The organism is Parabacteroides goldsteinii DSM 19448 = WAL 12034, assembly GCF_000969835.1.
GTDB lineage: Bacteria > Bacteroidota > Bacteroidia > Bacteroidales > Tannerellaceae > Parabacteroides > Parabacteroides goldsteinii.
Genome location: NZ_KQ033912.1, coordinates 1,640,586 through 1,755,928, shown reverse-complemented (window position 1 = coordinate 1,755,928; position 115,343 = coordinate 1,640,586). Strand labels below are relative to the sequence as shown.

The 115,343-nt window shown below is 42.3% G+C and carries 85 protein-coding genes (1 of these 85 only partly in view); 55 read left to right on the top strand and 30 right to left on the bottom strand.

Annotated elements, in window-relative coordinates; genetic code table 11:
* From HMPREF1535_RS06610 to HMPREF1535_RS06585, 6 genes are all read left to right on the top strand, one after another.
* A protein-coding gene (locus tag HMPREF1535_RS06610; protein WP_046145647.1) for a FecR family protein crosses the window boundary here: on the top strand, window positions 1-376 show its 3' portion. It extends 623 nt beyond the left edge of the window; 376 of the gene's 999 nt are visible here — the last part of the coding sequence; its start codon lies off the left edge, out of view; it ends in the stop codon at window positions 374-376.
* A 121-nt stretch (window positions 377-497) separates the two neighbouring features.
* A complete protein-coding gene (locus tag HMPREF1535_RS06605; protein ID WP_010801437.1) occupies window positions 498-3,896 on the top strand; it encodes a TonB-dependent receptor in 3,399 nt (1,132 codons plus the stop codon).
* Window positions 3,897-3,908: 12 nt separating this feature from the next.
* On the top strand, window positions 3,909-5,552 hold the full coding sequence (locus HMPREF1535_RS06600) for a RagB/SusD family nutrient uptake outer membrane protein (protein ID WP_046145646.1): 1,644 nt from the start codon (window positions 3,909-3,911) through the stop codon (window positions 5,550-5,552).
* A 368-nt stretch (window positions 5,553-5,920) separates the two neighbouring features.
* Window positions 5,921-6,484: an RNA polymerase sigma-70 factor gene (locus HMPREF1535_RS06595; RefSeq protein WP_007655833.1), complete on the top strand. Its 564-nt coding sequence runs from the start codon at window positions 5,921-5,923 to the stop codon at window positions 6,482-6,484.
* A 178-nt stretch (window positions 6,485-6,662) separates the two neighbouring features.
* The gene (locus tag HMPREF1535_RS06590; protein ID WP_046145645.1) at window positions 6,663-9,548 is read left to right on the top strand and encodes a TIM barrel protein; all 2,886 of its coding nucleotides are present in this window, start codon (window positions 6,663-6,665) and stop codon (window positions 9,546-9,548) included.
* Window positions 9,549-9,554: 6 nt separating this feature from the next.
* Window positions 9,555-13,016, top strand: coding sequence for an SUMF1/EgtB/PvdO family nonheme iron enzyme (locus HMPREF1535_RS06585; RefSeq protein WP_046145644.1), 3,462 nt, complete (start codon window positions 9,555-9,557; stop codon window positions 13,014-13,016).
* 146 nt (window positions 13,017-13,162) lie between these two features.
* Here the strand turns inward: HMPREF1535_RS06585 and HMPREF1535_RS06580 are convergent, their stop codons facing one another.
* Together HMPREF1535_RS06580 and HMPREF1535_RS06575 are read right to left on the bottom strand one after the other, a co-directional pair.
* A complete protein-coding gene (locus HMPREF1535_RS06580) occupies window positions 13,163-14,119 on the bottom strand; it encodes a nitrilase family protein (RefSeq protein ID WP_007655830.1) in 957 nt (318 codons plus the stop codon).
* Window positions 14,120-14,158: 39 nt separating this feature from the next.
* Window positions 14,159-14,857, bottom strand: coding sequence for an SIR2 family NAD-dependent protein deacylase (locus HMPREF1535_RS06575; protein WP_046145643.1), 699 nt, complete (start codon window positions 14,855-14,857; stop codon window positions 14,159-14,161).
* A 483-nt stretch (window positions 14,858-15,340) separates the two neighbouring features.
* Between HMPREF1535_RS06575 and HMPREF1535_RS06570 the strand changes: the two genes are divergently transcribed.
* The 3 genes from HMPREF1535_RS06570 to HMPREF1535_RS06560 all read left to right on the top strand — a co-directional run bounded on the left by HMPREF1535_RS06570 (window position 15,341) and on the right by HMPREF1535_RS06560 (window position 21,508).
* Entirely contained in the window at window positions 15,341-18,613 is a 3,273-nt protein-coding gene (locus HMPREF1535_RS06570) for a SusC/RagA family TonB-linked outer membrane protein (protein WP_046145642.1), read from the top strand.
* Window positions 18,614-18,627: 14 nt separating this feature from the next.
* On the top strand, window positions 18,628-20,679 hold the full coding sequence (locus tag HMPREF1535_RS06565; RefSeq protein ID WP_187386419.1) for a RagB/SusD family nutrient uptake outer membrane protein: 2,052 nt from the start codon (window positions 18,628-18,630) through the stop codon (window positions 20,677-20,679).
* Window positions 20,680-21,058: 379 nt separating this feature from the next.
* On the top strand, window positions 21,059-21,508 hold the full coding sequence (locus tag HMPREF1535_RS06560; RefSeq protein ID WP_007655825.1) for a hypothetical protein: 450 nt from the start codon (window positions 21,059-21,061) through the stop codon (window positions 21,506-21,508).
* A gap of 847 nt (window positions 21,509-22,355) precedes the next feature.
* Here the strand turns inward: HMPREF1535_RS06560 and HMPREF1535_RS06555 are convergent.
* From HMPREF1535_RS06555 to HMPREF1535_RS06505, 11 genes are all read right to left on the bottom strand, one after another.
* Window positions 22,356-23,825: a glycoside hydrolase family 125 protein gene (locus tag HMPREF1535_RS06555; RefSeq protein ID WP_046145640.1), complete on the bottom strand. Its 1,470-nt coding sequence runs from the start codon at window positions 23,823-23,825 to the stop codon at window positions 22,356-22,358.
* 17 nt (window positions 23,826-23,842) lie between these two features.
* Window positions 23,843-25,027 (bottom strand): glycoside hydrolase family 76 protein, encoded by a 1,185-nt coding sequence (locus tag HMPREF1535_RS06550; protein ID WP_046145639.1) that lies wholly within the window; start codon window positions 25,025-25,027, stop codon window positions 23,843-23,845.
* A gap of 320 nt (window positions 25,028-25,347) precedes the next feature.
* A complete protein-coding gene (locus HMPREF1535_RS06545; protein WP_046145638.1) occupies window positions 25,348-26,946 on the bottom strand; it encodes a DUF4874 domain-containing protein in 1,599 nt (532 codons plus the stop codon).
* A gap of 83 nt (window positions 26,947-27,029) precedes the next feature.
* A complete protein-coding gene (locus HMPREF1535_RS06540; protein WP_046145637.1) occupies window positions 27,030-28,967 on the bottom strand; it encodes a RagB/SusD family nutrient uptake outer membrane protein in 1,938 nt (645 codons plus the stop codon).
* 11 nt (window positions 28,968-28,978) lie between these two features.
* The gene (locus tag HMPREF1535_RS06535) at window positions 28,979-32,452 is read right to left on the bottom strand and encodes a TonB-dependent receptor (protein WP_046145636.1); all 3,474 of its coding nucleotides are present in this window, start codon (window positions 32,450-32,452) and stop codon (window positions 28,979-28,981) included.
* Between the two features lie 183 nt (window positions 32,453-32,635).
* Window positions 32,636-33,703, bottom strand: coding sequence for a FecR family protein (locus tag HMPREF1535_RS06530; RefSeq protein ID WP_046145635.1), 1,068 nt, complete (start codon window positions 33,701-33,703; stop codon window positions 32,636-32,638).
* Window positions 33,704-33,775: 72 nt separating this feature from the next.
* Entirely contained in the window at window positions 33,776-34,321 is a 546-nt protein-coding gene (locus HMPREF1535_RS06525) for an RNA polymerase sigma factor (protein ID WP_046145634.1), read from the bottom strand.
* 198 nt (window positions 34,322-34,519) lie between these two features.
* Window positions 34,520-36,439: a RagB/SusD family nutrient uptake outer membrane protein gene (locus tag HMPREF1535_RS06520; protein WP_046145633.1), complete on the bottom strand. Its 1,920-nt coding sequence runs from the start codon at window positions 36,437-36,439 to the stop codon at window positions 34,520-34,522.
* A 20-nt stretch (window positions 36,440-36,459) separates the two neighbouring features.
* The gene (locus HMPREF1535_RS06515) at window positions 36,460-39,921 is read right to left on the bottom strand and encodes a SusC/RagA family TonB-linked outer membrane protein (RefSeq protein WP_046145632.1); all 3,462 of its coding nucleotides are present in this window, start codon (window positions 39,919-39,921) and stop codon (window positions 36,460-36,462) included.
* A gap of 116 nt (window positions 39,922-40,037) precedes the next feature.
* Window positions 40,038-41,141, bottom strand: coding sequence for a FecR family protein (locus HMPREF1535_RS06510; protein WP_007655808.1), 1,104 nt, complete (start codon window positions 41,139-41,141; stop codon window positions 40,038-40,040).
* 172 nt (window positions 41,142-41,313) lie between these two features.
* Window positions 41,314-41,640 (bottom strand): hypothetical protein, encoded by a 327-nt coding sequence (locus HMPREF1535_RS06505; protein ID WP_007655807.1) that lies wholly within the window; start codon window positions 41,638-41,640, stop codon window positions 41,314-41,316.
* 316 nt (window positions 41,641-41,956) lie between these two features.
* On the opposite strand from HMPREF1535_RS06505, the gene HMPREF1535_RS06500 reads away from it, so the two are divergent.
* The 4 genes from HMPREF1535_RS06500 to HMPREF1535_RS06485 are packed head-to-tail and all read left to right on the top strand — an operon-like array spanning window position 41,957 to window position 44,856.
* Window positions 41,957-42,880 (top strand): metal ABC transporter solute-binding protein, Zn/Mn family, encoded by a 924-nt coding sequence (locus HMPREF1535_RS06500; protein ID WP_007655806.1) that lies wholly within the window; start codon window positions 41,957-41,959, stop codon window positions 42,878-42,880.
* On the top strand, window positions 42,864-43,622 hold the full coding sequence (locus tag HMPREF1535_RS06495) for a metal ABC transporter ATP-binding protein (protein ID WP_007655805.1): 759 nt from the start codon (window positions 42,864-42,866) through the stop codon (window positions 43,620-43,622). Before HMPREF1535_RS06500 ends, HMPREF1535_RS06495 begins: the two co-directional genes overlap by 17 nt.
* A gap of 16 nt (window positions 43,623-43,638) precedes the next feature.
* Window positions 43,639-43,845: a hypothetical protein gene (locus HMPREF1535_RS06490; protein WP_007655804.1), complete on the top strand. Its 207-nt coding sequence runs from the start codon at window positions 43,639-43,641 to the stop codon at window positions 43,843-43,845.
* 3 nt (window positions 43,846-43,848) lie between these two features.
* On the top strand, window positions 43,849-44,856 hold the full coding sequence (locus HMPREF1535_RS06485) for an NAD-dependent epimerase/dehydratase family protein (protein WP_007655802.1): 1,008 nt from the start codon (window positions 43,849-43,851) through the stop codon (window positions 44,854-44,856).
* Window position 44,857: 1 nt separating this feature from the next.
* Here HMPREF1535_RS06485 and HMPREF1535_RS06480 read toward each other — a convergent pair whose 3' ends face one another.
* From HMPREF1535_RS06480 to HMPREF1535_RS06455, 6 genes are all read right to left on the bottom strand, one after another.
* On the bottom strand, window positions 44,858-45,658 hold the full coding sequence (locus tag HMPREF1535_RS06480) for a head GIN domain-containing protein (RefSeq protein ID WP_007655801.1): 801 nt from the start codon (window positions 45,656-45,658) through the stop codon (window positions 44,858-44,860).
* A gap of 1 nt (window position 45,659) precedes the next feature.
* Window positions 45,660-46,445 (bottom strand): head GIN domain-containing protein, encoded by a 786-nt coding sequence (locus HMPREF1535_RS06475; protein WP_007655800.1) that lies wholly within the window; start codon window positions 46,443-46,445, stop codon window positions 45,660-45,662.
* A gap of 222 nt (window positions 46,446-46,667) precedes the next feature.
* Window positions 46,668-47,492: a head GIN domain-containing protein gene (locus HMPREF1535_RS06470; RefSeq protein ID WP_007655799.1), complete on the bottom strand. Its 825-nt coding sequence runs from the start codon at window positions 47,490-47,492 to the stop codon at window positions 46,668-46,670.
* Window positions 47,493-47,521: 29 nt separating this feature from the next.
* On the bottom strand, window positions 47,522-48,334 hold the full coding sequence (locus HMPREF1535_RS06465) for a head GIN domain-containing protein (protein ID WP_007655798.1): 813 nt from the start codon (window positions 48,332-48,334) through the stop codon (window positions 47,522-47,524).
* A 340-nt stretch (window positions 48,335-48,674) separates the two neighbouring features.
* Window positions 48,675-49,661 carry a tRNA dihydrouridine synthase DusB gene (dusB, locus tag HMPREF1535_RS06460; protein WP_046145631.1) on the bottom strand — a complete coding sequence of 329 codons (987 nt, stop codon included), beginning with the start codon at window positions 49,659-49,661 and terminating at the stop codon, window positions 48,675-48,677.
* Window positions 49,662-49,757: 96 nt separating this feature from the next.
* On the bottom strand, window positions 49,758-50,972 hold the full coding sequence (locus HMPREF1535_RS06455; RefSeq protein ID WP_046145630.1) for a 6-bladed beta-propeller: 1,215 nt from the start codon (window positions 50,970-50,972) through the stop codon (window positions 49,758-49,760).
* Window positions 50,973-51,207: 235 nt separating this feature from the next.
* On the opposite strand from HMPREF1535_RS06455, the gene HMPREF1535_RS06450 reads away from it, so the two are divergent.
* From HMPREF1535_RS06450 to HMPREF1535_RS06400, 11 genes are all read left to right on the top strand, one after another.
* Window positions 51,208-52,425 carry a transposase gene (locus tag HMPREF1535_RS06450; RefSeq protein WP_046145492.1) on the top strand — a complete coding sequence of 406 codons (1,218 nt, stop codon included), beginning with the start codon at window positions 51,208-51,210 and terminating at the stop codon, window positions 52,423-52,425.
* Between the two features lie 161 nt (window positions 52,426-52,586).
* A complete protein-coding gene (locus tag HMPREF1535_RS06445; RefSeq protein ID WP_007655793.1) occupies window positions 52,587-53,384 on the top strand; it encodes a helix-turn-helix domain-containing protein in 798 nt (265 codons plus the stop codon).
* 169 nt (window positions 53,385-53,553) lie between these two features.
* Window positions 53,554-53,910, top strand: a complete 357-nt coding sequence (locus HMPREF1535_RS06440) for a BlaI/MecI/CopY family transcriptional regulator (protein ID WP_010801464.1) — start codon at window positions 53,554-53,556, stop codon at window positions 53,908-53,910.
* A gap of 12 nt (window positions 53,911-53,922) precedes the next feature.
* A complete protein-coding gene (locus tag HMPREF1535_RS06435; RefSeq protein ID WP_046145629.1) occupies window positions 53,923-55,782 on the top strand; it encodes a M56 family metallopeptidase in 1,860 nt (619 codons plus the stop codon).
* 191 nt (window positions 55,783-55,973) lie between these two features.
* On the top strand, window positions 55,974-57,209 hold the full coding sequence (locus HMPREF1535_RS06430; RefSeq protein WP_046145628.1) for a tetratricopeptide repeat protein: 1,236 nt from the start codon (window positions 55,974-55,976) through the stop codon (window positions 57,207-57,209).
* Between the two features lie 66 nt (window positions 57,210-57,275).
* Window positions 57,276-58,472 carry a 6-bladed beta-propeller gene (locus tag HMPREF1535_RS06425; protein WP_046145627.1) on the top strand — a complete coding sequence of 399 codons (1,197 nt, stop codon included), beginning with the start codon at window positions 57,276-57,278 and terminating at the stop codon, window positions 58,470-58,472.
* Between the two features lie 285 nt (window positions 58,473-58,757).
* A complete protein-coding gene (locus tag HMPREF1535_RS06420) occupies window positions 58,758-60,014 on the top strand; it encodes a peptidase U32 family protein (RefSeq protein ID WP_044215189.1) in 1,257 nt (418 codons plus the stop codon).
* Window positions 60,014-60,424 (top strand): acyl-CoA thioesterase, encoded by a 411-nt coding sequence (locus HMPREF1535_RS06415; RefSeq protein WP_007655786.1) that lies wholly within the window; start codon window positions 60,014-60,016, stop codon window positions 60,422-60,424. The genes HMPREF1535_RS06420 and HMPREF1535_RS06415 overlap by 1 nt, the downstream gene beginning before the upstream one ends.
* 7 nt (window positions 60,425-60,431) lie before the next feature.
* Window positions 60,432-61,544 (top strand): DNA-processing protein DprA, encoded by a 1,113-nt coding sequence (dprA, locus tag HMPREF1535_RS06410; RefSeq protein WP_046145626.1) that lies wholly within the window; start codon window positions 60,432-60,434, stop codon window positions 61,542-61,544.
* 113 nt (window positions 61,545-61,657) lie between these two features.
* Window positions 61,658-62,440, top strand: coding sequence for a HipA family kinase (locus HMPREF1535_RS06405; protein WP_010801469.1), 783 nt, complete (start codon window positions 61,658-61,660; stop codon window positions 62,438-62,440).
* A complete protein-coding gene (locus tag HMPREF1535_RS06400; protein WP_046145625.1) occupies window positions 62,418-62,801 on the top strand; it encodes a DUF3037 domain-containing protein in 384 nt (127 codons plus the stop codon). Before HMPREF1535_RS06405 ends, HMPREF1535_RS06400 begins: the two co-directional genes overlap by 23 nt.
* A 274-nt stretch (window positions 62,802-63,075) precedes the next feature.
* On the opposite strand, the gene HMPREF1535_RS06395 is transcribed toward HMPREF1535_RS06400, so the two are convergent.
* Window positions 63,076-63,897, bottom strand: coding sequence for an aldo/keto reductase (locus HMPREF1535_RS06395; protein WP_010801471.1), 822 nt, complete (start codon window positions 63,895-63,897; stop codon window positions 63,076-63,078).
* 165 nt (window positions 63,898-64,062) lie between these two features.
* Here HMPREF1535_RS06395 and HMPREF1535_RS06390 point away from each other — a divergent pair, with 165 nt between their 5' ends.
* Complete coding sequence (locus HMPREF1535_RS06390; protein WP_010801472.1) at window positions 64,063-64,575, top strand: hypothetical protein; 513 nt, start codon at window positions 64,063-64,065, stop codon at window positions 64,573-64,575.
* Window positions 64,576-64,587: 12 nt separating this feature from the next.
* On the opposite strand, the gene HMPREF1535_RS06385 is transcribed toward HMPREF1535_RS06390, so the two are convergent.
* Window positions 64,588-65,637, bottom strand: coding sequence for a linear amide C-N hydrolase (locus HMPREF1535_RS06385; protein WP_010801473.1), 1,050 nt, complete (start codon window positions 65,635-65,637; stop codon window positions 64,588-64,590).
* Window positions 65,638-65,736: 99 nt separating this feature from the next.
* Window positions 65,737-66,312, bottom strand: a complete 576-nt coding sequence (locus HMPREF1535_RS06380) for an RNA polymerase sigma-70 factor (RefSeq protein ID WP_082207504.1) — start codon at window positions 66,310-66,312, stop codon at window positions 65,737-65,739.
* A gap of 97 nt (window positions 66,313-66,409) precedes the next feature.
* On the opposite strand from HMPREF1535_RS06380, the gene bamJ (HMPREF1535_RS06375) reads away from it, so the two are divergent.
* The 7 genes from bamJ (HMPREF1535_RS06375) to HMPREF1535_RS06345 all read left to right on the top strand — a co-directional run bounded on the left by bamJ (HMPREF1535_RS06375) (window position 66,410) and on the right by HMPREF1535_RS06345 (window position 72,105).
* Window positions 66,410-66,997: a BamJ family beta-barrel-assembly machinery protein gene (gene bamJ, locus HMPREF1535_RS06375; RefSeq protein WP_007655777.1), complete on the top strand. Its 588-nt coding sequence runs from the start codon at window positions 66,410-66,412 to the stop codon at window positions 66,995-66,997.
* 13 nt (window positions 66,998-67,010) lie between these two features.
* On the top strand, window positions 67,011-67,727 hold the full coding sequence (gene bamJ / locus HMPREF1535_RS06370; protein ID WP_007655776.1) for a BamJ family beta-barrel-assembly machinery protein: 717 nt from the start codon (window positions 67,011-67,013) through the stop codon (window positions 67,725-67,727).
* A gap of 168 nt (window positions 67,728-67,895) precedes the next feature.
* On the top strand, window positions 67,896-68,363 hold the full coding sequence (locus HMPREF1535_RS06365; protein ID WP_007655775.1) for an Lrp/AsnC family transcriptional regulator: 468 nt from the start codon (window positions 67,896-67,898) through the stop codon (window positions 68,361-68,363).
* Window positions 68,364-68,462: 99 nt separating this feature from the next.
* Entirely contained in the window at window positions 68,463-69,839 is a 1,377-nt protein-coding gene (locus HMPREF1535_RS06360) for a S8 family peptidase (protein WP_007655767.1), read from the top strand.
* Window positions 69,820-71,163, top strand: coding sequence for an exodeoxyribonuclease VII large subunit (gene xseA, locus HMPREF1535_RS06355; RefSeq protein ID WP_046145624.1), 1,344 nt, complete (start codon window positions 69,820-69,822; stop codon window positions 71,161-71,163). The genes HMPREF1535_RS06360 and xseA overlap by 20 nt, the downstream gene beginning before the upstream one ends.
* 13 nt (window positions 71,164-71,176) lie before the next feature.
* Entirely contained in the window at window positions 71,177-71,374 is a 198-nt protein-coding gene (xseB, locus tag HMPREF1535_RS06350) for an exodeoxyribonuclease VII small subunit (protein ID WP_046145623.1), read from the top strand.
* A complete protein-coding gene (locus HMPREF1535_RS06345; RefSeq protein WP_046145622.1) occupies window positions 71,374-72,105 on the top strand; it encodes a 2-C-methyl-D-erythritol 4-phosphate cytidylyltransferase in 732 nt (243 codons plus the stop codon). The genes xseB and HMPREF1535_RS06345 overlap by 1 nt, the downstream gene beginning before the upstream one ends.
* Here the strand turns inward: HMPREF1535_RS06345 and HMPREF1535_RS06340 are convergent.
* Window positions 72,062-74,788 carry a family 78 glycoside hydrolase catalytic domain gene (locus HMPREF1535_RS06340; RefSeq protein WP_046145621.1) on the bottom strand — a complete coding sequence of 909 codons (2,727 nt, stop codon included), beginning with the start codon at window positions 74,786-74,788 and terminating at the stop codon, window positions 72,062-72,064. The two genes, HMPREF1535_RS06345 and HMPREF1535_RS06340, sit on opposite strands and share 44 nt — an antisense overlap.
* Before the next feature lie 239 nt (window positions 74,789-75,027).
* On the opposite strand from HMPREF1535_RS06340, the gene HMPREF1535_RS06335 reads away from it, so the two are divergent.
* From HMPREF1535_RS06335 to folE, 15 genes are all read left to right on the top strand, one after another.
* The gene (locus HMPREF1535_RS06335) at window positions 75,028-76,167 is read left to right on the top strand and encodes an AAA family ATPase (protein ID WP_046145620.1); all 1,140 of its coding nucleotides are present in this window, start codon (window positions 75,028-75,030) and stop codon (window positions 76,165-76,167) included.
* Window positions 76,168-76,898: 731 nt separating this feature from the next.
* Window positions 76,899-78,509: a tetratricopeptide repeat protein gene (locus HMPREF1535_RS06330; RefSeq protein ID WP_046145619.1), complete on the top strand. Its 1,611-nt coding sequence runs from the start codon at window positions 76,899-76,901 to the stop codon at window positions 78,507-78,509.
* A 193-nt stretch (window positions 78,510-78,702) separates the two neighbouring features.
* On the top strand, window positions 78,703-79,035 hold the full coding sequence (locus HMPREF1535_RS06325) for a DUF3244 domain-containing protein (protein WP_082150349.1): 333 nt from the start codon (window positions 78,703-78,705) through the stop codon (window positions 79,033-79,035).
* A 38-nt stretch (window positions 79,036-79,073) separates the two neighbouring features.
* Window positions 79,074-80,183: a DUF4848 domain-containing protein gene (locus tag HMPREF1535_RS06320; protein WP_128133108.1), complete on the top strand. Its 1,110-nt coding sequence runs from the start codon at window positions 79,074-79,076 to the stop codon at window positions 80,181-80,183.
* A 23-nt stretch (window positions 80,184-80,206) separates the two neighbouring features.
* Window positions 80,207-80,905, top strand: a complete 699-nt coding sequence (locus HMPREF1535_RS06315; RefSeq protein WP_082150348.1) for a porin family protein — start codon at window positions 80,207-80,209, stop codon at window positions 80,903-80,905.
* 326 nt (window positions 80,906-81,231) lie between these two features.
* On the top strand, window positions 81,232-81,837 hold the full coding sequence (locus HMPREF1535_RS25050) for an outer membrane beta-barrel protein (protein WP_052716663.1): 606 nt from the start codon (window positions 81,232-81,234) through the stop codon (window positions 81,835-81,837).
* A gap of 8 nt (window positions 81,838-81,845) precedes the next feature.
* On the top strand, window positions 81,846-82,310 hold the full coding sequence (locus tag HMPREF1535_RS06305; RefSeq protein WP_235438339.1) for a hypothetical protein: 465 nt from the start codon (window positions 81,846-81,848) through the stop codon (window positions 82,308-82,310).
* A gap of 146 nt (window positions 82,311-82,456) precedes the next feature.
* Window positions 82,457-83,542, top strand: a complete 1,086-nt coding sequence (locus HMPREF1535_RS06300; RefSeq protein WP_046145615.1) for a PDDEXK nuclease domain-containing protein — start codon at window positions 82,457-82,459, stop codon at window positions 83,540-83,542.
* Between the two features lie 25 nt (window positions 83,543-83,567).
* Complete coding sequence (gene recG, locus HMPREF1535_RS06295; RefSeq protein WP_046145614.1) at window positions 83,568-85,664, top strand: ATP-dependent DNA helicase RecG; 2,097 nt, start codon at window positions 83,568-83,570, stop codon at window positions 85,662-85,664.
* 208 nt (window positions 85,665-85,872) lie between these two features.
* Window positions 85,873-87,120: a M23 family metallopeptidase gene (locus HMPREF1535_RS06290; protein ID WP_007655755.1), complete on the top strand. Its 1,248-nt coding sequence runs from the start codon at window positions 85,873-85,875 to the stop codon at window positions 87,118-87,120.
* Between the two features lie 93 nt (window positions 87,121-87,213).
* Window positions 87,214-87,759 carry a DUF1599 domain-containing protein gene (locus HMPREF1535_RS06285; protein WP_007655754.1) on the top strand — a complete coding sequence of 182 codons (546 nt, stop codon included), beginning with the start codon at window positions 87,214-87,216 and terminating at the stop codon, window positions 87,757-87,759.
* 3 nt (window positions 87,760-87,762) lie between these two features.
* Window positions 87,763-89,040 carry a BT_3928 family protein gene (locus tag HMPREF1535_RS06280; protein ID WP_007655753.1) on the top strand — a complete coding sequence of 426 codons (1,278 nt, stop codon included), beginning with the start codon at window positions 87,763-87,765 and terminating at the stop codon, window positions 89,038-89,040.
* A gap of 38 nt (window positions 89,041-89,078) precedes the next feature.
* Entirely contained in the window at window positions 89,079-89,834 is a 756-nt protein-coding gene (tpiA, locus tag HMPREF1535_RS06275) for a triose-phosphate isomerase (protein ID WP_007655752.1), read from the top strand.
* A gap of 68 nt (window positions 89,835-89,902) precedes the next feature.
* A complete protein-coding gene (locus tag HMPREF1535_RS06270) occupies window positions 89,903-90,406 on the top strand; it encodes a cell division protein (protein WP_046145613.1) in 504 nt (167 codons plus the stop codon).
* 50 nt (window positions 90,407-90,456) lie between these two features.
* The gene (folE, locus tag HMPREF1535_RS06265) at window positions 90,457-91,050 is read left to right on the top strand and encodes a GTP cyclohydrolase I FolE (RefSeq protein ID WP_010801487.1); all 594 of its coding nucleotides are present in this window, start codon (window positions 90,457-90,459) and stop codon (window positions 91,048-91,050) included.
* 204 nt (window positions 91,051-91,254) lie between these two features.
* Here folE and HMPREF1535_RS06260 read toward each other — a convergent pair whose 3' ends face one another.
* Window positions 91,255-93,618 carry an HzsA-related protein gene (locus HMPREF1535_RS06260; protein ID WP_007655748.1) on the bottom strand — a complete coding sequence of 788 codons (2,364 nt, stop codon included), beginning with the start codon at window positions 93,616-93,618 and terminating at the stop codon, window positions 91,255-91,257.
* A 26-nt stretch (window positions 93,619-93,644) separates the two neighbouring features.
* Entirely contained in the window at window positions 93,645-94,445 is an 801-nt protein-coding gene (locus HMPREF1535_RS06255) for an IclR family transcriptional regulator (RefSeq protein WP_007655746.1), read from the bottom strand.
* 183 nt (window positions 94,446-94,628) lie between these two features.
* Here HMPREF1535_RS06255 and HMPREF1535_RS06250 point away from each other — a divergent pair, with 183 nt between their 5' ends.
* The 4 genes from HMPREF1535_RS06250 to HMPREF1535_RS06235 all read left to right on the top strand — a co-directional run bounded on the left by HMPREF1535_RS06250 (window position 94,629) and on the right by HMPREF1535_RS06235 (window position 97,230).
* Window positions 94,629-95,117 (top strand): RNA polymerase sigma factor, encoded by a 489-nt coding sequence (locus HMPREF1535_RS06250; protein ID WP_007655744.1) that lies wholly within the window; start codon window positions 94,629-94,631, stop codon window positions 95,115-95,117.
* 12 nt (window positions 95,118-95,129) lie between these two features.
* Window positions 95,130-95,711 carry a hypothetical protein gene (locus tag HMPREF1535_RS06245; protein WP_046145612.1) on the top strand — a complete coding sequence of 194 codons (582 nt, stop codon included), beginning with the start codon at window positions 95,130-95,132 and terminating at the stop codon, window positions 95,709-95,711.
* Window positions 95,712-96,036: 325 nt separating this feature from the next.
* Complete coding sequence (locus HMPREF1535_RS06240) at window positions 96,037-96,726, top strand: outer membrane beta-barrel protein (protein ID WP_046146440.1); 690 nt, start codon at window positions 96,037-96,039, stop codon at window positions 96,724-96,726.
* Between the two features lie 15 nt (window positions 96,727-96,741).
* Complete coding sequence (locus HMPREF1535_RS06235; RefSeq protein WP_010801497.1) at window positions 96,742-97,230, top strand: cupin domain-containing protein; 489 nt, start codon at window positions 96,742-96,744, stop codon at window positions 97,228-97,230.
* A gap of 10 nt (window positions 97,231-97,240) precedes the next feature.
* On the opposite strand, the gene HMPREF1535_RS06230 is transcribed toward HMPREF1535_RS06235, so the two are convergent.
* The 5 genes from HMPREF1535_RS06230 to HMPREF1535_RS06210 form a co-directional block, all read right to left on the bottom strand.
* Entirely contained in the window at window positions 97,241-98,449 is a 1,209-nt protein-coding gene (locus tag HMPREF1535_RS06230; protein ID WP_046145611.1) for an ATP-grasp domain-containing protein, read from the bottom strand.
* A 61-nt stretch (window positions 98,450-98,510) separates the two neighbouring features.
* Window positions 98,511-100,361 (bottom strand): DUF349 domain-containing protein, encoded by a 1,851-nt coding sequence (locus HMPREF1535_RS06225; protein WP_007655731.1) that lies wholly within the window; start codon window positions 100,359-100,361, stop codon window positions 98,511-98,513.
* A 233-nt stretch (window positions 100,362-100,594) separates the two neighbouring features.
* Window positions 100,595-101,830 carry a sodium ion-translocating decarboxylase subunit beta gene (locus HMPREF1535_RS06220; RefSeq protein WP_046145610.1) on the bottom strand — a complete coding sequence of 412 codons (1,236 nt, stop codon included), beginning with the start codon at window positions 101,828-101,830 and terminating at the stop codon, window positions 100,595-100,597.
* On the bottom strand, window positions 101,830-103,728 hold the full coding sequence (locus tag HMPREF1535_RS06215; protein ID WP_046145609.1) for a biotin/lipoyl-containing protein: 1,899 nt from the start codon (window positions 103,726-103,728) through the stop codon (window positions 101,830-101,832). Before HMPREF1535_RS06215 ends, HMPREF1535_RS06220 begins: the two co-directional genes overlap by 1 nt.
* A gap of 22 nt (window positions 103,729-103,750) precedes the next feature.
* A complete protein-coding gene (locus HMPREF1535_RS06210; protein WP_010801500.1) occupies window positions 103,751-104,026 on the bottom strand; it encodes an OadG family protein in 276 nt (91 codons plus the stop codon).
* A gap of 1,167 nt (window positions 104,027-105,193) precedes the next feature.
* Here HMPREF1535_RS06210 and HMPREF1535_RS06205 point away from each other — a divergent pair.
* The 4 genes from HMPREF1535_RS06205 to HMPREF1535_RS06190 all read left to right on the top strand — a co-directional run bounded on the left by HMPREF1535_RS06205 (window position 105,194) and on the right by HMPREF1535_RS06190 (window position 115,239).
* Window positions 105,194-109,174, top strand: a complete 3,981-nt coding sequence (locus HMPREF1535_RS06205; protein WP_052716662.1) for a hybrid sensor histidine kinase/response regulator transcription factor — start codon at window positions 105,194-105,196, stop codon at window positions 109,172-109,174.
* Between the two features lie 171 nt (window positions 109,175-109,345).
* Window positions 109,346-110,590: a DUF2264 domain-containing protein gene (locus HMPREF1535_RS06200; protein ID WP_046145607.1), complete on the top strand. Its 1,245-nt coding sequence runs from the start codon at window positions 109,346-109,348 to the stop codon at window positions 110,588-110,590.
* A gap of 21 nt (window positions 110,591-110,611) precedes the next feature.
* A complete protein-coding gene (locus HMPREF1535_RS06195; RefSeq protein ID WP_046145606.1) occupies window positions 110,612-111,859 on the top strand; it encodes a glycoside hydrolase family 88 protein in 1,248 nt (415 codons plus the stop codon).
* Window positions 111,860-111,903: 44 nt separating this feature from the next.
* Complete coding sequence (locus HMPREF1535_RS06190; RefSeq protein ID WP_046145605.1) at window positions 111,904-115,239, top strand: SusC/RagA family TonB-linked outer membrane protein; 3,336 nt, start codon at window positions 111,904-111,906, stop codon at window positions 115,237-115,239.
* The last annotated feature ends 104 nt before the right edge of the window (window positions 115,240-115,343 follow it).

Sequence of the window (115,343 nt, the reverse complement as noted above, 5' to 3'; positions counted from 1 at the left end):
AACCCTCAAAGAAGGAGCGGTAAGGGTCGGAAATTTTCTGGCCGATGCCGCCCCGGTCGTGCTGAAACCGAACCAGCGGTTCACATTAAGGAAGGCAGATCTGGCAATGCAAGTCGATTCGGTGGATGCCAGCCATATAGAGAACTGGCGGAATGGAGCGATGATATTTGACAAAGTGTCGTTGGAAGAAATAGCTAAAGAACTGCAACGCCTGTATGATATACCTGTCCGGATAGAGAAAGAATCTTTGAAGAGGATAGTTTACTATTCGGATTTTCAAGAGAACGTAACCGTCGAAAAAGTTTTGGAAATATTATCCTCCGGAAATAAATTCAGATATGAGGTAAAGCCGGAACTTATTAGAATTTATAAATAACATTAAGTCTAATCTTTAAAATGAATGTGAATGAAGTAAAAGCAAATCTAACAAAAGGGGTAATAACCGTAGATACCCCATTTCTTAAGTAATTAAAAGTTAAATCTTAAACAAGTGAAGTATGAAAAAAACATTTAGAAAATCTGTTCAGGACTTATTGGCTACAAGAGCAGGACGTCTGGCCAATCTTGCCGGTGTATTTCTTGTTGCCGGGACGCTTACATTAAGTGCAAGCACGTATGCGACTGAACATATGCTTTCCTTAAATCTTAAAAATGCCACGATTCGTGAGGCTATTGAATCCATCAAGAGCCAAAGTGAATTTTCATTCAGTCTGGATGTGAAAGACCTGAATCTGGATGAAAAAGTGTCTGTTTCTCTCGATAATAAATCGATCAATGAAGTATTGGCTGTGTTGTTTAACGGACGGAATGTACGGTATGAAATCAACGATCGTCATATTGTGATTACTCGTGCCGGAAAAGTTGGACCGGAGTCAGTGATGCAACAGACTAAACGGATCACTGGTCGTGTTTTGGATGCAAATAATGAACCTGTTATCGGGGCAAACGTAGTAGTGGATGGAACGACAATCGGTACGGTTACAGATGTGGACGGAAACTTTACATTGGATGTTCCTGACGGAGCTACATTGAAGATCTCCTATATAGGTTATATAGAACAAACTATTCCGGTTGGAAATAAGTCGGTTATCTCTGTTATCTTGAAAGAAGATTCACAGGCTTTGGATGAAGTCGTTGTGGTTGGTTTCGGTACGCAGAAAAAATTGAATCTGACAGGTGCGGTAACGGCTGTAACCGGTGAAGAGATGTCTAAACGTCCGGTAACGAATACGGCGACAATGTTACAGGGGCAGGTTCCTGGGTTGCGTGTAAATCAAGGACTGGGTACTCCGGGGGATGAGTCTACTTCTTTCCGTGTACGTGGTCAGGGTACTTTCTCAAGTGCAGGTTCCGATCCGTTGGTTTTAATTAATGGTGTTCCCGGTAGTATTTCCAATCTGGACCCGAGTGTAATTGAAAGTGTTTCGGTACTGAAGGACGCTGCATCTGCTGCGATCTATGGTGCTCGTGCAGCGAATGGGGTGATTCTTGTTACAACTAAACAGGGGGCGGACCTGGGGGATGGTAAAGCTCATATTTCATATCATGGGAACGTAGGTTTATATAATCCGACTCGTATGTATGATCTGGTGACTAACTCTGTCGAATATATGGAATTATATAATTTGGCACAGAAAAATTCAGGTACGGGCAAAGCTTATACACAAGAACAGATCGATGCATATCGAAATGGCGGAGGAAGTGACCAGTATCCGAATTTCGATTGGCTCGATTATATGTTCAGGACGGCTGTCGTACAGAATCATAACTTGTCCGTTGCAGGAAATTCAGGGAAAACAACTTATAATGTAGCTTTGAATTTTGTAAATCAACCGGGTACATTAAAAGGGTTTGAATATCAGAAATATAATGCGACGGTAGATTTGACTTCTCAGATTACTGATTTCATCAAGATCGGTACTTACACCAGTATGATGTATGGAGATCGTACTCAGCCGCGTCAGGGACAGGATGATGTTTTGTTGTCAACGATGTCACAAGCTCCGACTTATATGCCGTGGTTGCCGGATGATGGTTCCGGAGTGCGTCGTTGGACAGGCTCTGCTTATCCGCATGAAGATCATAATAAAAATATGCCTGCCATTATTGCATCGAATACATCAAAGAAATTCCAGAATTTTGACATTAATGCTCAATTATGGGTTGAAGTGAACCTTGCAAAAGGCTTGACATGGCATACAAAAGGCGCCGTTCGTTTGGAGTCTAATAAATCAAAAGAATGGGGTGGTTCGGATGAACCTGTCTATGATTATCATACAGGTGTGAAGACTGGAAATCTGGATAAAGGAAGTAATGGTCTGACAGTGGAAGATCAACGTCGTTTTTATCAGAATTTGTATACGTATTTAAAATATGATTATACAACTCCGAATACCGATCATAATTTTAGTATTATGGCAGGTTACAACCAGGAGTCAGAGAAATATGAAACGTTAAAAGCTTATAGGAAAGAGTTTGCTTTTGATCTGCCGGTTATCGATGCAGGTTCTAATGCAAATTGGTCTAATGGGGGAAAACAGGAAGAATGGGCTATTCAGTCTGTATTCGGCCGTTTGAACTATAACTTTAAAGAACGTTATTTGTTTGAAGCAAATATGCGTTATGACGGTACTTCCCGTATTTCTTCTGAAAACCGCTGGGGTATCTTCCCGTCTTTCTCTGCCGGTTGGCGTCTTACGGAAGAAGATTTTATTAAAAACTTGAATTTGACTTGGTTGAATAATGCCAAATTGCGTGCATCTTGGGGACAATTGGGTAATCAGAATATTGGTTTGTATCCTTATCAGGCTATGATAGAAAGTGTTTCCAATTATCCGTTTGACAAGAAAACAGAAACAGTCGGTTATCAGCAAAAAGCTTATGCAAACCGTGATATTAAATGGGAAACAACGACTATTACTGATGTGGGTGTTGATTTACAGGTATTCAATGGTTTGAGTATGACTTTTGACTGGTATAAGAAAACCACTTCTGATATTTTACGTTCATCACAGGTGTCTTATTTATTAGGACTTTCTGCACCGACTGTAAATAATGGAGAAGTTGAAAATAAAGGTTTTGAAATTGCATTTAACTATAATAATATGATTTCAGACGGCGTTTTCAAAGGTTTGCAGTATAATGCTGGTGTCTATTTCGATCGTTCAAGAAACAAACTGACTCAGTTTGGTGCCGAAGAAATCGATGGGTACAAACTGAGAAGAGAAGGACTTCCTTATAATGAATATTATATGTTGGAATGTATCGGTGTTTTTGCTACGGAAGATGAAGTGAAAAATTCACCCAAACAGTTTAATGATAATACATTACCGGGCGACTTGAAATATAAGGATCAAAATAATGACGGTGTAATCGATAACGACGACCGTATTCCGATGTCCGGACGTTTCCCGGGTTTTGAATATTCAGTAAATGCCGGTGTAAGTTGGAAAGGTTTTGATTTATCCTTATTAGGACAAGGTGTTTCCGGAAAGAAATGGTATACAACTGATTGGGGGATGCAGCCCTTCCGCCAAGGCTCTGCTCCGACTCGTGAGTATATAGAAGGTATGTGGACAGAGGAAAATCCTTATAATGCAAAACATCCGAGATTGTATAACGATAATTTGGGTGGCAATAAGAATACAAGAGCAAACAGTTATTTCTTGCAGAGTGCCTCTTATTTCCGCTTGAAGAATTTGACTTTTGGATATACTTTGCCTAAATCTGTTACGGATAAGGTAAAAATGTCGAAAGTCAGAGTTTATTTCTCCGGAGATAATTTGTTGACATTTACAAAATATTATGGTTTGGATCCTGAACGTAATGATGACGGTCGTGCAGCCCAGTATCCGCAGAACCGGATTTGTTCATTTGGTTTAAATGTTGAATTTTAAAAGTAGAATGCAATGAAAAGAGTAATAAATATAATATTGGCTTCGGCTTTATTGGTGGGTTCTACGACATCTTGTAGTGATTTCTTACAGAAAGATCCTCCTTCTTCACCATCACAGTCTATTTTCTGGCAGAAGAAAAGTGATTTTGATTCAGCATTGGCAGGAAGTTTTTCCATGATGTATGAATGGCCCGGAGTTATGTCACAGATTGTGGCTTGTTTCGATAATCTGACAGATAACTCTATTTGTCAGCATAATGAGTCTACTTATGGTAGTTCACAAACGATTGCATTAGGTGATTTAGATCCGAATACCGGTGGATATGTTTCTTATATGTATGATCATTGTTACAGAGGCATTGCCCGTATTCATTTGGTCATGGAGAATCTGGAAACTTACCAGGGTGCGGATATGTCGGAAGCAGACAAGAGTTTTATTATGGCGCAATGCAAAGCGTTGAGAGCTTACTATTATTCTTGGTTGTATCAATGTTATCGGGAAGTTCCTTTGGTAACATCTTCTTTGACAACGGAAAATATGTATCAGCCGAAAGCTACCCGTGCTGAAGTGTATGCCCAGATTATAAAGGACTTTGACGAGGCGATAGCTGCTTTACCCGATAAGCCTTATTCCGATTCACAAATGAGCGGATATTTTACTCCGGGGGCGATGAAGGCGTTCAAGGCACGTTTAATGCTGGCCGAGGCTTATGATGACAATGGCAATGCGGATGCATCAAAAATGGGTGCAATCGTAACATTGCTGGAAGGTATTCAGGGGTATGAGTTAGCTGATAGAATGAGAGATAACTTTATTTCTGCACAACAATTGGCTTCTCCTGAAATCATGTTCTCTGTCCGTTATTTGGCTCCTAATACTACGCATAGTATGGACTTGTATTATGGGGCGTGGACAACATGTGGAGTAACCCGTGATTTGGTAAATGCATTTGAGTGTACAGATGGTCTGAAATGGGGCGAATCTCCATTGACTGCAACAGTCGATGAATCTTTGTTAGCAACGGGAGCTTTGTCAGATGCCAATAAGGCAGAAAGAGAAAAGTTATTCTCTGGTGCAAATGGAGTTCATATTCGTGATCGTCGCTTGTACGAAACGGTTTGTCACAGTGGAGTAGCTCTTTTCCCGGATGAAGGATATGAAGAAAATGGACCTATTACAATAACAAATCAGATGCAGACTGGTTTTGGTATGATGAAATTACTTCAGCCGACAACAGAAATGCCAAGTTATTCAACGATCTCTGATGCAGATGTTGTTATTCTCCGTTATGCTGAAGTATTAATGATGATTGCTGAAGCTGAAAACGAAGCAAATGGACCGACTCAAAAAGTTTACGATGCTGTTAATAAAGTGCGTGTACGGTCAGGACAACCGGAGTTGCCTGCTGGTCTGACAAAAGATCAGATGCGTGAACGTATTCGTAACGAATGGCGTGTGGAATTTGTATTTGAAGGTCATCGCTATTTTCAGCTGAAACGATGGAAGTTAATGGACAAACTTGTGAATGGTGCGTCAGACCCTGCTTTGCCAACTTATGTAAAGGTCTTTAAGCCGGCATTCTATTATTTCCCATTACCACAAAGTGAAATTGATAAAGCCGGTGGCGTTTTGGTTCAGGATCCGAATTATAAATAAACCAATTCGTTAACAGTGATAGACAATGCCGGATGAATAAATTTCTTTTATTCCATAAATTGGGTATTGCTATTGAAAATTAACCACTTTACATATGTACTATAGTGACTAAAAAAAACGGTCGTTTTTTTTAGTCATTTTTCATGTTGACCAGACAAAATCAATTCGGACATCTAAAAGTACTAAAAATCTGTGAGATACCATCTAATTGACAGCATAAAAATCAAAAGATTTTCTTGAAAAATAGTGACTAAAAAAAACGACCGTTTTTTCTAGTCACACATGGTTTTTACTAAAACTTTATGTGGTATGTATTATGTTGATCTTTAAAGTAATACGGGGATTTATAGCAATATCTTTATTGTGTTATGATGGATACTCGTGATGAATTAGTGGAGTTGCAACAAGGAAACCATAAAATTTTTGAATGCTTATTCAAAAAGTACTATGTTTTTCTTTGCTATGAAGCACGTTCTTACATCGCAGAAAAACACATAATCGAAGAGATTGTCGGAGATGTTTTCCGTTGGTTATGGGAGAACAGGGAAACGTTGGTCATTACAACTTCTATTCGGGCTTATCTGGTACGGGCTGTTCATAACGCTTGTTTGTCGTATCTCAGACGAAATCAACCTGAGTATATTGAAATTGATGACAATATAGCAGAAAGGAATACATTGTTTTCACTGGATGAATCTCCTCTCGATTATGTTCTCTCCAAAGAACTAATAGAGCGGGTTGGTAAAGCGGTGAAAGAATTGCCTCCTCAATATAAAAGGGTTTTTGAGCTTAGCCGATATAAAAATCTAACCTATGCGGAGATTTCGGAAGAAATGGGTGTTTCCGTGAATGCCGTTAAATTGTATCAGAAAAAGGCGTTGGCACAACTCCGGCAGGTTTTGAAAGAGTATTTACCGGCTTCTCCGGACTGATCGGATTGAAGTAAATTGTTATCATTCGGGCATAAATAGATCCTATTTCGTAGATTATTAACTTTTTTATGAACGAAAAGTAACATAATCTCAAAATATAAATGCATCTTTGTTGCGATAAGAAATGATCGGCTTATCAGTTGTCGGCTTGTTAACGCAACAACAATAATAAATACTTATGAAAAAGATTCTTATACTTATTGTTTTGTTGGGATTACTGTATCCTGACCGACCGCTTGCACAGAATAGTATCAAGCTGTATCCTTATCAAATGATCCCGTCTCATCATCCCGATTATCAACGTCATCATGTGAAATCGCCGGATGCTTCTTTCTTTCATGATAAAATTCAGTTTATAGCACTACGTGACCTTTCCGGAGATTATAAACAAAAACTCGATCAGTGGGTGGATAAGGATAAGCTCGGGGATATTTTGTGGGTTTCCTATCCGCTGGTTTTTCAGGATAATCTGAAAGAGGTCGTTGCCGAGATAAAGAAAAGAAACCTGTATCTGTTTGACCTTTGGGGATATATCCCGGGTTCGGGGCCTGGCGGATATTGGACGCAGTTCGTTATTCCGGACGGTGTACTCGATCTTTTCGAGAAAGAACTGGGCGACCGTTGGCTGGGTATGGATAACGGTGAACAGGATGGCCGGTATGTCGGTAGTTTTGCTCCGCGAATGTATCCGTTGGGAGCAGACCGCAAACAACAATACTTTAACTTCCAGCGTCATTTCCAGGAAATGGGCGATCAGCTGGGGAATAAAATGGCAACTCTTGTCTCCCTGAACTTTGGACATTATTTCCTGAAAGAAGGAGTTTATACATTGATAGGGGCGGAAACGGCCCAGGGATTGCCTAACTCGCAGATTTATTATTCCTTTATCCGCGGAGCCGGTAAGCAATATGGCGTTAACTGGTTTGGAAATGCTTCCGTATGGAACCGTTGGGGATATAAGACATACGATTCGAATGCTACCGGTATAGATGATGACTACAACAGTGGCGGCCCGTTGAAAGGGACCTCGCTCGGATTGCTGAAACGGTTGATCTATACTCATTTGATGTACGATTGTGTGGCTGTCGGTTTCGAAGGGTCCATGCGGATAGACGACAAGAAGCTGAGTCCTATCGGTAAGATACAGCAAAGTGCGGTTAAATGGGTAGATAAATACGGTGATCCGGGTGTGATGTATACACCGGTTGCTTTGATGACCGATTTCTTTTCCGGCTGGTCTTTCCCGCGTCATCTATATTCCAGGCAGGCTTATAAAGTGTGGGGAAATCTGCCGTATGAGTTGCCGGATTATCTGACGGACGGGATGCTCGATATTTTATATCCCGGTTATCAGGATGCTTCCTATTATAAAGATGAAAGAGGGTTTATTGCCCCTAATCCTTATGGCGATATTGCCGATTGTCTGATGAGTGATGCGCCGCAATGGGTTTTGCAGCAGTATCCGGTACTGGTCATTGCCGATGAGCTTCGTCCGGGAAAAGAAATCAACGATAAACTGGAAACTTATGTGAATGAAGGCGGGCATCTGATTATCACTGCCGGTTCACTGAAAAACATGCCGGACGGAATTGTCGGTGTCCGTGCCGGAAACAAAACGACCGTGTGCTCAGGTCCGGTGACTTACAAAGGACAGTCGTTAAACGAGCGTGTTCCTTATACGTTGGCTGAGTTGATTTATCCGGCATCTGCGACAATTCTGCAAAAATCTAACGAACTGCCGGCCGCTATCGAGTTGAATGCCGGAAAAGGAAAGATTACTGTTATCGCATCACCTTACGGTGTTACCGAACAACCGCAATGTGAACTTCCTGTCAAGGTGAAGGAAGAAATGCCGCTGGATAAACCCTACCCGATATTAAACCATGTGAAAGCATTGATGGGAGATATTTTCTCTTCCGTACAACTGTTCGAAACCAACCCGGAACTGAGCCTTGTAACCTGTTCCAGAGGCAATGGCGAATATACCGTTCTGATATCCAACGAACATTGGACACCGAAGGATTTTTCCATCCGGACAAAGACCGAAAAGATCGTTTCTATCAAAGAATTACCGACAGACTGTTCGGAAATGAAAGCCGTTGGATATACGCCTAAAGTGGCAGTAAATGCCTCCTTCGGTAAAAATACCTCCAATACGATTGCCGGCGGTAATGTGCGCATTTTCCGTGTCCGGTTGAATGATGAAGCGGATATAACCGTTATGCCGGAAAGTACCCCGGTACCGAATGTTACGGGACGTTCGCTTGTTTTACGCAATATCTCGGATGTAAAGGAAGAGATTTTGTCGCGTCCGACTTTCTTCGAACATTATGACCGTGTGGTGATTGACTGGCGTTATCTGAATAATAAGGAAAAAGAAACGTTGAAGCATGAATCCGGTTGGCTGGGACGCCAGAAATTGAAAATAACGGTAGATTTGACTTCCGGATTGAATCTGTATCCTGATTTGAGGATCGTAAATAATGATCCTCCTTTCTATCAGAAGAGCATGGATATCATGAAGCGTGTTATTGATAAGATGGAAATACTGGGTGCCGATGAATTGCTGATTTCTACCCAGCGGACCATTGAAAATAATTATACGATGGAACAGTTCTATGCTTCCCTGAAAGAATCGTTCCAGGTTTTGTCTGATTATGCTGCGAAAAAGAATATCCGGTTGGTATTGCGACAAGCCGTTTCCCGTACCCCGGATACCATAGAGGGGTTGCAGAAACTGGTAAATGAGGTGAACCGTCCGAACTTTACTCTGGCTCCGGCTTTGTCTTTGTTGTTGAACGATGAAGTGAACCTGGACGGTAATCTTTCCCGGTTGAAACAGATGGATATAAAGGATCTTCTTATTTCCGTCCCCGAAAAAGATATTCACAATCAATTATGGAATACGAATGCTCCGGTTTATAAATCCGGGCAGACAGAAACTATACGTAAGATATTATCTGCATTCCCGGATGCCCGTTATATAATGGATGGCCTGTATAATTCGCAGGATGAAGAATATCTGGACGGAAAAGAATTAGACAAACTTGTTACTAAAAAATAATCGCCTATGTGGAAGAAATTATTGATTACAGGATGTATGGCTTTCTGCCTGTTGGGGGGAAGCGTGTTATCTGCACAACCGAGTTGTGAGACAAAAGAAGAAGTTACGTCCGAACAGCTGAACAGGACGAAGAAAGGCCTGGACGCTATGCTGAAAGAGTTGAAGAACAACTCCTGGTATCAGTCTGAATTGAACAAGGTTGCATCGTTGGCTACACCGTCCGAACAGATGCAGGCTTATAAGAGTCTGGCCGGTCGTTTGATTTCCGTACTGGAAATACAGGCCGAACTGGAATGGATGAAACCGGAAGCTATTCAGGAGGCTTTGGGTATCATGAAAAAGAGTTCGGGCTTTGATGCAAATCTGGCCGAAAAACGTTTCAATGAATTGAAGTCTCTGCTGTCCGGAGGTTTTGCCGGAATCTATACCGGAGATCAACAGGCACTCGACAAGGCTAATAAGGCGTTGGCTCTGAAACGCGAGTTGATGCTGATGAGCCCGGATGTGAATGTCGATAAGATGTTGACCGTTAAATTCAATCTTGGAGAACGGGCCAACTTTGTCGGTGCCGGAAGTTTGGGTATCCAGCCGAACAACTGGTCGAATCTTAGCTCTGCCAGCCGTAAGAATTTTAAGGCGGAACTGGTGGAATTGTCCGGCCTGAAAAGCGGAAACCTTCAGGAAAAGACGGTTTATAAACCGGCTGTAGAGGGTTCCTCCGTGACCGACCTGGTGTTGAACTGGGATGGGAAACGCTTGATGTTTACAGCATTGGATACGACACGCAGATGGCAGGTGCACGAAATCGACCTGGAAGGCGGCAATGCCCGACAGGTAACCAACATTCCGGAGCCTGACCTGGAGTTCTTTGATGCGACCTATCTGCCCGACGGACGTATGCTGGCGATTTCCAATATCGGTTATCAGGGCGTACCTTGCGTAAACGGTAGTGATGCGGTAGGTAATATGGTTTTATATGATCCCAGTAACGGTGACCTGCGCCGTCTGACATTCGACCAGGATGCGAACTGGCATCCGGTGGTGATGGCAAACGGTAAGGTGATGTATGTCCGTTGGGAATATACGGATTTGACTCACTATTTCTCCCGTATCGTGATGCATATGAATCCGGACGGAACCGAACAGAAATCGTTATATGGTAGCGGTTCCATGTTCCCGAACAGTATTTTCGATGTGCAGCCGTTGCCGAAGCGGACGAACCGTTTTGTGGGTGTTATCTCCGGTCACCACGGGGTAGCCCGTTCCGGCCGTCTGATGATTTTCGATCCGGCAAAGAGCCGTAAGGAAGAAAAAGGTATGATACAGGAATTGCCGTTCCGTGGCCGTCCGATTATTCCGGAGGTAAAAGATGAACTGGTAAACGGTGTGTGGCCGCAATTCATCAAACCGTATCCGCTGACCGACGAGACTTTCCTGGTAACGGCCAAACTGTCTCCGTACAGCCGTTGGGGAATCTACCTGGTGGATATTTATGATAACCTGACATTGGTTGCCAATGCCGACGATGCCGGTATGATCTATTCCGTTCCGGTGAAAAGTACTCCGGTACCTCCGGCAATCCCGGACCGTATCAAACCGAATGAAAAGGAAGCGACTGTCTTTATCCAGGATATTTATGAAGGCGAAGGACTGAGAGGCGTTCCCCGCGGACAGATCAAGTCATTCCGTGTCTATGCGTATGAATATGCTTATCGAAGAACGCTGTCCGACCATTATAATCACGGTATCCAGGCCGGATGGGATATCAAGCGTCTGCTGGGAACCGTTCCGGTAGAAGAGGATGGTTCTGCTATCTTTAAGATTCCGGCCAATACGCCTGTCTCCCTCCAACCGCTCGATGCGGACGGACGTGCCGTACAATGGATGCGTAGCTGGCTGACCGGTATGCCGGGCGAAGTGGTATCCTGTGTGGGCTGCCATGAAGATCAGAACACCATTCCGGTTCCGAAAAGGGTTGCTGCATCTACCCGTAAGCCGCATGAATTGAAGATTGCCGATGGTGGTGTCCGTTCTTATACCTTTAAATATGAGATACAACCGATTCTCGACCGTGCCTGTGTGGCTTGCCATGACGGAAGCAAAGCCGGCCGGCCGAACTTTAAAGACACGACCTCGGTCGGTATAACCGACTGGAGCGGTACGCGTTATTTCCAGAAGAGTTATCTGGCTTTCCATCCGTACGTAAACCGTCAGGGACCGGAAGCGGATATGTATGTGATGACTCCCTACGAATATCATGCTTCTACCAGCGAAATCGTTCGTATGTTGGAACGTGGTCATTATAATGTGAAACTGACTGATAACGAATGGGATCATCTCACGATGTGGATCGATATGAACGCTCCGGGACGTGGCGAATTTGATGCTGATCCGTTGAATGGATACGAACAGTACGGCCGTCGCCTTGAACTGACCAATAAGTATGCGAACGGTGCCGGTGCCGACTGGCGCAAGGAACTGGCAGATTATGCAAGTTTGCTGAAAAGTAAGGGAGAGATCAAACCCGAATTGCCGGAAAAGGTTGCTCCTGTCAAGCATAAAGAGGTAAAGATGAAAGGCTGGCCTTTGTCTGCCGACGATATTCAGAAGATGTTGTCGAAAGAAAAATCGTTACGCAAGGAAATAGAGGTTGCCGATGGCGTGAAGATCGCCTTTGTCCGTGTTCCGGCAGGTAAATTCGTAATGGGTACGAATGACGGTTATCCCGATCAGGCTCCCGAATTCAAGGCAGAAGTGAAGAAAGGCTTCTGGATGTCTGAGAAGGAACTGACCAATGAGCAATATAATGCACTGGTTCCCGACCACGACAGCCGTATCTACGCACAGTTCTGGAAAGACCATACGACCCCCGGTTATCCGGCAAATAAACCGAACCAACCGGTCATTCGTGTAAGTTATGAGGAAGCGGTGAATTATTGCCGGATGCTTTCAGAAAAGACCGGTCTGAACGTGCAGCTTCCTACCGAAGTCCAGTGGGAATGGGCTTGCCGTGGTGGTAGTGACCAGCCTTTCTGGTATGGTGCTATGGACGCAAACTTCGGACCGTATGAGAACCTGGCCGATGTACAGTTGGAAAAGATGGCCGTTACGGGTATCGATCCCCAACCGATGGAGAAGGATAATCCTTGGTTCTCGTATTATAATTACATGCCGAAAGTTGATACAGTCAACGACGGTTTGATGATCCCGACGGAAGAATATACCTATAAGGCAAATCCGTTCGGCCTGATCAACATGCACGGAAACTTACAGGAATGGACCCGTTCGATCTATGCTCCGTATCCTTATAATGACAAATCTCAGGAAACCCTGGAAGCTAAACAGGTAGTTGCCCGCGGCGGTTCCTGGGTAGACCGTCCGAAAGATGCAACGGCAACAGCCCGCCGCGCTTATCTGCCCTGGCAGAAAGTGAATAATGTAGGGCTTCGCCTGATCATTGAGGATTGAAAACCGGATCTATGTAAATGATCATTGTTCTTACAAAAAATACTACTTATCAATAGGTGAAATGAAAACTTATTGATGAGTAGTATTATACTTTGGAAAACTGGAGGGTCGAGTCAAATATGCACTAAGTTAATTTTGCCAATGGGTTATTCATTGGTTGTCCCTGTTAGCCATGCGACTTTTTGGCAGGATTCATGCGGCTGCCCTATTATATCCGCATAGAGTTCCGGACGACGGGCGTTCCGGTAACGATATCCTCCAGCTAGTTTTAACTTTTCGGGGATAGCTGTAGCTATCACGAAATCATCTCCTAATTTACGGCATTCTGCCAATATATCGCCAAAAGGATCCAAAATCATTGAGCAACCGTTCTTGATCTCATTATAATCATGCCCGATCGGATTAGAGAATACCACATAAATCGCATTGTCATAAGCACGGGCGGGAAGCCACTTCATGAGCCAGGCTCGTCCTTTCAAACCATCGAACTCCTGTCGTAAGGTAGTAGGGTTGTTCTCCCTGTTTTCCCACAAAGCGGGATTGATTAAGCCGGCTCCAGGACGAGGGGATGGAGTACACATTGTCACGTGGGGCATGAAAATAATATCCGCTCCCAATAGGGTAGTGGCACGTACATTTTCTATGATATTATTATCGTAGCAAATCAATATGCCGCATTTCCATCCTTTAATATCGAACAGTACATATTGGTCACCCGGTAAGATATGTGGATTGATGAACGGATGTAACTTGCGATACTTCGCCTTTAAGCCTTGCCCATCCACGCATACTTGCGCCTTATAAATACGATCCCCGTCTCGTTCGAAGAAACCGGCCAATAGCGTGATGTTAAACTCTTTCGCGATGGCAATCAAGGTTTGCGTGCTTTCCCCTGTAGGAACTGGTTCGGCGATAGCCAGTAATTCTTCATAAGACAAATCCTTGGCGAATGTATATCCGCAAACCGAGCATTCGTGAAATGCTACCACATCCGCTCCCTCAACTGACGCTTTCCGGCACATATCCCGGATGACAGAAAGATTATACATTTTATCGTTATCCCGTGTCTCAAATTGTACGGTGGCGATTTTTAATGGTTCCATGATTTTTGTTTTAAGTTTTGCAAAGATAGTGAACTTCAATCATGTAGTACTAAACTTTAGTATTTTACTAAGCTCTTTAACTCCTTCCGAAGCACCGGACTTTATAAAGTGGATATCGTTGCGGTAGGTATTCACCTCTTTCGGGTCTATCAGGTAGATCGGTTGGCCGCGGCGTACGTAATTCAGTAGTCCGGCAGCCGGATAGACGTTGAGGGAGGTGCCGATGATGACGAAAATGTCGCATGATTCTACCATACGCATGGCCGGGTCGATCATTGGAACCGCTTCACCGAACCAGACAATGAACGGACGAAGCTGTACACCGTGCGGGTCTTTGTCTCCGATATGGATATCCGGATTCTCGGGTGACAAGTCGTAAGTCGTATTCAGGTCGCGGACGGAACAGGATTTCATCAGTTCGCCATGCAGATGGATCACATCGCTGCTACCGGCCTGTTCATGCAGGTTATCGATATTTTGTGTAATAATATGAACGTCAAAGTCCTTTTCCAATTCAGCCAGTCCGATATGTCCTGCGTTGGGCTTGGTGTTGAGCAATTCCCTGCGTCGCTGGTTGTAGAAGTTGAGGACCAGTTCAGGGTTGGCGGCAAAGCCTTCGGGGGTTGCTACATCTTCCACCCGGTATTTTTCCCAAAGACCGTCGGAGTCACGAAAGGTCGAAATGCCACTTTCGGCGCTCATGCCGGCGCCGGTCAGTACGACTAATTTCTTTTTCATAAGGCTATTGTGTTTTAAGTTTAGCAAAGATAGGTAAATAATAAGAGATACTGTTATGAATTAGAAACAAATATCCCCGGTGTTTTTGTGGCATCGGTTGTTTTTTCAGGAGTAAAGTGAGGTGTTATTATTTGTATAAATTACATAGTTCTGCTGGAACTAGGATGAATAAATCGTTGCAAATATATAAACAAATACAATACAAACAAATTTTAACCTGGGTTTTTGCAATTTATTTAATAAATACCAAAATGTATTGTCAAAGTATGACCTTAATGGGGAGGCGTTATTGAAATTATTCACTCGTGCATCCCTGTATATACCTTAAAAATCCTAGTTCCAGCAGAACTCTGTTGCTTTTTGTTCTTGTAAAATTGATTGATAAAAATTTATTACTGGTTAGGGTGTGATAATATCAAGTTTGATGTGATGATATTTTTAGATCTAAAATGTTGATAAATGAACAATTAATTATTTAAATTCATGAAAAAACTGTTATGTTTATCGAATGCAAATAATGCTATGCTCCTGAAAATCCCAAAACAAGCAGGCATTATCACCAGCATTTTACTGGCTTTTTCTCCGGTAATGAGTGCTAACGGAAATCCGGTAGCGGAGCCGGAAATTGTGGTACAGGTTTCTCAGCAATCTTCAACGGTAAAAGGTGTTGTAGAGGATGATATGGGTCCTGTAGTAGGAGCAACGGTAGTTGTGAAAGGAACTACGAACGGTACGGTAACCGATATGGACGGCAACTTTTCTTTACCCGGGGTGAAAGAGGGTAGCATATTGGTCGTTTCGTATGTCGGTTATCTCTCTCAGGAAATTACTTACACAGGGCAATCCTCTCTCCGGATTCAGCTGAAGGAAGACTCGAAACAGCTGGATGAAGTGGTAGTTGTGGGGTATGGTTCGCAGAAAAAAGTGAATCTGACAGGTTCTGTCAGTACGGTAGATTCCAAGGTCCTTGAATCTCGACCGGTTCAGAACGTATCGCAGGCACTTCAAGGCGTTATCCCCGGTTTGAATATGTCGGTGGGTAGCAGCGGTGGTACGCTTGACAGTCAGCTGAATATTAATATCCGTGGGGGTGGAACGATCGGTCAGGGATCAAGCGGTAGTCCGTTAGTGCTGATCGACGGTATTGAAGGAAATATGAATACCGTCAATCCGAATGATATTGAGAATATCAGTGTATTGAAAGATGCTGCCTCGTCTTCCATCTATGGAGCACGTGCTTCGTTCGGGGTGATCCTTATTACGACTAAAAGCGGTAAAGCCGGGAAGACCCGGGTAAATTATTCAGGTAATGTACGTTTCTCCGATGCTGTCCAGGTGCCGGATATGGTCGATTCTTATTCATTTGCCCAATATTTCAACAGGGCGAGCACAAATGGGGGAGGAAATCCGATATTTAATGACGACGCCATGAAAAATATCAAGGACTATATGGACGGTAAGTTCACTGACCCTACTAAACCTGAATATTATGGTACTGTTGCTGGTGCTGACGGAAAATGGCAAAACTATGGAGGCGCTTTTGCCAATACGGATTGGTTTTCCGAGTTTTATCGTGACTGGGTGCCTTCTACAGAACATAATCTTAGCCTGAGTGGTGGTACTGATAAGTTGACCTATATGCTCAGTGGTAGTTTCCTTGACCAGACCGGTTTGCTAAAGCATGGCGATGATAAGTTCAACCGTTATACAATGAATGCAAAGATTTCGGCAAAACTGGCCGACTGGGTCACTGTAAACTACACCGGCAAATGGACGCGCGAAGATTATCATCGCCCGACCTATCTGACGGGTTTGTTCTTCCATAATATTGCACGCCGCTGGCCGACCTGCCCGGTTGTCGATCCGAACGGGCATTATCAGCGGGATATGGAAATTGTCCAGCTGGAAGACGGAGGAAAGCAAACCAGCCAGAAGAACTGGTACACCCAGCAGTTGCAGGCTATTTTCGAACCTGTTAAAGACTGGCGTATCGTTGCTGAAGGCAGCATGCGTTCTTACTACCGTAAACAGAGCTGGGCGGTATTGCCAATTTATGCGTACGATGCCAAAAATGAACCGTATCTTCTTTCCTGGAACGGTGGTGCAGCCGGCTACTCGGAAGTATCGGATTCACGTGAGGATGAAGACTACTTCTCTACCAATATTTATTCGGATTATACCAAATCGCTGGGCAATCATAACTTTAAAGTAATGGCCGGTTTCAATGCCGAACTTTACCGTCCGAGCGGATTGAATGGCTTCGGTACGGATCTGATCTCTGCGGATGTCCCGTCGCTCGGCCTGACACAGGATAATAAGAAAGCTAGCTCCTGGGCACGTGAACGGGCCATTGCCGGTTTCTTCGGACGTATTAACTACAATTATGCCGACCGTTACATGCTGGAAGCCAACCTGCGTTACGATGGTTCTTCCCGTTTTATCGGCGATCAGCGCTGGGGCCTTTTCCCTTCCTTCTCGGCTGGTTGGAATATAGCTCGCGAAGCATTTTTCGAACCCCTGAACAGTGTTGTCGGAACATTGAAGGTAAGAGCATCCTGGGGACAGCTCGGTAATAATAATACGGACAGTACCGATGCCTGGTATCCGTTCTATCAGAACATGCCGACCGGTACGGCTTCTTCCAGCTGGCTGATAAACGGTACCCAGCAGAATGTGGCCGGCCTTCCGGGTATCGTCAGCAGTCTGATGACCTGGGAAACGATCGAATCATGGAATGTCGGTTTCGACTGGGGATTGTTCGACAATCGCCTGACCGGTTCATTCGATTATTACAACCGTTATACATATGATATGATCGGGCCGGCTCCTCTGTTGCCTTCCGTTTTGGGTGCCAATGCTCCGCAGATCAACAACTGCGATATGAAATCATATGGATGGGAACTGGAAATGTCGTGGAGAGACCGTATTCAGAAATTCGACTATGGTGTTCGCCTGGTTGTATCCGACAACTTGCGTAAAATACTTAGGTATCCGAATGAAACAATGGCCCTGAGTACGTATTATAAAGGGCAGATTCTGGGGGATATCTGGGGATACCAGATGGTTGGGATCGCACAAACTCAGGAAGAGATGGACAAACATCTTGCCAACGGAGGTACGCCTAACTGGGGAACAGGCTGGGGTCCGGGCGATATCATGTATGCCAATATAGATGGTAAAGACGGTGTAGACAGCGGAGCCAATACGCTCGACGATCATGGGGACATGAAGATCATCGGAAATAACACGCCGCGCTATAACTTCGGTCTGACATTGGACGGAGCCTGGAACGGACTCGACTTCTCTATCTTCCTGCAAGGTATCATGAAAAGAGATTATATGCTGGGTGGCCCGTATTTCTGGGGAGCACAAGGAGACCAGTGGCAATCCTGTGCTTTCGGCGAACATCTCAATTACTGGCGTCCGGAGGGCGACCCGTTAGGAGCCAACACCGGAGCTTACTATCCGAAACCCTATTTCAATACCGACAAGAACCAGCGTACCCAGACCCGCTATTTGCAAAACGCAGCTTATATACGTTTGAAGAATATGCAGGTCGGATATACCTTACCGAGAATATGGACGCAGAAAGCAGGAATGGAATCGGTACGTATTTATGTTTCCGGTGACAACTTGCTGACTTTATCTGATATCAGCGGCGTATTCGATCCTGAATTGCTGGGCAGCGACTGGGGAGACGGTAAACTCTATCCTTTGCAGAAAACTATTTCAATCGGTTTAAATGTAAACTTTTAATTCATTGAATGAATATGAGACTAAAATTAAAACATATATATGTCGGCGCATTGATCGGTATGGGCGGATTGGCGATGACATCCTGTAACGATTTTCTGGAACGCGCTCCGATCAGCCAGATAACCCCGGAATCTTATTTCACAACAGTGGATCAGGTGGGTAATTACGTGCTTAACTATTACGACTCCCAACTCGAAAATTCCAACGGAACCAAGATGTATCATCAAACGTCCTGGAATTCCGGCGTGCAACGTAATGATGCCAATACCGATAACCTGCTGACGGACGAAGGCAACCTTAATTATTTTGCCGGAAACTGGCAGGTGTCGGCCGGTAAGACTACACAAGGTTTGTTATCCCGTGTCCGTGTATGGAATTATCTGTTTGAAGAGATACTTCCTAAAGAAGAGGCCGGAACGATCCAGGGGGCGAGCGATCTGCTTAGCCATTATATCGGGGAGGCCTATTTTTTCCGTGCATTGAGTTATTACGTAGCCCTTGTGAAATACGGTGATTTCCCGATCGTGGAAGAAGTGCTGCCCGACCAGAGCGACGTGCTTGTCGAACACAGCAAACGAGCACCCCGCAATGAAGTGGCCCGTTTTATCCTGAAAGACCTCGATGAAGCGATCTCCCGTCTTAAAGATCATGGATTTCAGATGAACCAGCGTATCAATAAACAAACAGCGCTGCTGCTGAAATCGAGAGTAGCCCTCTTTGAAGCTACTTTCGAAAAATACCACCAGGGTACGGGCCGTGTACCGGGCGATGCGAACTGGCCGGGAGCTAAAATGGACTATAACAGCGGTAAATCGTTCGATATACCCGGCGAAATAGACTTTTTCCTGACTCAGGCTATGGATGCTGCGTCAGCAGTAGCCGATCAGGCCACGCTGACGGATAACTCCCATGTGATGAACCCCGTTTACGGACAAGTATACGGCTGGAATCCTTATTTCGAAATGTTCAGTACGCCGGATGCGTCAGGGATTAACGAGGTGTTGCTATGGAAGCAGTATAATAAGGGATTGAGTATTTCCCATTGTGTACCTATCCGTTTGCAGGTAGGCGACCGTACCGGAATGACTCGTGCACTGGTTAATACTTTCCTGATGAAGAACGGGCTGCCCATTTATGCCGCTGGTTCAGGTTATCATGGAGATGTAACCGTATCGCAGGAGAAAAAAGACCGCGACGAACGCCTACAACTGTTTGTCTGGGGAGAAGAAGACGTACAGCGCAGTGATACGAAAGACCCTACAATAGCCGATACCGGTGTCGTAGTGCATATGGAAAATTTCCGTATCATTTCGGATGCCGAACAAAACCGGGATATCACCGGATACCGTCCGCGCAAAGCTTACACATACGATTACGACCAGAACAGGAATGACGAATTGCTGGGAAGTAACGGTTGTGTTATTTTCAGGGCTACGGAAGCCTATCTGAACTATATGGAAGCATGCTATGAGAAAAACGGTTCGCTCGACGGCAAAGCGCAAGGGTATTGGAAAGCTATCCGCCGCCGTGCCGGTGTTGATGAGGATTTCTCAAAAACTATTGGTGCAACCAATCTGGGCAACGAAAATGACCTGGCCGTTTATTCCGGCGATCAGTTGGTGGATCCGACACTTTATAATATCCGTCGCGAACGTCGTTGCGAATTTAATGGCGAAGGCATGCGTTGGGATGACCTGATCCGGTGGCGTGCCTGGGATCAGTTGCTTACGAAACCTTATATCATTGAAGGTGTGAACTTCTGGGATGCCGCTTACCTGAAATATACAAAAACGGTAGACGGTGTAGAAGTTTCGGCAGTAGTTGCCGACGGCACGACTGAGGCAAATGTTTCGCGGAAAGAAGATAGTAAATATTTGCGTCCGCTACGCAGAACCAGTATCAACAACCAGCTTTACGATGGACTGACCTGGCGAAAGGCATTTTACCTCAGTCCGATCGGTTTGCAGGATATGCAGCTTGCCGCCACTAATCCGGAAGATATAAACACCACGGTAATGTATCAGAATCCGTATTGGCCGATGGCGCCCGGTAAAGCACTGGAATAATACTGAATATTTAAAGAGTACATACAGTTAACTGAATTGATGGTTAACAAGGTGGGGGAAGAGAGTTCGGGAGAATATTCTTCCCCTTTTTGATGAATCTCTATTTATTTCGACTTGCCTATGATTTTTGACGTGTTTTTATTGCACCCTTTAATTATTATCGTACATTTGCTGTGCATTTCATAACCTAGGCGGGGAAACCTGCCAATTTCCGTGGCGGGCATTTTTATGTCCGCTTGCGATCATTCTATATGGCGGTTCCGTACCCCCGTGTAGAATGTTAATGCATCTACTGCGCCTAGGTGTGAAATGCAACGGGACAGGCGGAACCGCTCTTATATTCAGAAAATCTTCGCCTTCACATCTAATATTAATAGGTATGGACACAGAATTTTTAACTGCCCAACAAAGTGAAGACCTGCAAAGGTTAAGTGGAAACCCTTCTCCTTTTTCTGAAGAAGAACTAAAAGATTTTTACCTCAAACTGGCCCGTCTGGTCAATCCGGGCGCATGTTCCCCTAAACGCACCGACTTTGAAGTATTGAGCATACTAAGCAAAGACCTGAAGAGAAACCTCGGATTTTTATGTAAGTATACGCAACACTCCTGGGATGAAGGATTGTTGGAAATACAAATGGCCTGTGGAGTTTATTCCGTACAGGACAGTATCCCCAAAACGCAGCGATTAGAAATGAATACTTCCCTGGGAAGACATTTACAATTTCTTGCCCGGATGGCATCCAGCTGTTCAGTTGCAAGAAAGATGCATGCGGAATATACCCGGCATTTTATTAATGTAGAATACCTGTTAAGGCAAATGGGGAAATGATAAAGAGGCTAATTCAAGACAGTATCTTTATCATCTGAAGTTTTTCCGTTTTTTTTCTTCATTTGTTCATATAGGAGTTACTGTGCTGATGATTAATGGTTTGTAGATGAACATAATGAAGGATATCATCCTGTAGCATCTATATAATTCAAATTTTCCATGTAATAAATGAATAAAGGGGAACTTGCTGTATACCAACAAAAGAGTAAGTCGTATGTTGTAAGCATTTATCTTATTATTCTTTAGTTCAAAAGTCATGTCCGATTTCTTGTCCGTCAATTGTCAAACGCTTGTTCGACTGATATCAGATAAGCGTTCGACAGATATCAAACAAGCGTTTGGCAAATGACGGACAAGAGCGGATACAGCACTTTTGGTCTAAAAGTATATCAGTCCCACTCTACCTGTACACTAATAAAGAGATAAGATATACCTTTGGATTTGCCGGTATCCAATGGTTGTTCATGATGAAGCGATAGGGGAGAAATAGAGATGTTTACATCGATTCAATTACAAATTATATCGGATCCTTCATTGTGTTCATTTTGTATTCTTTGATTTATAGACTCTATGTGCTATAGATGAAGGAATGAATACAGAAAACGGAAAAACTTTTATTGGAGAGAGTCTGCAATCGGTTTTGTTTTATTTACTGGTATTAATGCACCTCTTATCGTCTTTCAAAGAGGAGAAATAGGTACAACTAGTCATATTCACAGATGGTTCACTTCTTATCAGAATTGAGCTATTTATAGTGACTGGTTGTACCTGTCTCCCCTCTCAAGAGGGGAATTGGTTACTCCCGTCGCTATAAACTGATAGCTCAATTATTTCTATATTAACTCAATCATCCCAAATTATTCAATATATCCGTTTTACCTTCCTGTACCAGGCGGTAAATCATTTCGCCGAACAAGGTGTTAACCCAGGCGAACCAGGAGCGGGTGAACTTCTTTGGATCGTCTTTGTGGAATGATTCGTGCATGAAACCGGTGTCGCCGTCCGTATCACGGAGCATTTTTACACAGTGGCGTATTTCTTCGTTGTCGTTGGTCGTATTGCATCGCATGATGATACTCATCGGCCAGATAAAGTCGAAACCGATGTGCGGACCGCCGATACCTTCGCCTGCCTTGCCTTTATAGAAGTAGGGGTTCAGCGGACTCAGAACCAGTTTGCGGGTATTCTGGTAGACCGGATCGTTTACATCGACGCATCCCAGATAAGGCATAGCCAACAAACTGGGGACATTGGCATCGTCCATGAAAACGTGGTTATAGAAACCGTCTGCTTCGAAGGCATATACCTTTCCGAATTCGGGGTGTTCTACAATACCGTATTTCTCGATGGCGGCAGCTACTTCGTCGGCCAATGAGTCGCACTGGCGGGCAAAGTCGTTATCCTTTTTGATGTCGCGCATCATCTCTGCCAACTGGCGGAGTGAAGTGACGGCAAACATATTCGACGGGATCAGGAAACCGAACAAAGTCGCATCGTCAGACGGGCGGAAAGAAGAAACGATCAATCCGACAGGGTTTACCGGACTACCGTAACCGTCGTTCAGCAAGGTGTCTCCCTGGCGGTCTGTCTTACGGGAGAAACGATACGGACCGAGTCCATCCTTACGTTGTTGTTCAATGAACGTTTTATAGACGGTTTTCATTGCTTTCTCCCACTCGGCATCGAAAGGAGAGGTGTCGCCGGTCTTTTTCCAGAAGTGGTAAGCCAGGCGGATGGGGTAACAGAGCGAGTCGATCTCCCATTTGCGTTCGTGAAGTTCCGGTTTCATCTCCGTACGGTCACTTTCCCATTCGCTGCCTGTCGGGCCTTCGTTGAAACCGTTGGCATACGGGTCGATGTTGATACACCAGGTCTGGCGGTTGATAACACCTGCCAGCATTGTCTTTACTTTCGGGTCTTCATTTGCAAAAATGATATGCGGAAAAACCTGTGCGGATGAGTCACGGAGCCACATCGCATGGATATCACCTGTAAGGACGAATGTATCAGGCTTGCCGTTTACCATTTTATGCTCACAGGTCGTATCGAGTGTGTTTGGAAAACAGTTCTCAAACATCCAGGCCAGCTTCGGATCTTTCAGTTTGGCTTTTGTCGTCTGGATTGCCTTTTCGACGGCGGCAGAAGTAAACTGGCGTTTTTCCGGTGCCGGACGTTGGCAAGTGTACTGTAATGTGTTAGACACGAGAGGTGCGCCCGGTGTAGCCGATTCTGTCAAATGAGCAAATGATTTTTGCCCGACCAACAGACCTGCCAGAGACAAACCTCCGGATTTTAGAAAGTTTCTACGTGTAGTCATGGGTTTATATATTTTATTTATTGAATGTTACTTGTTTCAGCAAAAAGTTCGATCATACAGGCATTGTCCAGCAGCCACTTGAACTTTTTGTTGTCGGTCCCTGCCCAGTCATTCCCCAGGAATCCGTTTTCGTCGCGGGTATATTCCCAGGCGTAATGGGCATTGTCCGCCATTGTTCTGACATATTTATAATCGTTGTCTACCTCCGCCAAAGCAAGGAGACCGCGTAATAAAATGACATTGAACCATGGATTTGTGGGGTAAAAGTAAGCATCTTTTCCGTTAATCCCTGTACGTTTCCCTAAAAAATGATTGTAAGCGCCTTTTGCAGTGTTCTTTGCATCTGTCAGATAAGTCTCGTCCGAAGTTGTCTGGTAGAGGAGTACGCCTGCCTGGATCATTTGTCCGCTGTTGTAGGTGAATTTGGCTTTACCGATTGTTTGATCGAGTCCGATGTTATCCCAATATACCGAATCGGCAGGGTCGCACAGGTTCTTCTTTGTCCAGTTATATGTTTCGATGGCCTGGTCGAGGTACTTTTGTTCTTTCGTCAGGTTATACAGTTTCATGCACAAGACGGTTGCCGGGGCATTGGAGCAGGTGTTTTTAGAGGTCTTTTTCTGTTCGCACCAGTAGATGCCGCCTCCCAGCGCATCGTCCCATCCGCTGTATATATATTTGTGCAACTCTTTTGCTTTCAGGAGATATTGTTGGTCTTTGGTGAGGGCATACAAATCGCAGAAGTCGATGGCCAGCCAGTCATTATCATCGTAAAAGCGATCGCTTTCACCATTGAATCTCGGATAGCTTTGATAACAGTGCGGGGTACGTGTATTATCCCAATACAGATCCAGTCCCGGGATAATACGTTTTTCCAGTATTTCCAGGTATTTCTTATCTCCGGTAACGTCATAGAGGGAGATACAACCCGACAGCATACCGGAGTAAGGCCATAGGAAAGAGACTTCCTGGTTCTTTTTCTGTTCGCTCCCTTCGGCAAGGTAAGTGACCTGATTTTCCGGGTTTACCGGATAGGTCTCGGAAAGAAGACCGTACTTTTCGACGTTATACTTTGTCAGGATGTTGGTTAATAAGGAATCAGCGATAGCTACATCCCTGTTTTCACCGGGAAGATGTTGTCCGGTGCACGCACAAAAACACAATGCGAGCAGGCAACAATTAAGAATTGATTTAGTATTCATGGTCTACAATAATTGAATTAAGAATGAAAGGTGCAAATATAATATTTTTCTTTAGTTATTGAATTATAAAAGAGGCAGACAAAAAACTAGAAATTGTTTTGAGTTTATTGTTTGGTTCCAATATAGAAATAATTGAGTTATCCCGTTCCCGTGCTTGACACGGGATCGCAAGGGGACAGACTGTATCCTGTATGTATTTTTTGATACCGCCAGTTCTCTTGCGGCCCCGTGTCAAGCACGGGGACAAGATAGCTCACTTTTGACAATAAATAAATCAAATAATAAATTCAAAGCAGTTTCTAATCCGACCGGCGAATAGATCAGTGGCGTATTATATCTAATGATGTTAAGATGTTGATGCCATATTTGTTGTCGGGCGAACTCCACCATTCCGTATCTCCGTTGGCACAACGGATGGCATAGCGGTTGTTATATTTCAACCGTTCGGAGCCATCAGGAATCCAGAGACCTAGCCGGTATTTTCCTGTTTCCAGGTGTTCCGGAATAATAAATTGTCCTTTGATGGTATGAAGCAAAGGTTTACACTCCGGATCTTTGGGCTGGTATGGTTGGAAGTTGTGAACGTTCGTCTCCGTCAGAAATTCCGTGATCCGGTTCTGTTCATCGATCAGTACAAAATAAACGGGATGCTCATTGAATAAGGTGGAAAAACCTCTGTTGATCAGGGAGAGGTCCAGTGAGATTTCTTTTCCGGCTGCCGGGGTTCCGTTTATTTTGAGTTGTTGCAGTTCCAGCCGGTAACCCAGATGATCCCGGATATAATCGAATACGTTTCGTGTAGCCGGACTTCCGTCCTGATTTTTAAAGTATTTGTCGGAAACAGGCATATGGTTTTCAGACAGGAATGATTCTTCCAGTGGAGTTTCTTTCCAATACATCATTGAGTATTTATCTTTAGTTCCTTTCTCTTTGTAATTATGGATGGCACTGAGCGAGGTGTAATGTTGCAGGAAAAGCTGTCTGGCTGTCGCTTTGCCGTCGATAACCCATCCGGCTTCCGGATTGTCGGGATCTTCATTCATGCTCCAGGTTCCCCAGGGAAGTTCTCCGTCTACGGCTAAATAAGGACTTTCTTCAACGATTTGGTTGAAATAAGGAGTTCCTTCATGCATGTTCCCGTCCCATTTATGAGGTTTTATAATGATGAAATCATCGTGGAAAGAAACTCTGTTATATGATTTACTTTCTTTGTTTATCAAGTTCTTATATTCAGGGACTCTTACTTGTACCATTCTGTTTTCCGGAGTCATCCAGACTATCTTTTCCAGGATGGTACGTTTGCTGTCATTCGTTTTTTCCAGTCCGTGGAATGAACTGTGCCATTCGCCCCATGCACCGATAAATCCGGCTTGAACAACTTGGATGACATCTGTGTTTTGTGCAAGGAATGGTTTCAGTTGTTCCATATGGCGGAGCACATCTTCCAAGGTAGGGCCACTTCCCGCTCTTCCCATAAAAGCGGTTTCATAAGCAAATCGCAATACGGCTTTTTTACCTAATTCTCTTAGTTTGTTGAAATAGGTATCCATTGTGGTAAAAGCATCTTCCGATAAGTCTTTTCCTACAAATCCGGTGAGATAAAAGTAGCTTTGAACCAGGCTGACACTGTCTGATGCATAGATAGCGGACTCTGATTCTAAATGACTGGTTATATCAGGGAATTGTTTAGGATTCCAGACATCTTTCCGGCCGGCAATATCGACTGCTATTTCTAACCGTAAACCTCTTTCCGGATTGTACAGACCTTCCTGTCCAGCAGGGTCGTCGGCATAGATGCCGCGGAAGGTGATTGTCTTTGCTTTTTCGTTGCCTTTGTCCGGATTATTTCCGTGTATACAATTGGCAAAGCAAAAGAATAACCCTGATAGAATAAGAATAAAGCATTTTTTTTGTTTCATGAGATATGATTTAAGAGAGAATAAGCCCTATACTAATAATATAACTAGTATAAGGCTTATCTGTTTTTATAATTAATCAGTTTTTACCATAAAGGATTCTGAATCAGAAGCCGGCTTTTTTGTATTTCATCCTGTGGTATCGGATAAAGGTACATGGCACGTCTCCAGGCACGTCTTTCAAGAAGAATACGGTTGAAGAAAGAACTATTGGTTCCGATGGGTTGATCTTTGTATCCGTTCATATTCATCGAATAGAGAACGCTTTGGTCTGCATCTTCACCTTCTCCGCAAATCATCCAGCGCCGGATATCGAAGTAGTGTTGTCCTTCCATAAACAGTTCCACTGTACGTTCGCGCTGAATCATTTTCCGTTGCAGTTCCTGATTGCCAATAATATTCTTTTTACCGGAAGCGGCAAGTTCTTTATAACCCGGAATACCGGCGCGTTGTCTTACCAAGTCCAGATATTTAATGATATTGGGGTCGTTCGGATCGATTTCGTTACAAACTTCTGCATAGTACAGATAGAAATCTGCCAGACGGAAAAGGATAGAAGGACGTGCCCAGGCTCTTAAATAGTTTCCGGTAAATAGGATTTTACGGTTTTTGAATTTAGTAGGCAGATAGCCGGTACGAGGGTTATCGGCAGACGAGTTGTCGCTACCTTCCCCTTTGGCAAATCCGATTGTGTAATCGGGTCTTCCCACCGGTTGAATATGCCAGCTTTTGCCTTCATATCCTACACCGGCATAGAAACGAGGTTCGCGGTTGGCATACATGTTGAATACATTTGTATCTACCCGCTTGTTTTCGTTACATGGGTTGACAACATCGGTAAAACCATCTTCTTTATACATGCTACCCGGATCATCGATTGTTAACCCGTCTTTAACGAAGAAGGCATCCACTAAATTCTGAGAAACACCAAGATATCCCCAACCTGTGTAGCAGTCTCTGGGATTGGTGTTCTGTTCCATGGTCGAACCGTTCCAAAGGTTATCTCCGGTAGCCCACAATATTTCGTCATTGTAGTTCTGGAATAACTGATAAACCGATTCATCCGGATTGATGGTCCCATCTGTATTATATACGGTAAACAAGGTGTGTTTATTTTGTTCCGCATTATTCAATAGATCTTCCAGACGGCTTTTAGCAGTAACCCATTTGTTGGCATCATAAGGAGTAAATATTTTTTTACCATCGGTATTGGCAATATCCAGTGTCTCTTTGTAACCGCCATTGAATAGGGGAGAAGCTGCATATACCCAAAGTTTAGCTCTTAATGCTTTAGCAACGGTCATTGTCGGGCGGACAATCTCATTCAAATTGTATCGGTCGTTTCCGGTAGCTGACTGATTTTGGATGATCGTTTCGGGCAGATCTCCGGATTCGATGACTTCTTTCAGTAAGTTATCGATGTATTCAACAGTTTCATCCACGGATGATCTGGCATAATCCAAACCTTTGTCTTCCGGATCGGCTAATTCATCCAGGATTGGAATCGGGCCATACATTTCAAAGAGTGAGAAATAACTGTAAGCAATAAGGTATTTAGCCTCTGCCTTCATTCTCTTTACGTCTGCTTCTGTTAATTGAAATTGGTCGTTGATACCACCTTTAGGATTTACTCTATCCAGGAAAATCTTAGCATCACGAATATACTGATACAGCGGTGTCCAACGTTGGTATGGAGCATTGGCTGATGTAAAACCGGATATCATTTCACCCCAACCGGCAGCACTGATGGTTGTTTCTCCACACATGGATACCCAAACACCGGAAAAGGCTCCGGCTCCGGGATAATTGTTGGTTTTATTTCTACCGATACTGGAATATTCTGAAATACAGTTGAACAGATTACCATGCCAGCGACGCATGTAGTTGGGGTTATCAAAAACTTCATCTAATGTCAGGTTTTCTGCCACTTCATCCGACACATCCAGATAATCACTACATCCTGTGAGGGCAAGAGTTAAAAAGCATGCAGAAGCTATTGATGTTATTTTATTTAAGAATTTCATATTTGTTGTTTTTAAAATGTGACTTCTAATCCAAGAGAATATGTGCTGCAGATAGGATATTTGGCACCGGAATTTGCACTACCTAATTCCGGATCCCAGTATTTGATGTGATCCCAGACTGCAACGTTATTTCCTTGCAAATAAACTCTCAAATTTTTCATACGGAGTTGCTTGAGTATTTTGTCATTGAACTGATAACCGATTTCGATGTTCTTCAGTCGAAGGAATCCGGCATTGCGATACCACCAGGTGCTATTTTCCATATTATGGGTAAATGAATTGGTATGTAGACGCGGAAAAGTAACATCCTGATTGTTCGGGTTACTGGGCAGCCAGCGGTCTGTAATTTCTGTACGGGCCGAACCGTTGTCGATACCTTTCGTGAATGGGATCATTGCATAATTGTTTGCTAACATATTGGCCGACGTATGTGCTGTTCCCTGGAAGAATACACCGACAAAGAAACCTTTCCATTCTGCGTTTATCCCGAATCCATAGACGATTTCCGGTGTTGCCTGATAGAATTTGTGATCGTAAGTACGGTCGTAAGAGTCGATGACACCATCGTTGTTCAAGTCTTTGTATTTGATATCACCAGGTGCAACATTGGCGGCAGGTACAGCTATACCGTCTTTCAACTTATAAGTCTGGGCTCCGTATTCGTTTGTTGTGATATTAAAATCATCCGGTGTATAAAGACCTTCAGCGATATACAGTAATGGTTTGTCGATGGAGTTTCCTGTATATGTCTGATAATCGTATTTCTGAGGAATCTCATCGCGTTCAAGGATCTTATTTTTTGCATAAGTCAAGTTGCCTCGAGCGGAGAGATCTACATTCCCTACTTTCTGTTTTAGTACAAGATTGGCATCAACCCCCTGGTTTCTAACGACACCGAAGTTCTGGTACGGTTTTACCCGGAGACCGGAAACGTTTGAAACGGTTTGTCTTTGCAACAAGATATCGCTACGGCGGTTATAAAAATAATCGGCACTGAAGTCGACACGTCCTCTGAATAAGCCTAAGTCGAGACCTAGATTCAGTTTTTTTTCAATTTCCCATGACAGGTTAGGCATGGCAAAACTACCTTCTGCAATACCCCCGCCCGGAGAGTTACCTGTACCGCCATTAGCTCCTGGTGTTAATCCGAAGCTATAACTGCCAAGACCAGTATTGATACTTTCTCTATAAGGGAAACGTGTATCTTCCCCAATGTTATCATTACCGGTTATACCATAAGAAGCTCTCAGCTTCAGTTTACTGATATAATCTTCCACTCCTCTCATGAACTTTTCATGGCTGACAAACCAGGCTGCACCTACGGCTGGGAAAATACCCCATCTGTGGCCTTGTGCAAAGTTTTCACTGCCGGTCATACCCATACTGGCTTCCAGCATGTACCGGTCGTTGTATCCATAAGTTGCACGGGCAACGACACTCTGTTTACGGTAGGGCAAAAGTTGTAAACCCTCTTTGTTTTGATATTGCGTTTCTTTTTGCATATACAATATCATACCGGTTACATCATGCGTCTTGTTGAAAGAACGCTGATAATCTAATGATGCTTCCATGTAGATCTTTTTCGTACCATCAGTAGAGGATTTGTAAGGATTACTCAAGGCAGAACTTTCTTTGATCGTTTTTTTATTGAGTGTCCCGTCTTCATTTCTGCCTAATGCAAAAAACGTTTGCGGGGTTTTTGATCTCTTCATGGTAGAAGAGAAGTCGGCATCAAAACTGATAGAACCTTTCACTGATAATCCTTCTGTGATGAATTTAAGATCTTGCTTCAATGTGACTTTGGTTTGTAAGAAAGCACTCCATGTTTTGCTGTATCCGCTATTATTCAACATGTTGTATGGCTGATATTCAACGCCGTATCCGGGAGCTCCATGATCCGAGGCAGTATCGTCGGAATAGTACATCGGAATAACATGTACGGGGAAGTGGCTGATATAATTGAAGATTTCATCCGAAGTATATCCCGGTTGATTTTTCTTCAAGTACTGTCCACTCATATCGATAGAAAGTTGAGTTGTTTTTGTCAGGTCCATATCCACGTTGGAACGCAGGTTGAAACGTTGCAATCCGATATTGGCATTGTAATCCTCTTTGGGAGTAGAATCGAAGATACCGTCTTCTGAGTAGTAAGCTCCGGAAGCAAAAAAGCGTACTTTCTCGGAACCTCCTCTGAAGTTTACCGTATATCTCTGGCTTTGTGTATGATCCTGAAGCAAATCATACCAGTTTACAGAAGGATATAAATCCCTATCTACACCGGTTCTGTATTTTTCAAGTGTTTCGTCGGTAAATTGAGGATTGAAATACTCTTTGTTCGGATTGCCCTGGTCATTCCATAATGCTTCATTATATAATGACAGATAATCATAAGAATTTAATGTTTCAGGCATACGTGTCGGACTGACAATACTGTATTGTGCACTGAAGTTGACAGATGTCTTTTGGGCTTTACCGCGTTTGGAAGTAATCAATACAACACCATTCGCACCTTCTGCACCATAAACGGCAGTAGCGGCAGCATCTTTTAAGACGGTGAAACTCTCGATTTCGTCTACGTCGATATCGTCCATGCTTCTGGGAACACCGTCTACTAATACTAAAGCAGATGTACCGCCGGCATATGAACTTTGTCCGCGAATATAGAATGCAGCAGCATCGTTACCCGGCTCACCGCTTCTCTGTACGGCAATTACACCGGCAATTTGTCCGGCCAACGTGTTGCGCAGGTTACGCTGTTTTACATTTAACTCAGCCGGTCCGATCGTGTTCAATGAAGATACAACGCTCTCTTTTTTCTGCTGGCCGTAACCGATTACGACAACGTCTTCCAATCCTACCGAGGCTTCCATCATGCGAATGTTGATGTTAGCTTCGCCTTTGTAGGTTTTTTCTTCCGTATTAAATCCGATATATCGGAACTCAATAACGTCACCTTCGTTGACGTTATTGAGTATATATTTACCATCTATATCAGTCGTAACACCGTGGGTGGTACCTTTGATAGTAACTGTTGCCCCGATAACCGGATTACCATCAGCATCAGTCAATAAACCGGTAACGGTTTTTTTTTGCTGGTTGGTACTCAAAACCTCTGCATTTTCTTTTGTCTGTGATTTTTTGACAATGATTTGTCGACCTTTTATGGAATAGGTGTCGTTTGTCCCGGCAAAGATTTCATGAAGAATTGTCTGAACCGGTTGATCGTTCAGGTCTATGGATACTTTTCTGTCCAGGTCGATTTTGGTACCCTGGTAGATAAAAATGAATTCACTATTCTTTTCGATATAGGAAAATACATCCCGTACCGTTTTGTTGTTCATTTTTACAGTTAAATAAACTTGTGCCGAATAATTTTCGGTTAAATTTGCTGCTGTTTCTGCTGCAGTGCATAATAAACAGCCACTTAAACAGATACTTTTTAGATAATTAAATCTTTTAGATTTGATACTCTTTTGTTTTTTCATACATTTGTGTGTATTTTTTAGTAACGAACTAGATTAATACTTTCCTGAGCCAGGCAATATGACGGTATTGTCTGGCTTTTTCAGTATCATATACTTTTCTCTCTTGAGGGGGAGATGTGGAATTTCCCTTTTCATTTCGTGTGTTTATTTCATAAGCAAATATATTTTAGGTTAAACAATCATTTATTGAAAGATCCGGATACTCCCGTCCGGCTCGGTTTTATATTTAATATCCAGTAACTCTGTAAGAATATCTAAAGAGTTATTTATGCCACTCTTTAAGTCCAGTTTTCCTGAAACCGGATATGAGGCTATGGATGGATCACATTCGATATGAACGCCATAATAGCGTGATAAACGTGTGAATACATCTCCGGCGCGATGCTCTGCAAACAGCATGATGTAATCTTTCCATGAAATGTATTCATTTACATCTACGATGCTGACTGTTGATTCTCCGTGGGTAATGGCGATTTTCTCATTGGGTCTGATCGTGGTTTTCTGATTGTTGTTATCCACTTCCACTTTACCTTCTACCAGTACGACGGATGCTATAGCGTCGTCTTTGTAGGCGGAGACATTAAACGTTGTGCCCAATACTTTTACATCGAAATCCTTTGTCTTAACGAAGAATGGACGTTTGGGGTCCTTGGCTACTTCCAGGTAAACCTCTCCTTCTACAAGAATTTCTCTTTTGTCTTTATCAAAGTCGGAAGGATAAATAACATGACTTCCGGAATTGATATACATAGATGTTCCGTCTGAAAAGGTTATGGTGGCCCTTTTCCCTTTCGGGACAATAATGTGGTTGAGCTTTTCTTTGTGACGGACAGGTTTTTCTTTAGTAACATCTTCTTTGTTTACCTGTAGTGTACCATTTTTTTTGTACTCCAGAGATGCTTCGTTGGAGAGTTTCATCCGGTCGTTTTGAGTGATCAGGGTGATCTCTTTATCCTGATGAGGTATGCTATCGTTCAATAAAGATGTCGCCAGCATATCCCAGTCGTAGGAGTTTGGCGAATATAGAAAGTTGATTGATAAGGCTGCAATCAATAACGATGCGGCAGCAGAAGCAGCGTAAAGCCATAGTTTTCTCCGTTTGTGTTGTATCTGATAGCTGTTTTTCAGATCTTCCAGAGATTGTTCGATTCTTTGCAGGTCAACCTTTTCGGTTTCCTGTATATGATCGATCAATGCCTGTCCGGCCTTTTTGAAAGAAGTTTTCCGTATGTTGTTTTCTGCTTTGTTCATCCTTTTTTCGTTGTCTCTCTATTATAAGTACGGCGAAATTGGGAAAAGGTACTTGTAAGCAACCGAAAAAAGTTATTTTTTATTCAGAAAAAACATTTTACGTAATTGTACAAGTGACTGGGATAGTCTGTTTTTGCTGGATTGGTAGTTGATATTCAATATGTCGGCAATTTCTTTGTGAGAGATACCTTTGATATAAAAAAGATATAATATTTCTTTTTGTTTGGCAGAAAGTTCCTGATAAGCCAACGACAGATTGCTTATATCTTCTTTAAGGGCAGATTCTTCTTCTGTTGTAGTGTGATATACTTCCGGTATTTCGTCAATGAAGATGAAATCATTGTGTTTTTCTTCTTTTTCAAGACTGTCCAGCAGATTGTTGCGGAAGGCTTTAAGTAAATATCCTTTTACAGAGGGTGTGTCTGATAAGTTTCGTGATTTAGACATTAGTTTTATAAACAAATTCTGAATACAGTCTTGCACCAGATCCTGATTGGCAGAAAGTCTGCATCCGTAATTCAAAAGTAATGGATAGTATCGTCTGTATATCTGTTCAAGGGCATCTTTGTCCCCTTTCAGATAAAGTGACCATAGTATTTCGTCAGACTGATTTTCCATTAATGAGTATTTGAACTGTTTAAAACAATATGGATAAATTTAAGAAATCTCCTCCTATCTCGTCTGCAAATGTATGATATTTTTGTGGATAGGGTAATATTATTTCATTGTAAGTATTATATAAAACAAAAAAGCCTGTCTCGTATCAGGTATGAGACAGGCTGATTTTTAAATTGTATCAAGAATAGAGTATTCTATTTACCAGAGTGGATTTTGTATCAAGCTTGGTGATTTTTCGATTTCATTATGAGGAATCGGATACAGGTACATTGCTCTAACCCATTGATGTTTTCTTATCAGTTTCCGGTGATAGAAAGAATTCGGATCAGAAGGAGGCAAATTGTCGTAACCGTCTACATTCATTCCCCAGTATACGGTTTGGTCGGCTTCTTCTCCGGCATCGCAAATCATCCAACGACGAATGTCGAAATAACGTTGACCTTCAGAAAACAGTTCCACTTGGCGTTCTCTGCGGATAGCATAAGCCTGGGCTTCATAATCACCGATAATACCTGTTTTTTTACCTGTATTTTGTAGTTCTCTATATCCGGGAATACCAGCTCTTTCTCTAACTATATCCAAGTATTTAATAATATTCGGATCGTTCGGGTTGATTTCGTTACATACTTCTGCATAATAGAGATAAAAATCGGCTAAACGTAGTAGGATAGACGGACGAGCATGCTTTTTTAAATAGGAACCGGAGTTGTACATTTCTTGATTGTTGCGTTTATACAGTAGATAACCGGTATAGTGTTCGCGTCCGGCGATATACTGAGAGTTGTTCCCTTCTCTGGAAAAATTTACACTCCATCCTTCCGAAGGTTGAATATGCCAACTTTTGCCTTGGTAAGTTACGGCATGATAGAAACGGGGTTCGCGATTTACATACATGTTGAATATATGTTTATCTATCTGCGGTTTTTTGTAAGCGCAGGGATTTTCGATGTCGCTAAAACCTGTTTCGTCATGTTCCGGATCTTCGTTAATATCGAGTCCATTTTTAGTGAAGAATGCATCGACTGCCTGTTGAGAAACACCGATACCGCTAAATCCATCCATAATTGCTGTCGGACGGCAACGACGGTCTAAATGTTGTCCGTTGTTGACTTCACTCATATAGGATTGACTGGTAGCCCAAATGATCTCTTTATTATATTCTTGGAAAACACGATAAACCGATAAGCTAGGTTGTTCTTTTCCTTCTTTGTCGAATACACGGAAGAGTTTGTAATGATTATTTTCAGCAAACTTAAGGAATGTCTCTAGATGTTTTTTTGCAGTATCCCATTTTCCTGGATCTTTGGCTGAAAACAGATGTTTTCCGTCATTGTTTACTAAATCTAACGCTTCCGCATAACCACCGTTGAATAGTTTGCTGGCAGCATAGACCCATAGTTTAGCACGTAAAGCCAAAACAACCGCTTTAGTGGGACGAACCATTTCGTTCATGTTTTCTACTTCTTCTCCGGTAATCTCGTCTATTTTACGCAATGTTTCAGGTAGATTGTTTTCTTCCAGTACTTCTTGATATAAATTGTCAATATAAGTAACCATTTCATCCACAGAGCCCCTTGCATAGTCGAAAGAGGTAGTAGAAGGGTCCTCGATACCATCAATGATAGGAACGGGGCCATACAATTCAAATAGGGAAAAGTAAGAATAGGCAATAAAAAACTTAGCCTCTGTTTTCATTCTGTTGATATCTTCTTCAGTCAACTTTTCCTGATCGGTAGTAACTCCGATCGGTTTGGCATTTTCGATAAAGAGGTAAGCTTGCCGGATATATTGATATAAAGGAGCGAAACGGTGAAAGTTGGCGTTACTGGCATTAAAGCCATTAACCATTTCTGTTTTTATACTTCCATGGCAAATAGATGTTTCTCCACACAGAGTTGCCCAAGGATTTTTTAATCCGTTAGGTTCCCAAAAGTATTGTGAATATTCAGAGATACAATTAAAGATATTTGCATGCCATCTTTTCGTATATTTTACATTATCGAAAACTTGCTCAATCGTTAGATTGCTGGCTAGTTCATCGGAAACATCCAAGTAATCGCTGCAGGCAGAAAATGTTAAACAAGCTCCGGCTAGTATAGATATAATTGTCTTTTTCATTTTGTATATATTTTTAGTAATTAGAAACCAAACTCTACACCGAGAGTCCATGTCATATTAATCGGATATTTGATTCCAGATCCGGCTGATCCTAATTCCGGGTCCCACATGCCGATATGATCCCAAACGGCAATATTATTCCCTTGTACATAAATACGAGCATTTTGAATTGCCATTTTTCGTAGCATCTCTTTGTTAAAAGTATAGCCTAATTCTATATTTTTCAAACGCAAGAATGAAGCGTCACGATACCACCAGGTACTGTTGAGCTTATTATGGCTAAATTCTTCGGTATGTAATCGAGGAAATAATACATCTTGATTTTCCGGATTCCGGCTACTCCAATGATCGAAACCTTCTCGGCGTAATGATCCTAATTGACCGAAAGAAAATGGGACAAAATCACGTGAACCATTTAGGTTCATGGAGGCTTTTGCTACTCCTTGAAAGAATATACCGGCATAAAATCCTTTGTATTCTGCATTTAATCCGAATCCGTATACCAATTCAGGGTTTTCAGCGTAAAATTTATGATTATAAGTCTGGTCGTAACTATCGATTTTGCCGTCTCCGTTTAAGTCTAGGTATTTGATGTCACCTGGAGAAACAGCGGCGCTAGGTACAGGCAATCCTTCTTTCAGACTGTAACTTTTACTTCCGTTTTCCGGATTTTCTGTAATAATAAAATCATCTGCCGTATATAAACCATCTGCAATGTATAATAATGGGGTTTTTAAACTTTGTCCGGTATAACGCTGATATTCATAACGGGGAGAAACTTCGTCATATTCCATGATTTTATTTTTCGCGTATGTAAAATTTCCTCGAAAGGAGAGGTTTACATTATTGATGCTTTGTTTTACTACAATGTTTCCATCCAAACCTTTGTTTGTTACTTTTCCAAAGTTTTGCCAAGGACTTTGTCTGAATCCGGTAACGGCACTAACCGTTTTTCTTTGCATTAGAATATCTCGGCGATCATTTTTGAAGAAATCGACACTCATATCAATTCTTCCTCTCAGTAATCCTAAATCGAAACCTATATTTTTCTTTTCTTCTATTTCCCAAGAAAGGAATGGAGCTGCAAATAAGTTTTCGATAATACCTTTTCCTTGGTCGTTGGTTCCTCCTCCGTTGGCGCCAACATTGAATCCGAAATTATAACCACCTGCATCAGTTTTCAATGAACCACGATAAGGGAATCGTGTTCCTCCCACATTGTCGTTACCTGTGATACCATAGGATGCACGAATTTTTAGTTTGTTGATAATATCTTCTGTTCCTTTCATGAATTTCTCGTTACTAGCATACCAGGCAATTCCGACAGCGGGAAAAATACCATAACGGTGTCCTTCTGCAAAATTCTCGCTACCAGTAAGACCAAAGCTGCCTTCCAACATATAACGATTATCATAACCGTATGAACCACGGGCCACTATGCTCTGCTTTTTATAAGGTAAACCGCTACCCTGTGTTTGTCTTTCTTTTTGCATATACAGTAATAATCCGGAAACATCATGAACGTTATTGAATATACGTTTATAGTTTAATGAAGCTTCTAAATAAACCCGTTTTTCACCGCCCTTACTAGCTTCTGAGTGATCAGTCAGGTTAGGAGCACCTTCATTGATTTGGATATATTCTTTTTCTCCGGCATCATTGAGTTGCATCATATAACTGGTTGGTGTTTTAGTTCGTTTGGTTTTTGAGTTATAATCTGCATCAAAACTCCCGGATAGTTTGATGTTTAATCCTTCGGTAATAAAATCCAGTTTTTGGGTCAAAGTCAGTTTGGATTGTAAATTAGCATACCACCCATCTGTATAACCGGATTCGTTCAACATATTATAAGGATTCCCTGTACCTCCGTTGTAAAGTCTGTATTCCGAGAAAGTTCCATCTGAAAAGCGTAATGGAAACTGGTTAGGAGCATAATTAAATATATTATTAAATATTGTTTGTGTTTCAACCGCAGGATTATGTGAATCTGTATACTGTCCGCTAATATCTACAGCTAACAAAGTTGTTTTTGTTACATCTATATCAATGTTAGAACGTATATTATAGCGACTCAACCCTATGTTTGCATTATAATCTTCTGTTGATTGTGAGTTGAACATACCATCTTCATGATAGAAAGAACCGGAAACAAAATAACGAACTTTATCGCCACCACCACGCAAATTTAAAGAGACTCTTTGATTGAATGTTTGGTCTTTTAGTAGACTGAGAAAGTCTGCATTTGGATATAAATCGGGATCTTCGCCGGTTCGGTACATTTCTAAATCATGATCGGAATAAGGATTGATAAACCCGGAAGCCGGAACTCCGGCAACTTCCCAAGCAGCTTCATTATAGAGTTGTGCAAATTCGTATGAATTAGCTAAATTAGGAAGACGGGTGGGTTTGGCAATCCCGAATTCAGCACGTACATCTAATGTTGGTTTTTGTGAAGAACCACGTTTGGAAGTAATTAAAACAACACCATTCGTACCTTCTGCTCCATATACGGCTGTAGCAGAAGCGTCTTTTAATACAGTGAATGATTCTATTTCATCAACAGTGATATCGTTCATGCTTCTGGGAACTCCATCGACTAAAACTAGCGGAGAGGTTCCTCCTGCAAACGAACTGATACCACGAATCCAGAATTCGGAATTGTCTTTACCTGGTTCTCCAGTACGTTGTACAGCCAATACTCCGGCTATTTGTCCGGCAATATTATTTGAAAGACTTCGGGTTGGCATGGAAAGTTCTTTGGCAGAGATTGTGTTGATGGAAGAAACGACACTTTCTTTTTTTTGTTGTCCGTATCCGATAACCACAACGTCTTCCAGGCCTACAGAGCTTTCAACCATGCGAATGTTGATGCTCTCTTCCCCTTTGTATGTTTTTTCTTCCGTATTGTAACCGATATATCGGTATTCAATAACGTCACCTTCGTTGACGTTATTGAGAATATATCTACCGTCCACATCTGTGGTTACGCCGTGAGTTGTACCTTTAATGGCAATCGTAGCCCCGATAATAGGATTACCGTCAGCATCAGTCAGCAAACCGGTAACGCTATGTTTTTTTTGTTGTAGTTGTTCTGCTATTTCAAATGTCTCTGAATTTTTGGCTTTGGCGATAGAAATGTAATTATTCTCCTGTTTAAATACATAGCCATTGCCTAGAATAATTCGTAGAGCTTCTTGGATATCAGTTGTTTGTATGTTGGCACTGATTCTTTTTTGCGTTTGCACCTGGTCATTACTGTAAATGATCCGGACATTTGCTTGTTGAGATAATTTCTCGATTGCATTGCCCAATGTTTCATTATTGAATTTTAGTTTCAAAGAATAACTTTGTTCAAAAAAGGAGATTTCCGGAGTTGTCGTTTCCGCCAAAATAGGGCTTGAAGGGAACGTTAACATACCGATCAATAATGCCTTTATATATTTTTTAGATAATAAAAAAGGCATGGAATGATTCTTTTTCATAAATTTACAAATTGAATTTAAATACTTGATTTTAATTGAGTAATAAGTTTAAGGAGGAGATGACATGTGGAAGATGTTATCTCCTTTTTCTTTTTTGTTGCTAAGTGTCGTTCATGTCATAAAATGCTTTTAATGTGGATATTTTCGTTAATTCTCTCGATATAGATTTCTTCGGTATTATTGATAAACCGGATGATTTGATCCAAGGAGGCATCACGTCCGATTGTAAATGTGAAGCGTTTTTCTTTTAAAGAGGATGCTTCGTAAGTCGTTTGAAATTTGTACCAGTGTCCTATTTGAGTCAGGATATCTTCCAATGTCGTATTTTTGAATATATATTCGTTATTCGTCCATGAGGTGTAAATATTTGTGTCTACTACCTGTATGTCTATCTTATCGTTTTCTTTATTATATATATATTGCTCTGAGGGATGAATGAGTTGAGTGCTACCGTTTTGTTCTATGCTAACGGAGCCTTCTATTAATGTTGTGCGCATAATTTTCTCTTCCGCATAGCTACTAACGTTGAATGTGGTACCGAGTACACGTATATCCAGTTGGTCGGTATGTACGATAAATGGCCTATCCTGATTTTTGGCTACTTGGAAATAAGCTTCTCCTTTTAGTTCTACTTCTCTGGTTTGTGGGTTAAACTGTGAAGGGAATATAAGTTCCGATTCTGCGTTCAATGTAACAATTGTACCATCCGAAAGGGTTAATTGATAAGTTTTTCCATGTGGTATTAATAAGCGATTGGTCATCACTTCTTTTTGTTGAGAAAACTTGTCTTGTTGTAAGTAAGAAAGTTTATTGTTTTTGTGATCATTCTGTATTTTGGCAGCCTTTTTCTCTATGGAAAACGACTTTTGGGTAAGAGCGATATGTTCTTTATTATTAATTAATAAAGTAGGTTCGGATATTTCTTGTAAGGAAAGAATATCCGGTGTTTTGTTAGTAAATGTGATGTAAATTCCGACAGTCAATATTATGACGGCAACGGCTGCTGCATATTTGTATAGATGAAGCAATGAAACTCTTTTGGTATGAGAGCTCTTGTTTTCGATATTATAATAATGTACTAATAGGGCATTCCAGATTTTGCGCTCTTCCAGATACTCCCGGTAATTGTCACCGGAAGCCTCCGCCCAATCCATGATCAGTTTTTCTTCCTGGGGGGAAGTTTCGCCTCTGAAATATTTATGTAGTAATTCTTTTTCCATTCTTTCGTATTGACTTAGGTTCCCGTTTTGGGGCCTTTCATACTAATAACACCCCATTCCCGGATTACCCTAACGAAAAAAGAAAAAAAATTACATCTTTTCAGATCAGCACTGATCACAGATCGGTGAAAGCCTGCAAAATATATGTGTGTTTAACTTGGGAATCAATGTCTTATTTGAAATAACTATGTTCCTTGACTACGGCTCCTTTGTCATCGAAATAAACTTTCATTTCTTTTCCTTCGCGTGTCACCAGGATAACTTTGTATTTAACATAAGTGCTGTTATTCGACACGTAAACGGATTTTATCAGACAGTCTTGGTGGACATTGTTTACACCCTCCTGAAGTATCTGGGGGATATTCGTAACGTCTATTTCATAAAACTTATCCTGTTTTTCTACCTGTGTTTTGTCATTACTCAGTATGTTTTGTGCCTGGCTCTGTGACGTAAAAACGGCGCACATGGCAATCACTGCCATTAAAACAATCTTTTTCATATCTTTTTTGCCTTAAAATTGAAAACCTAAATTTATCTTTTGCTATATATATTCCAATATTCGTGCCAAAAAGGTAAATTGAACTATTCTTTCAGGTAACATGTTCTAAATGGGCAGGTTAATTTTTTTATTGATTAACCGGATTAAAAAGAAGTACATCCGTCAGGTGTGGAATTTCTCCATACTTGTGTGGATTTTTCTACAAGAAGAAGTACCTTCTGTAAGGAATCGAAGGAGAAACAAAAAAATTACTACCTTTGTCAGGTTGTGATAGAAATAAAAATATTGCATGATATATAATGTATAGAAAATCAAGATGAAACAAACGAGTATACTAATCACTATTCTCTCATTTTTTCTGTTAACGGCTTGTGTGACAAAGCAGGCTAATGAGACTGTTGTTACAGTCACGATTGAACCTCAGCGCTATTTTGCGGAAAAGATAGCAGGAGATAAATTCAAAATAAATTGTGTAGTTCCTGCCGGGCAAAGTCCTGAAACATACGATCCTACTCCCCAGCAAATGATACAGATCGGAAGAAGTATCGCTTACTTGCGTATCGGTCCTATCGGGTTTGAACAGGCCTGGATGGATAAGATACGTGAAAATAATCCGAAACTACAGGTGTTTGATACATCTGAAGGAATGAACCTGCTGACAGATACGGAAGATGACGACCATGCACATGAACATGGCACGCACGATCATGATGCCCATGCCGGAGAGGAGGCGCATCACCATCATCATGGCGGAGTCGATCCGCATATATGGAGTTCGATTGCCGGAGCTAAGGCTGTTGCCTGGAATACGTTGAATGCATTTATTGAACTCGATCCCGACAATACGGAGTACTTTTGGCAGAACTATAATAAACTGGTAGACGAGATCGATAAAACAAATACGGAGATAAAACAACTGCTTGACCCGTTGACCGACCGTACATTTATTATCTACCATCCGGCACTGACTTATTTTGCCAACGAGTTCAATCTCACGCAACTTTGTATCGAGATGGACGGCAAAGAACCTTCGCCTGCACAACTGAAACGGTTGGTGGAAACAGCGCGTGCCAACAATGCCCGCGTCGTATTCATTCAACAGGAGTTCGATCAGAAGAATGCCGAACTGATTGCCAAAGAGACAGGCTGTAAACTGACTGTAATCAATCCGTTGGCTTATGACTGGACTAAAGAAATGATTCATATTGCAAAAGCACTGGCTGATGGACAAACTCATTGAAATAGATAAGATAACAGCCGCTTATGGGAATAAGACTGTTTTGAAAGATGTCTCCCTGACCGTATGGAAAGATGATTTTCTGGGCATAATCGGTCCTAACGGCGGTGGTAAAACAACACTGCTGAAGGTGATCCTGGGATTACTTCAGCCGGTATCCGGTGCGATACGTTTTTATCAGAATGGGGTTGAAGTTTCTTCTTTACGGATTGGTTATCTGCCTCAACTGAATAATATTGACCGTAAATTCCCTATTTCCGTATGGGAAGTGGTCGCTTCGGGACTAGCTGCTGAAAAGCCTCGTTTTCGTTCTTACACGGCTGTCCAGAAGGAGCGTATTGAGGTGGTGATCCGGCAGATGGGGCTCGAAGATTTGTACACCCGTTCAATCGGAGAGTTATCGGGAGGGCAGCTACAACGTGTTCTGTTAGGCCGTTCGATCGTTTCACGTCCGCAATTACTGATTCTTGATGAACCAAACTCGTATGTCGATAAACGGTTTGAGTCGCGTTTTTACCAGTTACTGGAGGATATTAATAAAGAGAGTGCCATTATTCTGGTCTCTCACGATATCGGAACGGTGCTGGCCATGGTGAAAAATATTGCCTGCGTGAACGAGACTTTGCATTATCACCCCGGTGTAGACGTTTCGGAAGAATGGTTGGGCGAGAAATATGCCTGCCCGATCGAGTTGATCGGACACGGGAATCTGCCGCACCGCGTATTGAAAACACACGAACATTAATATTCTTAATTCCACCATGTCACACACACTTTGCTTAATCTCATTACCGGAAGCCGGTATTATTGTAGGCATTGCCGTTATCCTGTTCGGATGCAAGGCCGTTACGCAAAATCCTTTTATCTCCAGAGGACAGAAGATTGTATGGATACTGATCATTATTGTTCTCAACTGGATTGGTCTGTTATGGTATTACTACACCTATTATATGAAGAATAAAGACTGAGTTATGAAGATATTGATTACAGGTGCAAGCGGATTTATCGGTGGTTTTCTGGTAAAGGAAGCGTTGCGCCGGGGATATGAAACCTGGGCGGGCGTACGTGCCACAAGCAGCCGTGAAAACCTACAGGATGAACGGATTCATTTTATTGATCTCAAATATAGCAATCGGGAGGCATTGACTGCCCAGTTGAAGGATTTTGTCCGTGAGCAGGGCGCCTGGGATTATGTTATCCATAATGCAGGTCTGACAAAGACGCTCGATAAGCAGAATTTCTTCCGTATCAATGCAGAGAATACGCATAACTTCATAGAGGCATTAGCTGCTGGCGGTTGCAAACCGAAAAAGTTTCTGTTGATGAGTAGCCTGAGCAGTTATGGGAGGGGAGACGAGGTGAATTTCCGTCCGATTCGCCTGGATGATCCGCAACAACCGGATACAGCCTATGGTAAAAGTAAGCTGGAAGCGGAGAGCTATGTGCGCAACCAATCTCATTTCCCTTATGTGATCCTGCGGCCGACGGGTGTGTATGGCCCTGGTGAAAAGGATTATTTTATGGAGATCAAAAGCGTAAAGTCGGGATTTGACTTTGCGGTAGGATTCATTCCCCAGCGTATTACATTTGTATATGTAAAGGATTTGGCGAGAGTGGCATTCCTGGCGTTGGAGAATGAAACAATCCTTAACCGGCATTATTTTGTGGCAGACGGAGATGTGCATACCGACGAGTCATTTGCACGGATGATACAGGATATAGTAAAGAAAAGACATGTGTTGCATGCCCGCATCCCGTTGGGATTGGTTTATGTAGCGTGCCATTGTTCCGAGTGGATAGGCAAGTTGTTGAATAAGAGTATGACACTGAACACCGATAAATATATCATCCTGAAGCAGCGTAACTGGATTTGCGATGTTACGCCACTTCAGGAAGAACTAGGTTTCACTCCTGAATACCCTTTGCGCAAAGGGCTGGAGGAAAGTATTGAGTGGTATTGTAAGGAAGGGTGGCTGTAGATCAGTCCACCTTTTTTATGCTACCTAAACCTGCCCTTTCCTCTTTAATGGAAGGGTCTCCTTTATATCTGATATTCCCGCTACCGGCTATCTCGGCATAGATATTATTCGTTGCATGAGTTTCCAGCAAACCACTGCCCGCTATCTCACACGATACGTCTGATAGTAAGAAATTCAGTGCATGTATTTTCCCGCTACCGGCAATCTCGAATGCCGCTTTCTCTCCCGTACCTGCCAGGTTGAATGTTCCGGAACCGGCTATTTCACCTTTAAACTCCTTCGCATACAAGGTAAGTGCATCTACGGTACCGCTACCGGCTATAGATACTTCCAGTTGGTTTACCGTAACAGTATCTTTCATGTGAAGCATGACGCTGCCTGCCAGGTTAAATTTGATCTTGTCGTTCGAAGACAGCTTGCTGTTTACATTGAATTTTTCTGCACCGGCCAGATCTACCTTCTTCAACTGCCTGGAATTGGAGGTAATGGTGAATTGGGTCGGACGGAGGCGGAGTGTTTTATTTTCTCGTTTAGGGCGGATGACAAGCTTATTATCATCCGTCTTGAAATCGAAAAGGTCATAAATGTTCTGATCGACCGTGACAGTCAGTGCAGGCGCCGATTCTTCCTGCGTGTAATTGAAAACGGCTGCCGATGCATCGACGCTTATCTGATCGTAGTCTGAAATGTTGATCGTATGAGTCGTTACATTTCCGTCTCCTTTTACAGCAGGGAAAAATATACATCCTTGGGCAAGTAAAAGGATACTGCCCAATATTATAAATGATAATTTCTTACTCATCTTATTTTACTTCTTCTACGGAACCTTTACCAATAACTTTCTGCTGAACGGCTGTCGGGCCTTTATAACGGATTTTACCTTTGCCGACAACGTTTGCCTTGAGGTTGTTGGTGGGGTGAACTTCCATCGTTCCGTTACCGGTCATTTTGCAACTCAGTTCAGGAACGTCTACACCGAAAGCCATGATCTCTCCGCTGCTGGTGATGCTATATTCACCTTCCTTGGCATTCCCTTTTTTCAGGTTGATAGTGCCGGAGCCGTTGATGCTGCACTCCAGTTTGTCTACTTGGAGGTCATTGACAACCATATTGGCGCTACCGGAAACATTCAATTCCAGTTTTCCTACTTTTATCAGTTCTTTTAGTTGTACCAGGCAGTTGGAGTTTGCCTTGATCTTTACCTCGTCACCAGTCAAAGAGCTGTTTATCATGAAATTCGCATTTCCGGCGGCTTTTACCTCTTTCAGCCATTTGGAGTTGGTCTTTACGATGAATTTGGTATAGTGATCCACTTTGGCACCTTTGAAACCAACAGAAAGTTCGCGGTCTTTTATATTGATGTTGACGTATTCATGCAGGTTTTCATCAACCGTAATTTCGATATAGGGTTCTGCATTCGACTGTTCATAGTTGAAATCGATAACGCCGTCAATCTTGATGGCATTGTAATCATCGATCTTTATTTTCTTTGTAGTAAGGGTACCGTTGCCCTTCACATGATCTGCCGCCTGGACTGTAAATAACAGGCCCAGCAACATGATAATAGATAATAACCCTTTTGTTCTCATAATTTATTTGTTTAGTATTGCCTTTTCTTATAATAAATAGACGTGACTTCGATGCGGTCGGTTACAAAAATAGGAGTATTTTAATTTATAAGTCCAACATTTCGTATATTTTTATAGGGAATTAAGTTTTGGAATTATAATGAATAACCCGGATATCACTATTCATCCAATACCTTGATGAAAAGTAATTCCGGGTTTTCCAACTCCCAATATAATGATCTCTTATTTTATGTGGTCGATATCGCTGGAACCGCTTGAATGCTTTTTAACTTCCGGATTGCCTTTGTATTTGATATCGCTGCTTCCGGATGCGTTGGCTTCCAGTTTTTCGGTAACGGTTGTGAAAATGTCACTGCTGCCGCTTGCAGAACATTTCAGTCTTTTTATAACGAAGTCGTATGCTTTGATATCACTGCTGCCGCTGCAACTATATTTTCCGTCGTTTGCTTTTCCTTTCAGATTCATGTCGCTGGAGCCTGAGGAGTGGGTATCTATTCTGTCACAAATCAGGTCGGATACTTTCAGGTCGCTGGCCCCGCTCAGGTTGATCTTGCACAGGTTAGTTATGCGTATCGGTTTTTCCAGATAAACATCGCTTGCTCCGGAAGCACTGATTTCCAGGTTTTCTCCGGAGAGGGAACTGCGCAGAAAGAAATCGATGCCCCCTGATACCCCTAATTTATTTAATTCTGAGGAATGGGTTTCTATAATCAATTTGCTCGGATTAATACGAGTGCCGCGTTCTGTCTCTATCTGAAGTACGTCTCCGTTCGAGTTGAACTTTAATTCGGAAAGGAGGTTCTCGTCGATGGTGATCTTTAAACCTGATTTACCGCCCTTCTGTGTGTAATTCACCTGGGGAGACTGATTCTTGCCGAAGAAAGAGTTTCCACCGGTTTCGATTCCCTGGCCTACTTTTATCTGTTTATAATCGGCAACTTGGATCTCTTTGGTTATTATATTACCGTTCCCTTTGATTTTCTCTGCAAAACAGGATATAGTGCTGAATGCGATTAAACTGATGATGGCGAATGTAATTCTTTTCATGATGTTCGTTGTTAAGTTATGTTCGTTATTTAGTTTGCACTTTTTAATTTACCGGAGCCGATGATACTTTTGCTCGTAGTGGGATTACCTTTATAATAGACATTCCCGCTTCCTACGATGTTTGCTTCCAACTGATTTCTGGTATGAGTCTGGATATTTCCGCTACCGGCTATGTTGCATTCCGTTTTGCCGGTGACGCATTCGTAGGCTTTAATGTTGCCGCTTGCAGCCAGATTGTATTCTGCGCGGTCCGCTTTGCCTGCAATCTGGATATAACCGCTGCCTGCCAGGCTGCATTCTATTCCTGCCAGATCGATATTGGAGGCTACTACGCTCCCGGAGCTGGCCAAATTGATTTCCAGCTTGTTTCCTTCTACTTTCTTTTCCAAAAGAATATTGCCGCTGCCTGCCATGTTGATTTCCAGTTTTCCGATATTTATCGGACTGGCAATAATGAAATCGCCGGAAGATACCACGTTCAACTCTTTTATTTCGCGTGAGTTGGTTATAACCTTGAATTTGGTCGGTTGAAGGTTATATGAATTACCGTTACGACTATTCTCCTTGATCTTTTTCGGACCGATTATCAACTCCTTGCCGTCTACCTGTGCTTTCAGTAACGGAAACAGATTCTCGTCGATCATGATTTTCAGATAAGGAGCGGCATCCGATTGCTCATAAACAAACTCCATGACTCCGACTGTCGATATTTCATTATAGTCGCTGATAGAAATTTCTTTGGTAATGATATTTCCGTTTCCTTCCACTTTTTCATTGGTGAAAGCAAATCCTGTCAATGTGATCAGTAAACAGGCAATAAGGAGGGATACTTTTGTTTTCATCTGTATAATTTTTTAGTTCTTTTATTTATAAGACGAATGCTATTGCGTTTAGGTTGCAGATTGGAAAGAGTTTTTTCAGGAAAAGTGAAAGAAAAGGGGCGGGTAGATAAAAAAGAAAACCGCAATCCATATAATTAACGGATGCGGCTTCTTTGCTTTCCAACGAAGCAGTCTCACGATTCCTCCTTTGCAAAGACTTGTTAACCTTAGATCTAAAATACTATGAAAAAAACTCATTGCAAATATAAGAGGAATTATAATATGTGCAATATACTATCGTCTCAATTTATTGTAAATTTGTCACTTTATGACGTAAATGTTACAATTTTTGAATGATTTGTTACAGTATACCGAACTTTTCCGGGATAGAATCCATAATATCAAACAGTTCTGATACTGTTTCAGCGCGCAACATGGCGACACGTGTTTGCTTGAAATCGCTAATTCCTTTGAACAATGGAGTGGCTGCCAGGTGGCGTCGGATATGCAAAATACCGCGTCGTTCGTCCAGGCGTTCCACACTTTGGTTGACCTGCTGTTTAAGGATATCCAAATACCAGGTGAATTTTTCTTCCGGCAGTACTTCCCCGGTAGTCAGGAAATGTTTCACTTCACGGAATATCCAGGGGCGTCCGATACTTCCGCGACCGATCATGACACCATCTACTCCATAATTGTCGAAACGCTGTTTGCATATTTCGGCAGAGGTCACATCGCCGTTGCCGATAATGGGGATATGTATCCGGGGATTATTTTTTACCTCACCGATCAGTGTCCAGTCCGCTTCGCCGGTGTACATTTGGGCACGGGTACGGCCATGGATGGAAAGGGCGGCGATGCCACAATCCTGCAACTGTTCGGCCAGGTCGACGATTATTTTATTATCCGCATCCCATCCCAGACGTGTTTTAACCGTAACCGGAATATTGACGGCTTTTACTACTTCTTTCGTTATTTCAAGCATCAAAGGAATGTTCCGGAGCATACCGGCTCCGGCACCTTTGCCTGCCACTTTCTTGACCGGACAACCGAAATTGATATCCAGTATATCAGGACGGGCAGCTTCGCATATTTTGGCAGCTTCCACCATTGGATCTACTTCTTTTCCATATATCTGGATAGCGACCGGACGTTCATCTTCGGCAACGGTCAGTTTTTCCTGTGTCTTGTTTACGCTGCGTATCAAGGCGTCGCTCGATACAAATTCCGTATAAACCATATCAGCACCGAAGCGCTTACACATCAGACGGAAAGAGATATCCGTTACATCTTCCATCGGTGCCAGGAATACCGGGCGTTCACCTAAATCTATTGAGCCTATCTTCATACCTTCTTATTATAGACCACAAAAGTACAGCTTTTTCCGCGAAGATTTATGATGGAATTGTCTGCAATCAGGGCAATTGTATCCAATTAAACAGAGTTAGCATTTCAAGTGATACAATATAACAATCGGATTTTCATCTCCATTCATCTTTTTTAGAATGTCTGGAGCTTTTTTAAGCATACCTTTATCTCGCAGATAATCAATAGTTGAAGCAGGGGTGCACTGTATAGATATTTTTTTGTTCTTATACCAATGTAACGGGGCAATAGGTAGTCCATGATCTATATCATTATTTATTCCCCACATGGTCATCCAAAAATCAACATTTGAAATATCATTCCATTTATATGGAGTAGGTGTGGATAATATTTTACCACTCTGTTTATCATAAAGCATTATGTACGATTTTTCCTTATATACATACCTAAAGCAAATAGATTCAGGGAATTCTATTATATCGTAAAGAAATAGTTCGGTATTTGTTGGTATAAAATTCAAGAGTGAATAGGAACTTTTTAAAGATTCTTCATTTAGATTCCTCTGCCAGCAGAATGCTGGAGTGATTGTATCTTTAGTCAAACGATAAATAGTATCATTTGTCATGGTTGAAAACAATACTCCCGAATCACTGGGTATACATCTTGTTAACTTAAAACCTGATTCTTTTGATGGAGATATTTTATCATTTGAAAAATTGTTTTTCATCATTATTGTATCTCCTTTTCCCATATTGCTAAATATACCAATTCCAAAATGTCCTTTTGCCTCAAAAGGTATGCCTTCGGAACTAGTCTCAACGACTCGTCCTTCTCCAATAGGATAAGAGTAAAAACTCATTCTCCCTCCCCGGTCGAACGCTTCTTCAAATTTCCCATCAAAATTGTATATTGTTGTCTGGTACGCCCCGGTGATATATAATTTACTATCTTCTTCTACTGAATACATACTTATAGGAAAAAGAAGTTCGCCAGGACCTTGTCCATATTTTGCTACTTGCCTAATGAAATTCCCTTTTATATCAAATTGAAGCACTCCACATGTAGGGTCAGATAAGACAAATATATAATCTTTGGTAAGGATTACGTCCATTATTTTCCCAACCATTGAGCTGTTATCGTCGGTTAATTCTAATGGAATATATTCTATTCTTTCAATTTCATTTTTAATAGAAATTGCATCATTGGAATTTACATAAGCTCTAACATCAATGGAAACAAGCTTATTTTTTGTAGTTTCTGCCTTCTCATTACATCCTATACTGATTATTGATAATATGAGTATAGGATACATTTTAATTTTATAAAACTTCATATCTTATAGTCAATACTTCGGTAAATTTTTACCGAAAAATTAAAAGTTAAACAATAGAACCGGCAAAAGCTGGTTCGAAAACACTAAAGAGGTCATTGAAATGTTGTCAAAAACGAATGGTTAAGCATGAAGAAATGTGCTGAAAAAAGAGTGCTAACCTGCTGATAATAAAGGTGAAAAGTATTGCATAATTCATTGGTTTTTAGTAAATTAGAAATCTTGCACTCATCTGATTATGACTAAAGAAACACTCCTTATGCAATACCAATTTGAGTGCCTCTCGGCTCTCAAATCAGTCGTGAATATACAAAAACCTTTTGAAAAAACGTTCATGGATGCAATGAAATTATTCATGGCTATCCCTGATCGTATAAACTTCCTCCAATTGGGCAGGTATGGACGTTTTTCGGAACAGACATACCGTAGCCTTTTTGAGAATGAAACTTTCGACTGGTTTGCGTTCAATGATTCTATCATCAGCAAGCATCTCACAGGTAAAAGAAAAGCCATCGCCATCGATCCTTCCTATATCCCCAAATCAGGCAAGAAGACACCTTGGATAGGTTACTTCTGGTCTGGTTGTGCAGGAGATTATAAGCGAGGATTGGAAATCTTGGGCATCGGGGTCATTGACATCGACAACCATGATTGCATGACTTTAGGTTCCATTCAGACGCCGGATTGTAAGACCTTGGATAATATGGGCAAAAACCTCGTTGACTGGTACAGCAGCTATCTTATCAGCAAAAAAGACAAGATACAGAGCATATCCAGAACGGTGGTTGCAGACGCATTCTTTTCCAAGGAAACTTTCATAACGCCTATGTGTGAGAACGATTTCCATGTCATCAGCCGCTTTAGGAATGATGTAATCCTGTACTATCCGACATTGGAAAAGAAAACAGGGAAACGTGGTCATCCCAAGTGGTTTGACGGCAGGATTGACTTTGCCAATCTGGATCTGACCCGGTGCAAGGAATACGAGGTGAACAAGGGAAAACTATACGGATTGAGGGTATATGCAAAAGCTCTCAAAAGGTATGTTTCCTTATCCGTCTGGTATCCGATGGACGGAAGGACAGACAAGTGGCAACTTTACTTCTCTACAGACGATTCGATGGATGGACGTGAGGTTCTGGATTATTACAGAACCAGGTTCCAGCTGGAATTTTGCTTTAGAGATGGCAAGCAGCATGCGGGAATCACCAACTGTCAGTCAACCGACTTCAGAAAGTTGGATTTTCACTTCAATGCGTCGCTTGCAGCTGTCAACTTGGCCAAAGCCGCATGTAAGAGGCTCGGAATAACCTATTCCATATCCTCCTGCAAGTCTTTCATACACAATGCTTATATGCTTGAACGATTTATTTGCGTGTTCGGGATTAACCCAGACATGCAAGTTATTGACAAACTTTTCAAAGAACTCATTTTATTTACTGCCAGAGCCGCTTAGGCGTGGCGAATTTTTAACGAACTATTGTTATAGTATTACATGATTTTTAATTGAGTTATGCGCAAATATAGAATGACAGGAATAATAAATAGCTACACTTTAGAGTAGAGAAATCATTTATGCGTGATTTTTTTTGAGACGATGTCGTAAAATTGATTATAATGTTCGTATTTTTAGCAGACAGTAAAAAACAAGACATGAAAGAATTTAGTGTAGAGAAATTTTTTGATCCTGTTAAGAGGCCAAAGATTGATGACGATCTGAATGAAAAGATGAAGAACAGTATGGATATTGTTCATCGTATGGCATGTACTTTGAATCACTCTTTGTATGTGATTGATTATCTGAAACAATCATTTGTCTATGTGTCTCCTGATAAATTGTTTTTGTGTGGCTACTCTGTGGAGCAAGTTCTTGAGTGGGGGTATTCATTTTATACCAGGGTTGTTCCCGAAAATGATTTAAGGCGTTTATTGGAAATCAATAAGGCCGGTTTTGACTTTTACTATAAACTTCCGATCGAAAAGCGGTACATGTATTCTATTGAATATGATTTCGATCTGGTGCATATAAACAAAAAAGTAACCAGGGTAAATCAACGGTTGATACCGCTCATAATTAATAAGGCTGGCGATCTTTGGTTAGCGGTATGTGTTGTGACCCCGCTATATTCGAAAGCTAAAAATAAAACGATCATTAAAAATTTCAATACAGGGGAGCAATTCATTTATCAGGAAAAGGAGAAATTCTGGTACAAAAATACTTTACCACTTCTTACAGTTAAAGAGAGACTCATTTTGCAACTGTCTTCCCAAGGTCATACAAATGCAGCTATAGCCGAAGAATTGTCATTGAATGTGAATACTATCAAGTTTCATAAAAGGAATATATTCCAAAAACTGGATGTTGAGAATTGTATTGAAGCAATTACAGTGGCATCCCATTGGGGATTAATTTGAAATGTAGCAAAATAAAGATCCGGATATGGGTTAATTATTCTTTTGATGCGGTTATCCTGGCCTTTAATGAATAATCTACTACGATTTATAGTAGATTAACTATGTATTATAGTTGTATTACTAATAAATATAGTTATATTTGTGCATTCCTTTAATAAAACAACAGATTATGAAACGATTGACATCGAAAGAAGAAGAGATATTGGGCTATTTCTGGGCGAAAGGTCCTCTGTTTGTCCGCGAACTTCTCGACTTGCAGGAGGAACCCAAGCCGCATTATAATACGCTTTCAACCATTGTTCGCACATTGGAGGAAAAAGGATATATCGGTTATAAGGTATTTGGAAATACACATCAGTATTATGCATTAATATCGGAAGACGAATACCGGAAGAAGACCCTGAAGCAGGTGGTCGATAAGTATTTCGATAATTCCTATACCCGTGTCGTCTCTACTTTGATTGAGGAAGAGGCGTTGACTCTTGATGAATTGCAAGAGTTGATACAACAGATTAAAAATAAGTAAAAACGTAGGCTTATGGGAGCTTTACTTCTGTACATACTGAAATCCACTATTTGCCTGATATTATTTTATTTAGGCTTCAAGGCGTTGCTTAGTAACGATACGTTCTTCCGTTTCAACCGGTGGGTGTTGTTGGTAGGAATCGCTACCTGTATGTTGCTGCCAGCCATAAAGATACAGACTTCCGAACCTTTATTGATACAACAGCCGATCATTCATTTGGAAAAGATGATAGCCGGTGAAGAAACAGTTGTAACTTATCTTTCGGATAATACCCCCGAGGTCGATAGGACTCCTGTGGTTACGCCGGCCAAAATGATTGATTGGGGACAAATCATTGCTCTTCTTTATTGGGCAGGATTTATTTTTTGCCTGTTGACAACTTTGCTCTCATTCAGAAAAATGTTTGTTTTGATTCGGAGTGGCCGCAAATTGCAACAGGGGCGCTATACATTAATAATAGTTCCTTCCTGTGTGTCCCCTTTCAGTTGGGGACGTTATATTATTATTTCGGAAGAAGATTATGAGAAATATCCTGACGAGATTCTGACGCATGAAATGATGCATTTGAAATCTCATCATTCCATTGACCTGCTTTTTATGGAGTGCATTCTTTGGCTTCACTGGTTCAACCCGGCTATCTGGCTGTTGAAACGGGAGTTAAAGGATATTCATGAATACCAGGCCGATAAAGGAGTACTTACCCAAGGCGTCGATGCAACAAAATATCAACTGTTACTCGTGAAAAAAGCTGTCGGCTCCAGCCTCTACACTCTTGCCAACAGCTTCAATCACAGTAAAATTAAAAAACGTATTACTATGATGTTAAAAGGTAAATCAAACAATTGGGCTCAGTTGAAGCTATTGCTCCTGGTCCCCGTAGGACTTATCGTCCTGAACGCTTTTGCCCGTCCGGAAATAAACCGGCAGTTGGAAACGCTTGTACAGAGCAAAGATAAGGAAACTCCGCCGGAAGAACAACAGGATATGAAGAGTTTCTTTAAGACGGAATTGGATAGTTATATGAAAAAGGTAGAACTGCAAACTGCGTTTGAACCTGATGAGATTATAGCTTTCATGAAAAAGAATACTGAGCCGAAGGATCTATTTATCAATGCTAAAGGTGATGTGCTGTTGAATAATGATTTTGCAAACTATAAAGAAAAGGAACAATTCTTGGGCAAGTTGCAGGATTTATTTGAAAAAAGTAAAAAGCCTGTTTCCTTCTATTTCCTTATTGACATAAATACTCCGGAGGAAGCTACTGAGGCCGTTTTACATTTGGTAAAGGAGGCATTTGATAAGCGGCAAAAAGTTGTAGGTGCTGATAAAGCCCCCTTCCTGCTGTTTGAGGATGCCAGAAATAATAAGAATTTTCCGGGAAAGGGGCAGGAAAAGAAGCAGGATGTAGCTTATTATACGGTTGATGGAAAGCAAGTGAGTCTTAAAGCGTATGAAGAGTTGAAAAAGAACTTTAAACAGATTAAACCTCGCAAGAGTGATTTAGTGGATATAAAGGGTAAAGTCGTGGAAATTCATACCTATATGAAACTGGAAGATGGCTCGACTATACCTTCGCCCGCTCTTTATGCTGAAATTTCAGAAGATGACAGTACTGCTTATCCCGTATTAATATCTTATCGCACGGCATCTTTCGAATCCGGTGTTTATGAAGCTACGCTGTCTAAAAAGATGGAGAATGTAAAAGCTACTGCTGAAAGAATAAGTAAGGGAAAAGAGAAGGTTGAGGAACTCACTGTTTTGCCGGCCAACAAAGATGTCCCATTAAGTTATCTTGAAGCAGTGAAGCAGGTTCTGGAAGGGAAAGGGCTTTCTTGTACGATTAAAAATAAGGTTCCTGACGGCATTAAATGATTTGTTTATTTTTTATATCGGAGGATGCCTTTAAGAGGTGTCCTCTGTTTGTTTCTGTACATTCCAATAAATCTTATAGAACGGCAGAGTGAAAGTTTGTAAGTTTTGATATTTGTTTATAGTAAGAATCCCATATCTTTGTATCTTTCTGATTTAAAACCAAACCTCTAAACCAAGAGGAACTGGAATAGATGATATACAAAGTAGGGATAATCATTTTCATTTACCTTTTCGTTGCCTGTTCTTCAGCTGAGCGAAAAGAGGCTGTAACTGTCGGGGAACTTTTCCGGCAGGCTGCTTTCTATGGGGAAAGGTTACAGTATATTCCTGCATTGGATACTTATCAACAGGCTATCAGGCTGGCCGAAAAGGATAAAGACAGCCTTGCTCTTTCTCATGGCTATTTGGAAATGGGAAAAATTTACCGGAATCAATCTTTGAAGCAAAAGGCCCTGCAAAGCGAGAAAAAAGCATTGTCTTATCTCGGAAGTGCAGGCGGTGATTCTCTTCGAACGGTGCTTTATCGGGAGATGGGGGATATTTATATGTTGTCCCGAATGCCGGACAGTGCCTTCTATTATTATCAAATGGGCGATTGCCGGATAAAACAGGCGAAAGTATTGCAGCAGGGAGGAAAGTATAAGGAGTCGGAGGCTTTACTGAAAACAGAATTGGAACAAACAATCCCCCGGGAAGAAAAAGCGGAACTCTTTCTGGCTCTGGCTGATTTACAAATAAACATGGGTAAATTGGAAGAAGCTGAAACGAATTTAAGCCAGGTACCCTCTTCCCATCCGCATTTATATGCCGCTTTGTCCCGGATTGCCCAATGTCGCGGAGACAGTCTGCAAGCTGATTTTTATCAAAAGAATTATCTCCATAACCTGTCCGTTTTGCGACGGCAGCAGGAAGACAATCAAATAACTCAACTTCTTTGGACTTCGGAGCAGAAAGAGTGGGAGAGACGTCTGTCGAATGCTGAAAATACTCAAACAGGGAGGCTGTATCTCTGGAGCGCCCTGTTTATCCTTTGCGGTACAAGTCTCTTGGGTTATTCCCGTTACCGGAAGAAAAAGGCGGCCGTCTCCCTGTCGGAAACAGATTTCCTCTCTTCGGAAGTTTATCAGCGTTTTCACCGGAAAGAAGAATGGAGGGCGGGTACTAAGGACTGGGAAGAGTTGTTGCAAGCCTTCAATCGGACCTACCCGGAGTTTCGCGAACGGCTGAAAAAGAAAATACCGAAACTGAGTGAACAGGAATGGCGCATGTGCTGCCTGATTAAAATGGATGTTCCCCCTTCTACAATGGCTATGTTGCTCTGTTGTACCAATCAGGCTATTTCGATGCGCCGCGTCCGTCTTTACCAGAAAATGACGGGTGAAAAGGGAACGCCGGAACTGTGTGACTCCTTTATTCGTGATTTTTAAGCAGATGTGAACTGATGTGAAACCGTGAAGGAGACTGTTTCTTCTACTTTTGTCTGAAAAAAGCGTATGAAAAAGATGTTATTAGGGCTCATAGCAGCCATGATGGTTTTAACCGGATGCGGGTCGAAGCAGTCGGCCGGCGAATTACCGGAGATTGATTTGACGGCAAAAACGTTTTCATCCGATAAGGTTGGAATAGCGGACGAAATAGAATCGATTGAGTATATTCCTCTGGAGTTGACCGATGAATCTCTGATTGCAAACGTATTGGATGCATGTGTTTCCGACGAGTATATCTTTATTTATTCTACCCGGCAGGAAAGCGTTTTGCAGTTTGACCGGAAAGGAAAGTTTGTCCGTCCTATCGCAAAGACAGGGAATGGTCCGGGAGAAGTCGCACAGATTATATCACTCACCATCGATGAAGAAAACCGTCTTTTTTGTGTTAACGAGTATTTTTCCACCTCATTTTACTCTTTTGACGGCGAATTTATTAAAAAGATAACGAGTCTGCGTCCTAATTCTTATCAGCTTTCTGTCGGAGCAAATACGATGGCCGAACTAGGCCGGATGTATGTCCCTATGAATATTCCGGGAATGTTCAGCCTTGGAATTTTCAACTGGGCTACGGACGATACGATTGCATTTCGGCGGACGATTGGAAATGTGGGTTTAATGCCGCTGGAAGAAGTCAGTTTGAAAGGATGGATATATAATGGCAGCATGGACGGCTGGTTTTGCTATTCGGATGGGATAGATACCGTCTGGAATGTGAATGCAAAAGCAATTTCACCGGCATTTCTTATCAGGCATGGTTATTCTGCTGCCGATGAGGAAGAAATACGCTCCTCTAAAACAGGAAATGCCGCCGTGGATGGTAAATTCAGTATTTTCAATATCTTTGAGACTCCCCGGTCTTATTTTGTCAAATGCTTTAAAGGTTCCGACCAGTCTAAATTCTTTTTGTACAGCCTGAATAAAGAAACCGGAGCCTTGTGTCGTGAGGCTTCTCTTATCGACGCAGACGAATTGTTCGGATACAACAGGGCTTTGACCGGCATCGGTATCCGCAATGAAACGGACGGGGGACTTCCCATCTGGCCTTTCTTCTCCTTTCCGGCTAAAAAACTGATGATACAATTCAATACGGCAGTGGAAATCGAATATCTCAAAGAGAAATATCCCGACCTCAGGAAACACCCTGTCCTGCAACAGGTAACGGAAGATTCGAATCCGCTCGTTACTATTTATCATTTACGTTGAAAGGCTTAAAAGGTATCGGATGAAACGTATTTATAGATAAGGTTGCTGCCTGGAAGAGCCGCGTAAGCATCGGTCTGGTACATCCTTAAGGGAATCTGTTTCTACATAATGAAACAACTGTTCCATTATGTAGAAACACTTGTTTCATTAGGATGAAACAGTAGCAATGATTGGGTGTTTTAAAGACTGCATGCCGGTAAGAGGCTAAAAGTTAACCGATTTTATTCATGTAATATTAGGAAGAAACCCGTATCTTTGTGGTTTCTAATTTAAAACCAAACAGCTTTGAACGAAAAAGATTTTGAAATAATGGCGCCGGTAGGTTCGTATGAATCGTTGATGGCGGCTATTCAGGGAGGTGCCGACTCTATCTACTTCGGCATTGAGGGACTGAACATGCGTTCGCGTTCTTCCAATAATTTCACGACAGACGATTTGCGTAAGATTGTTTCTATCTGTAAGGAACACGGGATTAAAAGTTATCTGACGGTCAATACAGTTATTTACGGGGAAGACCTGGCTCTGATGCGCGAGATTATCGATGCGGCGAAGGCGGCGGAAGTCTCTGCGATCATTGCGGCGGATGTGGCTGCAATGAGTTATGCGAACCGTATCGGACAGGAGGTGCATCTTTCTACCCAGTTGAATATTTCGAATGTGGAGGCGCTGAAGTTCTATGCCCAGTTTGCCGATGTGGTGGTGCTGGCCCGTGAGTTGAACCTGAAGCAGGTTTCTGAAATCTATCAGCAAATCGTTGAACAGCAGATTACCGGTCCGGGAGGCGAACTGATTCGTATCGAGATGTTTGCACATGGCGCTTTGTGTATGGCTGTCTCCGGCAAATGTTACCTGAGTTTGCACGAGATGAATGCCTCTGCCAACCGCGGGGCCTGCATGCAGATTTGCCGCCGCGGCTATACGGTGAAGGATAAGGACAGCAATATCGAACTGGATATAGAGAACCAGTATATCATGTCGCCCAAAGACCTGAAGACGATTCATTTCATGAACAAGATGATGGATGCAGGCGTCCGGGTATTTAAGATTGAAGGACGTGCCCGCGGACCCGAATATGTGCGTATCGTAACGGAGTGTTACAAGGAGGCGGTGAAGGCTTATTGCAGCGGAAGTTATGATGAAGAGAAAATCGCTGTTTGGGACGAACGTCTGAAAAGTGTCTTTAACCGTGGTTTCTGGGATGGTTATTATCTGGGGCAGCGCCTGGGTGAATGGAGCAGCAAATATGGTTCCGGTTCGACTAAAAAGAAAGTCTATGTGGCGAAAGGAATCAAATATTTCAGCGGTATCGGTGTGGCGGAGTTTGAAATGGAATCGGGTTCGCTGAAGGTGGGCGACGAGATTCTGATTACCGGCCCGACAACCGGCGCGGTGATGCAGACCATCGATGAAATACGTGTCGACCTCAAACCGGTGGAAGAGACTGTCAAGGGCGAACGCTTCTCCTTTAAAGTCTCCGATAAAGTACGTCCTTCGGACCGTCTTTATAAAATGGTATCAACGAACGATAAAGAACTGAAATAATGAAAGAGTATATTTTTAAACTGACAGACAAAGTGCGTGACTACGAATGCGACTTGCAGGGCGTAGTGAATAACTCCAACTATCAGCATTATATGGAACATACCCGTCATGAGTTCCTCGAGTCGCTGGGAGAGAATTTCGGTGCCATGCATGATAAGGGAGTGGACGGGTTTGTCTCTCATGTGGAGATTGACTACAAGACCTCTTTGAAGAGCGGCGACAGCTATATCTCCTGCCTGAATGTATATAAGAAAGGCGTAAAGCTGGTCTTTGAACAGGATATCTACAGAGCCTCCGACGGTGCGCTGGCAACTAAGGGGAAAGTCGAATCGGTTGTCGTACAGGACGGCAAGCTGACCCGCGGCGAATATTTTGACGAAATGTTGAAAAGGATACAAGACAAACTATGACAGTATCATGACAGATAAACGGATTTACCAGATTGGCTTAACTATGATAAACGGGGTGGGAGATGTCCTGGCCCGTCAGCTTCTGCAAACCTTCGGCGACGCAGAGGCTGTCTTTGCGGAAAAGAGACAGACATTGGAGAAGATTCCGGGTTTCGGCAGCCTTACCGCTGCTGCCGTCAAAAGCCCGGAAGTGCTTCTGCAAGCCGAGAAAGAGTTGACTTTTATTGAAAAGAACCAGATAAGCTGTTATTTCCTGACAGATGAGAGTTACCCCAAACGTTTGAAAGAGTGCTCCGACGCTCCTGTACTACTCTATTTTAAAGGGAAGACCGACTTGAATAGTACACATATTGTCAGTATTGTCGGGACGCGCCACATAACAGAATATGGCAGGACGATGACGGAAGAGTTGATACATGCCTTGTCGGTCTCTTATCCGGATTTGCTGGTCGTGAGCGGACTGGCTTATGGCGTCGATATCTGTGCCCACCGGAGTGCCCTGAAGTATGGACTGCCGACTGTAGCTGTGCTGGCTCATGGTCTGGACCGCATCTATCCTTCCTCACATCGCTCCGTAGCTGTTGAAATGTTGTCTCATGGCGGATTGTTGTCCGATTTCCCCAGTGGAACGGAACCGGATAAGCCGAACTTTGTCCGGCGTAACCGGATTGTTGCCGGATTGGCGGAAGTAACGATTGTAATGGAATCGGCAGAAAAAGGAGGCTCGCTTATTACGGCTGACCTTGCTTTTTCCTATGGGCATGATGTCTATGCATTCCCCGGACGGGTAAACGATTATTATTCCAAAGGATGCAACGCATTAATCCGGCAGAATAAGGCGGGTTTGATAACATCGGCTTCCGATTTGGTGTCGGCACTTTGTTGGGACGTGAATAAAACGCCTTCGCCTGCCCCTGTCCAGGCTGAATTGTTTTTCGAAGAAGACGACCGTGCAGGAACAGTCATAAAACTTCTTCGCGAAAAGGGAGAAATACATATCGACCAACTGGCAACGGAACTGAATCAGCCTGTCCGCGAACTCTCTTCCCTACTATTTGAACTGGAAATGAACGGACGGATTAAGGCGTTGCCGGGAAATATCTATAAACTTCTGACATGATATGATAACGTCCTTTGAATAAAAACAACGGTTCGGTTATTTTGTTTTAGAGATGTAGATAGTTTCTTTTGTGTAAACAGGAAGTATCTTTATCTTTGTCAAAAGCATTTATTATGGAATTGCGAACAGCGAATGTAGTCAGATATATTATGCCTCTCCGGGAGGGAGGTTCGTTGCCGGCTTTGGCAGAAGCCGACGATGAATATAAATATGTCGTAAAGTTCCGGGGAGCCGGTCATGGGACCAAGGCCCTGATAGCCGAATTGATTGGCGGTGAAATAGCGCGGGCATTGGGTTTCCGTGTGCCTGAACTGGTCTTTCTTAATCTCGATGAGGCTTTTGGGCGTACCGAAGGGGATGAGGAGATACAGGATTTATTGCAGGCAAGCCGTGGGTTGAATCTGGGATTGCATTTCCTGTCGGGTGCCCTGACATTTGACCCGGTAATCAATAAGGTCGGAGAAAAACTCGCTTCCCAAATAGTCTGGCTGGATGCCCTCCTGACGAATGTGGACCGTACGACCCGCAATACCAATATGCTGATGTGGCATAAGGAATTATGGCTGATTGACCATGGCGCGTCACTCTATTTCCATTATTCATGGTCGAACTGGCGCAAACATGCTTTAAGCCCGTTTATCCAGATTAAAGACCATGCCCTGTTGCCGGAAGCCGGTAAGTTGGAGGAAACGGATGCCGAATTTAAACGTATTCTTACTCCGGATAAAATCCGTGAAATTGTTTCTCTGGTTCCGGACGACTGGTTGCAGTGGAACGAAAGTCCCGGTACGCCGCAGGAAATAAGAGACGTTTATATTGAATTCCTGACAGAAAGGATTGCCCATTCCGAAACATTTATAAAAGAAGCGCAGCATGCAAGGAAAGCACTTATATGAATACGCCGTTATCCGTTTTGTTCCCCGGGTGGAACGGGAGGAGTTTATTAATGTGGGTCTTATCATGTTCTCTAAACGGGCCCGGTTTATAAAGGCGCGTTATCAGGTGGATGAAAAGAAGCTCTGTCTGTTCTCTTCCGAACTGGATATGGATTCGCTCTATGCCAGCCTGAAAGTATTCGACCGCATCTGCTCCGGCACCGCCGACGGTGGCCCGATAGCCTCTATGGATATTCCCGAGCGTTTCCGTTGGCTGACGGCAGTGCGCAGTTCTTCCATTCAGACTTCGCGTCCGCATCCCGGCTTTTCGACTGACCTGGAGGTTACGTTTGAAAAGTTGTTTTCGGAGTTGGTTCTGTAAACCGGCGAATACGTTTTCCCGGAGTAAAAAAGCGCTCTTTAATTGTTAATTTTAGCAGTTTTTGCCAGTATTGTATATAGTTTTATCTTAGCTAACACTTTTTGGCGAAAGATGCTTGGAGGCTTAACATATATTGTCTGTAAAAAGCTTGACAAACGCTTGCTACAGGTGTATCTTTGTACTGTGGTTTTTTCATAATAGTATTAGATTTAAGGTTAACAAAGTTTGATTAGGGCTTGTCGTGAGACAGGCTTTAATTGTTTATAGAGGTTTGCTAAAAATTGAAATGGTCCGGGTCTGCACCCAGTCTCAGATTCTTATTAAGAGCACTTATCCGGGTCATATCTTCGTCTGTCAGTTCGAAATCCGTACATTTCAGATTCTCTGTCAATCTCTCTTTATGGATGGATTTGGGGATGACTATCACTCCACGTTCCAGATTCCAGCCTAAAACGACCTGTGCAGGAGTCAGGCCGCGCTTTTTAGCAATCTCGGTAATGACAGGGTTTGTCAGAATGTCTGATTTGCCGGCTCCCAATGGTCCCCATGCTTCCGGACGGATATTCCTTTCCAGGCAATATTGGATAGTTGCCGCCTGGGAAAGGTAGGGGTAACATTCTATCTGGTTGACTGCTGGTATGATTTCTGCTTCTTCGAGCAAATCGGCTAAATGATGTGTCTGATAATTGCTGACTCCGATTGCTTTTGCTTTTCCGCTTTTATACACTGCTTCCATCTTTTTCCAGACACTGACGTAAGTCTCTTTTACCGGCCAGTGCACAAGATAGAGATTTACATAATCCATGCCCAATCTTTTCAGGCTGGCTTCGATCGCTTCTTCTACTTTTCCCGACCGCTGGTCGTCATTCCATAACTTAGTAGTCAGGAATATCTCTTCCCGTGGGATACCTGAGTCCCGGATTGCCTTGCCGACAGCTTCTTCATTCCCATAAATCATGGCTGTGTCTACATGTCTGTATCCGACAGATAAAGCTGTTTTTACTGTTTCATATGCAATGTTTGCATCTTCAACCCTGAATACACCGACTCCGATGGAAGGGATTTTTGTTCCGTTGTTTAAAATAACTTCTTTCATTTGATCTTTTGTTTTTTATTCCCTGTATATAAAACAGATAAGTGATGGCTTTGTTTGCCGGGAAAAGGAAGGATTGTTTTTACTATGAATATTCCTGTTATGTGAGTTTTATTGGTTACTTTTGTAAACAGTCAGTAACTCAGTTATTTATAAAATCGATTATAAATGATATCTATCTTTACTTATATATTTATTGTTATAGCAGGAATTATTCTTTTAGTTTTTATTGCCGGCCTTCTTTTGCCGGATGAAAGAACTGCAACCAGTGAATGTTTTTATAATGCTTCCCCCGAGAAGGTGTATAATGCACTCATCAATAATGCTGATTACGGTTATCGCAGTGATCTGGAAGAGATCGTTATTGTGGAAGAGAAAGACGGTATAGAAGTCTGGGATGAAATAGCGAAGAACGGCTCTGTTATCCGGTTCAGGACAGCCCGTAAAGTACCTCATTCCTTATATGAATTTGAAATTGTGAAAGGAAACGGATTCACCGGGTACTGGAAAGGCGAACTGAAAGTAACCAGTACGGGAGGAACTCATTTTACATCGACGGAAATTATCCGGATGAAGAATCCTTTTCTGAAAGTCGTTTCCCGCCTTTTCTTTGATCTGGAAAAGTTTATGCATACTTATCAGAATGACCTGCGCGTGAAACTTAGTGAAGATATAGCCTGAAAAAAGGGAGTCTTAATCGACTCCCAGGAATTTGAACGGTTTAGCTTCAACAAATTGCTCTGCCGTGTTGCCGGCATAGGTTTTACCGCTAACCAGGTCAAGCATCTTCACCGGTGCTTTTTCTGAAAAATCCACATCTTGTAAATTTACCCAGAATACATTAGGCTGGATGGTCGATTCAAAGAAATAAACTTTATTCTTTTGGTCGGAAACGGTTCTCCATCTTGTCGATGAGATATTCGGTTCGTTAGGTGTTGTGATACCTAATGGTACTGACGTGTTACGGATTACGCTGAATACACTGGCAACGGCCGTACGGGTATCTGCCACTTTCGGAATAGCATTAATATAGAAAGAGGCTCTGACAAAACGGTCGGCAGCACGGTTGGTTCCTGGTAGGAATGTTGTTCCCCCGATATTTTTCCAGTAATCATTCAAGGCCAGTTGCTGGTCGAAAACCGGGGAGTTGGTCATTACCTGGTATGATTTGTCGTGGTGGATTTTCAATTCTCCGCCGATATATTCAAAGATCGCATTGTCACCGTCGGCATCCGAGATGGAAAGATGTAATGTTGCCATGCGGGTTCCGTCAGGCATCATGTCCGATACAACTTCGAAGGTGCCTTTTTCAACATAGGAAACTGCTTCATCGACTGTGGCGAAATTATCCAGTATATATTGAACCCAGGCGGCAATGGACAGTCCCGGTTTTTTACCATCCCACTGCGGGTATTCCGACTCTGCCAGCCAGAGCAGATTGGCGACCAGTCCCTTTTCGTTCATCCCGTCCGTACTGCAAATATCGTAGGCGGAAGCAACTACACTTCCATATTTGGAAGTCCATTCAAGCGGATTCTTTCCTATTTCTCCATTACGCTTCATACCTCGCGGAAATATCCACAGGTTGCTGCGGGTATCTTCTTTCCAGTCCATCGACCGGGCGGTCAGAACTGTATTGTCTTTTCCCTGATAAACAACTCTGGTGCAGGCTTCTGTGGTATTTAACTGAGTGCCCGCTGTAATGGCAGCTAGCGCTATTCCCCATTTCTGTATACGTCTCATAATCTTATCGTTTTACTTTATATATAAACGATGAGGAGGAGATAATGTTTAAAAAGCGAGGTTCTTTTTATACTGTCGGAGAGTAGATTAAAAAAATAGTTATAAGTCGCTTATTCCGGTCAATATCAGCAATGCCGGTAGATAATCTTTCAGCCGGCTACGGAATAGTTTCAGTGCTTTCGAAATATGGAATTCTACTGTTTTGATACTGACTTCCAGTTCGGCTGCAATTTCCCGGTTTGTTTTGCTTTCATACCGGCTTTTAAAGAAAATCGCGCGGGTTTGTTCCGGCAGTTCGTTTAATGTTTTTCGGATGATCTCTTTGACTTCGACCGTGAAGAGGTCTGACGGGTCGCACGACTCCAGGGACGAGATACGAAAATTCAGTTCCCGTTGCCGGTGGTCATATAATTGGTCTTCCACATCTGTACGGATGGTCTGGTGGCGTAAGTGGTTGAGTGACTTGTTTTTTACAGTTGTTAATATGTACCCGGGAATATTGGTGTCGGCTGGCAGTTCTTTTCTTTTTTCCCAGTATTGGATGATTGCCTCCATGTAAATATCCTCCGCGGCGGCCATATCCCTTACGTATGAATTGGCAAACAGAATGAACGGCTCTTTGAATTGACCGAAGAGCGTTGAAAATAGTGAAGATTCCGTTTGTTGTTCTCCCATAACAGATGCAAAAGTAATAAAAAAGTGCCTTCTGATGACGTTTGTGTAGTTAAAAGCATTACTTTTGTAGCTTGTAATTAGTTGAAAACGAAAAAGAATGGATAAAGTAAGTTACGCACTTGGCTTAAGTATCGGAAATAATTTCCAGAACTCGGGCATTAATGATCTTCAGATTGAAGACTTTGTGAAAGGATTGAAAGATATTTTAGGTGGTCAGACCCCGGAAATCAGTTATGACGAAGCTAAGCAGGTGATCAACGATTACTTCATGAAGCTGCAAAAAGAAAAATTTGAAATAAATAAGAAAGCCGGAGAGGAATTCCTGAATATCAATAAAGGAAAAGCAGGTGTAGTTACCCTGCCCAGCGGATTGCAATATCAGGTACTTCAGAAAGGTGAAGGTCCTAAACCGACTGCTTCTGACAAGGTGAAATGTCATTATCACGGAACATTAATCAACGGAACAGTGTTTGATAGTTCGGTACAGCGTGGCGAACCGGCTGTATTCGGAGTATCGCAGGTTATCCCGGGATGGGTGGAAGCATTGCAGTTAATGCCGGTAGGATCTAAATGGAGACTATTTATCCCGTCAGACCTGGCTTATGGCGAACATGGAGCGGGTGAAGCTATCGAACCGAACAGTGCATTGGTTTTTGATGTTGAATTGTTAGATATAGTAAAATAATTTATAGAGAAAAATGAAAAAGATTAATGTTTTAGCTGCTACAGCGATTGTAGCTTTAGGCATTGCTGCCACTTCTTGTGATTCTAAGCCTAGTGCAAATTTGAAATCGGCAGTAGATAGCGCAAGTTATGCTATCGGTGTTTCTACCGGTGCCGGTTATAAAGAAAATTTGAAAACATTACCTGGTGGCGAAGCCAATATCGATGCACTGATCGCAGGTTTTGTTCAGGCTATTAAAGGCGATTCTACAAAGATGACTCCGGAACAGGCTCAGACTTATCTGAACACTTATTTCGTAGAAGCTCAGGCTAGAGAGTCTCAGCAGGCTAAGGAAGAAGGTGAAAAGTTCCTGGCTGAAAACAAAACGAAAGACGGCGTTATCACAACTGAAAGCGGCTTGCAATATAAAGTAGAAAAAGAAGGTACTGGTGCAAAACCGGCAAAAGAAGATAATGTGAAAGTACATTATACAGGAACTCTGTTGGACGGATCTGAATTCGATAGCTCTGTTAGCCGTGGCGAACCTGCTGAATTCAGAGTTGATCGTGTAATCCCGGGATGGACTGAAATCCTGCAGATTATGCCGGTCGGATCTAAATATATAGTTTGGGTTCCTTCTGAACTGGGTTATGGTCCTCAGCCTCCTCGTGGAAGCAGCATCAAACCGAACAGTCTTCTGAAATTCGAAATCGAGTTACTGGATATCGTTAAAGACGATCAGAAAAAGTAATATCTCATTTTGTAGATAAAGAGGCGGGTAAATTATGCTAAAAAGCATTATTTGCCCGCTTTTATTATTTATTTGCTACTTTTTTCTTTCAGAATGATAGATTGTTGAAAATAATTATATACTTTTGATATATAAATAAAAAGAGCGTATAATAAAGCGATAGTAGAAATGGAGAAAATAGACAAACTGGACCGGCAGATATTGAACATTATTTCAAAGAATGCCAGGATTCCTTTCAAGGATGTAGCTGAAGAGTGTGGTGTGTCGCGTGCAGCCATCCATCAACGGGTACAGCGCATGATTGATATGAATGTGATCGTTGGGTCGGGTTATCATATTAATCCTAAGATTCTGGGATATAATACTTGTACATATATCGGTGTGAAACTGGAACGGGGTTCTATGTATAAAGACGTAGTGCCTGAGTTTGAGAAGATACCCGAAGTGGTTGAGTGTCATTTTACAACAGGTCCTTATACAATGCTGATCAAGTTATATGCCCGTGATAATGAACATCTGATGGAATTGCTGAATACAAAGATTCAGGAGATACCGGGGGTTACTGCTACAGAGACTTTGATTTCTTTACGTCAAAGTGTTAAGCGTGAAATTCCTATCTGTAACGTAAACGAATAAATTAGTTTAAAAAATAATGGCCCGGCCTCTTGATGAGTTGCCGGGCTTTTTTATATCCAAGGCAATTACTACTTTTGTAGAGTTGAGTTATATGATCCCATGAAAAAATATATAGGACTGTTTGTTTTGTTATGCTGTTTTTCTTCGTGGCTTACTGCCGGAGAAAGTTACTGTTTTCGTGTCTATTTGAAAGATAAAGGCGATTCCGGCTTTACAGTGGAAGAACCGGAGGCTTTCCTGTCGAAAGAATCCATTCAGCGGCGTAAAAAGGCGGGAACGCCGGTCACCGCTTCCGATCTTCCCATTGCGCATGCTTATCTGGATACATTGGTCGCTACCGGCGCTGAACCGGTGGTGCAGAGTAAATGGCTTTCTACCGTAGTCGTGACCAGTAAAGACAGCACAGTTGCCGAGCGTCTGAAAAATCTGACGATGGTCGATTCAGTAAAATGGGTATGGAAAGGGCATGATGTGACTCCGGCCCAGGAAGATGATCAGGAGATCCGTCTTTCTCCTTCTGATGCTCCTTTGAAAGAGAAATACGGATATGCTGAAAGGCAGATCAAAATGTTGAATGGAATCAAACTGCATGATGCCGGCTTCCGTGGGGAAGGGATGCGTGTGGCAGTGATAGATGCCGGCTTCCAGAATGTAGACCGTATCTGCGTTTTCGATTCCCTGCAATTGATCGGGACGCATAATGTGATTTATCCGGGCCGCAGTGTGTATGAAGCAGACGATCATGGGACGAAGGTTCTGTCTTGTATGGCTGCCAATATGCCCGGGATCATGGTCGGGACCGCTCCCAAAGCGTCTTATTTGCTTATAAAAAGCGAAGACAGCGATTCCGAATATCCGATAGAAGAAGACTATTGGGCGGCGGCTGTTGAATATGCCGATAGTGTAGGAGTCGATGTGATCTCTTCTTCATTAGGTTATTTCGCTTTTGATGCAGATGAATTATCTTACGATCAGTCCGCTTTGGACGGAAAGAGTTCTTTGATCAGCCAGGCGGCACATATCGCAGCGCAAAAGGGGATCCTGATGTTTTGCAGTGCCGGAAATGAAGGAAACGGCAGTTGGGGGAAAATTACTTTCCCTTCCGATGCATCGGATATTCTGACGGTTGGGTCTATTACGGAAGATAAAAAGAAAAGTATTTTCAGTTCGGTAGGATTTACTGCCGATTACCGGGTGAAACCGGATGTGGTGGCATTAGGGTCGGGCAGTTGTGTGATCGATCCACAAGGAAATGTACGCTATGCCAGCGGAACATCTTTTGCAACTCCTATATTGGCGGGATTGGGCGTCTGTCTGTGGCAGGCGTTGCCGGAGTTGAGCAATAAGGAGGTCATTGCTTTATTACAGCAGGTTTCCAGCCAGTTCAAACAGCCCGATGCCGAACTGGGGTATGGCATCCCGAATATATATAAAGCCTATAAGAAAGGAATGCAGTATGCCAGGACTGAACATTAATCCGGAATATATGGGCGAAGAACGCAGGGAACTGTCTTTGCTGGAATTGAATAACCTGGTGCGCGGTGCGGTCAGTGAGGCTTTCCCCGGCACTTGCTGGGTTCGTGCGGAGATGAGTGATGTGCGGACGAATGCTTCTTCCGGGCATTGCTATCTGGAGTTTATTGAAAAAAATCCTATAACCGGGCAATTGGTTGCCAGGGCACGCGGCTCGATATGGGCTAAAACGTTCCGGATGCTGAAGCCTTACTTTGAGATGGAGACGGGGCAGATGTTTGCTTCCGGACTGAAGGTGCTGGTGAAAGTATCGGTCGAATTTCATGAACTGTACGGATACAGCCTGACGGTGCTGGATATCGATCCTGCTTATACATTGGGAGATATGCTGAGAAAGCGGATGGAGATTATCCGCCAGTTGAAAGAAGAGGGCGTATTTACATTGAATAAAGAATTACCGCTCCCCGTCCTGCCTAAACGTATTGCTGTTATTACTTCCCCGACGGCTGCCGGGTATGAGGATTTCCTGAATCAGCTGGCAAATAATAAAGCGGGTTATCCATTTTATCCGAAATTATTTCCTGCCCTGATGCAAGGGGAGAGAACGGAAGAGTCTGTCATCGCGGCGCTGGACCGTATTTACCATCATATCGATTGTTTCGACGTGGTGGTCATTATCCGCGGCGGTGGTTCAACTTCCGATCTGAATAGTTTCGACTCCTATCTGCTGGCGGCAAATTGTGCCCAGTTCCCGTTGCCGGTGATAACGGGTATCGGCCATGAGCGCGATGATACCATTCTGGATATGGTGGCACATACGCGGATGAAAACGCCGACAGCCGTAGCCGAATTTCTGATCGGCCGTATGGATGCAGCGGCGGAAGAACTGGAAGACCTTCAGCAGGAGGTGAGCGAACTGGCAAGCACGATCTTATTGAAACAAAAAAACTTCCTGCAATTGCTGGGGGCACGTTTACCGGTGATTGTCACGAACAGGATCGAGCGTAACCGTTCTTTCCTGCAAATGGCAGGCAATAAACTACCGGCTTCTGCTTCGGCTATGTTGCTCCGCCGGCGTTCAACGCTTGAAAGCCTGCAAATGCAGTTGCAGAACCGTGCTGCTTCGCGCCTGGCGGAAGGCACGCGGTTTATCCAGTTGACGGAGCAGTTCATTAAAATGGCATCTCCCGATTATGTATTGAAGCGTGGTTATAGTTTGTCCCTGAAAGACGGCAAAATCATCAAACATGCAACCGATCTGAATCCCGGCGATGAACTGGTGACCCGGTTTGCGGATGGGGATGTGAAGAGTATCGTTAAAAAATAAATTATTCCGAAATATGACAAAGAAAGAAGAAACATACAATGAAGCGGTAGAGAAACTCCGTAAAATTGTGGCCGATATAGAGAACGGTGAGCTGGATGTGGATGTCCTTTCAGAGAAGGTGAAAGAGGCTACCCGGCTGATTAAGTTATGCAAGGAGAAACTGTATAAGGTAGACGAAGAAGTCAAAAAGGTATTGGAGGAACTGGAGTAATGCGCAAATATGTATTGATCGTGGCCGGAGGGAAAGGTCTCCGGATGGGAGGCGATTTGCCTAAGCAGTTCATTCCGCTGGAAGGTAAACCGATCCTGATGCATACGTTGGAAGCCTTCCATCGCTGGGATAATGCGGCAGAATTGCTGCTGGTCCTTCCCGAAGATCACCAGCCTTACTGGAATATGCTTTGCCGGGAGATCGGGTGTAAGGCGCCTCACCGGATAGCGAATGGCGGTGAGACCCGGTTTCATTCCGTTCGGAACGGATTACAATTCCTTTCGGAAGAAATTGGAAATGCATCCGGACGAAATGAAAAAGTCTTGATCGCGGTACATGACGGTGTACGTCCGTTTGTCTCTCCCGAAGTAATCTGTGCCTGTTTTGATGAGGCAGAAAAAAGCGGAGCTGCTATTCCGGTTATGCCGATGATCGACTCGTTGCGTGAAACCGATGAAAACGGTTCGCATCCGGTAGACCGTAGCCGTTATGTAGCTGTACAGACACCGCAGGTTTTTCGCAGTGATATTTTGCTGGAAGCATACGAACAACCGTTCACATCTCTTTTCACGGATGACGCTTCGGTTGTTGAGGCTGCCGGAATACCGGTCCGGTTGGTAACCGGCAACCGTGAGAATATCAAAATAACGACCCCGTTCGATCTGCTGATAGCACAGGGATTGCTTCTTAATCAGTCTCAAAACAATATTTTCCGGAAGACACCTCCATAACCGCATAACCATCCTGTATCCCGTTGTACTTAACGCCTTTTGCCTGTTTGATGCCGGAGCGGCATTCTTTTACCGTCTTTCCGGAAATAACCGGCAGATAGACTGTGGCACGGCTTCCAACAGGTATTTCAACGTCCATTTTGAACGTATTATTTTGTTTTTCCCAATTCACAGCCGCCTGTCCGAAAGGGGTACGGGTAGAGTAGGAAGCATAGTTGATCGCTTTAGGAGGATAAGGTTTTATGATGATGTGTTTATAGCCGGGTTCCTGTTGGTCGCTATTCAGTCCTGCCATCTTCCTGTAAAACCAGGTAAAGCCGCCACCGAACATCGGGTGGTTGCGCGAGTTGTTGCCGTTCCATTCTTCCCAGGTCGTTGTGGCTCCCTGTGAAATCCACCATCCGTAACCAGGCATATCCTTTTTATTCATTGCTTCATAGGCCAGTTCGTTCATTCCGTTGTCTGCCAATGTCTCAAAAAAGAACTGAGTACCGAAAATACCTGTGTATAAGTGTCCGTTATGGGCGCGCACTTCTTCCCGTACCGTTTCCTGTACATCTTTCTTTACTTCATCCGGAACTCCCATTACCAGAGCGAAGATATTGCTGCCCGAAGGACCATATGTTTTAGTCACCGGATTATAGAAACGTTTGTGGAAAGCCTGCCGTGTTTTCTCTGCCAGAGCGGAGAAAAGGCTTGCATCCTTTTTCTCTCCCAGTGCTGATGCCGCTTTTGCCGTAAGATCGGCACAACGCCAGAGATAGAATGTATGAACTAGGTCTTTCGGAGGGAATCCGTCTGCCGGGCACCATTCTCCCAGGTTGTGCCATTCGCTGACGTTTCCGTTGCTTTTTATCTGCGAAAGCATGATGCCGTCGGAATCTACCCAGGTTTGCATGTACCGGAGCTGTTCTTTCATTCCGGTGTAATTGGCAGCCAGCAAATCTTTATCTGCATAATGCAGATAAAACTCCCACGGCATAATGTTCATAGCTGCTCCCCATGCCACGCCGCCTCCGCAGCCGGGCTGCCAGGGTGCACCGTTCGGAACATAACCGGTCGCTTTATTCTGGGCAAGCAATATGTCTTTGATCCATTTGGTATATAAAGCTGCGGCATCATAGTTGTGCATGACAGTGACGCAAGCCACCTGTCCGTCGCCGGTATAGGCAGAACGTTCCCGATGGGGACAGTCGCTGATAATACTGCCGTGTGAGTTGTCTGTCAGGCTTCGTCTCCATATCTTATTGATCTGGTTGAAAAGAGGGTTCGAGCATTCGAAATGTCCGGTCGTTTCAATTTCCGTATATACGGCTTCTGCTGTCAGGTTATCCTCCCGGAGTTCACCCGGCCAGTTGATGATCTCCGCTTCCCGGAAAACAAACCAGGTGAAGCGGGCGGCATACGATTCCGGTCCGCCGCCTTTCATTGTGTAAGAGTTTGATCCGTTGGGTGATTCACAGATATAACGTATCTCTACCTTTCTGCCTGCCTCTCCCTGCATATTGTGCAGATGTACCCAGCCGGATATTTCTTCTCCGAAATCGACTTTATAATTTCCGTTTTCCAGTCGTGTGATCTTTTTCGGTTTCAAGACTTCCATTACCTTGTCGGAATGAGACATCTGTGCCTGTAGTTCACCTTCCGGCGCTTTCCGTACGACGGCAGACTCCCATCCGTTAGCCGGTTTGTCCGGCGAACACCAATCCGGCTGTTCCAACCGGGCGTCATAATGTTCTCCCTGGTAAATTCCATCTAAGACAATGGCGCTACGCGATACTTTCCAGGAAGTGTCCGATGTGATGACCTCCTCGCTGCCGTCGGTGTAGCCGATATGTAACTGCGCGATCAGGCGTGGCGATCCGTAGGGCATCGTCCAGCTTAGTGCCGCATTATAGAAGCCGTTACCTAACAGGCAGCCGAGTGCATTTTTACCTTGTTTCAACGCTTCTTTCAGGTCGTAGCAGAGATAGAGGACATTATAGCCTCTGAAATTATCGTCGAGGGTCACACGGGTTACATCCAGGTCGTCCCGTTTCCCATAATTGGTCTGGTTGGGGACCAGAACGTCGTTGCCGACTTTTTCTCCGTTCAGATATAATTCAAAATAACCCAATCCGCTGATATAGATTTTTGCTGAAGCTATTTCTTTGGAAACGGTAAAATCTTTTCGGAAGAGTGGGGCAGGGGGAAGTGTTTTGTCTGCTGATTTTGCCGTGGCTTCTTCGCCTTGCCAGGGGACACCGATCCATTGTGCTTTCCATTCATCGGCATTCAGCAATCCCATATTCCAGCGGGCAGGTTCACTCCAGTCCGATATTTTTCCGTTGGCATCCCAAACACGGACTTGCCACCAGCATTCCTGTCTCGATTGTAGCGGCTTTCCTTCGTAACGAACCAGAAAGGACTGGCTGCTTTTTTTCTTACCACTGTCCCAAAGGTCGGCCTGTTCTTTTTTCAGTTTATCGGCCGATGAAGCAACCCGTATCTGATAGGCGGTCTGCTGTTGTCCTCGTTCGCCGGGAGCGGCTGTATTGATCCACGACAACCGGGGATGCCGGGCATCTGTAACGGAGGGATCGACCAGATATTCACAGGTGAGCCTGACAGGAGTAAGAGTTGCATTTGCTGTCAAAACAAAAAGAAATGACAAAAGAATTGAAATACCGGACTTAAGTTTCATATTGACAAAGTTTAGTTTCACATGGATTAGGACAAATGTATATGATTTTTGTCGATGCTCAAATAGTAAACCCGTACTTGTGTCAGATTTGATAAGAAAATTATCAAAATCCAAAACTATACCGACTGTCGATAGGGCGGCAAGGTTTGTGCTTGTTAATAAAAAGTATCATACAAAATGTATCATACAAAATGTATGATAAAAAAGTGTATATTTGTAATTCATAAAACTTATGCAATATGGCTTTTAGTAGTGTAAATCCTTTTCCAATAACAGGTTATATCGGTAAATCATTTTTCTGTGATCGGGAATATGAATTAATGACTTTAAAAAAACAGGTCGAAAATAATATAAATACGACGCTTATCTCTCTGCGAAGATTGGGAAAATCGTCGTTAATACATCGTTTGTTTGAGGATTTGAGAGTTGATAACACTTGTCATTGTATATATGTAGACATATATCCTACACAGAATTTGAAAGAATTTACGGAAAATCTGTCACAAGCCATTTTGCAACAAATTCCGGAACACAAAAGTTTCGGAAAGCGTTTTCTTGATTTGTTGAAGGGATTTCATCCGGTCATTTCGTATGACCCTTTGACTGGGGCACCAGAAGTTAGTTTTGGGTTTACTGAGATGAAAACTACAGAAAAGACACTTACCGGTATATTTCAGTTCTTGGAAAACGAAGCTCAGCAGGCAGTAGTCGCAATTGACGAGTTTCAGCAAGTTGCTAATTATCCGGAGGTAAATACAGAAGCATTACTTCGTTCACGGATACAGAACCTGCAGAAGACACGATTTATTTTTAGTGGAAGTAACAAACATATGATGGCAGAAATATTTAATAGTGCCAAGCGCCCGTTTTTTTCAAGTACACAAATGATGTATTTGAATCCTATTTCGCAGGATGCATATTATACTTTTATAAAAAATAAGTTTGAAGAGGGTGGGAAAAAAATAGATGACGAAGCGATCGGTTTCATTCTCGAATGGACGAGGCTACATACTTATTACACACAGGTTATTTGTAATAACACGTATGCTTTACCGTTAAAAAATATCCGTTTGGAAGATGTCAAGCAGGTTTGCAGTAATCTTTTATTATCTCAGCAAGCCACTTATGTTCAATACCGTCAGTTGTTAAGTCCTGTGCAATGGCAACTTTTGATTGCGATCGCCAAAGAAAGAAAAGTGTATCAGCCTCAGTCTAAGACATTCATACAGAAATATAAGATAGGAACACCTGCTAATTCCAAACGAGCACTCGATGCTTTGCTGGAAAAGGAAATGATTTACCGGGAGGAAGATGTTCGTGATTTATGGTACCAGGTATATGATGTATTTCTGTCCCGCTGGCTTGAATTGACTTTTTGATAGTATGTCTAAATGTTTACCCTTAATGGAGCTGGCGTCAAGACTTGTCAACAAGGGGGTAAATGGGGATAGAAGAATTATCAAAATGTAAAATAAGGCCTCTTGTCAGTGAGTTGTATGAGGGCTTTATAGGGAAGATGAATTTTTACTCGTTTTATTCGTTATAAGTGAATATCATTATTTTTATATTTACTTGATGTGGGTATCTTTATGATTTTATTTATAACGCATATGTAGGGATTGGTAGAATGAATGGTGTTATCTGTGTGAATTTGCTGTTTGGATTTTGTATGTATTATTGCTCTTTCTAGAAAGAAAAACTGTTTTTTAACATGTCTTTGTGCATGAAAAAGAATGCTCTAAAAGCGCTTTTTTCGACTGCAATCAATAAAAAACTCGTTTTAAACGGAGTTCAACTTCATTTAAAACGAAAAAAATTTTGCTTTAAACGGAGTTGAAATTTGTTTTAAGTGAATAGTTGGAATTGATATTGGCTGATTATATGTTAAATAGTGTATTTATTTCCATTCTATTTTGTCCGTTTTGTGAAAAATGGCGGATATGAAATTTGTGCAAAATGCATTATTCTGATATTGGTTAGGTAAAAAGGATGTCTTTTTGATAATAGGGAAATTCTGATTGGTGTTTTTATTTTGAATATACTTGCTGTTAATTTGTGCATTAAATATTTAATTCGGATATTGCAGTTCGAATAACACACAAGTATTGATATGAAAAACGCCATATTACTATTTATCCTTTTCTGTTTGTTCTTTTCCTGTAAAAGTAACAATGAAATTAATTTAAAGATACAAGAAGCGGAAGAATTGATTCGGGCTGAACAGCCGGATAGTGCTTTTGCCTTGTTGGAAAGTATTACCAATCCGGAGGTGTTGAGTGATAAGGTATTTGCTCATTTCTGCATGGTTTCTGCCGGTTTATCCGAACAGTTGTGTGAAGACATGCCGTTCGTGCCGCAAATGGAGCGAGCAAATGATTATTACGAAAAACACGGCTCTCTGGAAGAAAAGATGAATAGCTTACTGTATCTGGGGATGGCTTACGAGGGGGAGACCGATTATGAATGGGCGATGAAATCCTATCTGAGCGCGGTAGAGTTGGCGAAAAAAGCAAAAAACTATCGGCTGGTGGGGAAATTGTATAATAAGATGGCTCAGTTGCATGATTTTGATGACAATTACGAAGAAGCGAAACTTTGCCATCTCTCGAGTGGAGAATATTACCTGAAAGGGAATGATAGTGTGAATTATATTTATTCGATTCGGGATATAGGATGGATACATCTATTGAAAGAAGAATATGACGAGGCTTTGGAATATCATCAGAAAGCCTATCGATTGGCTTTGCCTTTGAATGATTCGTTGTTATTGAGTTCTTTGACGAACCGGTTGGGAATTAATTATGAAGAAATGAAAAACTATGCATTGGCAGAAAAATTTTTATTTCAATCGATTGCTTATGATGAGGCGGGTAGTGCACCGACTTATTTGGCATTGGCTGGTTTGTATACGGGGGAAGGTCAATATGATAAAGCGCGTACATATATTGAAATGGTAGTTTTGCATAAAACAGCCAAGCGTCCTTTGACCGGTGGTATATTGTATCAATCGTATATGTTGGAAAAAGAATTGGGTAATTATAGTTTGGCTTTAGATTATTATGAGCGTTTTAACCATATTGCTGATTCTGTAGCTGAATTGCAATCGCAAATGGACTTGTTGAAGGTGGAAAAGCGATATGAATATGCAGAGGTATTGAATCGGAATACTATTTTGGAATTAAAGTATTCTCGAAATATTATTGGGGGAATTTTGTTGTTGATATTTATTCTTATTGGTTTTTATATTTATAAGAAAAGATTAGATAAGGCAAATGAAAAATTGAAAAAGGAACAAGAGGGAATTGTTAAAAAAATGCAAGAAAAAGAGTTGAAGGTACAAGGCTTAAGCAAACAAGTCTTGAGCATTCGAGAGGGTATATTGGAAAATACGGAAACATATAAAAAGATCATGCAGAATGCTTGTTCGGTAGAGGAGGCTAAAAAGAATCCGTTGACGAATGAGGACTGGTTGTCGTTGTACGGATCATTAAAAATAACTTATCCGTTTTTCATGGATGGATTGGAACAGCAACTCCCTGGGTTGACAGAGGAGGAAAGGCATTTTTGTTGTTTGTTGAAGTTAGGGTTGGACAACCAGCAATTGGCAATCTTTCTGGATATACAATCTACTTCGGTCGATCGCAGGCGTTATCGGATCCGTAAAAAGGGGAAATTTGAAAATACACAAACAACATTGGAAGAGTTGATTGCTGCGCTTTAGAGATCTCTTTAAGATAGGTGAAAGACCCTCTGTACATATATTGTTGTATGTACAGAGGGTCTTTGTTTATTGATAATCAATTCGTTATACGCTTGTCGCGGTAAAGTGGCCTGTACATGTGTTTGCCGCTTAAAGGTCTTGTGTCCTAGTTTTATCTCTCTACTTTTGCCATAGATTATAAAACACAAAAGAAATGAAAAGATGTTTGTTAGTTGCGATGTTGCTCTGCGTAACAATTGCAGGTTTTGCAAAAAGGGAGAAGATCTATTTAAATGATAGACGTCGTTCTTTAATGCCTCCGATCGAAGCCTATATTGATGGGCAGGTATTAGAGTTGGGAATTTCAGACGAGTTAAAGACATTGGATATAGTAATAGAAGATGTTGCAGGAAATATAGTTTTTGACTCTTCTATTGAAGGATATAGTAGAACCATTCCTTTGGAGTTGGATTTGAAAAAAGGAACCTATATCATTATTGTTCTTAGTGATGAGTATAAACTATGGGGAAATTTTTCTATAGAATAGAATTATTATTGTATTATTAATTATATAAATTACATTTTATGAATAAGTTAATTATGTTTATTGGTACATGTTTGTTTTCATGTGCATTATTTTCTTGTGGAGAAAATAGCGTTTTAGAAGAAGTTGATAATAGTGGTGATGCTCCACAGACTAAATCATCAGTAGATGTCCCTTGCTATGTTCAAGGAGATGGTTCGCTTTGTTTTAGAAGTACAAAAGATTATTTTGCTGTAACTGACTCGCTTATTAAGTTAACAGATCAGGAGTTAAATAATTGGGAAAAGACAATGGGATTTGTTTCTTATCGATCCTATGTGAATAAATTCGTTAATGAGGTAGAAGAAGCATATAACGATGAGGATTTTGATAAATTCGATCAATTATTAAATAAGTATGCTGAATATATTTATTTGGATACAGACAGTCTTGTTAAGCCGGTTATTAAATCAAAGACTTATCAGTGTATTACAAATAAAGATGGTGTGTTTTACTTAGGAGATGTGAAAAATGTAGTAGATGAGACTTCTGTTTATTCTATAGGGAAAGAACGTTCTATGTCTCCAAGAATTTCTTATGTAATGACTGGGAATGCAAGAGAAGTAACCGATGTTATTGGATATAAAGAATATAGTTATAAAAAAGCAGACTATACAAAGATGGTAATTACATCATGTTCGTTACTTAGAAATGTAGTGTTAACTGATACTCAGGGGACAAATGAGGCTTGTATACAATTCCATATTTTTGTTGATGGAAAAAGGAAAAAGGGAAGTTGGAAGCATTATTCAACATCGTATGCCGTGGAGCAAATAGAATGTGTATTTAAAAACATACCTTTAACTGTTAATGAGGATCAAACATTAAAATCGATTGGTGACTTTGAACTTTCTCATCCCGGGTTGGATGAGGCTGATGTGTCTGATAATCACACATTTGTGTATAATTTAGGTTTAAGTGTTAGGAATTATACGAAACCTGTCCAACATGCAGCTTGCATACATTATAAGGCAATAACCGGAGGTACAAATCCGGAAGGTCTCGGTTACAATTATGCGAATGGAAAATATGGTATGGATGAAGACCATAATGCTGGTAATTGTGCTAAAAAAGTATGTGATGAGCATGACAATGTACATTCTGGAGAATGATTAATTCAGTATACTGAAATTGTATGAAAACAAAATTTTACATCATGCTTGTACTAATTCTTTTTAGTGCAGCAAAAATGAGTGCTCAATTTCGTTTGGGGGCAGAAATTGGAATGAATGTTTCTTCTTTGGCTATTATTGCCAATTCACATAACGTAGATGTTACAGGAGGAGTTTCTGTCGACTATTTGTTTAAGAATGGAGTTATGCTACAATCCGGATTATCTTATTCGAGTAAAGGTGCTTCCGGATTATGGGATCGATATAATTATTCGTCTGTATTAAGGCATGCTAATATCCATTTGGGGTATCTTGAGATTCCTTTAATGGTCGGTTATCGGATTCCTTTAATGGAAAAGGTACATTTGGTGCCTTCTATTGGAACATACTTTGCCTGTGGTGTAGTTGGTTCTGGTGATCTTGATATTATTGTTTCAGATGAAAGTGGAAGTACTCGCCCCGCTGAAACCTGGGATAATCCATTTAAAGACTTTAAAAAAGAAGGATTTGTAGATACGGAAATCAAAGCATTTGATCGTTTTGACTCCGGACTGCGTTTTGGACTGTCTGGTGAAATATCTGATTTTGTCATTTCTTTTGCTTATGATCTGGGACTAAAGAAAGTATGGTCTGGTTTTGATACTCCAAGTTATAAAACTTCAACTCATAAGATGAAAAACAGAACAGCCAGTATTTCTGTTGGTTATAAATTCTCTTTGTAAGAGAAATCTGTTTTATATCAAAGGAGGTGCCAAAAGTCTGTTTTGTCATGGCGGACTTGATCCGCCAACTCATACTACACTGATTATAGCGCTTAGTATGCGATCCTGGGTCAAGCCCGGGATGACAGGATCGTGACTTTTGACACACTTTCTTACTTTTGACAGAAAAATCTATATCTCTTTATTTTCTTAATGTGTATGTGCTTTTTCTGTGTGATTAATCGATAAGTTTAAAACTTATTCTTAGTTTTGCAAACGAAGGAATATTTGTAGTGATATTTGCGAGATGTTGATTGTGTTTATTTATTAATTAAATAATGTGGCGTATGAAAAAGCATTTATTATTTCTTTTTCTTTTGGTGGCTATGAGTAGCCATGCACAGTTGAGAACAGGTTTACTGGTAGGGGGTGGTTTGGGATTTGACAGAAATGTAGCTCCCAATATGAAGAATCCCGATATTATTGAAAAAGTAGCTAAGGGGACAAAACTCTTTGAAGATTACAAGTTTAATTTACAGCTGGGCTATCGTTTCCGTATTGAAGACAAGAAACATACCCGGTGGTTCTATGATATTGATCCGCTGGTTAATGCCAAAATGTTTAAATCGAAAGATGTCAGGTCTGATGCAGGTCGTGTTGAGGCGAACGATGCGAATCTTTCACTCGCCTTGTCTTCTTCCGTTAATTATAAGATCGTGAAAGGCTTATATGCAGGTCTAGGACTGGAGCCTACCTGGTATGTGGCTTCCGACGGGAAGAAGTTTGATATTCCGCTTTTATGGAAAGTCGGTTATAATATCAATAATAAGATCGATATCTCTGTGAACTACCGGTTAGGCTTTACAAATACGATAGATACCGAGAAGTTCAGGAAGGGACAAATTTCCGATTGTAATATATCTGTATTTATCCCGTTTACACTTTGTAAATAAATGAATATATGATGAAAAAGACACTGGTATTAATTGTTATTGCATTGTTCTCTGTTTTTAATTGTGTACAGGCCGCTGATATAGAGGCACGTACCGGTATAATGGGTGGAGATGTATGGGGGCTTCATGCGGGAGCCTATATAAACTTTCCGCAATCAACATTATTTTCAATTCAGACCGGGGTGTTGTTGCATACGGCAAATAGGTCGGCAATCGGCAATTCGGATACATGGGATATTGATTTTAATATCCCGGTTTATGCATCATTCCACATTCCATTGAAGGAAAAGGCAAATCTTCGTCTGAATGGAGGCGCTTATTTTGGTACGGGGCCGGAAGTTCAGGTAGGTGCTACGGCAGAAGTCAGTGTTGAAATGAAAAGAGTCTTTGTCGGCGTTAACTGCTTCCAGAACTGTATAAATGAACAGGAGTTCCTGTTTGGACTATATGTCGGATACAAATTCAAATTGTAATAAAAGCAGAGTATCTTACTGAAAATGTGAGATACTCTGTTTTCTTATTTGCATAATGCCCATAAAAATGATAAATTCGCTGTCCAAATAGACAGCTATGTTCGATTCAGACCGATGCTGTACTATTGAAAAATCCGTAAAGAAATATGAAAGATTCAGAGATGTCAAATTCGCAAACAATAGAGGTTTTATATGATAAAATCTCTATGTTGATAGAGTCGACTCGTAGACAACTAGCTACAGCTATAAATGTGGCTATGGTGTATACAAACTATGAAATAGGACGTTATATTGTGGAAGAAGAACAGCAGGGAGCTTCTCGTGCGGAGTATGGTAAAGCTACATTGAAAGAATTGTCAAATAGGCTTTCGCAACAATTTGGCAATGGATATTCTTACCCGAATTTGAAGAGAATCAGACAGTTTTATGTAACTTATTCTAATAAGCTCAACAGTGTTGAGCCAATTGAAACGGAGATTTTATCAGGGCAGACCGTCCAGTTTACTCTTAGCTGGTCACATTATCTTGTTCTTATGCGGATAGAAAATCCTGAAGAACGAAATTTTTATGAAATAGAATGCGGCAAACAGAATTGGAGTGTACGACAATTAAGTAGACAAATTGGATCAAGTTTATATGAACGATTAGCATTAAGCCGAAACAAGAACGAGGTAATGCGTTTGGCAATAGAAGGGCAGACATTAGAGAAATCATCTGATATAATAAAGAATCCATTGACTTTGGAATTTTTGGGGTTGAGAATAGATGCTGCTTATAGTGAGAGTAAGCTTGAAAATGCGATCATAGGAAAATTGCAAGACTTTCTATTGGAGTTAGGAAAAGGTTTTTTATTTGAAGCGCGTCAGAAGCGTTTTACTTTTAACGAGCAACATTTCTTTGTTGATTTGGTTTTTTATAATCGATTGTTACAATGCTATGTTCTCATAGACTTGAAAGTTGATAAATTAACACATCAGGATTTAGGACAAATGCAGATGTATGTCAATTTCTTTGATCGTTATGTAAAGATGGATTTTGAGAAACCGACGATTGGTATTTTGCTTTGTCAGGAGAAAAATGATGCTTTAGTCAAACTCACTCTACCAGAGAATGCAAATATTTATGCAACGGAATATGCGCTATATCTTCCGAATAAAAGCTTACTACAAAGAAAATTGAAGGAATGGATTGATGAGTTTGAAGATAAAGGCGATGACGATTATGTTTTGTGAATTATATAGACAGAAATAGACAGCTATGCTTGATTTAGACAAACGATCCCTTATGTATCTGCCGGGTGTAGGCCCGAAGAAAGCGGAGATATTACGGAAAGAGGCCGGAATATCTTCGTATGAGGATTTGTTGTTTTATTTCCCGTATAAATATATCGACCGTAGCCGGTTTTATAAGGTTTCCGAAATAACGGGAAATATGCCTTATATCCAACTGAAAGGACGTATTCTGTATTATGACACGGTGGGGGAAGGGCGAACCCGGCGATTGGTGGCTAAATTTACCGATGGCACCGGGACGATCGACCTCGTCTGGTTCAAAGGTCTTAATTATGTGACCGATAAATACAAAACGGGGACAGATTATATTGTTTTCGGCAAACCGACCGAGTTCGGACATATTTATAATATTCCCCATCCCGATATCGATCCGATGGATCAGGCAGACCAGGTGGCAGCCGGTCTGACACCTTTCTATAATACATCGGAAAAAATGAAAAAGTCGTTCCTTAATTCGAGGGCGATACAGAATCTGCAATATACATTACTGAGTTCTTTGAACTGGATATTGCCTGAAACACTTCCGGCAGATGTCCTGTCGCGTATCCGGATGATGCCGTTGAAGGAAGCGATCCGTAATGTCCATTTTCCGGAGTCGACGGAGAAGCTGAGACAGGCACAGTTGCGCTTGAAGTTCGACGAACTGTTTTTTATACAGTTGAATATCCTCCGTACAGCCAGTCTGCGGAAGTTGAAGCTGAAAGGAATCGTATTCCCCACTGTCGGGAATTACTTTAATACATTCTATAAAGATTATCTTCCGTTTGAACTGACCGGTGCACAAAAACGGGTGGTGAAGGAGATCCGTGCCGATATGGGGAGCGGGCGGCAGATGAACCGTCTGTTGCAGGGAGATGTGGGAAGCGGAAAGACGTTGGTCGCTTTACTCTCCATGCTGCTGGCTGTCGATAACCATTGTCAGGCTTGCATGATGGCGCCGACGGAAATACTGGCAACCCAGCATTATGCTACCGTGATGGAATTCCTGAAAGATATGGATATTCGTGTTGCCTTATTGACCGGATCGACGAAAAAGAAGGAGCGTAATAAAATACTTCCGGCCATTGCCAGCGGTGAAATACAGATCGTGATAGGAACGCATGCCCTGATTGAAGAAACTGTGGTATTCTCTTCACTCGGGTTGGCTATTATTGACGAACAACATCGTTTCGGTGTGGAACAACGTTCACGCCTCTGGAAAAAGAATGCAGTTGTCCCTCACGTATTGGTGATGACGGCTACTCCTATTCCCCGGACACTTGCCATGACTTTGTATGGTGATCTGGACGTTTCCGTTATTGATGAGTTACCCCCCGGTCGCAAGCCTATCCAGACAGTGCACCGTTACGATAATAAAAAAGCCCAGTTATATGATTTTCTGCGTAAGGAAATCCAGTTGGGGCGCCAGGTGTATGTTGTTTACCCGCTGATTGAAGGAAGTGAGAAGCTGGACTATAAAAATCTGGAAGACGGTTTCGAAACATTTAAAGAGGTGTTTCCCGAATATAAAGTTTGCATGGTGCATGGGAAAATGAAAGTAGCGGACAAGGAAACCGAAATGCAGAAATTTATTACCGGCGAAGCGCAGATATTGATGGCAACAACTGTTATCGAGGTAGGGGTGAATGTTCCGAATGCCTCTGTGATGGTGATTGAAAGTGCCGAACGTTTCGGTCTGTCACAATTACACCAGTTGCGCGGCAGGGTAGGACGTGGTGCGGAACAATCCTATTGTATCCTGGTCTCTTCTTATAAGCTGAGCAACGATACCCGTAAGCGTCTGGAGATAATGGTGAACAGCAATAACGGTTTTGAGATTGCAGAAGCCGACCTGCACCTTCGCGGACATGGAGATCTGGAAGGAACCCAGCAAAGCGGGGAAGGGCTTGACCTGAAGATTGCGAACCTGGCTGCTGACGGGCAGATATTGCAATATGCGCGGGATATCGCACAGGAAGTCTTGGACAAAGACCCCGAATTACTGTCCGAACCCAACCGGATTTTGAACGAAAGGTTAAAAACACTCTTTACCCGGAAGATAAACTGGAGTATGATTAGCTAATATGTTGTGAAACATGTTTTTGTGTAAGTGTTTGTATTTCAGAAAGAATAGTGCGTCGTTTTGAATTTCTTCACTTTCATTGCGGAAATTTTTCCGGATTGAATTTTGTCAACTTGCTCAAAATAACGAACTTTGGTCAATTTGTAAAAAATAGGGTCTGTTTCACAGCTTATTTTACTTCTGGATTCCATTTCGAAAAATGATAAAAATGAAAATAAGAGCACTACTTTTTATTTGTTGTACTTCCTTTATGGTTTCGGCTGTATCAGCTCAGAAACAAACAGGGACAGATACTCCAAAAGAAACTATACATATAGTAAAAATGGATAAACGCGTATCCGAACTGATGGCTGACCGTGTTACCATCCGTAAAGATATGGGTTTGAAAGAACTGGCAGAGATCAATGCAAGAGTTGATGAATCTCTTGCTGCCAATGAAGCCCTTCTGTTTCCTGCAGATGAATTGTACGGATCGAACTGGGACACCCGTTGGGTAGATCCTTTCCGTGGAGGAGCTAAAGTTGAAATGCCGGATTCCTGCGCTATAGATTGTTCAACATTTATTCTTCCTATCGATACAATGACGCGCGTTACCTCTAAATATGGTCCCCGTCGTCGTCGTATGCATAAAGGAATAGACCTGAAGGTTCAGGTAGGCGATACGATCCGTGCAGCATTTGACGGAAAGGTACGTATCCGTAATTTCGAACGTCGCGGATATGGAAATTACCTGGTGGTTCGCCATCCGAACGGACTTGAAACAGTTTACGGTCACTTATCCAAATCACTTGTTGATGTAAACGACATTGTTCGTGCAGGCGATCCGATCGCATTAGGAGGAAACACCGGACGTTCTACCGGTTCTCATCTTCATTTCGAAACCCGCTTCCTGGGACAGGCTATCAATCCGGCCGACATTATTGATTTCGAAAACTCAGTTCCTCATCAGGATGTTTATGTATTCCATAATATAAAGATTAACGGGCGTAAGAGTAATATTTATACTTCTTCAAGTGACCAGATGGTTTATCACCGTGTGAAATCGGGTGATACACTGGGTAAGATTGCCCGCATGTATGGCACGACAGTTAATGAGCTTTGCCGTTTGAATGGCATCAAGAGTACTTCTATGCTTCGTTTAGGTCAGTCAATCCGTTGTAGTGCCGGAAAAGAAGCGACTGTAGCAGCTAAATCTGCAACCAAAAAGACAAATACGCAAACTGTAGCAAAAGCGGTTAAGACTACAACTGTAGAAGCTGCCACTCCGGTTGCCTCTCTGACTGGAAATGTCAGTGCTGATCAGGAAGCAACACCTGTTTACCACCGCATTAAGAGTGGTGATACCTTGGGTGCTCTGGCTGCTAAATACGGAACAACAGTTGGCAAGTTGTGCGAAATGAATGGTATATCCAAAACTACTGTTTTGAAACTGGGTCGTTCCATCCGCTGTAAATAAGTTATTTTTAAGATAAAGGCAAGGCGCAGATGGAAACTTCATCTGTGCCTTTGTTGTTTTTTTACTATCTTTGCGGCATAATATATTTAGTATATGGCTGATACGAAAGAGCAATTCGAGAAAGTGATCTCCCAATGCCGGGAGTTGTTCGAAAAGAAGTTGAAAGATTACGGTCCCTCCTGGCGGATTATGCGTCCCCTGTCTGTGACCGACCAGATATTTATTAAGGCAAACCGTATCCGCAGCCTCGAGATAAAAGGGGTGAGCATGGTGGACGAAGGGATACGTCCGGAGTTTGTTGCGATCGTTAATTACGGAGTGATCGGACTGATCCAGTTGGCAAAAGGTTTTTCGGATACGACCGATATGACGAATGAGGAAGCGTTGGCATTGTACGATAAGTACATAACGGAAACCAAAGAGTTGATGTATGCCAAGAACCATGATTACGATGAAGCCTGGCGCAGCATGCGTATCAGTTCCTATACCGATCTGATCCTGATGAAGATCTACCGTACCAAACAGATAGAAAGCCATGGTGGCAAGACGATCGTATCGGAAGGTGTGGATGCCAATTATATGGATATGATTAATTACGCCCTGTTCGGTTTGATCAAACTCGAATATGGCGAAGAATAATATATGAACTATAAAGAGACTGCAATAAAGATACTGACAGAGTGCAGCCGTCTGCTGATCGGGGTCGTGTTTATCTTCTCCGGTTTTGTAAAGGCGGTCGATCCGATGGGAGGCGCAATTAAGATAGGCGACTATCTGACTTCTTTCGGGTTGGATATGTTGCAGCCTTTTACTGTCCTGGCATCTTTTGCCCTTTCGGCTGCCGAGTTTGCCATGGGTGTTTGTATGTTGTTAGGGGTATACCGCCGCTACAACTCTTTCCTTGTTTTACTTTTTATGGCGTTCATGACGCCGCTGACGTTGTATCTTGCGATATTCAATCCGGTTTCCGACTGCGGTTGTTTCGGGGATGCAGTCGTTATTACGAATTGGGAGACGTTTTTTAAGAACCTGGTTCTTTCGGCTGCTGCTATTATGGTGTTCATGAACTGCGGCAAGATGTTCCAGTGTTTTACTTATAAAGTTTACTGGTTCGTAGCGTTGTTCTCTTACTTTTTCTGCATTGGGTTTGCTTACTGGAATTACAATCATCTGCCGGTCATGGATTTTCGTCCGTATAAGATCGGGGCAAATATCCCTTCTTTAATGGCAATACCCGATGGCGCTCCCGAAGATGAGTATAAATATACTTTTGTCTATGAGAAAGATGGCGTACAGAAAGAATTTTCTTTGGAAAACTATCCGCAAAATGACAGTGCCTGGACATTTGTTGAGTCGAAGACCGAACTGATAAAGAAAGGGTATGAACCTCCTGTGGCTTCTTTTAATATCTATAATGCCGAAGGAGACGATGTCACCGATGAAATATTACATAATCCGCAGCCGGTTCTGCTGCTGATCGCTCCGAAACTGGAAAAGGCGGATGATGAACAGATCGACGAGATAAACGGAGTGTATGATTATGCGCTGGAATATGAAATGCCATTCTATTGTGTGACCGGTTCCTCTCCTGAAATGATCGATGAATGGAGCGACAATACCGGTGCCGAATATCCGTTCCGTATGGCCGACGAAGTATTATTGAAGACGATCATCCGTTCTAACCCGGGGCTGGTACTGCTGAAAGACGGTACTGTGATGGGCAAATGGCATTATAACGATATCCCGGACGAGGAACATGTAAAGGCTGAGATCGAAGATCATTTGAACCTGAGTGAAACAAAAGAAAAAGAAGATGGCTGGCTTATTACCATTTTATTGACTTTTACCGTACCTTTGCTGCTCGTTTGGGTATATGACTTTTTCCGATTCCGCCGGAGACGGAAAGAGAAGGCTGAATAAAAGATTTTATTGTATTTATATATTTAATTAATTAAATCATGAGAAAGAATATTGTTGCAGGAAACTGGAAGATGAACACAACTCTTCAGGAAGGTCTGGAATTGGCAAAAGGATTAAATGAAGCCCTGAAAGGCAAAGCTATCAACTGTGATGTAATCATCGGTACTCCGTTCACTCACCTGGCAAGCATCGCTGCTGCTATCGATACTGATAAAATCGGTGTAGCTGCTGAAAACTGTGCTGACAAAGAAAAAGGTGCTTACACCGGTGAAGTTTCTGCTGCTATGGTTGCTTCTACAGGTGCTAAATATGTAATTTTGGGTCACTCTGAAAGACGTGCTTACTATCACGAAACTCCGGAGATTCTGAAAACTAAAGTTCAGTTGGCTCTGGCTAACGGTCTGACCCCGATCTTCTGTATCGGTGAAGTACTGGAAGAAAGAGAAGCCGGCAAACACTTCGAAGTGGTAGACGCTCAGATCAAAGAATCTTTGTTCGACCTTTCTGCTGAAGATTTCGGTAAGATCGTTCTGGCTTACGAACCGGTTTGGGCTATCGGTACAGGCAAGACTGCTTCTGCTGAACAGGCTGAAGAAATCCACGCTCATATCCGTGCTACACTGGCTGCAAAATATGGTAACACAGTGGCTGACGACTGCACAATCCTGTATGGTGGTAGCGCTAATGCCGGTAACGCAAAAGAATTGTTCTCTAAACCGAACGTAGACGGTGGTCTGATCGGTGGTGCTTCTCTGGCTGTTGATAAATTCATGCCGATCGTTGAAGCATTTTAATGACATTATCCTGTAGGGAAAGGGCAAACGCTCTTTCCCTCCCGATTTGAACATAAAAATAAATCACAATGAAGAATTCTCCTTGTATCACTTTCTTATTTATGTTACTGGTTTGTGTGACCGGGGCGTCAGCACAAACGAGTGTCGACGGATCGGCACAGACGATCTTTGACGACCTGCAAACATCGAAGCCCGGTAAAGGCGAGGTGATTGTCAATCAGCCGGAGGCCCTTCGTAAAATGGTGGGAGTACGCCTGTATGGTGATAATGTAGAGAAGACGGATAGTACTGCCTTCCTGAAGATACAGGGATTCCGGACACAGGTGTTTTCCGGAAATAGCCAACGTAAGTCGAAAGATGAAGCGTTCGAAAAAGAAAAGAAGATCAAGGAACTTTTCCCTGATGTCCCGACTTATGTCAGCTATACCGCACCGTTTTGGAAACTGCGTGTAGGTGATTTCCGTTCACACGAAGAAGCATATCATATGCAACGCCTGTTGATGACAGCTTTCCCTTCGTTCGGAAAAGAAATGTATATTGTCCGGGAAGAAGTAAAAATTCCATTGAATTAACTAAGAAAATAAGAAACTTGTCCCCGTGGCTGACACGGATAATTATAGAAATGACAAAAGAAATAGACGACAAGACCTTGGCGGCACGCGAAGAACTGGCCGGCCATTACAAACAAATATTAGGCCTGCTGGGCGAAGATGCCGAACGTGAAGGTCTGATCAAAACGCCGGAACGTGTAGCAAAAGCTATGCAGTTTTTAACCAAAGGATACAACGAAGATCCTGCAAAGGTACTTGCTTCCGCTATGTTTCAGGAAGAGGACTACAAGCAGATGGTTATTGTAAAAGATATTGATTTCTTTTCGCTGTGTGAACATCATATGCTTCCGTTCTTCGGAAAGGCCCATGTCGCTTATATTCCCAAGAAATATATTACGGGGCTGAGCAAGATTCCCCGGGTAGTGGATATCTTTGCCCGCCGCCTGCAAATCCAGGAACGCCTGACTATGCAGATCAAGGACTGCATCCAGCAAACGTTGGACCCTCTGGGTGTCATGGTGGTGATCGAAGCACAGCACATGTGCATGCAGATGCGCGGTGTGGAGAAACAGAATTCCCTGACGACAACTTCCGACTTTACAGGTTTCTTCCAGCAGGCTAAGACGCGTGAGGAATTTATGAACCTGATCAAGAATAACCGGTAGGATTTGCGGTGACCGTACGGGATTATACGGTCACCTGATTGTTTAAGGACGTAGCACGTCTGTGAACACAGCCTTTTGATTGGTGAATTTTAATCCGTTCCCATCCTGGTATGTTCCAAATTCCGAGATGATGGCACCATTGTCGCCTGCACGAAGGAAATGAGGAGACAAGAGTTCCTTCAGCGGAAGTATATCGCCTTTATATTACTTGTCGTAAATCTTATTACCTTGTCCGATGACCGAACAGTTTTGCTGTTCGACCTTTAGACGTTCCGCATATTTCCGTAGCTGTGCTTTATGCCGTTCGCAGGGAACGAGGTCTTTTTCAATATCTCCGCGTGGAGTAGCTTTCAGCCGCTTTTGTCCGGTGCGGATGATTTCGACGGCACGGGCATATTTCTGCTTGTCGTTTCTGATTTTGTCTAGGCATGGACTGACTTCCGGGCGGTCGAAAGATATTTGTGCAGGTAATTCTCTCCAAAAACAGTCGAGTAACCAAATGTTTATACCCGTCAAAGCTGTTAATTCCCGTATTTCGTGATCGTACAATGGACTTCGTCCGGCAAGAGTTGAATCGAATGCAGATTCGTATACCGGATAATAAACCCCGTTTAGGTCCATCCAAGTGTAAAATGTCTCTTTTTCTTTAACCGATAATTTGATATTGTGATGGTTTTCATCGATAATTTTAGTAAGCTTACTTGCATGAGATCCCCAAGAGTAAGGTTTTTGTATCTGTGCTGGCCCTCCGCCAATAAGGGTAACTTTCTTTTTTACATATAGATTGACATAGGCTGCATTAAAAAATGGATTTTTATCTTTCGCTAATACCAATTTCTCGCGATTTTTGAGGTCGAAGTCATGACAACGTACACAATTTTTATCTAATATGGGTTGAATTTGCTCCATAAAAGAGAAGCTTTTGGCAGCCTTTCCCATCCAGCCGTTCAGTTTGACAGGGCTTTTTTTCAGTGCCAATGGTTTTGCTCCCATAGAGCTGGGTGTGCTTAAACGATCTTCATGGCAGCCAATACAACCGTTTGTTTCTCCTGGCATCACCATTGTACCGCTACGCATGGACTGAATCATTTTTTTGTTTTTGTCAAGCAGCTGAAAATAAACGTATGTGCCGGATGGTACTTCAAAATTGGCGGATCCATCTTCTTCCACCGGAACTTCTCCCAGGATTCGTTTGATTTCAAAACTATGCCAGTTAACAGCCGGAGCTTGCTCTCCTTGGCCATACCAGGCATCTTTTGTCCATGTTTTTTTTTCTGGTGATTCGATAACACGCAAGTATTTGACGGTTCCAGGCTCTACCCCATTCATGTGTGTACCGTGATATACGTTTTGCACGTAAAAAGTTCCTTTTTTGTCTGTGTAGTTTCTATTTGTAGGTATAGTATGAGGTTTGGGGCGTGCTTGGATAATCATTGGATCGAAAAGGCTTCGGCTTCCTTCTATAAGTAATTCTTGTGTACTGTCTCGCCCGATTAGATAAATGCCTGATTTAGAATCTATGGGGGCTTGTTTATGGGTTTTTGTCCAAATTGTTCGTGATGCAAGAAAGAAATTTTCATTTACGGGGAAAGGATCTTCAAAGAAGTAATCAATCCATTTGAATGAATCCAAATTTCCTTTGCCGATCAAATTTCTGCTATTTTCCGGCCATATTTGTATAACAGGTTCAATGCCGTCTACTCCTTTTTTTCTGTCAATAATGGCGAGTGCTCCCCAAGGGCGGTCGTGGCATGATCCGAAGATACAAATCACCTGGTCGGTCCCAGGTATTTGGCGAGCATCGATTACTCCACCTGGTGATTGGGTATTGTTACCATAATAGATGGAATGTTTTGTTCCATCTGGATTTACTGTCCATAAACCTTGTGCATCACCGAAGTTACGGTCGACATATTCCCAACGGTCGTATAAGATTCTACCATCGTTCAATAAGGTAGAATGCCCTTCAAACAATGTGCTTATACCGATTTGTGTGATATTGGCACCGTCTGCTTCCATACGATACAGGTTACACATAATATGTCGATTACACATGCAATACTTTGGCTGGCGTGTAGAGCTGAATACGATCCCTCCGTCAGGCAGGTACAGTGGGTCAATATCAGACACACCTTCTGCAAACGTGAGTTGTTTTAATTCGGAGCCATCTATATTAATTTCGTAGATATGATAGTAATCGTCTTTATTTTTCCGCATAGAGAAAATTATCTTTTTACCGTCAAAAGATAATTCAGGATCACGAATTACGCCATTTTCCAGTTCTATCAGTGTCGTTGTATTTCCGGTATTGATATCATATATTCTCATGGCTCCTCCTGGGCAGAAGCTGTTTTCGTTAATTTCTCCTTTTTGAAATATGGTTGCTGTATTGTGATGGTCTGGAGCGTATTGTTCTCGTTCTATATATAATATTTGTTTTCCTGCTAATTGTTCTTTTGCATGAGATGTTAGCGTAATCTTTTTGGGATTCATTTGTTCGGCAGAAAGTAATGTGCTTCCTCCGAATAGGAAGGTCAGAAGAATTAAGAATTTGTAGTAGCTTTTCATGATGTCCATATTAAGAAAGTAAGAATTTATTCAGGAATATACCCCATGTTAGCGGAGATAATGCGAGCAGTCCGGATCAGTTCTTTCGATGTCTCCGGGAATTTTTCTTTATCCAGCCGGCCGGATGGGCCGGAGGTCCAAATAGTGGCCGCGATGGTCCCGAACTGATTGAATATCGGAGTGGCGATGCAATGAACGCCGGCCATTTCTTCTTCCAGGTCGGATGCATACCCCATTTTTCTGATGCGGTTGATCTCTTTGCGCATCTGTGTTTCGTTGGCTATCGTATGTTTGTTGAAGACTGTGTATTGGATGGTTTGCATAGCCTTTTCGCGTTCTTCGTCCGATAGATAGGCTAAAAATATTTTGCCCGGCGCCGATGCGTGCAGGCAAAAACTTGTTCCGGGACGTAACAGGAAGGTGAAATTATGTGACCCTAAAACCTGTTCGAGAAGGACTACCCGGTTTTCCATAAAGACACCTAGCATGACACTCTCTTTGATCGTATCGCGGAGGGCACGCATCGGGGCTAATGATTGTTCTACGATATTTGATTCTCCCAAGGCGGCCAGTCCCAGTTTCAGAAATCTTTTAGACAATGAAAACCGTTGTGTATCGGCATCTTTTGTCAGGTAGCCCATGCCTTGCATGGAGCTGAGCAGCCTGTATATGGTCGTTTTGGGAGTATCCAGTAAATTAACGAGTTCCTGCATGGTTAGTCCGCTGGGGTAGTTAACCAGAAATTCCAATAGCTCGAAGCTCTTTTCCAGCATTGGAATATTGTATTTGGCAGCGTTTTTCTCTTGTATTTCTTCTTGAGTAATCATGGTCCTTTTAGATTGTTTTATGGTTTCTGATATGAAACTTTGTTTCTTATTTGAAACAAAAGTAGAGTTTTCCAGGAAATAGGCCTTATTTATTTTGTTAATAAATAATATAATTGTTCATCTTCCTTGTAATTATCCATCTTTGCATACGACTGATATAGTAAACAATACGATTGTTAGTAAATGAAAGCACAGCAACAAGAGAAGGAGTTTATCGCACTTGTAGAAGAATATAAGCAGGTAATATATAAGGTATGCTATATCTATGCAAGTGATCCGGAAAATCTGAATGATTTATATCAGGAGGTCGTGATAAACCTGTGGAAAGCATTTCCCCGCTTCCGGGGCGAGTGTAAGGCTTCCACCTGGGTGTATCGTATCGGGCTGAATACTTGTATTTCTTTTTTCCGCAAATCAAAGTCCAAACCGGAAGTGGTACCGATTTCGGTCGACTTGGAAGATTTTGTGGAAGAAGAAGATAAAACAGCCCAGCTTCATGAACTTTACCGGATGATAAACCGGCTGGGACGTTTGGAGCGTGCACTGATCCTGCTTTGGCTGGAAGAAAAGAGTTATCAGGAGATGGCGGATATTACCGGACTTTCCCGTAATAATGTGGCAGTAAAACTCAATCGTATTAAAGAGAAACTAAGAATCATGTCAAACAGTTAAATTAAAAAGAATATGGAACTGGAAGAATTAAAAGCAGGTTGGAATGTGCTGAACGAGCGATTGGCACAGAATGAGATATTGAATAAAAGGATTATTAAGGAGATGATTGTAACACGAACCAACTCTGCCCTGTCAAGATTAAAATGGATGAACTGGGGAGGTATTGTCCTTGTTTTCGTCATGTTTATTTTAGTGTTGATTATGAAAAATATTGTGGTTATTCGTCCGGCAGCAATGATTATTTCCGGATTGCTGGGGGGGAGCGTTCTTATTTACTGTATTTGTTATTTCCGCTTTCTGGAGCGTTTGGATTTGAATAAACTATCTATCTGTGAGGCTATGGCATGGTGTATAAAGTTCAGAAAAATACAGCGCTGCGGAATGTTTGTGGGGCCTTTGGTCGCTCTGATAGTAATAGTTTCTATCTTTTTCATACATCATCATTACCGTAGCCTTTATCATATGATTGTAGATGCGATAGGCGTGTTGTTTGGTGTTTGCATCGGTTATTTATGTTATAAATATGTGGATAAGAAATCTATAGAAACCATAGAAAAAGGATTGGAGGAATTGAAAGAATTTGAGGATGAATAGCTTTTTAGAATAAATTCGCATGTCTCAACAAATTAAAGAATAATAAACCATTCGTCAAAGGAATCCTTCCGTTTGTCACAATAATTTCCGGACTTGTTTCTACTCGTCTACTTTTGGTGTAAAAACAAAAGATATGAGTGGGAAAAGTGATGACGTGAATGTCCTGAATGTGGCAGGCCATGAAATACCAGTTGCGCGTAATTGTAGAGACCCTGTTTTTGCCTGTATAATAAAAAATCCCCTATAGTCGTCCTAAATATAGAGGGGTAACATACGAAATTGTTCCGACTCTCGTTTAATTCTCATAACGAATTAAATGAAGATTATGAAAAATAAGAGTTGTGTATGGTTGGTGTGTATGTTGTTATGTATTGCCGTAAAGGGAAATGCACAAGTGATAACGTTGGAAAACGGTTTTAGCATAACATCTATGCGAGCAAAAAAAGCCAGTACGAATAAGGTTTATCCCTATCAGATGTCGTTAGGGTATCAGTATTTGGATAAAGGCTGGTATAATTTATCCACAAATATCGGTTATATCCGAAGAGGCGGTCAGGTGAAAATACCTTATAATTCGATAACTGGGTCTGAATGGAGTGGGAGGATTACAGAAAAAGATAAGTTACATTATCTTACATTGAGTACAACTTTCGACATTAAGAAAACAAGTCGTGACGGTTATACTTTTTTTATCGGAGTGGGGCCCAGACTCGATTTTAATTTGAAATCGGTAGTAACAACCTATTCGGATTTTGATGATACAGTTTCAGATTATAAGTCGACAAAAGAAAAGCTGGATGGCATTCATCCTGTCCTGTTCGGTTTGAAATGTGTGGGTGGCATCCGGAAAGACTTCAGGAATATGCAATTAGGATTTAATATCGCTTATTTACCTAGTTTTACCTGTTTATCGGATGGAATACGTGACCGTACATTTACATTTGGATTATCTTTGGGGTATAAATTAAGAACAGAAAAGACGGGTACTATTCGTAGTGTTCGTCGTCATAAATAATAAGATATATAGCTTATGGATCGTAGCAAGGATTCTTCTTATTGGATTGAAAAACTAAATATGTCTCCGCATCCGGAGGGTGGTTATTTTAAGGAAGTATATCGTCCGGACAAGTGGAAACCTATTCCCGGATATCCATCCGACCGCAGAGTATTGACAACGATCTATTATCTGTTGGAAGAGGCGGACTTTTCGGCTTTTCACCGTATTCAATCTCCGGAAAGCTGGTTTTTCCATAAAGGCGAACCTTTACATATTTATTCTTTCGAAAAAGGACAACTTGTTTGTCGTGAACTTTCGGATCAGGAGGGAGGACAGTTGCAGATCACTGTTGAACCTGATACCTGGTTTGCTGCCCGCCTGAAAGAACCGAAAGGGTTTACGTTAGTAAGTTGTGCCGTCGCTCCCGGATTCGAATATAAAGATTTCGAACTGGCCCGGAAAGAAGAACTGGTCGTTAGGTATCCTCAGGAAAAAGAGATTATTGAACAATTGTGTAGATAGAGAAAACTATCTACACAACTAAAATATAAGCTCTGTACTTTGTCTCTTTTGTCACTGGGCATAAAGACAAGTATCCTTCCCTGATTTTGCCATTTTCTATGGTGAGCGGGTAAGCTCCTTTCATGAAACGATGACGTTCGTAGGCTTCCCCGACTTTACTGTCATAAGTGATGTGGAAATCACCAATGGTATGCGGAGCCAGATATCTTTGACTGAGGCGGAGGGCAACCATTCCCATCGTATAGCGCATATTGATCTCGATACAGGGATGGAGGGCATACGAACCGTCTTTTGTTTTGTAGACGATCATATCCACTCCCAGATATCCACGGTATATATTTCCATAAATGCCTTTCAGGGCTTCTGCAACCGCATCCTGGGTCCGCTGGTAAACATCTTCTCCTATCCAACGTTTGATCGGTATAGCCAGGTATTCCTGACTTCCCAATACATTTCCGGAGTAGGAACCTTTTTTTTCCGTACTGAAGACGGAGAGTCCTTCATAGGTGACATGGCCTTCCCCATCGGAATAAAACTCCATCGCCAAATCATGGACCTTGTCTAGTCCGCATTCAATACTGACAGTGCCCTGTTTATTGATAGCCCCTTCTATCCAGGTACGGTCTTTAGGGGTGAGTTTACGCTCCGGTATCCAGTGCAAACCGCGTCCGGATGAAGAATAAGGAGTCTTTACAACAAAAGGGGCATTTTGCAGGATCAGGTATTTTTCTATTTCCCTGATCTTTTTGCAGAATTTTGGAGTAGCCGGTATGGGAAGGTCGGGTAACAGCTGGCGGATTCGTTCAAGGCATTCTGCCGCTGTCTGCCTGCCGGTCAGCTGGAAATATTCTTCTTTCCAGGTCGGTACGGACAGGTTTAATTGTAATTCTTGTTTCAGTTTCTCAAAGAAGTGCAGGCTGTGCGGAGATATTCCCCAGGGAGACGCTGCCAGTTCCGGAAGGGAAGGAGCGAGATTCTTCAACTCTTTTCCGGAGACGAGTGTGGCGAATGGCCTGAGCTCTTTGGGTTGTAAAGAAAAGAAACGGGGCGAAGCAATCTCTTCCGTAAATACATAATCGTTGCTGTCGGCGTACCACACCGGAAGATATGATAACTCCTGTATCATTCTTTGTACGTTTGTCGGAGGTGTATAGTTCTCCGTGCCCAGCAGTACGGCAGTTTCATGTCCGGGATTAAATAAATGTATCTGGGATATCATATAAAATAGTAGATGTATATAAACAGCGAAGCCGTCTGTTAGCGAGACGGCTTCGTTTTATTTATTCAAGATTTTCATCTATTGCATCGATCTTTTTAATTATGAGCGCCATCTCATCTTTTAGCTTTTCGATCTTGCGCTCCATTTCTTTCACGAGACCGCCACCACCTTTCGAAGAGATGCTGAGGAAGCCGATATTATTTTCGTATGTCTGCAATTCATTTTTCATGCGGTCATACATTCTCATCAGCTTTTCGCGTTCGCCATACAGTTTGCCTTTTCCATGTTCGCCTGCCATATCGTTCAGGTTACTGCGGAATGACTGCATCTTACGATCTGTCTGGTCTACTTTCAAACGGTCGAACTGGCTGTCTACCGCTTCGTGATATTCTTTATAGATTTTATCTTTTTCCTTGAAAGGTACATGACCGATTGCATTCCATTCAGCCATCATATCTTTCAGTTCAGCCAATGCTTCATCTGCACTCAATGTTTCGTCCAGCTTATTGATCTTTTCGATCAATGCTTTTTTAGCAGCCAGATTTGTCTGTTCTACGCTCTTCTGGGAGGAAACATTTTTATTTTTCTGTTCGAAGAAATAATCACAGGCAGAAATGAAACGTTTCCATACAACATCCGAGTGCTTGCGGGCAACCGAACCGATCGTTTTCCATTCTTTCTGGAGAGCAATCATCTTTTCAGTCGTACTCTTCCATTCTACGCTGTCTTTCAGTGCTTCCGCTTTCTCACACAAGGCTTTTTTCAGTTCGAGATTCTTTTCCATCTCTTCCTTGATATTCTTGTAGAAAGCGCTTTTCTTGTTGAAATATACATCACAGGCAGCGCGGAAGCGTTCGAAAATCTTTACATTGGATTTTTTCGGTGCGAAACCGATTGTTTTCCATTTATCCTGTAAAGCGATCACCTCTTTATTCTTTTCTTCCCAGTCTTTGAATGTCTTCAATGCATCGAAGTCGATACCTTCTATTTCTTCGCAGATAGCTGTTTTTGCGACCAGATTTTCCTGTTCTTTCGATTTCAGCGATTCGAAATGCTCCTGATGACGTTTGTTGATCACGGTAGAAGCCGCTTTGAAACGAGCCCATAACTCTTCACGCAGTTCTTTGGCAACCGGACCGATCTCACGCCATTGCTGATGTAGTTTTTGAAGCTGGTGGAATGCGGACACGACATCCGGTTCGGTTTGCAGCTTTTCAACTGTTTCACATAGAGCAGTTTTCAATTCCAGATTTTTCTTGAAGTCGTAATCGCGGAACTGGTTATTGATCTTGATTATATCATAGAATCTTTCGCTGTAAGTCTGATAGTTTTTCCACAGTTCGTTTGCATGTTCCTGTGGTACGGCTTTAATTTCTTTCCATCTCTGTTGGATGTCTTTAAAGTCGTTGTATAGCTTATTGAAGTCGTCCTGACTTTCGGTAAGCACTTTTAACTGGTCGATCAGTTGAAGTTTCAGTGCATAGTTCGCAGCCTTTATGCGTTCTTCTTCTGCCAGGATTGCAGCTCTTTTTTCTTTAAAAACGGCCAGCAATTCTTTCAGTTTGTTTTCGCCTTCATCTTCAGGAGCGACGAAATCCTTTTCTTCTCCACCACCTTCGAGGAATGTTTTCTTCGATTCTTCAACTTCGGCTCTGTGGATTTTATAAAATGCCTGTTTCAACGATTCCACTTCGTTGCGTGCCGTTTCGGCAGCAGCATTTACCAATTCAGCTAATTTTTCAAGAATCTCTTCTTTTGATAATTTACTGATAGCGTTCGCTGTCGCTTCATCCGGGGTTTCAGTTGTTTCAACTTCAGCCGCAGTGTTCTCCGGAGTTACTTCCGGTGCTTTAGTTTCTTCTAATTTGCCGGTTTCTTCAGCAGGCAGATTAGTTTCATGAGTGTCCTTCATATTCAATCACATTTAAGAAAAGGATAAAAAGCATTCCTATATCAAGTCACAAATTAAAGTATTTATTTTTGGATTACAGCATTTGCGGGCAATTTATTTATTAGAAAAGGTTAATATTCGTGTAAAAAGTCCGGAATTAACTGCTTTGTTCTCCAAAAAATGTATTAAACAAAAATCCCTGCAACTTGCATTGAGCAGATTACAGGGACTTTTTATAAATAGTTGCAGTTTTTTTATCCCAGAAATGAGATCAATACGCCGGCTGCAACAGCCGAACCGATTACGCCGGAAATGTTGCTGGCCATGCAATACTGCAATACATGGTTTTTGGGATCGTATTGCAATGCGATATCATTGGCAACACGTGAAGCCATCGGGACGGCACTTAATCCGGTTGCACCGATAAGCGGATTGATTTTCTTCTTGGTGAATAGGTTGAACAGTTTTACGAAGAAGATACCGCCGGCGATAGACAGGGCAAAAGCCAGGAATCCGCCGATCACAATACCGATCGTTGTAAAGTTCAGGAAGGCTTCTGCCGTCATGGTTGCACCTACCGATAGTCCCAGGAAGATGGTCGCTGCATTCATGATACTGTTGGATGCAGCATCAAATAGACGGAATGTATTGGTTCCGATTTCTTTTACCAGGTTACCGAACATCAACATACCTATCAAAGGCACTGAACTGGGAACAAACAAGGCAACAACAGTAGTAACAATAATTGGGAATATAATTTTTAAAACCCGCATATTCTTAATCTCTACTGTTGAAGGATATTTCTTTTCCTGTTCCTTCATATTGATACGAAGTTCTTTTGGGGAGCAAAGAGCTTTGACTACCAGTGGAATGATTACAGGGACCAGTGCCATATATGAATAAGCAGCAATGGCAATCGGACCTAATAAGTGAGGTGCGAGTTTAATGGTTGTAAAGATCGCTGTAGGTCCATCTGCCCCCCCGATGATACCGAGAGAACCGGCTTCCTGCGGAGTGAATCCCATCAGGATCGCTACCAGTAAAACGGTGAAAATACCTAGCTGGGCAGCCGCACCAAAAATCGACAGGCGAAGATTACGAAGCATCGGGCCGAAGTCGGTCAATGCTCCTACACCCATAAAAATGATTGGCGGAAGGAAACCGGTCTTGATCAGCATGTAATAGATGAAGTTCATGATTCCCAGTTCATGAGCAATGTCGTGCAACGGCATTTCCCAGATGTTTTTCATTACTCCGTTAACATTGACCAATCCATTTTCATCAGCCTGGATCACTCCCATGTCACCTCCGGGGAAGTTGGCAAGCAACACCCCGAATGCAATAGGCACAAGCAGCAAGGGTTCGTATTGCTTCTTGATACCCAGATAAAGCAATATGAATGCGATTGCATACATGATCAGGAACTGCGGTTCAGCAATAATGTTGCTGAACGCAGTCATTTCATACAGATTTTGAAATATCTCGTTCATTACTGTATAGTCATTAATACGTCGTCTTCAGAAACCGTGTCGCCACCAGCGTAGTTGATGGAAGTGATCTTTCCGCTGAATTCCGAACGTACGGCATTATATGTTTTCATTGCTTCCACATAACAAAGCACATCGCCTTCTTTGACTATATCTCCAACTTTAAGCGGTGTGTCGGAAGCGTTCTTTACGAGGAAGAATTTTCCTTCCAGCGGTGAAAGAATTTCATTTCCGGCTCCGGCAGGTGCTGGAGCGGCCGGTGCTGCCGGTTGTGCGGCCTGGGCAGGAGCAGCTGCCGGTGTGGCATTAGCTGTATCTCCGAAGGCAACTGTTACGCGGTAAGGCTGTCCGTCTACATCTACAGTCAGCACCTGGGGTGTTGTAGGCAAAGCTGCCGGTGCGGCTGTGGCCGGTGCTGCCGGTTGTGCCTTTTCCTGCAAAGCAGCTTTTTTCTGGGCAACATCAGCGAGGAATTCAACTTTCGCTTTTCCGGAACGGTAGGCTTCGTACTGAGCCGGGTGCATTGCATATTCGAACAACTCTTCGTCGTCTTCGCCGGTTTCCCATTGTTTCTCGTTCATCATCTTGCGATATTTGTCAAGAGCATCCGGGTAGTTGTCCTGCGGATTTCCTTCGAAGAATTCGCGTCCTTCGGCTTTTGCCTTTTCGATGATTTCAGGAGCCAGCGGACCAGGCAGTCTTCCGGCTTTTCCGAGAAGCATATCCCAGATGTCGTCGGCGATCATGCTCCAGCGTGCTTTCCCTTTTTCCATCTGCATTACGTTCATCAGTGCCAGGTTCTTTACATACTGGCTGAACGGAGTTACCAATGGAGGATAACCGACACGTGGCCATACATAAGCCACTTCGTCGAACAGCTTGATCAGCAGCTGGTCTTGCGACATCAGCGGCTTGTTGTTCTTGATATTGTTTTTGTTGATCGATTCCAGATTCTTTTCCAGGTCAGACATCAGGCTGCCCATCATACCGCCGGGAAGTCCCGGGCCGATCAGCAATGAGTTCATCAGACGGTTTTTCGGACTGATATACAATCCTAAGAAATCATCCATAAATTCCTGGATCATGCTGCGTACTTTCATGTAGGCTTCCATATTGATTTCCGGCACTTTGTAACCGGCATCTTTCAACATGGCCTGCACGGTCAGCAGGTCGGCATGGCCTGTTCCCCATGATAGAGGTTCCATACCTACATCAATATAGTCGCAACCGGCGTTGCACACTTCCAGGATAGAAGCTACATTAAATCCGGGACCAGCATGGCTATGATACTGGATAGGTATTTCAGGGTGTTTTGCTTTGATATTGGCAACGATCTGTCCCAATGAATAAGGACGTCCGATACCTGCCATATCCTTGATACAGATTTCGTCTGCTCCCAGTTCGATCAGTTCCAGGGCCATCTTGGTATAATATTCGACCGTGTGGATAGGTGAGTGGGTGATACAGAGCGAACACTGGGAGATCATCCCGGCTTCTTTGGCATACTGGATGGAAGGAGCAATGTTGCGTACGTCATTCAGGCCGCAGAATGTACGGGTGATGTCGGTGCCCTGTGCTTTCTTTACCTTGTAGAATAGCTGGCGGACATCTGCCGGAACCGGACTCATACGAAGGCCGTTCAGTGCACGGTCCAGCATATGTGTTTGAATACCTGCTTCATGGAATGGCTTCGTCCATTCACGTACGGCTTTATTTGGATTTTCTCCGAATAGTAAATTAACTTGCTCGAATCCCCCTCCGTTGGTTTCAACGCGGGCAAAACAGCCCATCTCAACAATAGCGGGGGCAACTCTGGTTAGCTGGTCTACTCTGGGAACATATTTTCCGGCAGATTGCCACATGTCTCTGAAGACCAAACTGAATTTGATTTCTCTTTTCATGATATATTATGTATAGCTAGTATTATAATTTTTCAATTTTGGTAACCTTTCCTTGTCCACCTGTTACCATGCTGACAGCAGCTACGATAGCAGCGGTAGTCTTACCCGGAATATTTCCGGACTGTCCGGCCGCAACAGGTTGTGTTGTTACTTGTTTTTTTACGATGACTTCTTCCGGTGCGTACTTGTTTACCAATGTGATTAATCCTTTTCCTAAATAGATTACGATCAAAAGAATTGCAAATACTGTGGTCATTCCGACTACCATTAACAAAAGTCCAGTTTCTATGTTTTCCATATCTAATATTTATGACAATAAGTGTTGTGGGAAGCGATCAAAACAATCTCCGCCAAGTTATAAATTGCATGCAAAAATAACAAAATCCCGCAATTTTCTTTGCTGGAAGACTATAAAAAAAAGTAAAAGAATAGAATATTTATTCTTTTGAATGTTTTGTTTCGTAGTATTAATGTGGGTTTTTGTGATAAATAGTTATGAAAGCGAGCTTTAGATGACCTGAATAAAGCCATCCTTTTTTTCTTCATCAGGCTCGCTATAATTCACGCTTTGTTGTTGCCGGAGAGGATATTGAAACGCTTCTGTCTAAAGTTGAATTACTCCGGGATATTACGAAACAATGCTGTGAGCAAAGAATCAGAGCGTATGAGGCAAAGAAAAGATAACATGTACACTTATGTGCAATTGTTTGAAATGATGGGTTTGACAAAATGAATCAATATGGAGCTATTCTTGAATAAAAAGATTCTATCAGTCGGATTTTTGTGGCGCGTATATTCTTTCAAACCGATGTTATAGGATGCTCTCGTGTACAATATTTAACAGTTGTGTCTTTGGATACATCTTTTGTAGTTTGTTTTCAATAAAAGTAGAACTCGTTTTAAACGAGTTTTTTTTTATTTTAAATGAGTAGGTGGCTTATTTAAACCTGAGATTTGTGTTAATTAATGTTGAATACCCTCCTTTGAGAGGCCCTTTCATGGAGGAAAAGTATGTTGAAAAACAGTTTATGTTGTCTGTGGCAGGGTAAATGATTATCGAGGTTATAGTAGCATATTTGTGGCGTGTGTGAGAAGAATGTAGCAAATTGTTTTATTATGTTCTTCCTGGATTCCATAGAGATGTTTTTGTATGTATAAATCGGTTGAAGTGTTATTCGTTTGATCGCTGACAATCGCATGAAAAACTATAGGTTTTGACATTGCTCCGTACAACTCTTCTAAGAATGGGTTGATTTGACAATTTGATATTTGTAAATAGCGTATTTAGTATTAAACCGGTTTATACCCTATCATGGTACATTGCTGTCATTTTGTTAATCTCGGAATTCTTAGGTTAATGCTGAATATCTTTGTTTTATTTTTTACCTTTGGCCGGTACTTTTATATGAGGGGGATAATTCGATACAGGATAATGCGATTTTTTCTTATTACCATATTACTTGTGATGTCTGCGGTAACGGCCCGGCCTGTCTATTTTAATCACTTAGGTGTTAAAGACGGACTTCCGCAGTTATCCGTTCATGCCATCTATCAGGATAAGCTGGGCAGGATATGGTTCGGCACAGAGGAAGGGGTATGTATTTACAACGGGGAGGAAATCGTCAATTATAAAAATTATTCCCAGTTATTGAACAGGTCTGTCACTAACTATACTGTTAACCATATAACAGGAACGGACGAGGGGGATGTCTTTTTTACGATCGGTAATCTTCTTGTCCGATATGATCTGAAAGAAGATTGTTTTTATGCCTTGAAAACACGTATCTCTTCGTTACAGAAAGCGCAAAACCAGATATTTCTTTCTTCGGGCGACAGTATTTTTACTTGGAATCCAGCAGAAAAGAGCATTGATTTATTTCAGGTAACGGGGGTAAAGGATAATATCACTTCTGTTTGCTATGACAGCCGGAAACAATTGTGGATCGGCACGCGGAAAGGACTTTATAGGATGGAACAAGGTGGTGAAAAACAGTGTGTCATTCCGGAAAAGGATATATCGGTCCTGTTTGAAAGTTCGACTTACGACGTGTGGATAGGAACCCGTCTTAGCGGTTTGTACTTGTGTGGTACGGATAACAAGTTGACAGAATTTGTGTCAGACAAAAATGAAAACTCAATCAGCCACAATTATATACGCTCTATTGTTGAGGATTATTCCGGTAATATCTGGATCGGAACGTTTTATGGACTGAACAAATACGATCCGGTTGCAAAACATTTTTCTTCTTATAAAAAAGATCATGTAAGAGGCTCCCTGACCCATTCGTCTATCCTGTCTTTGTTCGTTGACAAACAAGCTGTGTTGTGGGCCGGGACTTATTACGGGGGAGTTAATTATTTTAATTCCAGGAGAAATATGTTCAACTTCTATTCGGATGATCCGCTACGGAAGGAGTGTCTGAATTTCCCTATTATCGGACAGATGACGGAGGATAATGCAGGTAATCTCTGGATTTGTACGGACGGGGGAGGTTTGAACAAGCTCGACCGGAAAACAGGTTTGTTCTCTTATTACACGGCCTCTTCCGGTGGAAATTCCATCAAGCATAATAATCTGAAATGTATAGATTATGACCCGGAAGAAAACCAACTGTATATCGGGACATACACCGGCGGACTCTGCCGCCTGGATATAAGTAGTGACCGGTTTTATAATTATATAGATAAGGAACCGCATTCTGCCGGGCTGCATACGAATATCAGTTGGCTGAGAGTCTATAAAGAATATGTCATTTTTGTGGACGATTACGGACTTTTCAAACTGAAAAAAGGGACCGGTGAGATTACACCCTTATTCCCAGGCTCCGATGAAAAAACATTCTACGGCAACCAGTTTATCATTGACTCAAAAGATAATTTATGGTTGGCTCATTTTTCAAGTATAACCCGTATACCGCTAAAAGAGCCGTCTGCAAGGCAAACATATAGTACGGGGGAGAAAGGACTAGGAGCTGCATTCATGACCTCTTTGGTCGAGGTTGCCGGGAATAAGATATTTGTTACGACGGCGGGTGACGGCATTTTTCTGTATAATGAAAACGATGATAATTTTACGAATTATAATGCGGAGAAGGAACAGTTGCTGAGTGACTTTTGCTATTCGATGGCCGAGGCACAAAACGGGAATCTGATTATTAGTTGTAATAAAGGCCTCTCCATAATGAACCCGGAAACCGGTGAGCAGGTTTTCTCTGCCAGTATTGTGAAGGACCTGCCTTTCTCTGCGATCAACAGTGGATGCGGGATATACAGATGCAGGAATAAGGAGGTTTTTGTCGGATCGGCGGACGGAATGATCTCTTTTTGGGAGGATAACATTATCTGGAACGATAAGAACTATGACCTGTATTTTTCAAATCTGGCAATTAATCATAAAACAATCACCCCTTCGGACCAGAGCGGCATCCTGACGGTAATTCCCGCCTATACCGCGCAATTGACCTTGTCGCATGAGCAGAATAATCTTATTCTCAGTTTTGCAAGCAATAATTCCCTGCAATCGAATAATTCATCTGTTTATGAATACAAGCTGGATGGTTTCGATCCGGAATGGATACCGACGCACAACATGCATCTCAGTTATACCAACCTTTCCCCCGGTGATTATACGCTTCATGTACGGGAGAAGAAGGCTGAAAATGATCAGTTGAAAGAGATACGGATGGCGATAACCATCCTGCCGCCTTTTTATAATACTCCGTTAGCCTGGGTGTTATATATTGCATTATTTTCCGGTCTGCTGTATGCTTTCCTTTCTTTCCGTCAGCGCCGGGTGAAGTTGGAGGCTTCCCTTGAATACGAACGGAAGGAGAAAGAGTATATAACTAACCTGAATAAGGCAAAGATTTCTTTCTTTACGAATGTCAGCCATGAGTTCAGGACGCCTCTTTCCCTGATAATTTCTCAGATAGAGTTATTATTGAACGGTAATACGGTGTCGTTGGCTGTGCGTAACCAGATCAACAAAGTGTATAAAACGACCTTCCAGATGCAGAATCTGATTAACGAACTGCTGGATTTTCAGAAAGCGGAGCAGAAACAAACCTGTCTGAACGTATCTGAACAGGATTTGATCCCTTTCCTTCGTAATATCTATATCTTTTTTGAAGAGAAAGCGCAGACGAACCAGATCCGTTATTCTTTCTCAGCCTTAAAAGATTCGATACCGTGCTGGTTCGACCCGAAACAATTGCAAAAGGTTGTTTCCAATGTCTTATCGAATGCTTTCAAATTTACTCCGGTGCAGGGAAGTATCGAGTTGGTCGCAGATGTTGTTGATGAGCAGATTGTAATCAAAGTGATCGACAGTGGTATCGGTATCGACAAGAAAGATTTATCGACTATTTTCGAGCGTTACTATCAGGCTTCAAACAGTTTTCTTTCTTCCCAGAAAGAGTTCAGTACCGGTCTCGGACTTGCCCTCTGCAAAGAGATTATCGAATTGCATCATGGAAAAATCCAGGTAGAGAGTAAATTGAATTATGGCAGTATTTTTATAATCACCTTGCTTCCCGGCAAATTGCATTTTGAAAAGGATGCCCATGTAAAAATAGGGGAGACTGCCGGCGCGGTAAATACAATGACCGGTTACATGCCGGTTGAGTCTGTTGCTCTGGATGATTTGCATGATTTGGAGGTGCCTGCTTTGCAAAAAGAAGACGAGAGCCGTTATAAGATTTTGATAGTGGAAGATAACAGGGAGTTGCAGGAAACATTGAACACTCTTTTCTCTCCATTCTATCAGGTTTTACAGGCTTATGACGGGGTGGAAGGGCTTCGCATTGCCCATGAAGAAGAGCCGGATATTATTGTGAGCGATATAATGATGCCCGGAATGTATGGCGACCAGATGTGTTTTGAACTGAAGCAGAATATTGCCACCTGCCATATCCCTGTCGTCCTGTTGACAGCCCTGTCTTCCACCGAAGATAATATAGAAGGGTTGATGAAAGGGGCGGACGATTATATAACAAAACCGTTCAATACGAAAATATTACTTGTCAAATGTAATAACCTGATCCGAAACAGGCTTCTCCAGCAGCAAAAATATCAGCATGAGCCGGCCTCGACCATGCAATTACTGGCTAATAATGAAACGGATAAGAAGTTCTTGCAGAAGGTTGAGTCTGTTATAGAAGCCTATCTGAGCGATACGGAGTTTTCGATCGATAAGTTGGCGGAAGAAGTAGCTATAAGCCGCCGTTCCCTTTTCAGCAAATTTAAGCAACTCACCGGGATGACTCCCAATGATTTTATCCTTAACTATAAACTGAAAAAAGCAGCCTTCCTCTTAAAGGACGACACGAATTTACAGATTGCCGAAATAGCCGATATGCTCGGCTTCGGTTCTCCCCGCTACTTCAGCCGTTGCTTCAAAAATCAATTCAATGCTTCCCCGATGGAGTATAGGAATAGTAGGGGGTGAAATTTTCGACTTTAATATCTAAGCCGTTATAAATAAATCTGTTAAAAGTGGATATGCACTATTTGTGCCTATCTTTTGCATTATTCTGCCAAGTCTGAACATGCCTCTCCTTCTACTTTTGCCCCGGGTTGAGAGATAAATATCACATTACATAAATCTAATTTCAGGAACATGAAAAACAGATCCATTATCTACATCTGTATTCTTTCTTTTGTTTGTACGGTTTCTTTATGTGCGAAAGGGAAGAAGCAGAATCTGGAACAAAACGACAGGGCTTATTGGTGCTCTTTGCTGTATCGTATATCCGAGCCTGTACTGAGTAATATGAGCAAGGGGGAACTTAGAAAGAATATGACGGTCGAACTGAGTCCGAGTTGGTTGAAAGGGCGTGCCCCCGATGTGACTTATCTGGAAACTTTCGGGCGGTTGATGGCTGGTTTGGCTCCTTGGTTAAGTTTGCCGGACGATGATACGGAAGAGGGGAAAATGCGCTGCCGGTTACGTGAATGGGCGTTAAAGAGTTATGCAAATGCAGTAGACCCCGAAAGTCCCGATTATCTGAAATGGGAAGGGGAAGGACAGATTTTATGCGATGCCTCTTATCTGGCAAACAGTTTCCTGCGTGCTCCGAAAGCGTTATGGGAACCTTTGGACAGTGTGACGAAACAACGGTATATAGATACTTTCCATAGCCTGAAGTGGGTACGCCCCGCCTATAATAACTGGTTGCTTTTCAGGACGATGGTTGAAACATTTCTTTTATCGATAGGCGAGGAGTATGATGCTTTTGTCATTGAAGTGGGGCTTCAGAAGATGAACGAATGGTACAAAGGGGACGGATGGTATTCGGACGGTCCGGAAATCTCTTTCGATTATTATAATGCTTACGTGATTCACCCGATGATGGTTGAAGTGACGGAGGCTATCAAAGATACTCCCATACATAAACCGGTCAGTTTCGACCTGGCATTCCGCCGCATGCAACGCTATAATGTAATTATCGAGCGACTGATATCTCCGGAAGGAGCCTATCCTGCCGTCGGGCGGTCGATGACCTATCGCCTTGCCGCTTTTCAATCCCTGGGACTATCTGCCTGGAAATATGGATTGCCTGAAACACTTACAAACGGCCAGGTCAGAAGTGCTCTGACCACTGTGATGAAACGTATGTTCAGCCAGGATGGTAATTTTAATAAAGAAGGATTCCTTCAGTTGGGCTTTGTCGGTCATCAGCCGAATCTGGCCGATTATTATACGGATAACGGCAGTCTTTATATGACATCGCTGGGTTTCCTGCCATTGGGATTGCCTGCCGATCATCCTTTCTGGACTTCTCCCGCCGAAGAATGGACTTCGCTGCGTGCATGGGGCGGAAAAGTTTTCCCGAAAGATTATCACGAGTCAATCATGAAATAACACATTATATACATATCAGACATGAAGAAAACAGCTTTGTTCTGTTGCTTTTTAATGGTTTTGTCGGTGACAGGTTGTAATCAGAGAAAAGATACGGAAGAGTCCTTTATTCAGGAAAACGTGAATTTTGCATCGGAACAGATGCAGTTATTACTTAACAGTGTAGGAGAATATAACGGAAAAAACTATCCGCGGACAACAGATGCGGAAGGGCGTCTTGTCTCCACTTCGAGACATGACTGGACACCCGGATTTTTCCCCGGAGCCCTTTGGTATCTGTATGAGCTGACGGGAGACAAAAAATGGGTGACCTATGCGGAGAAATGGACTTATCCGCTTGAACCGCACAAGTCTTTTACCGGAAATCATGACATCGGTTTTATGATGTATTGCAGTTATGGCAATGCAGAGCGTCTGGCTCCCAAAGAAGGCTATCAGGATATTCTGATAGAAAGTGCCAATTCGTTGTGTACACGTTTCGACGAACGGGTACAGGCTATCGAATCATGGGATTACCGGAAAGCATGGGATGGTTCCGAATGGTTTTACCCGGTTATCATCGACAATATGATGAATCTGGAACTGTTGTTTTATGTATCCCGCATAACAGGTGATACAAAATATCATGATATAGCTGTCGCTCATGCAAACACGACTTTGAAATATCATTTCAGGGATGATTACAGCAGCTATCATGTGGTGGATTACGATACGATTACCGGTCAGCCGCTGCACCGCCAGACCTGTCAGGGCTATAGCGACAACTCCACCTGGTCGCGTGGACAAGCCTGGGCAGTCTATGGTTATACGATGATGTACAGAGAGACAAAATACCCGGTCTATCTGGAAGCGGCCGAAAATTTTGCCGATTACTTTATCCGGCATCTTCCGGACGATCTGGTTCCTATGTGGGATTTCAATGTGGGGGAGGCCGGCTTTACACCCGATGGCGATTCTTATGCCAAAGAGTTTAAAGGAGAAGTCAGGGATGCTTCTGCGGCTGCAATCGTTTGCTCGGCTCTTTTCGAATTGGGCGAGTTCAGCGCCAATAAAGCATATACCGAGATGGCTGTCAGGATGCTGAAAAGTCTTTCTTCACCGGATTATCGTGCCCCGCTGGGCGGCAATGCCGATTTCATTATTATGCACTGCACGGGCAGTCTGCCTCATAAGTCGGAAATAGATGTACCGCTTATTTATGCGGATTACTATTATCTGGAGGCCTTGACCCGTTACAAACATCTGATTAACAAACAAAATATAGATTAGCCATACAGGAAAATCTATTATTCATTTACTCAAATAATATTATTATGATGGAGAATTGTAAAAATTATCCGACATCGAGGCTTGCATTTGCCGGAGCCTTTATGTTTATGGCTTCTGTTGCAGCTGCAACACCCGTTGATAGCCCGGCTATCAACGGTACGGATGTAAATCGGGAGGTCTTTGTTAACCCTTCCACACAACAGGCGAAATTGACGGTAACCGGTGTTGTGGAGGATCAGTTCGGTCCTGTTGCCGGTGCCAATATCGTAGAAAAAGGAACAACCAACGGAACGATTACCGACATGGAAGGTAAATTCACGTTGGAGGTTTCCCCGAAATCGACGTTGGTCGTATCTTTTATCGGATACAGGGAACAACAAATTCCGGTCAATAACCAAACCTCTTTCACGATCAAAATAGTGGAAGATTCGGAAGCGCTCGATGAGGTGGTGGTTGTCGGTTACGGCACACAGAAAAAGGTGAACCTGACCGGTTCTATCTCGTCCGTCAATTTTGAAGATCAGGCGCTGTCCCGTCCTGTGACGAATGTGTCGAATGCACTGGCAGGTCTTAGTGCCGGTGTACAGGTTCAGCAAAGTTCCGGTAATCCGGGTAGTGATGGCTCTAAAATCAGGATTCGTGGTATCGGTACGTTGAATAACTCCGATCCGCTGGTTTTGATTGATGGAATAGAAGGTTCCATGGACCTGATCAATCCGCAGGATATCGAAAACATATCCGTATTGAAAGATGCCGCTTCATCTTCCATCTATGGTTCTCGTGCGGCTAACGGTGTTATTCTGATAACCACAAAGAAGGGTAAAGCAGGTAAACTCTCTATTTCTTATTCTGGTCGTCTTTCGTATGCCCGTCCGACCAATTTGATTGAACAGGTGACCAATTATGGCGATTATATGGAAAGAATTAATGAAGCCTATGAAAATATGGGTCGACCGAACCACTTTTCGGAGGCCACTATTGAAGCCTGGAGGGCTGCAGAAAAAGATCCTAATGGGTTAACGGAGAATGGTATCCCGAATTATGTTGCTTATCCGAATACTGATTGGGAAAAGGAAATGTTTAACCATGGTATAATCAATGATCATAATGTATCTATTACCGGAGGAACGGACAAACTGCGCGTATTGATGTCTGCGGGTTATCTGGATAATCCCGGTTTAGTCGATAATACAGGAATTCGGAAATATTCTTTACGTGCGAATATCGAAGCAGATATAACAAAGTGGTTAACGGTCGGAACCCGTACTTTTGCTTCTCAGGAAGATAAAGAACCTGCTAATTTTGACAATGCGAACGAGGGGCTGAGAAGTGCTATTGCCGGAGTTTATCCGATATGGAATGGTCAGTACGGAGCCCCGGAAGCTCCGGAAGAAAATACGATGGCTAATAATCCTTTGGCGAGATTGCACGATATTGCCGGTTCGAAACAGAAAACGAATTTCAATACGACTTTGTATTCTACCATCACCCCGATAAAAGGATTGTCATGGGATTTTAATTTGAACTATAAACGATATTGGGAAGATAACGAGACATGGACAAATCCGTATGACAGGGTAAGATTTAGCGATGGAGTGATATTGACACCAGCTACCGCACCGTCAGAGATGACTACTGATTTCTATAACCGTGCGGATTACAGTTATACAATACAAAATATATTACGTTATAATGCGACGTTTGCTGAAGATCACGATTTAGGCATTTTGGCGGGATATGAAGAGTATTATTATAAACAGAATACTCGTAATGCAACGAAAAAAGGATTGATTGATTCCAGTATCCATACTCCCGGCTCCGCAACCGAAATGCAGAGTATCGGAGGTGGTGCTTTCGACAGAGCCAGCCGTTCTTTCTTCGGAAGGATTAACTATGCGTATAAGTCAAAATATTTGTTTGAAGCGAATCTCCGTCATGACGGTAATGCCCGTTATCACAGGGACTATCGTTGGGGAACTTTCCCTTCTTTTTCTGCTGCCTGGCGAATAACGGAAGAAAGTTTTATGGATAATACGCGGAATTGGTTGGACAATCTGAAGCTACGTGTTTCTTATGGTTCTGTCGGAAATAATGGAGGTACGGATGTGGGAGAATATGAATATATGTCAACGTATGCCAGTGCGAAATATCCGCTAGGAGGTAAACTGGTTTCTGGTTTGGCTTCGACATCTATTGCGAATAGTATGTTATCATGGGAAACATCCAAAATGGTCAATGTCGGTGTTGATTTAAATGCTCTTAATAATCGTCTTTCATTTACCGCTGATGTTTTCCACAAAAAGACTACAGGCATTTTATTTACTCCTTCTATTTATCTGACAGCCGGAAATAAGACGGCTCCCCGCCAGAACATCGCTGAAATGAGTACTAAAGGGGTAGAGTTGACGTTAGGTTGGAACGATAAAGCGGGAGAAGTGAATTATTCTGTTTCCGGAAACTTCTCATATACGCCGAATAAGATAGATAAATACAAAGGTGTATTTCAGGCGGGGTATGATGAGAATGGCAATTGGAAAAGCAATATCGGTGATGTGGCATCCAGTTCTTCTGCCGTGGATCCTATTATCGAGGGAAATATGAAAAAAGAGTTTTATCTCCGTTCGCCTTATAAAGGTTCGGGAAAGGGATACGATGTTGACGGTGTCGCCGGAGGTCCCGCTGATGGTATGATCCGTACGGAATTGGATATGGCCTGGTTGAAAGCGATGATAGCAGAAGGATATACATTTATGCCTAATAAAACTGTAGATAAAAGTAAGATATGGTATGGAGATTATATTTATGCCGATGTCAATGGTGATGGCATTTATGGAGGAACGGATGACCGTGAATTTCAAAATGTATCGGCAGATCCTAAATTTAATTTCGGATTTCAGATGTCGGCAGCTTGGAGAGGTTTCGATATTTCGATGAATTGGGCTGGGGCCGCTGGTTTTAAATTGTATTGGGGACCAACATTTGGTCATAATTCTCTTGCAGCCAATGTGGGTTATTCTTTAGGTAAAGATGTGGCAGATAATCGTTATTTTTATAATCCAGACGATCCGTCAGATCCCAGAACTAATATAAACAGTAAATATGGTCGTTTGGTCACTACTGCGAGTGGGAATCAGAATGCGGAGGGTACATCTCTTTATTTATATAATGCCAATTATTTGAAATTAAAGAATCTGACATTCGGGTATACGGTACCGGTTTCTGTTTCTAAAAAAGTATTCATTGAAAACCTGCGTGTCTATATTTCCATTGAAAATGTATTTAATATTACGAAATATCCTGGACAAGATCCGGAACTAGGAGCGACTCCCCAATATACCTCTTTGAGGCAGTTTGCTTTTGGTGCTAATATTTCATTTTAAAAATAAACAATCATGAAACATCCATGAAATAAATTTCGTCCAAGAGAATGTAAATAGGGGGGTATTGTTTACTTTAGTGTCATTCACTCGAAAAAACGAATGCA

Excerpts from the sequence above, each read along its gene's own strand:
- HMPREF1535_RS06605 (WP_010801437.1), top strand. The coding sequence starts at position 498 with ATGAAAAAAACATTTAGAAAATCTGTTCAGGACTTATTGGCTACAAGA.
- HMPREF1535_RS06600 (WP_046145646.1), top strand. The coding sequence starts at position 3,909 with ATGAAAAGAGTAATAAATATAATATTGGCTTCGGCTTTATTGGTGGGT.
- HMPREF1535_RS06595 (WP_007655833.1), top strand. The coding sequence starts at position 5,921 with ATGATGGATACTCGTGATGAATTAGTGGAGTTGCAACAAGGAAACCAT.
- HMPREF1535_RS06590 (WP_046145645.1), top strand. The coding sequence starts at position 6,663 with ATGAAAAAGATTCTTATACTTATTGTTTTGTTGGGATTACTGTATCCT.
- HMPREF1535_RS06585 (WP_046145644.1), top strand. The coding sequence starts at position 9,555 with ATGTGGAAGAAATTATTGATTACAGGATGTATGGCTTTCTGCCTGTTG.
- HMPREF1535_RS06580 (WP_007655830.1), bottom strand. The coding sequence starts at position 14,119 with ATGGAACCATTAAAAATCGCCACCGTACAATTTGAGACACGGGATAAC.
- HMPREF1535_RS06575 (WP_046145643.1), bottom strand. The coding sequence starts at position 14,857 with ATGAAAAAGAAATTAGTCGTACTGACCGGCGCCGGCATGAGCGCCGAA.
- HMPREF1535_RS06570 (WP_046145642.1), top strand. The coding sequence starts at position 15,341 with ATGAAAAAACTGTTATGTTTATCGAATGCAAATAATGCTATGCTCCTG.
- HMPREF1535_RS06565 (WP_187386419.1), top strand. The coding sequence starts at position 18,628 with ATGAGACTAAAATTAAAACATATATATGTCGGCGCATTGATCGGTATG.
- HMPREF1535_RS06560 (WP_007655825.1), top strand. The coding sequence starts at position 21,059 with ATGGACACAGAATTTTTAACTGCCCAACAAAGTGAAGACCTGCAAAGG.
- HMPREF1535_RS06555 (WP_046145640.1), bottom strand. The coding sequence starts at position 23,825 with ATGACTACACGTAGAAACTTTCTAAAATCCGGAGGTTTGTCTCTGGCA.
- HMPREF1535_RS06550 (WP_046145639.1), bottom strand. The coding sequence starts at position 25,027 with ATGAATACTAAATCAATTCTTAATTGTTGCCTGCTCGCATTGTGTTTT.
- HMPREF1535_RS06545 (WP_046145638.1), bottom strand. The coding sequence starts at position 26,946 with ATGAAACAAAAAAAATGCTTTATTCTTATTCTATCAGGGTTATTCTTT.
- HMPREF1535_RS06540 (WP_046145637.1), bottom strand. The coding sequence starts at position 28,967 with ATGAAATTCTTAAATAAAATAACATCAATAGCTTCTGCATGCTTTTTA.
- HMPREF1535_RS06535 (WP_046145636.1), bottom strand. The coding sequence starts at position 32,452 with ATGAAAAAACAAAAGAGTATCAAATCTAAAAGATTTAATTATCTAAAA.
- HMPREF1535_RS06530 (WP_046145635.1), bottom strand. The coding sequence starts at position 33,703 with ATGAACAAAGCAGAAAACAACATACGGAAAACTTCTTTCAAAAAGGCC.
- HMPREF1535_RS06525 (WP_046145634.1), bottom strand. The coding sequence starts at position 34,321 with ATGGAAAATCAGTCTGACGAAATACTATGGTCACTTTATCTGAAAGGG.
- HMPREF1535_RS06520 (WP_046145633.1), bottom strand. The coding sequence starts at position 36,439 with ATGAAAAAGACAATTATATCTATACTAGCCGGAGCTTGTTTAACATTT.
- HMPREF1535_RS06515 (WP_046145632.1), bottom strand. The coding sequence starts at position 39,921 with ATGAAAAAGAATCATTCCATGCCTTTTTTATTATCTAAAAAATATATA.
- HMPREF1535_RS06510 (WP_007655808.1), bottom strand. The coding sequence starts at position 41,141 with ATGGAAAAAGAATTACTACATAAATATTTCAGAGGCGAAACTTCCCCC.
- HMPREF1535_RS06505 (WP_007655807.1), bottom strand. The coding sequence starts at position 41,640 with ATGAAAAAGATTGTTTTAATGGCAGTGATTGCCATGTGCGCCGTTTTT.
- HMPREF1535_RS06500 (WP_007655806.1), top strand. The coding sequence starts at position 41,957 with ATGAAACAAACGAGTATACTAATCACTATTCTCTCATTTTTTCTGTTA.
- HMPREF1535_RS06495 (WP_007655805.1), top strand. The coding sequence starts at position 42,864 with ATGGACAAACTCATTGAAATAGATAAGATAACAGCCGCTTATGGGAAT.
- HMPREF1535_RS06490 (WP_007655804.1), top strand. The coding sequence starts at position 43,639 with ATGTCACACACACTTTGCTTAATCTCATTACCGGAAGCCGGTATTATT.
- HMPREF1535_RS06485 (WP_007655802.1), top strand. The coding sequence starts at position 43,849 with ATGAAGATATTGATTACAGGTGCAAGCGGATTTATCGGTGGTTTTCTG.
- HMPREF1535_RS06480 (WP_007655801.1), bottom strand. The coding sequence starts at position 45,658 with ATGAGTAAGAAATTATCATTTATAATATTGGGCAGTATCCTTTTACTT.
- HMPREF1535_RS06475 (WP_007655800.1), bottom strand. The coding sequence starts at position 46,445 with ATGAGAACAAAAGGGTTATTATCTATTATCATGTTGCTGGGCCTGTTA.
- HMPREF1535_RS06470 (WP_007655799.1), bottom strand. The coding sequence starts at position 47,492 with ATGAAAAGAATTACATTCGCCATCATCAGTTTAATCGCATTCAGCACT.
- HMPREF1535_RS06465 (WP_007655798.1), bottom strand. The coding sequence starts at position 48,334 with ATGAAAACAAAAGTATCCCTCCTTATTGCCTGTTTACTGATCACATTG.
- dusB (WP_046145631.1), bottom strand. The coding sequence starts at position 49,661 with ATGAAGATAGGCTCAATAGATTTAGGTGAACGCCCGGTATTCCTGGCA.
- HMPREF1535_RS06455 (WP_046145630.1), bottom strand. The coding sequence starts at position 50,972 with ATGAAGTTTTATAAAATTAAAATGTATCCTATACTCATATTATCAATA.
- HMPREF1535_RS06450 (WP_046145492.1), top strand. The coding sequence starts at position 51,208 with ATGACTAAAGAAACACTCCTTATGCAATACCAATTTGAGTGCCTCTCG.
- HMPREF1535_RS06445 (WP_007655793.1), top strand. The coding sequence starts at position 52,587 with ATGTTCGTATTTTTAGCAGACAGTAAAAAACAAGACATGAAAGAATTT.
- HMPREF1535_RS06440 (WP_010801464.1), top strand. The coding sequence starts at position 53,554 with ATGAAACGATTGACATCGAAAGAAGAAGAGATATTGGGCTATTTCTGG.
- HMPREF1535_RS06435 (WP_046145629.1), top strand. The coding sequence starts at position 53,923 with ATGGGAGCTTTACTTCTGTACATACTGAAATCCACTATTTGCCTGATA.
- HMPREF1535_RS06430 (WP_046145628.1), top strand. The coding sequence starts at position 55,974 with ATGATATACAAAGTAGGGATAATCATTTTCATTTACCTTTTCGTTGCC.
- HMPREF1535_RS06425 (WP_046145627.1), top strand. The coding sequence starts at position 57,276 with ATGAAAAAGATGTTATTAGGGCTCATAGCAGCCATGATGGTTTTAACC.
- HMPREF1535_RS06415 (WP_007655786.1), top strand. The coding sequence starts at position 60,014 with ATGAAAGAGTATATTTTTAAACTGACAGACAAAGTGCGTGACTACGAA.
- dprA (WP_046145626.1), top strand. The coding sequence starts at position 60,432 with ATGACAGATAAACGGATTTACCAGATTGGCTTAACTATGATAAACGGG.
- HMPREF1535_RS06405 (WP_010801469.1), top strand. The coding sequence starts at position 61,658 with ATGGAATTGCGAACAGCGAATGTAGTCAGATATATTATGCCTCTCCGG.
- HMPREF1535_RS06400 (WP_046145625.1), top strand. The coding sequence starts at position 62,418 with ATGCAAGGAAAGCACTTATATGAATACGCCGTTATCCGTTTTGTTCCC.
- HMPREF1535_RS06395 (WP_010801471.1), bottom strand. The coding sequence starts at position 63,897 with ATGAAAGAAGTTATTTTAAACAACGGAACAAAAATCCCTTCCATCGGA.
- HMPREF1535_RS06390 (WP_010801472.1), top strand. The coding sequence starts at position 64,063 with ATGATATCTATCTTTACTTATATATTTATTGTTATAGCAGGAATTATT.
- HMPREF1535_RS06385 (WP_010801473.1), bottom strand. The coding sequence starts at position 65,637 with ATGAGACGTATACAGAAATGGGGAATAGCGCTAGCTGCCATTACAGCG.
- HMPREF1535_RS06380 (WP_082207504.1), bottom strand. The coding sequence starts at position 66,312 with ATGGGAGAACAACAAACGGAATCTTCACTATTTTCAACGCTCTTCGGT.
- bamJ (WP_007655777.1), top strand. The coding sequence starts at position 66,410 with ATGGATAAAGTAAGTTACGCACTTGGCTTAAGTATCGGAAATAATTTC.
- bamJ (WP_007655776.1), top strand. The coding sequence starts at position 67,011 with ATGAAAAAGATTAATGTTTTAGCTGCTACAGCGATTGTAGCTTTAGGC.
- HMPREF1535_RS06365 (WP_007655775.1), top strand. The coding sequence starts at position 67,896 with ATGGAGAAAATAGACAAACTGGACCGGCAGATATTGAACATTATTTCA.
- HMPREF1535_RS06360 (WP_007655767.1), top strand. The coding sequence starts at position 68,463 with ATGAAAAAATATATAGGACTGTTTGTTTTGTTATGCTGTTTTTCTTCG.
- xseA (WP_046145624.1), top strand. The coding sequence starts at position 69,820 with ATGCCAGGACTGAACATTAATCCGGAATATATGGGCGAAGAACGCAGG.
- xseB (WP_046145623.1), top strand. The coding sequence starts at position 71,177 with ATGACAAAGAAAGAAGAAACATACAATGAAGCGGTAGAGAAACTCCGT.
- HMPREF1535_RS06345 (WP_046145622.1), top strand. The coding sequence starts at position 71,374 with ATGCGCAAATATGTATTGATCGTGGCCGGAGGGAAAGGTCTCCGGATG.
- HMPREF1535_RS06340 (WP_046145621.1), bottom strand. The coding sequence starts at position 74,788 with ATGAAACTTAAGTCCGGTATTTCAATTCTTTTGTCATTTCTTTTTGTT.
- HMPREF1535_RS06335 (WP_046145620.1), top strand. The coding sequence starts at position 75,028 with ATGGCTTTTAGTAGTGTAAATCCTTTTCCAATAACAGGTTATATCGGT.
- HMPREF1535_RS06330 (WP_046145619.1), top strand. The coding sequence starts at position 76,899 with ATGAAAAACGCCATATTACTATTTATCCTTTTCTGTTTGTTCTTTTCC.
- HMPREF1535_RS06325 (WP_082150349.1), top strand. The coding sequence starts at position 78,703 with ATGAAAAGATGTTTGTTAGTTGCGATGTTGCTCTGCGTAACAATTGCA.
- HMPREF1535_RS06320 (WP_128133108.1), top strand. The coding sequence starts at position 79,074 with ATGAATAAGTTAATTATGTTTATTGGTACATGTTTGTTTTCATGTGCA.
- HMPREF1535_RS06315 (WP_082150348.1), top strand. The coding sequence starts at position 80,207 with ATGAAAACAAAATTTTACATCATGCTTGTACTAATTCTTTTTAGTGCA.
- HMPREF1535_RS25050 (WP_052716663.1), top strand. The coding sequence starts at position 81,232 with ATGAAAAAGCATTTATTATTTCTTTTTCTTTTGGTGGCTATGAGTAGC.
- HMPREF1535_RS06305 (WP_235438339.1), top strand. The coding sequence starts at position 81,846 with ATGATGAAAAAGACACTGGTATTAATTGTTATTGCATTGTTCTCTGTT.
- HMPREF1535_RS06300 (WP_046145615.1), top strand. The coding sequence starts at position 82,457 with ATGAAAGATTCAGAGATGTCAAATTCGCAAACAATAGAGGTTTTATAT.
- recG (WP_046145614.1), top strand. The coding sequence starts at position 83,568 with ATGCTTGATTTAGACAAACGATCCCTTATGTATCTGCCGGGTGTAGGC.
- HMPREF1535_RS06290 (WP_007655755.1), top strand. The coding sequence starts at position 85,873 with ATGAAAATAAGAGCACTACTTTTTATTTGTTGTACTTCCTTTATGGTT.
- HMPREF1535_RS06285 (WP_007655754.1), top strand. The coding sequence starts at position 87,214 with ATGGCTGATACGAAAGAGCAATTCGAGAAAGTGATCTCCCAATGCCGG.
- HMPREF1535_RS06280 (WP_007655753.1), top strand. The coding sequence starts at position 87,763 with ATGAACTATAAAGAGACTGCAATAAAGATACTGACAGAGTGCAGCCGT.
- tpiA (WP_007655752.1), top strand. The coding sequence starts at position 89,079 with ATGAGAAAGAATATTGTTGCAGGAAACTGGAAGATGAACACAACTCTT.
- HMPREF1535_RS06270 (WP_046145613.1), top strand. The coding sequence starts at position 89,903 with ATGAAGAATTCTCCTTGTATCACTTTCTTATTTATGTTACTGGTTTGT.
- folE (WP_010801487.1), top strand. The coding sequence starts at position 90,457 with ATGACAAAAGAAATAGACGACAAGACCTTGGCGGCACGCGAAGAACTG.
- HMPREF1535_RS06260 (WP_007655748.1), bottom strand. The coding sequence starts at position 93,618 with ATGAAAAGCTACTACAAATTCTTAATTCTTCTGACCTTCCTATTCGGA.
- HMPREF1535_RS06255 (WP_007655746.1), bottom strand. The coding sequence starts at position 94,445 with ATGATTACTCAAGAAGAAATACAAGAGAAAAACGCTGCCAAATACAAT.
- HMPREF1535_RS06250 (WP_007655744.1), top strand. The coding sequence starts at position 94,629 with ATGAAAGCACAGCAACAAGAGAAGGAGTTTATCGCACTTGTAGAAGAA.
- HMPREF1535_RS06245 (WP_046145612.1), top strand. The coding sequence starts at position 95,130 with ATGGAACTGGAAGAATTAAAAGCAGGTTGGAATGTGCTGAACGAGCGA.
- HMPREF1535_RS06240 (WP_046146440.1), top strand. The coding sequence starts at position 96,037 with ATGAAAAATAAGAGTTGTGTATGGTTGGTGTGTATGTTGTTATGTATT.
- HMPREF1535_RS06235 (WP_010801497.1), top strand. The coding sequence starts at position 96,742 with ATGGATCGTAGCAAGGATTCTTCTTATTGGATTGAAAAACTAAATATG.
- HMPREF1535_RS06230 (WP_046145611.1), bottom strand. The coding sequence starts at position 98,449 with ATGATATCCCAGATACATTTATTTAATCCCGGACATGAAACTGCCGTA.
- HMPREF1535_RS06225 (WP_007655731.1), bottom strand. The coding sequence starts at position 100,361 with ATGAAGGACACTCATGAAACTAATCTGCCTGCTGAAGAAACCGGCAAA.
- HMPREF1535_RS06220 (WP_046145610.1), bottom strand. The coding sequence starts at position 101,830 with ATGAACGAGATATTTCAAAATCTGTATGAAATGACTGCGTTCAGCAAC.
- HMPREF1535_RS06215 (WP_046145609.1), bottom strand. The coding sequence starts at position 103,728 with ATGAAAAGAGAAATCAAATTCAGTTTGGTCTTCAGAGACATGTGGCAA.
- HMPREF1535_RS06210 (WP_010801500.1), bottom strand. The coding sequence starts at position 104,026 with ATGGAAAACATAGAAACTGGACTTTTGTTAATGGTAGTCGGAATGACC.
- HMPREF1535_RS06205 (WP_052716662.1), top strand. The coding sequence starts at position 105,194 with ATGTCTGCGGTAACGGCCCGGCCTGTCTATTTTAATCACTTAGGTGTT.
- HMPREF1535_RS06200 (WP_046145607.1), top strand. The coding sequence starts at position 109,346 with ATGAAAAACAGATCCATTATCTACATCTGTATTCTTTCTTTTGTTTGT.
- HMPREF1535_RS06195 (WP_046145606.1), top strand. The coding sequence starts at position 110,612 with ATGAAGAAAACAGCTTTGTTCTGTTGCTTTTTAATGGTTTTGTCGGTG.
- HMPREF1535_RS06190 (WP_046145605.1), top strand. The coding sequence starts at position 111,904 with ATGATGGAGAATTGTAAAAATTATCCGACATCGAGGCTTGCATTTGCC.